Raw genomic sequence first — 115,343 nt, forward strand, 5'->3', positions numbered from 1 at the left:
GGTGTAAGCATGGTAACATGTTGAGCTGACTGATACTAATAGGTCGAGGGCTTGACCAATAAAAAGGCTAAAACTTATGTGCAATTTTGATGGAATAAAATTTCATCAACAAAACTTAAATTTTTTAGGAACGAGCAGTACGCGAAAGCGGCGAGTGAAGCGTGGAGCTTGCTTCAGGCAAGTGAGCACTGCAGCGAGGAAGCTGACAAAGTAATGCGAAGTTAATAAGAAATTTTATATCTGGTGATGATGCTTTTAGAGGATACACCCGTTCCCATACCGAACACGATGGTTAAGCTCTAAGAGGCCGATGGTACTGCACGGGCGACTGTGTGGGAGAGTAGGAGGTTGCCAGGTAAAAGCCTCACAGCATTGCTGTGGGGCTTTATTTCTATTAAGAATATATTATTTCGTTTTTTATTCTAGTTAATATTATTTCAATAAAACTAGGCATCGAGTCTGCTCGGCTTTAGCCTGATTTTACTTTGTAAAATAGTAGTAAATAAGAGTAGGAGGATAAATGAGGAATATATTTTTTATCATTGTGTTATCTATAAATTTATTAATGAATGGTTGTTCAAGTAAAGTTAATAATAAAAGACCAAGCGTAACCATGGAAGATAAGGGAACTTATTATAAAGTAGAGATAAATCTTGATGAAGTAACTACTCATAAGCAGATTGGAGTAGAATATGGTGAGCAAATACTAAAGTTTGTTCCTGAGTATCAAAAGTTATATGATTCTTATATGCAGGAATTAGCTATGTCTAATGAAATTCTTTATAGGGTTTTTCTTTCAAGAGTTGAAGATATTAAGGGTCAGATAAGAGATGAATATAAAGATGAAATAGAAGGATTAGCTGTAAGTCTTGTAAATGCAAAAGAAAATATAATGGGTGATGGCAAGTTATCAAAGGATGAATTGTACTTACTTAATCTGATTCCTGATGTAGTAAGAGCTACGCAATGTTCTGCATTTTCTGTATACGGAGATAAGTCTTCTACAGACAGTAATATTACTGCTAGATTATTGGATTGGTATGGGGGAAGTAAAAACCAACTTAATAAAATACAGGCAGTTACAGTATTTAACATAGATCAAAAGTCTTTTTGTTCTATAGGATATTTAGGATTTTTAGGAGTTATTACTGGTTTTAATGATAACAAGGTTTTTGGAGCTATACTAGATTCCCCTACGTTACAGCCTTATGATTCACAGAGAAAGCATTCATATACTTTAGACTTAAGATATGCTCTAGAAAATTATGATACTTTGGAGAAGGTAGCTGATTATATGAAGTCTCCAGAAAATCTTTATGCATTCTCCCATCTAATATATTTATCAGATGAAAAGAAGAGTGGTGTATTAGAAAATAATACAACTTCGAGGTCATCAGAAATGAGAGCCTTAAGGCTTGAATCATCCGAATTAAATAAGGGTGTGCAATGGAATAATAATAATTCTATTGCAGCAGTAAATGCATTTATGATAAAGGGCAATTTAGATAATTATTCTCCCGCTTTACTAAATAAAGAAAGATGGAAAAGTTTAAATTTGAAATTTAATGAGAATAGAGGTCCTTTGAGTGTTGAGGATATAAAGAAGATTGCTTCCTTTAAGAAAGGATATAAACCAGGAAAGCAAGAAGAAGGAGATATTTATAATAAAGAGACTAAACAGATAATAATATTTGAACCTAGTTCTCTAAATTTACAAGTATTTTTTAGACCAAAAGAAGGAGAATTACCTGCAGTACCTATTTTTGAGAAAATAGATATAAAGTTTAATAATCAACTTTTATAAAAACTAATTAATCCCTCTAAAGTAGATAGTAAAATTATTAGTTAATCTACTTTAGGGGGATTTTATATAATAATATAGATATATAACTTCAAAACGAAATGTTAAATCTATTTATCGTTATTATAAGTTATTTTTTACTTTTATAATAAGAAGAATTTTTAAAGCCATTTTTAATATTTGATTTAGTACTTTTCTTGATATTACTAGTGGTAGTAGGCCTACCCATACCAGGAGTCAGGATTTCTCCTTTATATATTTCTTTTGCTTCAATTTTTATTTTAAATTGATTTTCGTATTTTTTAATTAAAAATTCTTCTTTTTTTGTTACTATTGAAATAGCAGTACCATATTTTTCAGCCCTACCGGTTCTACCTACTCTATGTAGATATTCTTTTGAATCCTCAGGTAAATCTAAGTTAAAAATATGAGTTACTCCTTTTATGTCTAATCCTCTGGCTGCTAAGTCTGAAGCTACTAAAACATTGTACTTTCCACTTCTAAACCCCTCTAGAGCTTTTTTTCGTTCTTCCTTTGTTGCATTGCCGAATATTCCATAAGCTTTGATATGGTGATATTGAAGCTTTAGGGTAGTCATCTGAGTTTCTTCACTTTTATTAATAAATACTATTGCTTTTTCTGGTTTGGCAGCATGTATTAGTTTTCTTAAAACCTCAATCTTATCTCTTTGCTCTGCTGTCAAGTACAAATGAGTAATTTGGGGATTAACCAGTTGTGTATCTTCAATTTTTATAACTTCTGCATTCTTCATTAAATTCTTTCCTACATTTAATGTTGCTTCATTTATAGTCGCTGAAAATATCATTAACTGTCTGTCTCGCATTGTTGTTTTAATAACATCTTTTATTGTAGGTAAATTTTTTTCATCAAGTAATCTATCACCTTCATCTATTACAATAGTTTTAATTGTATGAGCACTTATCTTTTTTAGTTTTATAAGTTCTAATATTCTACCTGGTGATCCTACAATTATATGAGGTTTTTCCTTTAGTTTTTCAATTTGCCTTTTTATATTTACTTCTCCTATTATAGTGGTAGAAGTTACTGGTATTTCTGAATTTGTAGATAAAAGTTTTATTTGGTTGTCAATCTGGATAACTAACTCATGAGTTGGAGCTAGTATTATGACTTGCATTTCTCTTTTATCGCTATTGATTTTTTCAAATATAGGAAGTAGATAGGCTAAGGTTTTACCACTACCTGTTTGTGACTGACCGATTATATCTCTATTTTCAAGTATTAAAGGTATCGCTTTACATTGAATCCCTGTGGCATTAATTATATGTTCTTTTTTTAATGCCTCTATTAAGTTTAAATTTAATCCTAATTTATCAAATGAAGTTTCCATATGTGTCTCCTTTATTATATATTTGGATAAAAAACTTCTATAACTTTATACTTAGTATCTCCTTTATTATATACTGAGATAAAAACTTCTATAATTTTATACTTAGTGTCTCTTTTTGTCAAATATATTGGGGATATATGGGAATATATGGGGATATAATGTTAACAATAACCTTCATTTATGAAAAGTATTTGAACATTATTTTCTTTTCATAATCAAGATGATATAATTATATAAAAATATACGTACTTTTTGTTGAAGGAGTATAGAAAATGTTGAAATTATCAATATTGGAATTTTTGTTTAGACTTATTCCTGAAGGATTCTTGTTTATTCTTGCAAGTTATACATTGTCTAAAAATCTAATTGATAAAAAGAGATACTTAATATCGAGTATAATTTTGGCCATTATAGTTTATAGCATTAGGTCACTTCCAATTCATTATGGTGTACATACTATATTGGTTCTTATTATTCATATAGTCTTAACTGTGAATATAAATAAAATTGACATAATTAAATCAATTGAATCAGGTATAACTACTATTATTATTGAATTCATATGTGAAGGTATTAATGTTTTCTTAATACACAAAGTGTTTAAAGTAGATATTGATGTTATTTTTAGTCAACCCTTATTGAAAATAATATACGGTATTCCATCTCTACTAATGCTTGGATGTATTATAGTATTATGGTATATTAGATTATTAAAAAAGAAAGAATTAAGAAAGTGTTTATGATGGAAAGGCTATCTAATAATATTGCAAATAAAATATCATCTGAGTTAAAACTTGATAATGATCGTAGGGAAGTAGTAGAATATGGAGCATTTGTCTTATTACAGACACTATTGTCCATAATTTTAGTTGTTATTTTTGGGTGGTTATTCAATGTTATTATAGAAGCTTTGTTAATTTCCTTTATTATGAGTATTCTTAGAAAGTATTCTGGGGGCGTTCATGCAAGTGCATCAGATATTTGTGCTATAATTGGTACTATCGTATGTGTTGGACTGGCTATATTGATTTCGTATATTAATTCATTACTAAACCTAAACTTTGTTTTGATTTTAGGAGTGTTAATTTTTATATGGTCTTATTATATTGTTTATAAGTTAGTTCCAGTAGATAGTCCAACAAAACCAATAAAAAATGAAGAAAAAAGAAAGCGTATGAAAAAAAGTTCTATTACGATTTTAAATATGTATCTAATTATTGTAGTATTTATTATAGTAACTTATTTGAATATAGGAGTAGAGCATCTTCTTAACTATTCTCTGTGCATATATGTAGGTCTTGCTTGGCAGGTTTTTACTCTAACTTCAACGGGGCACTTTATAATGGCTAGAATAGACACCTTCTTTAATAAAATATTAATATCTGAAAGGAGGTGAATGCAAGGTGAATAAGCTTACTAAATTAGCTATGAAATTATCAGCAGCTTTCCTAACTCTTATTGCAGCATCAACTGCTTCAACTGCATGTTTCTGGGGGTATTATCAACCAAAGGAACCTAAATGCTTGAGCGAAGAATAAAAAAGAAGTGGGGTCGGGACAACCGGCCTTATTTACTGTAGTATAATGGGTTTTACGAGGTAAAATATATATGAATATATTTGAAGAAAGTAAACAAAAAAAAATACATGATATAGTATCGGTAGTAAAGTTATGTTCTTTATTATTTTCGGGAATAATATTCTTTAAGTATTTATTTATCAGCGGTAATATTACTAACAATTATAGATATACTTCTTATGCTATAACATCAATTATTACTGCTGCGTTTATGTTGATATTAATATACTTTATATGGGAGTTTTCAATAATAAAAAATATTAATTATAAATATGTTAAAATTATGCAATTAATAGAGAATTTTATATTTATTTTTATATTTTTTGTATTAATACTTTTATCGGGTGCTCAAACAAGTCAGTATAAAATTTTATTTGAATTTATTATTATAACTTCTACTATAGAATCAGGTATGAAGCAGGGCCTTATTATGACCTGTATTTCTGTTGCTATTATTCTAACCATGGATATTGTTTGTTTACCTAATGTACAGATTAATCAGTATTTTGAGAATGATATAATACTGTCTGGCCTTTTTTTCCTTACGGCATGGCCCTTAGGGTATTATGTAAAAATTGAAAAAGATCATATTAAAAAACTTGAGAGTTTAGCAAATAAAGATGGGCTTACAGATACGTATAACCACAGAGCTTTTCATGATGCATTAAGAGAGCAAATAAAATCATGTGAAAAGGAATATAAGCCCCTTTCTATGATATTTATAGATATAGATTATTTTAAACATTACAATGATTTTAATGGTCATCAACAAGGTGATGAAGTATTGAAAAAGATAGGATTGTTACTGAATACCAGTGTAAGAAAAGGTGATATAGTGGCAAGATATGGTGGAGAAGAATTTGCCATAATATTACCTTATACTGAAGAGAAAGACGCTGTTGTTATTGCAGAGAATATGAGAATGCAGATAGAGAAAACTTATTTTAAAGGTGAAGAAAATCAGCCCAATGGAAAAATAACTGCTTCTATGGGGATTTCTACTTATCCAAATAAAGCTAAGAATGATGTAGAACTTATAAAGAGTGCTGATGATGCTCTTTACAGAGCTAAGTTCTTTAGGAAAAACAGAGTTGAAACTTATAGTTCTATATTAGATGAATTAAAAAATGATATAGAAGAAAAACATATAGATGTGGTTACATCAATAAAAACATTAATTAGCGTTATTAATGCAAAAGATAAATATACATATGGTCATGTTGAAAGGGTAGTTATGTATAGTAGATTATTAGCTGATAAGCTCCAGCTAAACGATGAAGATAAAAAGAATCTTATTTATGGTGCATATATGCATGATATAGGGAAGATAAATATTTCAAAAGAAATACTTAACAAGAAGATGCCTTTAGATAAGGAAGAATGGGAGATTTTGAAACAGCATAGTATTAACGGAGTAGAAATAATCAAATCTGTTGATTCTCTTAAGGCAGTTTCCCCTCTAATAATGTATCACCATGAAAGATATGATGGTAATGGTTACCCAGAAAATCTAAAAAGGGAGAACATACCATATCTTGCTAGAGTCTTGACAGTGGTAGATAGCTTTGATGCTATGACTTCTAATAGGCCATATAATAAAAGAAAGACCTATCAGAAAGCTATAGAAGAATTAAGAAGGTGTAGTGGCACTCAGTTTGATCCACATATTGTTGAGAAGTTTATAGAAGTTATTAAAGAAATTGAAGATACAATCTTTCTTTAAAAATAAGAAGTCAGGGTAAAGATATAATAAAATGCTAAAATATAATAAATCTCAAATCAGAACCTTAATAATATTCAGTGTGTTTCAAATATTAATAGCCTTAGTGTTTATAAAATTAAGTAAGTGCTACTCTATGGCTATAGAAAATGGTTTTGTTGTTTTTTTTAGTGCTTTATGTTTTTATATTTTTATTTTCATAATACCTGTAATGTTATATTTAAAGATTTTAGATAAAGTTAATCCTTTTACATATTTAAAATTAAACCATAATATTCTTAGTGGAATTTTTAAAGGGATATTTATAGGAGTCCTTATTTTTATATTTGTATTATTAAAAAATAAATTTCAAATTTATAGATATGCGTATGTTAAACAAGATATATTTTATATTTTAGGTAGGGTAATCGTTGGTCCATTAGAAGAAATTCCATTCAGAGGTTTTTATATGCAAAAATTTTCAAAGTATATGAGCTTTTGGAAGTCTAATATACTATCATCAATGTTATTTTCTATTATGCATGTACTAGGACAAGTGAATTTTGAATCATTGATTTTAATTTTTATAATAGGATTGTGGATGGGATACATTTTTAAAGAAACTCAATCATTATGGTGTGTATCTATAATACATTCTATTTACGACCTATCAATATGGATTATTTTATAGTAAACATATTTACCAGCTCAATGTGAGTTGGTTTTTTTGTTTAGTATCATTTAGTAAAGACAAATCTAGCTAAAACTGAGTAGGGTTGATCGTATTAAATGTAAATGTTTTATAAGAAAGAAGGTTATGTTGCAGTTTAATAATTATATGCAAAAATTATTGTACAATAGGTAATGATATTTACTAATGGATATTAAATTATCAATAAAATATTTTAAACATTATTGATTTTTTAATAGATAATTGATAATATATTTATTAAGAACATTAGGTTATATTTATAATTTATTAATTATTAATCTAAGATAGTATTTATTTTAGATAATCATAAGTAAACACTATAGGGAGGTTATTTTATGAAGAAAAGACTATTAGGGTCAATAATGGTACTTACCTTAGCAGGAAGTTTATTTGTAGGATGTTCAAAGAATGAATTAAAAGAAAGTGACGTTATTAAAATTGGTGGAATAGCGCCACTTACCGGAAAAGTTGCAACTTATGGACAGTCAGTTAAAGATGCAGTTTTGCTTGCTGAAGAAGAGATTAATAACAAAGGTGGCATAAATGGAAAAAAGGTTAAGGTTGTTTATGAGGACGACCAAGCCGAGCAAAATGCAGCAATAAATGCATTTAACAAATTAGTTGATGATGAAAAGGTAGTTGCAATACTTGGACCAGTAACTTCTGGTGCAACCTTGGCAGTAGCACCAAAAGCAACACAAAATAAAATACCACTATTAACACCTACGGCTACAGAACCAAACATAACTAAAATTGGTGGAGACTTTGTATTTAGAGGTTGTTATGTAGATTCTTTCCAAGGATCAACGATGGCAAAGTTTGCTGCGAAGGATTTAGAGAAAAAGACAGCAGCAATTTTATATAATATAGGATCAGACTATTCAAAGGGTATAGCAGAGTCTTTTAAGAAGGATTTTGAAGCTCAGGGAGGAAAGGTTCTAGAGTTATTAAGCTATAATAACGGAGATAAGGATTTTAACGCTCAGTTAACAAAGGTAAAGACTGCAAATCCAGATGTTTTATTTCTTCCAGATTACTTTGATGTTGCTGCTTTAGCTGCAAAACAAGCAAGAGAACTAGGCGTTAAATCACAATTTTTAGGAGTAGATGGATGGGATGCTGAAGATCTCTACAATATTGCAGGAGATGCAATAAAGGGTGGATTGTTCATAAATCACTACTTCCAAGGAGATCCTGCAAAGGAAGTTCAAGATTTTGTTACTGCATACAAGGGAAAATATAACAAAGAACCAGATGCTCTAGCTGCTTTAGGATATGATGCTGCTAAGACATTATTTAAAGCAATTGAAGATGCTAAGAGTGCAGACGGTGATAAGATAAGAGAAGCGCTAACAAAGATACAAATAACAGGTGTTACTGGAAAGCAAAGCTTTGGTGAAGATAGAACAGCTGTTAAGGGTGCTGTAATACTAAAGGTTGAAGGAGAAAAGAGATCATTAGTTAAAAAGATAAACCCTTAGTACTCTAAGAAAGCTGATTAGGCATCTAGCTTATTAAATTTAAGTTATATTTCACTTGGTGAAATCACTGAAAATAAACTAAGAAAAGATAGTAATGATTTTATAAGTTAACCCAGTACTAATTATTGTACTGGGTTTTTGCTTGATACTAAAAAGTGTTTATTTATTATTATTAAATAATGTAGGACATCTAGAAAAGAGGGTGTAATTTGCTACTTCCCACCCATGCTTAAATATTAAATCAAATTCATCGTTGGTAAGACTTCTAAGAGTTGTGGGGAAATTAGAAGCTTCTTCAACTTCTTGTTTCGTTAAAACATTTTTTGTAGAATTCTTAATTTGTTCAGTGCTCATTCCTGCTTCAATCATAATATGTCTTGCAGTATTACCGCTTCTTAAATAGACTCCTGAGTTATTTTTACTACTTAAATAACTAACAATCTGACGCGCTCTTAAGCTTCTTACCTGATCCATAGTAATAAGAACTAATCTGAATGGACTTTTAAACGCTAGCCTCTCTTCTATACCAAGAGCTTTTGAGACATCGCTTACTATAAGAAAATTATACTCTTCTTTAAAATTTATACTATTTGGTTTAAAGACAGCTTCAACTCCTAGATTATCATAAACACCACCATCCCATAAATGTAATTTAGAGAATGTGGGGGTGTACTTTTCAATTCCAATAGGATGACCTTTTTTATATTTAAACCAAGTGTATTTTTTTGTTTTTAAAACTAATGGACCTATAAGTCCGGGAAATGATGCAGACGCCGCCATTGCAGTTGATAGTTTTATCTTAGGGTGATTAACATAGTTAATAAGGTAATCTCCCATTTTTTTATGAGTAAATCTCCAATTCTTTCCTGTTTCATAGGTAGTTGCATTTATAACCCATTCAGGATAGTCTGGAATTTCAGAAATACTTTGGTTAATGTTCCAACAATGTTCTATTGCTTGAGAAATTATATTAGCTTTAAATTTAGACAATAGCCAAGGATTAGAAAATAATTTTAAAAATCCATATCTTTGTATATCGGTTTTTGTAAGATAGTATTTAACCTTAGTTAATACTTGGTTTTTAAATTCTTCACTGCTTGGCCATCTGTTGAGTATAGAGTATACCAAACCTGTAACTAGAGTGCCGCCTGAAACTGTTGATATAAGAGAAATGTTTTCTAGTAAGTTGTCTTCAGCTAGTCTTTGTAAAATTCCTAGATGAAAAACAGATGCTCGAACTCCACCACCAGATAGTGCTAATGCTATTTTCATATTATCTACAGTATCAACCATATAATTTATTCACCTCGTATATCGTATAGTTTTATAATCGAAAGATAGAAGATATATAAATATAATTTTTGTTATTTAAAAAATAATTATAATAACATTATAAATAAATATAAAAAATATATTGCATTGATTAAACTTCTGTGTTACTATAGAGAAAACTTAATCGGAATTCGACAATTACCTAGGGTAGAGGCGCTATAAGCTAATAGTACTCATCAGTAGCTGGCAAGCATTGATGGATGAGAAAAGGAGCTATAGCCGAAGAGGTTGTTTTGGCAAAAACAACTTCTGGCTTTGCATATAACATATGCAGGGCTGTCACTTAAAGTTTTAAGTGGAGAGCTACAAGGTTACATCATAATGCATAACCATCTTTGATTATTATATGCAGCCAAGGTGTACCTTGGCTGCATTTATTTTTTTTGTTGGAAAAAGGGGGATTTTTTTTGAAAACAATAGTTCAAAAGTATGGTGGTAGCTCAGTAGCTACTACAGAAAAGATTTTAAAAGTGGCAGATACTTTGATAAAAAGAAAGAAAGAAGATAATAGAATAGTTGTAGTTGTATCAGCTATGGGTGATACAACAGATGATTTAATTGGATTAACAAAGCAAATAAGTAAGAATCCAGATAAAAGAGAGATGGATGCACTATTAGCAACTGGTGAGATGATTTCTGCATCACTTCTTTCAATGGCTCTTATAGAAAAAGGCTATGATGCAGTAAGCTATACAGCATATCAGATTGGAATTAAAACTACAGGATTATACGGAAGATCTCTTATAGATGATATAGACGTTAGTAGAGTTGAAAAAAGCCTTAGTGAAGGAAAAATTGTTATAGTAGCAGGTTTCCAAGGTGTTAATGAAGATGGTGATATAACAACTCTAGGAAGAGGAGGATCAGATACATCTGCTGTTGCTCTTGCTGTAAAATTACAAGGTGAGTGCGAAATATACACAGATGTTGACGGAATTTATAGCTGTGATCCAAGAAAGTTTAAAGAAGCAAAAAAACTTGAATTCATAGATTATGAAGAAATGTTGGAGTTAGCAAGTCTTGGAGCACAAGTTATGCATTCAAGAAGTGTAGAGCTTGCTCAAAAGTATAATATACCAATTTATGTTGGATTAAGTTGTAGTGATATAAAGGGAACCATAATTAAGGGGGTTAAGGATATGAATTTAGAAAGTAAATCAGTAACAGGATTAGCAACTTGTGATGAAGATATATCTATAACAGTAAAAAATTTACCATCAAATATTAATATTTTATCAGATTTATTTGAGCGTGTTGCAAGAAAGAAAATTAATATAGATATGATTTCTCAAACAGCACCGTTAGGAGAAAAAGTTAATGTTTCATTTACAATACCACACAGTGATTTAGATGAATGTTTAGATATTTTAAGAGATTTTACAATAGAAGACAATATCCATATAGATGAAAATATAACTAAATTTTCTCTAGTAGGTCTTGGAATGAAGAATACAACAGGAGTAGCTGCAAGTTTATTTAGAATTTTTTCAGAAGCTCAAATTGAAGTGAAGATGATAACAACTTCAGAAATAAGAATAACTTGTGCTATAAAAAATGATGATAAGATAAAGGCTATTGACTTGGCAGCAAAGCAGTTTAATTTATAATTTCATGCATGTTTTAAAACAAAGTAAACTTGATTTAGTTTCTTTTCAAGTAAAATTATTTGAAAAAAGTAGGTGAATAACATGAGCCTGTTAGAAAAAGATCTTAATAAGCTGGTTAATGCTTTAGAAATGGGAAAAAATTTTTCTCAATTACAAATACAAAGTGATTATGAAAAGATGTTTAAAGATAATCTAGCAGAATTAGATAGCGTTAGCTTAATGAATCAATTAAGCAAAAATGACTTAGACAAAATTCGAAAGTACTTAGAGATAAGGGGTAAAAGTTCTCTTAGAAAAGCAGAGCTTATAGTAGCTTTAAGTAAATACATAATGGATAACACTAGTGAAATTCTTATGAATACACTAGATGTAGAACAATTAAAATTTATTAGGTGCATATTAAAAAACAACGGTAGAATAAATTATATAAGAACAGAGAAAAATGATGAAATCATTAATAGTTTGAGGATATTGGGAATTATATATCCTATAAGACATGAAATGGGATGTAAGCAGCTAATTATACCAAATAATTTTATAGATGTTATAGATAAAACCTTAAAGAATAAGGATATTATAAGTAAAATATATAAAAACGATAGAATTTATAATTTGGCTAGAGGATTAATTAATATATATGGAATTGTACCTTTTAATATTTTGAATCAAAAGATATACAATATAATTGGTGAAGAATTAGAAGTTAATTATCTATTTAATACTTTATGGAAATACAATGAAAGAAGCACGTTTTTTAGATGGCATGAAAATCAGTATTTTGTAAGTATACAAGTATTTGATGTTAATAATATTCTAAAGGAACAGTTTGAAAGAATAGAGATTCAATATAAGGATTTTGATGAAAAAGCTATTATATCAGCATCTAAGAATAAATATTCAGTATGGAATGAATGGTATAAGTCAATGTATTCATTTTTAATAAACTTTCCTAATATTACGGAAGAATTTGCTGTTGAATTTATAAATGATATTAGTAACATGCTGAAAAATAATTTTAGTATTTTTGATATAGTTAATACTTGTAGTCAAAAAATTGTATTTAATAATGAAGATAAGTTAAAGAAGTTTGTGGGCCTATTGACGGATGTCGCTAGTAACTGCAACTTGTGGATTCTTAAAGGTCATACGCCAAATGAAATTTATAATGTAGAAAAGGAAGCTAGTAGTACTGCAATAATTAAGCGTGAAAAGATTGGCAGAAATCAACCGTGTACATGCGGTAGCAACAAGAAGTACAAGCGTTGCTGTGGAAGAGGCTAAGTTTTAGTGATTTGTAAAAAATATTTAATTTAAAATGTGTAATAAAGTTAAGATATGCTAGGAGAAATAAATAGGTTGTTCTAAAGGAGTATGGTATCTTTAGAACAACCTATTTATTTGTTGTCATTTTACAAAATGAAATTTCACTAAAGCTTCAGAATACAGCTTAGGCATATGTATTAAAATGAAAAAACTCATAATAAAAGATTATGACTATATAAGTATAAACTTTGAGTTTCTATATAAAAAAGCTATATACAATAGGTATAAAAACTGCTGGTAACAGATTGGCTACCTTTATTTTTGTAACTCCTAACATATTTAATCCTAATCCTATAATAAGTAAGCTTCCGACTGCAGTCATATTACTTACAACTGTATCTATTAAAATACCTTTTAAAAAAGATGCTCCTAGAGTTATAGATCCTTGATATACTAAAACAGAAATAGAGGAAAATAATACGCCTACTCCTAGTGAGGAAGCAAATATAATAGAGCCAATTCCATCGAGTATAGACTTTGCAAAAAGTATATCATGTTTTCCTTGAAGACCGCTTTCTAGGGAACCTACTATAGCCATAGCCCCTACACAAAACAAAAGACTAGAGCTAACAAACCCTTCAGAAAAAGAACTATTATTATTGTTTTTAAATTTTGCTTGTAAGAAATCTCCGAGCCTTTTCAACCATTCATCAATATCTATAATTTCTCCAATTAGAGCACCTAAAGCTATAGATATAATTATTAATAGAGGATTGTTTCCTTTTAGTGAACCTGAGATTCCAATGTAAATTACACATAATGATAATCCATTCATTATGGTATTACTTACTTTCTCTGAAAGTCCACCTTTAATAATTAGTCCGATTATACAGCCTGATATGATTGCAATGACATTTACTATAGTACCTAGCAAAAATAAAACCCCCTTTTTATATTGAAAAATACAACAAGTTAATTCTACAACATTGAATGGTTTCATGCAAAACTAAAAACCATACGCTATTTGAAATTAAGCGCATGGTTTTTTAGAGGATACTTTTCTTTTTAACAATGTGTGTTTAATTAGTTTAGTTTATAGGCTGCACTGTTTATTCATAGTTTAGTATAAAAGTCGTTAAAATAAATATTCCCCAAAAGAGAGATTCCATTGAACCATTAAATATAGGAGAGTGAAGTGGATTTTCACCTAGCTTTCCATCAGCTATACCGAGCCTAAAATGAACACAAGGAATTTTTTCGCAGTAATAGGAGAAGTCCTCTGAAGCAAAGGTTTTATCTAATGGTAGTACATTATCCTTTCCTATTGCGTTTATAATAACATTCACAAATTCTTCTGTTAGCTTTTTATCAGTTATTAGTGGAGGGTAGTGCATAATGTATTTAATATTAGATTCACATCCATACTTTTCTGCTGTGAGTTTGGAAACATCTAGAATATCTTCTTTTAATTTATATCTTAAATTATTATCAAATGTTCTTAGAGTTCCTTTAATTTCTGCTATATTTGAAATAACATTACTTACACTTCCACAGTTAAGAGTTGCAAAGGTTAAAACGTGAGGATTTAAAGGATTATTTTCTAATTTTGATTTTATTGTCATTGCATTTATAAAATCCATAGCAGGGTAAAGAGGATTTCTACAAAGGTGTGGAGTAGCAGCATGTCCTCCAATTCCTTTAAAAATTATGTGAAAGTCATCTACTGAAGCCATGGAAGGGCCACCAGTGATTTCAATTTTACCAACGGGAATTTTAGGCCAAACGTGAAAACCTAACAAAGCTTTAACTTTGGGAGTTTCTAAAGCACCTTCTTCTATCATATGAACTGCACCACCTATTGCTTCCTCCGCTGGCTGAAGAAGGAACTTTACAGTCTTATTGCAGCCTAACTTCTTCAAAATCAAAGCTGTACCAAGCGTTATAGCCATATGAAAATCATGACCACAAGCATGAGATACTCCATTAACTGAGATAGCATCAATATCTGATCTTAGAGCTATAGCTTCATTTCCACAACCTAAGGTAGCCACAACACCTGTTTTTGCAATTTTTTCTCCCTCAATTCCTATAGAATTAAAAAAGTCTAATATAATCTTCTGAGTGTTATATTCTTTAAAAGATAACTCAGGGTTATGATGAAGTTTTTTCCATAGTAATTCAATTTCGTTTAAATTTTGATTAATAATATCTTTAATAGTATTCAATTTTATCGCCCCCTGTATAGTTTATTATATGATTTTTATCAAACTTCGCAAATGTTTTTTTATGTAATTTAGTGTAAAGAAAAAATTCCCTGCCAGATTAATGGTGGGGAATTTTAAATTATTGCCATTTTTATAATATAAATTTATAGACTAACCAGAAGTGGCTAAAACTTCCCATAAGTACAAATATATGAAATATTTCATGAAAACCAAACTTTGGAGATATATTAGGAGACTTAATAGCATATATTATTCCTCCTATAGTATAAAGTATTCCACCAACTAAAAGCCATAAAAAACCACTTAAAAGTAGGTTTCTATATATGGGTACACTTAAGGTTAATGCCATCCAACCCATTGCTATATAGAATGATGTATATAGCCAACGAGGGCAATTATTCCAAAATACTTTTACTAATATTCCAACTATAGCAAGAGTCCAAACTGTTATAAGTACACCAATTCTTAAGTTACCTTTTAAAACTACAGCACAAATTGGAGTGTAAGTGCCTGCAATAAGTACAAATATCATTGAATGATCCAATTTTCTTAAAACTGTGATGACTTTATCAGAAGATTTTACTGAATGATATATTGAACTTGCAGTATATAAAAATATTAGACTTAATCCGAATATAATAGCAGAAGTTAACTTTGATGGTGAGAAGTCATCAACAGCTACAACTTTTATAATCATTGCTAATAATCCAAAAAATGATGAAATAACTCCAAGTAAATGGCTAATACTATTAATAGGTTCTCTTATATATTTGTTCATATCAATATCCCCTTTCTATACAACAGCAAGTGGTTATTCAAACTATGTTATATTATGTCTATATTATATGTTGTAGTAGGAATAATATGCAAGTAATTATTTTTTTTATTATAGTTAATTATTAATCATATAACTAGATATTTCTTGAAATATCTACTAAATTCTATTAATATTAAATTAAGTAGTTTTAAAAACTACTTGTTGTTATTTATATGTTGAAGAAAGTAGGTATTTAACATGAATTTTGAAAAGGAAAATATAAATACAGAGAATATTCTTAAAAAATTAGAAGAGTTACATCTTTCAGATGATATACTTTTAGAACAGATTCCCAATCTTGATTTGTATATGGATCAGGTAATAACTCTTTTCGAAAATAATTTGGCAGGTACGAAAAGAAATGAAGAGGATAAGCTTCTTACAAAAACAATGATTAATAATTACACCAAAGATAAACTTCTTATGGGGGCTGTTAAGAAAAAGTATACAAGAGAGCATATCATTCTGATGATACTTATTTATAATTTAAAGCAGAGTATTGCTATAAATGATATAAAAAGTATTTTAAATCCTATTGTTGAGAAAGTGGGGAATAATGAAAAGGTTAATTTAGAAGAGTTATATTTAAAATATCTTAAGATTAAGAAGGAAAATAGCGAACACTTGAAAACTTCTATGCAGGAAAAACTAGATGTGGTTAAAGAGAATGATGGGGGATTACTTCTATATATACTTTCTTTAATAGATATGGCCAATGGATATAGAAAACTTGCAGAAAACCTTATAGACAATTACTTCCCTAAAGTGGACAAATAGACTTAATAAAAAAAGGTAACCTGCTTTTAATTGTTGCCATCTCACAAAGTGAAATTTGGCTAAAATTGAACAGACCTAATAGGCGTTCAATTTTATACAATCTTATGCAAGGTACCTTTTTGTTAAGTTTACTTATGAATAATTCTATATAAATCTCGCTAATAAATTCCTTTGTTATGAGATTTTAATTAGTAATGACTAATAAATATACTATTTTTCATATATTTCTAATGGTAGTCTATCAGGGTCTTGAAAGAAGGTAAATTTCTTTCCTGTTATTTCATCTATTCTTATAGGTTCTGTAACAATATCCTTTTCATTTAATTCTTTTACAGCATCTTCAATATTGTTTACCTCAAAGGATAAGTGTCTTAATCCACAAGACTCTGGACGACTTGGTCTTTCAGGAGTATAAGGAAATGAGAAAAGTTCAATTTGATAAACTCCATTTACCTCAAGGTCAAGCTTATAGGAATCCCTTGCTTGTCTATAGGTTTCATTTACTATATTAAAGCCAAGCTTATTCACATAAAAATCCTTTGACTTCTCATAATTAGAACATATGATTGCTATGTGATGAATTTTATTTACTTTCATAAATATACCTCCATAAAATTATTTATACATTGATTTTAACATTTCTTTTCCTATTTTTGTTATAAAAATCTTTTCTCTAATAGAACTAATTTCCTTAGCACTTAAGTTATCTTCATAAATATTCACCAAAAAGTCTGCTTCAACTAAAATTTGAAAATCAATTCCATCAATCTTTGAATAGGTATGATGGTTTCCGATAAGAAAACAAACTCGTTCAATTATGTTTCTATCAACTTGTAAGAAGTTTAAAATCTCCTTAGCAACGGGTGGTCCCTCAATTTGTTGATAATTGCCACTTGAAGAGTTGTACTTTTGTTCACTAACTTTTATACCTATATCATGAAGTATGGCAGCTAACTCAAGTATTTGTAGTTTGTCTGGAGAAATATTTTCAAGTTCTCCTATTGTTTTTGAGAAAGAATAAACCTTAAGAGCGTGGTTTATTCTTTTTGTATCTCCATCAAAATATGTAATCATTTCTTTAGTTACTTTACTTACTAAGGATTTCATTTTAATCACCTCATAGATAGTATTTATGCTTATTTATTGTTATTTAACAACGTGAAATCTGGTTAAAGCTATAGATACACAACTTCATAACTGAAATTTATAATTAATGAAAAAGCATTGCATGCCCAGGATGTTTTCATTAATTGCTTAAGGATTGAAGTTGTATATCTTTAGTAGGCTCGATGCCTACTCAGCTTTATTTATACATTATATCATGGAATTTAATTCTAAATCTATCTTGACCAATGTACACAAAAGTATTTAAAAACTAAACAAGATAACTAAATAAAGTATTTAGGATTTATAAAGAAAATTTTATCTTATATTAATTTATTTATAAAAAATAGGAATACTACTAAAGAGTATTCTACATTAACTAAAGGAGGAAAATCTATGAAGGTTACAAATGCAGAAGAACTTATGCAGAAAATGGCTCAGATTAGAGAGGCACAGAAAAAATTTGCAACTTATTCACAAGAGCAGGTTGATGAAATTTTTAGGCAGGCATCCATGGCAGCTAACAACGCTAGAATTACATTAGCTAAAATGGCTGCTGAAGAATCAGGAATGGGTATAGTTGAAGATAAGGTTATTAAGAACCACTTTGCGGCTGAATATGTTTATAATAAGTATAAAAGTGATAAGACATGTGGAATTATTGAGTGGGACGAATCTTTTGGAATTGCTAGAATAGCAGAACCTATAGGAGTTGTAGCAGCGATAGTTCCTACAACAAATCCAACATCTACAGCTATTTTTAAATCACTTATATCATTAAAGACAAGGAATGGCGTAATATTTTCTCCACATCCAAGGGCAAAGAATGCTACTATTGCAGCTGCTAAAATAGTATTAGATGCAGCGGTAGAAGCAGGTGCACCTGAAAATATAATAGGTTGGATAGATGAACCTTCTGTTGAACTTTCACAGCTAGTAATGAGAGAGTCTGATATAATTTTAGCAACTGGTGGGCCTGCAATGGTTAAGGCTGCTTATTCTTCAGGAAAGCCAGCTATAGGGGTTGGTGCAGGTAATACTCCAGCCATAATTGATGAAACAGCTCATGTTAAGATGGCTGTAAACTCAATTCTTTTATCCAAAACTTTTGATAATGGTGTTATTTGTGCCTCTGAACAATCTATTATAGTTGTAGAACAAGTTTATGATGCAGTTAAAAAGGAATTGGCTGATAGAGGTGCTTATATCCTTAAAGAAAATGAGGTTGGTAAGGTAAGAAATATTATATTAAATGATAAAGGAGGCCTAAATGCTAACATAGTTGGCCAGCCAGCTTATAAGATAGCTGAAATGGCAGGGCTTACAGTTCCAGAGTCTGTTAAGGTTTTAGTTGGAGAAGTAGAATCAGTAGAATTAGAAGAGCCGTTTTCTCATGAAAAGCTTTCACCAATTTTAGCAATGTATAAGGTGAAAACTTTTGACGAGGCTTTAGTTAAGGCTGAAAGGCTTATTGAACTAGGAGGTATGGGGCATACTTCAGTACTGTATACAGATCAAATTAAATGCGAGGATAGAATAAAAAGATTTGGTCTTGCTATGAAAACTGCAAGAACTATTATCAATATGCCAGCATCTCAAGGTGCTATAGGAGACATTTTCAATTTTAGACTTGCTCCTTCATTGACACTAGGTTGTGGTTCCTGGGGTGGTAACTCAGTAGCAGAAAATGTAGGACCTAAGCATCTATTAAACATTAAGCATGTAGCCGAAAGGAGAGAAAATATGCTTTGGTTCAGAATTCCGGATAAGATTTACTTCAAATTTGGTTGTTTACCTTTAGCACTTCAAGAACTTATTGATATGGGTAAGAAGAGAGCTTTTATTGTAACGGATAGAGTACTTTATGATCTTGGATACACCGAAACTGTTACTAAAGTACTTGAAGAAGGTGGTATTGATTGCAAAGTATTTACAGATGTAGAGCCTGATCCAACCATTGCAACAGCTAAAAAAGGTGCTGATCAAATGCAAAGTTTCAAGCCAGATGTGATTATAGCTGTGGGTGGAGGTTCTCCAATGGATTGTGCAAAAATAATGTGGGTAATGTACGAGTATCCAGATGTACGCTTTGCTGATTTAGCAATGAGATTTTTAGATATAAGAAAGAGAGTATATAGATTCCCTGAATTAGGTGCAAAGGCTATGATGGTTTCTGTACCAACATCAGCAGGAACTGGTTCAGAAGTTACACCATTTGCAGTTATAACTGATGAAAAGACAGGAGTTAAGTATCCATTAGCGGATTATGAATTAACCCCTGATATAGCAATTGTAGATGCAGAATTAATGATGAATATGCCTAAGGGATTAACTTCTGCTTCAGGTATAGATGCATTAACTCACGCTATTGAAGCATATGTATCAGTTCTTGCATCTGAATATACGAATGGATTAGCCTTAGAGGCTATAAGATTAGTATTTAAGTATTTACCAATTGCATATAATGAAGGACCTACTAATATTAAAGCAAGAGAAAAGATGGCTCATGCAGCCACTATAGCAGGAATGGCATTTGCAAACTCTTTCTTAGGAATATGTCACTCAATGGCACATAAACTTGGAGCTATGCATCATGTTCCACATGGTATTGCAAATGCACTACTTATAAATCATGTTATTAGATTTAATGCTGTAGATAATCCAAAAAAACAAACAGCATTCCCTCAATATAAGTATCCAAATGTTAAATGGAGATATTCAATGATTGCGGACTACTTAAAACTTGGCGGAAACAATGAAGAAGAAAAGATTGAACGATTAACTAAAGCTATAGATGATTTAAAAACTAAAGTAGGAATACCAAAGACTCTTGCTGACTTAGGAATTCCAAAGGAAAAATTCTATTCAACCCTTGATGAAATGGTTGAACAGGCATTTGATGATCAATGTACAGGTGCTAATCCAAGATATCCACTTATGAGTGAAATAAAGCAAATGTACATAAATGCATATGAAGGAACTGAAACAAAAGTTTGATAACTAAATAGTATTAAAAGTAAATCCCCAATCTTAAGCATGTTACTTAAGGTTGGGGATTTTTTAATTAATTATTATATTAAAAATATGATAAAATAGTTAAAGAATATCTCAATTATTTTTGTGAAATAACACTTTGAGTATATTTTAAGAACTCATCATAGCTTTTTACTTCAGCAGTTACTTCATATTTATTAGATATTGATAAAGTATCGAGATTTTCATTCAAATTTACAACAGCTTTATAAACATAGGATCCATTCCCAATAAATCTTACAGTATAATTTTCATTAGTATCCTTAGAAACTGCAATTTTAATCATTCCACCATCGTTATACACTTTTATTTCTTTTCCATACATTGATGTGTTCTTTAAACAGTATGCTATAGTGGAAGAGGTCATTCCTGTACCGCAGGATTTAGTGATTCCAACTCCTCTTTCGAAGGTTTTAACATATATACTATCTTCATTAAGGATCTTAACAAAGTTTGCATTAACACCCTTAGGGAAAACTTCCTTAGTAGAATTAGCTTTTTCTCCAATACAAACTATTTCATCCATATTAAATTCATTTACAAATGCTACGATATGAGGATTTGTTATACTAATTGCTGTAAAAGATAAATCTTCAGATAAAGCAGGGATTTTCTCGAAGATTAATGTATCCTTATGATGTACTACAGGAAGGGAGTTTACTTTGAAGTCAACAGTATTTATTTCTATTTCAACAGTTTTTACTCCTTCAAATACATCTTCAACAAGTTTTACCGTATACTCAGCTTTCATAGTCTCAACAGTAATTTCCTTTTTATTTAAAAGGTCTATAACATATCTTCCTACACATCTTAAACCATTACCACACATCTCAGGTTCTGAGCCGTCAGAATTGAAAATTCTCATTTTCCCATCACAACTATTGCTTTTTTGAACGAATAGTATTCCATCAGCTCCAATTAAACCATCTCTTTTGCAGAGATTTTGAGCAAGGGTTATTCTATTTTCTTCTGAAAAGCAGTAATCTTTTGAAATTTCATCAATTAAAATAAAATCATTACCAGAGCCATGGCATTTTATAAAATCTATCTTCATAACTTACTCTCCTTTGTTTACTTTTATAATATTATAACAGAGCAGCTTAGGTTGTATCAATTGTTTATATTGTATAAGATTAGACTTAAAGTTAAAGTTAAGAACTTTGGAAAGTAAATGTTATAGATATATATCTTCATAACTGAAAGTATAATTTAGCATATACAAGTCTACATTGAATTAAGAATTGAAGTTGTTTATCTTTAATATTGTAAGTAATTTAACATTTAATTTACATTTATTAATTAATTGATTGTATAACAATACTAAAGTGACATATAATAATTAGATAAGGGAGTGAAGTTACAAAGGAAGTGGTTAAATGGGCGAGTATACAGTAAATGACGTAATATCTAAGAGACCTTGTGGAAGCATAACACCTTTAGTAATCGGAATTAAAGATAATTTTTTTCCTATTGTTATAATAAAAGAGTATAGAGAAGATTTAATGAATATTAAGAGTGATCATTATGTAGGAGTAAAAAGTACCTGTGTTGGAAATGAAAAGGTAAATCTGTATTTACTTATTCTTAAGTTTGGAGATGGATATAATAATTTCTATGATATTTGGTTTAACTACGGATATGATAATCACAGAGAATTTCTTAATCTTTTAATACAACAGGATCGAATTATCATAGATTTTAGAGATGAAAATAACGAGAAATTTATAACTCTACAGCTTGAAAATACAATAAAAGATCATATTGATTCTTATATTTCTCAATGTAAAGACATAAAAGTAGTAAAGGGAGAAACAGTTGACAATGTAATACAATTAGATAAATTAGAAAAGTATACAACCTGGGATGATGATGATGTATATAGTTTAATGGATAAGATTGCTGATGATTACCCCACTTGTGAAGAACTATGGAAAGACCTCTAAGCGAGAGGTTTTTTTCGCAAGTTTATTTTTATTTCCTATCATTTCACGAAGTGAAATCTGACTCGAATTTAATAGTCTATGCCTATGCAATTTTATTTACTATTATTTTAGCAAGTAGGGTTTGCTTGAAACTGAGTGAAATCTATATATAAAATATAACTCTCTCTTTTTTGGTTTTAACATATAGACTGAAGAGTTGATTCATATCCCTATATTTAATCACCAATTTATGGTAAAATATAGATGATTATATAACAAGGAGAGAATTTATATGATTATTGAAGACTTAGAGAAACTGGCAAATAAAGTCAAAAGTGACAAAGACGAGTTAGATTTTGTATACGATATCATAAATTATTGTTGTGACTATACTGCAAAAGTAATTAGGAGTACAGCCAATAATTTAATGGGACAATATTATTGTGAATCATTAGAAGCTTATAGAATGATTTCTGAGAGTTTAGATGAAAATAAAACAACAACTCATAACACATTTATTTCTAGTATTAAAATTGTAGATAAAATTTGTGCAAGATATAATTTGCCTTTAATTTATGGAAAAAGTTATGATGATATTAAAGAAATAAATAAGTTTGCACTAACCTTAATGGAAGAAATGCTTTATTATAATGAGAATAAAAATATAAATAAAAGTGATAAAGAAAAGATAATTTCATAACTAAAGATAAACAACTTCAATCTCTAAACAATTCTTGAAAATAGCCTCGACATGCAATGCTTTTTCTAAGGATAAGTTCAATCATTGATGAATTTTAGGTGAGGTCTCGGCATTTGATACTTTGCCTAAAATTCTTAATTTAATTATGAACTTCTATATCCTGAATTATAAATTCAGTTATGAAGTTGTGTATTTATAATTCACTTAATATAATGAAAAAAGCCAAAATAAAAGTATAGACTTAATAAACAAGGAATATTTAAATCCAATAAGGGTAAAAATAGCATAAATGTAAACTGAAAGTAGAAACACTTACAGTATGTGGGCTTACTTGGACACTCCAAAAGGAATAAAGCTTCCTACGAAGTAGATTCAAAAATAATAGCAAACTTCCTTTAAAAAAGAATCTCCAATCTCTATAGGTGAAGGAAGGGTTCAACTCTAATCTGTACTAGTTTAAGAAAAAATTGAAAAGGCTGTAAATGTATCACTTGAATATCTCTTCTAATACGGATAATACTATTATTGTTAGTATCCTTTAGGAGGGATTTTTATGTCACATAAAAATAATAAAAACAGTAAAGCAAATAAAAAGTCTAATCAAAAAACAAACAAAGAATTACACAAAATGAAAATTGAAGTTGCTGATGAAGTAGGATACTCAAAAGAATCAAGAAAATTAGGTAAGAATAAACCAAGACACGAAGATACTAATTAATGCTTAGGCTGCCAAGGGGCAGTCTTTTTTTATATCAAATTCCTTTATTTTACATATAAATAAATTATAGTAATTTATTTATATGTAAGAATTCAGTCTATTAATTTAAAATTCTCATTATTTAAGTCTAACTTAAAAAAGGTATTGACAAAAAGTTAAAATATGATATATTTTTATATGTATTTAATATAAATAAACTCTTAGTTTAATATAACTAAACTGATATAAAGCAAGAAAAAACCTGATGTTGAGGGGTTTTTTTATGCAAAGAGTTATTCTCATTTTTAAGTATTTATGTAATGAATAATGCTTTTTGTGTAATTTTAAGGAGGGATTTCTTATGAAAATTGAACAACTTGGTAGACATATTTTAATAGAATATTATAATTGTGATAAAGAGATATTAAAGAACCATGCATTGGTGGAAGAATATATGAATGAAGCAGCAAGAAGAGCTAATGCTACTATAGTCACAAGCTGTTTTCATAAATTTAATCCCTGGGGAGTTAGTGGTGCTGTAATAATACAAGAATCACACTTAACAATCCATACTTGGCCAGAATATGGATACGCTTCTGTAGATATATATACTTGTGGAGATAGCGTAAATCCATGGATAGCGTTTGAATATCTTGAAGATGTACTTAAGGCGACAAGAAGTGAATCAACGGAAGTGTCAAGAGGGATGGTAGATAAGATTAAAAATTTCGCTGACGGTCAATATAATGATATTAAAGTAACTCATAAGCCAGTTGACTAATATGGAGGGTGACAGAAATGGAATTATGGTACACAGAAAATCAAACACCTAATGTGAATTTTTCAATGAAAGTGAAGTCACATCTTTACTCTGAAAAGAGTCCTTTCCAACAAATAGATGTTATTGATACTTATGAATTTGGAAGGGTTTTAGTTATAGATGGATGGACAATGGTTACTGAAAAAGATGAATTTATATATCATGAAATGATAACGCATGTAGCTCTTGCAACTAATCCTGAGATAAAAAGAGTATTAGTAATTGGAGCAGGAGATGGAGGTACTGTAAGAGAACTTACAAGATATGCTTCTATAGAAAAAATAGACATGGTTGAAATAGATGAGGTTGTGGTAAAAGCATCAAGAGAATTCTTACCTTTTACTGCTAATAAATTAGGTGATCCAAGGGTTAATCTTTACTTTGAGGATGGAATTAAATTCGTTGAGGGTAAGGTTAATGAATATGACCTAATAATAGTAGATTCAACAGATCCTATAGGTCCAGGGGAAGGATTGTTTACCACAGAATTTTATAGAAATTGCTTTAATGCTCTTACAGAGAAGGGTATTTTAGTAAACCAAGGAGAAAGCCCATATTACTCAAACAATTCAAGAGAGATGAAAAGAGCTTTTTCAAAGCTTAAGAATATATTCCCAATTTGTGAAGCTTATCAATATCATATGCCTACGTATGCTTCAGGACATTGGCTTTTTGGGTTTGCCTCAAAAAAGCTTCATCCTGTAAAAGATTTTAACGGAGTAAGATGGGAAGAATTAGGTCTTGCAACAAAGTATTATAATAAAGAATTACATGTTGGAGCTTTTAGTCTTCCAAACTATGTAAGAGAACAGTTGAATAGTGAAGAATAATATAGTAAGTGAAGTCTCTACTGGATAACAGCAGGGACTTTAAATTTTTTTAACATCATTATGGAATAAGGTATTTTTTATTCATAGCGAATATGAAATTTTGTCTCATTTTCTACAATAGGAATTTTCCTAATGTAAAAATCATCTATTCGTGAAAATCTATTACCTTTTTTTATTTTTATTAAAAGCGTTTCTACAAGCTCCTCTTTTCCTTGTATACAAATCTCTACATCACCTGTATCCAGGTTTTTAGCATATCCTGTAAGGTTCAAAAATGATGCTTCATATTGAACAAAATATCTAAAACCAACACCTTGAACTCTTCCTGATACAAGTAGTATATATCTTACCATATAAGCATCTCCTTTAGATTATAGTTATTTGAATTATAACAAAAATGTAATACTTTAACAATATTAATATGATTATTTCAATGTAATAAATTTAATTTTATTCAAATAATTATGATTAATAAAAATATTTACAATTTTCTGATAACAAAGTATAATTATAACAAAGAAGACGTTTTCGGGAGGAGTATTTATGGAAAATATTCAAAGAAGTTTAGTACTGATTAAACCAGATGCAGTGGAGAGAAATTTGGTAGGTAAGATTATAGATGCTTACGAAGGAGAAAAACTAAAAATTACTGCACTTAGAATGATAACAGTAGATGAAATTTTAGCTAAAAAGCATTATGAAGAGCATATAAGCAAGCCTTTTTTTAATGAGCTTTTAGAATATATTACAAGAAGTCCTTTAGTAGCAATAGTCTTACAAGGGGAGAATGCAATTGAAAAGGTAAGGAAGATAAATGGAAACACTAATCCTGAAATGGCTGAATACGGAACTATTAGAAAGAAGTATGGTATAGACAAAACTAAAAATTCTGTTCATGCATCAGATTGTGAGATAAGTGCTGAAAGAGAAATAAGTATATGGTTTCCTGAAGGAGTAAAAAAATAAAAGCCCCAAATTAAGGGCTTTTTTTGTTGTTTAATAGTTAAAATGATGGAGGAGTACTTAGCCAAATCACTTTAGCTTCGGTCTTACCCGCATTAGAGATAAAGTGATTTGCTTTAGGCTTAAAGTAAAAGCTCTCTCCTTTTTTTAATTTAACTTTTTTATCACCTAGGTGAAGATAAATTATGCCTGAAAGTACATAACCAAATTCTTCACCTTCATGCGGTTCTTCTTCAATATATCTACCTTCTGGTTGTAATGTTATCATTATTGGTTCCATGGCATTTTTTTGAGCATTTGGAACTAACCACATAAGTTTAAACTTTAAATCGTCATTTTCTGTTTCAAACATATCATCGTTAGTGAAAGTAATTCTCTCGTTTGTATCATCACTAAAGAATTCAGTAAGAGTAGTTCCTAGTATATCAAGAATATCTATAAGAGTTGCTATAGATGGTGAAGTCAAATCATTTTCAAGTTGAGAAATAAAACCTTTTGAAAGCTCGCATCTATTGGCAAGTTCTTCTTGTGTTAATTGTTTTTCGATTCTTAGTCGTCTGATTTTTTCTCCTATTTGCACAATATACACCTCTAACAATAGTTTAATTTAAATCTATTACTAAACTCTTAGTTTAAAATTACTAAACAAACAAGCTTATTATATAGATTTTTTATAAATAAATCAATATATATTAAAAAAAATTAATTATAGTTATTATATTATACAATCCTCTGTTAATGCCACTTTACAAAGTTTAATAGAATTATTGTTTACAGTGATTTATCTTAAAGTTTAGTAATGCTAATTTAATACACTTACTAAATTTAAAATAATTTAATAAAAATATAAGATTAAATCTTTACAAATGAAGAATTAATTTGAAATTTTGTTAAGAATGTATTACTAATTGGTTAAATTATAGTAAAAACTTTAACTTAAATAAAGTTTTGTAATAATTATATGAGATGATATATAATAGGTTTATTAAATATACGAAGTTTTATTTATTATTTCAGAGATTAGGTGTTAATATGAGTCATAAGGGTTTATATAGAAGAGATGGAAAATTAGTATATATAAAGCAGCCAGAATTTGAAGAGTTACATTATGTAAGAGAACTTTGGGCAGATTATGAAACCATGAAGGATGTAGGAGGAATATTTAATTTCTCAAAAGAAAAGTGGGAATTGTTTTATAAAAAAATGGTTTCACCGACAGATGGCAAAAATTTTTACTGCTTGGTTTATAGTAAAGAAAACCTACCAGTAGGAGAGGTAAGTTTTCATGGATATGATAGTGCAACGAAAATAGCACGATTTAATCTTAGAATTAGTAGTGTACATAGAAGTAAGGGATATGGTGCAGAAGCTACTAGGCTTATGCTTGAGTATTTCTTTTATGAATTTGGTGGCATGATAATGATGGATACAGTTTCAAATACAAAAAGGCAAAATCCACTTTTAAATCTTGGATTTGAGATTGTAAGAAGACATAATAATTATATTACATATAAGTTAACCAAAGAAAGATTTATAAATAATGAGCATGAGCATGGAGAAAAACGAAAAGTTGCATTTTTGTTATATGAAGGTGTAGATTTACTAAGTTTTGCAGGAGTTCTTGAGACCTTTTCAATAACAAATAATATGTTTGGAGATCATCTGTTTGATTTATGCACAATAGGAGAGAAGAAGGGAAAAGTAAAAACTTCAAGTGGAGTAGGGGTCAATATAGATTATAGTTTTAAAGAAGTATTAAAAATCAATATATTGATTATACCAGGTGGAAAGGCTATTAATTGGCTCTTTTCGAATCAAGAACTATGTAAATTTATAAAAAATAGTTATGAAAGTTGTGAAATTATTTTAGGAATTGATTCAGGTATTTTACTTCTTGGCAGGTGTGGTATATTAGATAATATAAATACTGTAATTCATGAAAGATATATAAAGGAATTAAAAGAAATTCATCCAAAGGCAAAACTTATTAGAAACAATATTGTTGATAATGGAAGGGTGATGCTTTCTGCGAATATGATTAACAGTATTGATTTGTCTCTTAATGTTATAAAAAGGCTTCTAGGAGAAGAAAAGGCTTTGCAGGTTGTGAAGTTTTTGGAGAATAGGAAATAGGATTTACTTAAAATCAAAGGAAGAGGCAAAATATGAAAGAAAAAAACTTTTTTGAAAAAAGAAGAAATGTAATTATTACTGCATTTTTTTGTTCAATACTTTGGGGAAGTGCATTTCCAGTATTAAAAGTAAGCTATAAGGTAATGAATATGAAACCTAATGATTTAGATGGTAAAATTACTTTAGCAGGATTGAGATTTTTTATTGCATCAATATTATTATTTATATTTGTCAAAGTAATACTTAAAATTAGATTGAAGATATCAGTCAAGGATTTTTATATGATGTTAATTTTAGGAGGGTTCCAGACTACATTAACATATTTTTTCTTTTATAATGGACTTGCTAATACTTCAGCTATGAAAGGAACTATAATAGGAACCCTAGAAAATTTTTTGGTGGTAATTTTAGCTCACTTTTTTTATGCGGATGATAAAATTAGCTTAAGTAAGATTATAGGATTAGTTACAGGATTATTTGGTGTTATAATTGTTAGTTGGGGACAAAGTTTCGAGGTGCAATTTAATTTTAGTGGAGAGGGATTTATGATTTTATCTGCTTTATTTGCTACTATAGCAACTTTTTTAGCCAAGAATCTTGGAAGAAAAATAAATCCTTTTTTGATGACTGCATGGCAAATGTTTTTAGGTTCATCAGTAATGCTTTTATGGGGAGTGCCTAGACTTTCAGATAAATCTATAGTATTTAACATCAATGGGTACATACTTTTAATTTATTCAGCACTTTTAAGTGCGATAGCTTTTTCGTTGTGGTATATGCTACTTAAATATCAAAAACCAGGGGAGATAAGTTTATATAGATTTATGATTCCTGTTTCAGGATCTATACTATCTTCTATATTTATACCAGGTGAACGACTTACATTAAATATATTGATAGCTCTTATTTTTGTTTCATTAGGTATAATATTTACTAATTACTCCGAGGGGACATTTAATAAAGCATCTTAGCAAGAGAGGTGGTACAAATGATAAGACTGAAAATTGAAAAGGATAAAAAACAAAACGTTATATTAAAAGCAGCTATCAAAAAAGAGTTGTTTGACAATCAAATAATTAAAAGATTAATTATAGAAGGAAAGAAGTTAAAGACAGGTCAGTTTAATTATCAGTTACCTATAAGATATTTGCTACCCGTAGTGAATAATTTAGATAAGAAATTAGTGAGAATTGACAAAAGAAGTATAAATTCTTTTATAGAGTTTTCTGATGAATATGATAAAAATTATTATTGCACAACGGAAGCAAATTTTAAATACATGAAAAAATGGAGAGAGGTAGGGTGTCCTAAAATATATAGAATAGATATAGATTGTGAAGGTATTGAAGTAGTAAAAACATTAGCTTTTGAAAGAAGATTATAATATTTTAAAATATAGAAATCTCCTCTTACGTATTGTTAGAGGAGATTTCTATATTAGTTAATTTTTAGTTGTACCTTTTTTATCATTAGTACTTTGAGTAGTAGTATTAGTAGAGTTAGTAGTAGTGGAGTTAGTAGTATTATTATTAGTAGTAGTAGAGGTATTTGATTTTTTACTATTAGTAGTATTTCCGTTATTATTAGTACCTTTAGCAGGACTATTATTATTGTTAGTTTTGTTTTTATTTGCATCACCTGGCTTTGCTTCTAAAGGAGTAGATTTATTGTCATCAGGGGTAGTGGTATCTTCATTAGTTTTATCCTCATTAGTTTTATTTTCTTTTGGTGCTGTATGAATGTTGCAAAGTGCAGTCGGTACTGTACCTTCAATAAACAATTCTTGGTGTATTCTACCTCCACAAAAATCTGTAGCAAGTTTACCAGAATCGTTACACACTGCAACCTTGACTACTCCAGCCGGTTCAGCAATCTCCTTATATCCCAATCCTTCGTGAGCTTTAGCCATGATTTTTCCCCAGATTGGAGTAACCGTATATCCACTTTGACCATACAACTCCTTAGGGTTATCATATCCAACCCATACTGATGCAGAAAGATATGGTGTTAAGCCGGCAAACCATAGATCTTTATTATCTGAGGTGGTACCTGTCTTACCTGCAACAGGTATATCTCCAAATTTAGCAGGTTTAGCTGTATAGTTTAAAACAGGTTCTTTTAATACATCATACATTACATATGCAGATTGTGGTGATAATATTTTCTTTGTTTCAGGTTTGCTTTCAAGTAGTGGTTTACCAGTGGCATCAAGGACCTTAGTGTAAAGTATTGGTTCAGTATAGATTCCTGAGTTACCGAAGGTTCCATAAGCTGCTGATAAAATGAAAGTGTTACCACCATCACCATTAGCATCATTACCAGGATTGTTAAATTGTCCTAAGGAAAGTGTGGCTATACTTTGTCTAGAGTTTTTATTATATTTAAGTCCAAATTTTTCACCATAAGCAAGACCAGTTTTAAGGCCTATTTCATCTTCAATTTTAACTGCAACTACATTTAATGAGTATCTTAGTGCTTCTCTAAGTGTAACAGGTCCCCTGTAGGATCCATCTTGGTTCTTTGGGTTATATGGAGCAGAGCTTGAACCATATTTTTTACCTGTTTCAAATGGCACTGGGGAGTCATTTATTACTGTTGCAGCAGTCATTTTCTTAGTGTCGATTGCGGGGCCATAAACCGTAAGAGGTTTTGTGGCAGAACCAACTGATCTTAATCCCCTAGTAGCATAAGCTCTATTTGTGCTTGATGGAGGCTGATTTCCTCTACCTCCAACCATTGCTTTAACTTCACCAGTTCTATAATCTATTATGGTTGCTGAAGCTTGGAGAGCAGGATACTTATATCCCTTATCTTCAATCATTTCGTTTTTATTATTTGATAGATTAAAATTACTTGGGTTATCAAGAACAGCTTGAGTGTATTCCTGAAGAGACCTATCCATAGTTGTATATATTTTAAGACCACCATTTGTAACTATTTTAATTGCTTCTTCTCTAGTATATTTATACCTGTTCATAAGATCTTTTATAACCTGCTGAATCACTGGTCGTGAGAACCATTCATAGTTCATCCTTTCAGTTTTTTTCACAGGTTTAAATGATTGTGTAAGTTTTCCAGCATTAATATCAGCAATAGCCTTATCATATTGTGCTTGGGTTATCTTATTATTTTGCAACATCTTAGTTAGAACACTTTTTGTTCTGTTTATATATGGTTCAGGATTTTTTTTTGATTGTTCAGTTAGTGCATTGTATAAAGTAGGAGATTGAGTAACTCCAGCAAGGTATGCACTTTGAATTAAGTTTAAATCTTTTGTATGAATACCAAAGTACTGAAGAGAAGCTGCTTCAACACCATAAACATGACCACCAAGTGGAATAGTATTTAAATACGCCTCAAGTATTTGTTTTTTATCTAAAGATTCTTCAAGTTTAATTGCTAGATAAATTTCTTTAATCTTTCTTTCAAAGGTAACCTCATTAGTTAATACAGTATTTCTTAATAGCTGTTGAGTTAAAGTAGAGGCACCTTGGAGCCCCCCTTGCCCTGTTAGCTTATTTTTAGCATCAATATATACTACTCCTAAAATTCTTCTAACATCAACACCTTTGTGAAAGAAGAATCTTTCATCTTCAATGGATACTATGCCATCTTGAAGTGGTTGTGGCATTTCACTTAAAGGAATAACAAAACGTTGCTCGTCAGTTTGAACGTTATCCATAAATTGCTCTTTATTATCAAATATTTGTGATTGCTGATTAAGTGAAAGTACAGCATTTACATCTAGTTGAGGAGTGCTTTTTATTAATGCATAAAGATAACCTGATCCAACTACAAAGACTGTAAGTATTAAGAATAAAAATATAAAAGCTGTGATTTTAAAAATCTTTTTGCCTTTTTGGGTTTTTTCTATCTTTTGTTTTTTGTTGCTTGAGTTATTATCTTCCATGTTATCCTCCTAAAAAATATATACTTAAGCAGGAAAATAAAAATATTATACAATATTATAGCATATTAATAATTTGAATACACTATCTATAAGAGGTGGAAAAATGAGGATAAATAAACACAAAAGGAGAAAAATTGCGCTTTTATGCTATATAATCGCAATATTGTCAATTTTCCTCTTTTTAGTATATTATTTTGATAAGGTTATTACACCTACAGTTATGATTGTGGCAGATGCTGAAGTGAGAGCGAGATCTAGTGAGATTATAAATAAAAATATTCTTGAAGTTTACTCAAAAGAATTTAATTATGATGAAATAATTAGAGTAGACAAAGATTCAGATGGAAATATTACAATGCTTAAAGCTGATACAGTAAAAATGAGTGCTATAGCTTCAGAAGTGGCTTTGAAATCACAAAGGGAATTAGCTGAAATAGGTTCAGTTGGTATAAAACTTCCCATAGGATATATTACAAAAAGTAATATAATGTCTTATTGGGGACCAAAGGTAACTGTTAGAATGGAACCTATAGGGCGAATTGAAACACAATATTCCTCAATGTTTGAATCTGCAGGAATAAATCAAACAAGGCATAAAATATATATCGAGGTTTATGCGAAGGCAAAGGTTATTATTCCTTTGGCAAACAATGAAGTTGAGGTTAAAAATCAGATACCAATTGCAGAAACTGTAATTGTGGGAAAGATTCCTAGGACATCGATAAATTTAGATTTAGATAGCTTGAAAAAATAAAACTGAACAGAACATCGAGTCTACTCAGCTTTATTAGTATGTTGCTTCGTGAAATATTAAAAAATAAAACACCACTATGGTGTTTTATTTTGATTCCCAGTTAAATACATATGGTACATTTCTAAAGTAATCACCGTAGTTTAATCCGTAACCAACTACAAAAACATCTTCTATTTCGAAACAGTAATAATCTGGTTTTATATCAACTTGCCTTCTTGACGGCTTATCAAGCAATGCACAGGTCTTTACTGAAGCTGCCCCTAATTTTTTCACATGATTTGCAACAAAATTCATTGTTATTCCTGAATCAACTATATCATCAACAATTAATACATCAAAACCTTCTATATTATCAGGAATGTCATTCACAACTTTAACTATTCCAGAGCTTTCTTCAGAATGTTCGTAACTTGATGTAGTCATGAATCCAATTTTAGTTGGTACAGTGATTTGTCTTACTAAGTCAGCAGTAAAAATAAAGCTACCTCTTAAAAGTGAAAGTACATAAAGTTTTTTTTCAGTGTAATCTATTGATATTACTTTACCAAGCTCCGTTATTCTTTCATGAATTTGCTCTTCGTTTAAAAGAATATTGCGCTTTTTATCTTCCATGGTGTTCCTCCAAATACAAGTTCTATGTATATTTACAAAGTTGTTTTTATAATATACAATTAAGTGAAAGTTGTCAAGTAAACCTATACTAACAGTGAGGTGTTGTCTATGATATATGGAAATGTTGAAGGAATAAAAAATAGTATTTTAGATCAGCTTGAAAATATTTATGATGTAAAAGTACCTAAGTATTCAATATGTACTTACGAAATAATTGAGATGATTTCTAAAATATCTTCACAGCTTGAAAGAGAAGTAAGCATTGGTATTGATAGGAGAGGAAACGTTATCAGCGTAGCTGTAGGCGACAGTGCCAGTGTTGAAGTGCCGCTAATAGATATAAAAGAAAGGAAGCTTTCAGGAATTAGAATTATTCATACTCATCCTAATGGAATTTCTAGACTTTCAGCTTTAGATCTTTCTGCGCTTTTAAAGCTTAAACTAGACTGTATAATGGCAGTAGGAATACTAGATGGGAAAATTATTGATACTACCCTAGGATTTTGTTTTGTAGAAAATGAAAACTTAATTGATGAGGAGTTAACAAACTTATCAATTGAGGATGCTTTAAATATTAATATACTTGATAGAATATCACATATTGAAGAGGTAATAAAAAATAATAATGTAATAGAAGATGATACAGAAAAAACGATTCTAGTTGGCTGTGATAGTGAAGAAAGTTTGAATGAGCTTGAAGAATTAGCGGAAGCTTGCGATATCCCTGTATTATTTAAGGTTTTTCAAAATAGAAATAAAATTGACGCTGCTTACTATATTGGAAGTGGTAAGGTTGAAGAGATTGCGATGTTAAGGCAAACCTATAGAGCTAATCTTGTGATTTTTGATGATGAATTATCAGGGTCTCAGGTTAGAAACTTAGAAGAGGCACTAGGAACCAAGGTAATAGATAGAACTACATTGATTTTAGAGATATTTGCAAGGCGGGCAAAAACAAGAGAAGCAAAAATACAGGTTGAACTCGCTCAGCTAAAATATAGATCAAGTAGGCTTGCGGGATTAGGTACAGTACTTTCAAGAACTGGTGGAGGTATTGGTACTAGGGGTCCAGGGGAAAAGAAACTTGAAACAGACAGAAGACATATTAAAGAAAGAATATATGATTTAAATAGTGAGTTAAAGAAGATTAAGAAAAATAGAGAAACTCAAAGAGAAAAAAGGAAGAAACAGAATATTCCTCAAATATCTTTAGTTGGTTATACAAATGCCGGGAAATCCACTCTAAGAAATACATTATGCGATGTTGCAGCTTTAAAGGATAATCAAAATAAAGAAAAAGTGTTTGAGGCAGATATGCTATTTGCTACTCTTGATATAACAACGAGAGCAATAAATCTATTAGATAATAGACTTGCTACTTTAACTGATACTGTTGGATTTGTTAGAAAGCTTCCACATGAGCTAGTTGAGGCATTTAAATCAACACTAGAGGAAGTTATTTTTTCAGATTTGTTATGTCATATTGTTGATGCATCTTCTCCATATGCTCAAGAACAAATCTATGCTGTTGAAAATGTATTAGGGGAATTAGGTGTAAGGGAAAAGCCTATAATCTTAGTTTTAAACAAGATTGATAAAGCAGCAGAAGAGCAACTTAACGAGCTAAAGCTTAATAACGAGAAGTTTCCAATAGTTGAGATATCTGCTAAGCAAGGAATAAACTTAGAGGGGTTATTAGGACTAATCAGTGAAGAGCTTCCATATACTTTAAAAAGAGCTGATTTTCTTATCCCATATTCAGAGCAGCAGGTAGTAGCTTTTCTTCATAGGAATGGTAAGATTGTGGAAGAAGAATATAGAGATAATGGAACTTTTATTAAAGCAGATGTGGATGATGAAGTATATAATAAATGTGAAAATTATCTAATTGATTCTTTAAAATTCTAAAAGTTTATTTTAGTTTAATCTTGCTAGTTTTTGTGTAATAAATATAATGTGCTCATAGTATAAATAAGTAGGATTTTGTGAAGCGAGTGTGAGCCTATGAAGCGTCATGGTAAAGGTACAAAATCAACAAAGCATCGTAAACATAATAAGCATCATAGAGATAAAGAGAATGATATTAGGAGTAACCAAAGTGAAAATTTACATAATCATAATGAGCAGAATAATAATGATGAAAATGAAGATAGGCAACATATTCTAATTCCAGGCCACGTACCGGGTGGTGTACCTGGTGCTCCTGCTCCTATTACAGGAGTGGCTGGAGTACTACAGCCTGAAATTCCTCCAACTGAAGTGAAAGAAGTAACTGAAGGAGCTGTTGTGCCTTCAGTTGAGGATCAAATTAGTAATGCAATTACAAAAACTGCCCTAGTTAAGACATCAATTGAATCTATTCAAGTTGATGATATTGAGAGGATTTATTTTGATAGAAAGGTAAGACCTCTCCTTGATACAGTGCAGCAATTAAGTACCGCAGTAATAAATTTTTCCACTTCGGCAAATTTGTATCAAGCCAATGCTTTTGCGGACAAAAAAGAAATAAAAAGAGCTCTTAAAATAGCCTATGATGTAACTGATGAGTTTGAAGATATATGGAAGATTTTAAAGATACGATTAGATAGATTTAAAAATAATATCGATCCTTGTGAATAACCCTCCGTAAAGGTTTAATAATAAAATTAAAATAACCTTAGGGAGGGATTGTTTTATGGAAAAATTATGTCCTTTATGTAATAATATTGCTGAAAGTACTAAATATTGTGACAAGTGTGGAGCAGAGATGGTTAACGAAGGGAGAATGCAGGAGTTTAGAGATCCCTATGCTACTGAGGATGAGGTTGAATTTATTGATAATTGTTGTATTCATGTTTATAGATGTATAAAATGTAATAATTTACAAAGTATAAATATTAAAGATATTTATATTTAATTTCCCCACAAGACATATTATAATATAAAAAATTTATGGAGAAATTTTTAGGGGGATCATTATGGCAAAGTTGATTATAAAATATCAAAAAGCATTTAATTCTATAATTTCAAAACTTCAAGACAACGAAAATGTTCTTGGAGTAATGGTATTAGGGAGTATGGTTACTGGAGATTTGTGGGAAGAATCCGATATTGATTTATTTGTAATTGTAAATGACAAAATAAATGGAATAAAAAATATATATACTGAAGAGAATGGTATATCTGTACATATTAAACTTTTGAGCAAAGATGAATTTTTAAGGTTTTATGAAAATAATATAAATGGTAGTTTAGTAAATAGAGTATTTATTTCATCTAAATTGGTTTTTTCTAAAGATAGTGATATAACAAACAGGTTTAATAGTTTAAAATATTATCTGGATATTGACAGAGAAAAATGGAATTTAGTGTATTTAGGAGCTTTGATAAAGAATATAAGTGTTTGCAAGAAGTATTTTACCAACAATGGAATATATACTGCATATTCCTTGGCAATTAGATGTATAGAAGAGTTTGCAAGATTATATGTTAATCATAGTGGATATATGGTTAGTAAAGACGCTGCTACAGTAGCATCAAGCTTGAATAATAATTTTAAAGAGGTAATAGATGATTTAATACATAAAAATGGAGATTGTGAGATATTAGTTTCTAAAGTTATTAAGTTTATCGAAGAATATATAGAAAAAAACATTAAAAATTGCTGTATAGTACTTTTAAAATACCTAAAAGAAAAGCAATGTGCTTTAAGTTCTGAGGAATTAAAAAATGATACCTTTTTTCAAGAATTTGATATTCAAATGGAAGAAATCTTAAATGAGCTTCATCGCAGAAATATTATTAAGAAGGATTTTAGAGAGTTTAAGTTAAATTGTGGCAAAATATTAGTTGCAGAAAATGTGTATAGCTATAATACCCTATAAAATAGGGTATTTTTAATTGAAAGGAATAGTATGGAAAAATATAGATTATACTTTAATGAGAATCAAAGTAAATATCTTCAACTTGCTGTTCATATTAAAGAACTTATTGATGAGAATCAAGTTAATGATGGAGAGAAACTTCCTTCAATAAGAGAGCTGGCAGAATTTTTGATGGTTAATAAAGTTACAGTTATTAATGCATATAAAAAACTTCATCAAGAAGGATATGCTCAACAGAAAATGGGGAGTGGAACTTTCGCGAAAAAAAAGGAAGTTGGTAGAAGTTTTAGGAAGGACTATTCAGATACTTTTAAGAAGTTAACCTCAGGACAACTTAAAAATGTAATTGATTTTACAGGAGAAACAACTTCATCTAACTTTTTTCCAGTTAGAGACTTAAAAACTGTTTTAAATGATGTATTAGATAGAGATGGCGCAGAAGCACTAATATATCAACACGTACTTGGTTATGAAAAATTAAGAAAAACAATAAATAATAAGTTTTGGGAAGGAAGAACAGATATAGAAGATATTCTTATAGTATCTGGTGCCCAGCAAGGAATAGATATAGCATCAAAAGCACTCATAAATGTTAATGATAATGTTATTATTGAAAAACCTACTTATGGTGGAGCTTTATCTGTTTTTAAATGGAGAAGAGCGAATATATTTGAGGTACCTTTGGAAAGTGATGGAGTAAATCTTATTGAGCTTGAGAAGATTCTTAAGAAAAACAAAGTAAAATGCTTCTATCTGATGAGTTATTTTCAGAATCCAACAGGAATAAGTTATAGCTATGAAAAGAAGAAAGAAATTTTAAGATTAGCAAAAGAGTACGATTTTTACATTATAGAAGACGATTATCTATCGGAACTTGTTTATGATGAAAATATTAAATATACGACCTTTAAAAACATTGATATAAATGACAGGGTTATATATATAAAGAGTTTTTCTAAAATATTTCTTCCGGGAATAAGAATCGGATATTTAATAACACCAAAAAGATTTAGAGAAGCTTTTCAAAATTCAAAAGTTAATACAGATATCTCTACATCTTCCTTAATGCAGAGAGCACTCGAGATGTATATTGATAAAGATTACTGGATAGGACATATAGATTTCTTAAATAAAGAATATAAAATACGTTATAATTATATGAAATGTTTATTAGAAGAAAAGTTAAAAGAATTTGTAAGTTTTTCTTATCCTGGAGGAGGATTACATTTTTTTCTTAAGATTAATGAAAAACTAGATGTAAGCTCGTTACAACTTTTTTATATCCTAAAAGAGAGAAATATACTTATTACACCTGGTATTATGTTCTTTAAGAATTCAAAAGAAGGAGAACGGTATTTTAGAATTGGATTTTCACAAACCAATTGTGATAAGATAGAAGAAGGGATAAATTCAATCTATGAAATACTTAAGGAAAGGGAAAATAAGTTATGAAGTATTCTACGGTGAAAAAGTACGGAGAAGATAGATTTGAGGAGAAGAAATCTCTTTTTATTGGATATGTTAAGAGAGTCACTACTGAAGATGAAGCCAAAGAATTTGTTGCACAGATTAAAAATAAGCATAAAGATGCAACACATAATTGTTATGCATATGTAGTAGGGCAAAATATGGGTATTCAGAGATATAGTGATGATGGAGAACCCCAGGGGACTGCTGGTATTCCCATACTAGAAGTGATTAAGAAGAGTGACATTACTGATTGTGCAGTAGTTGTAACGAGATATTTTGGGGGAGTACTCCTAGGAGCAGGAGGACTTGTTCGTGCTTATACAAAGGGAGCATCAATAGGTATAAAGGCTGCTGGTATTGTAGAAAAGCTTATGGGTGTAAGGCTTACAATTACCATTGATTATGATTTGTTAGGTAAAATTCAATATCTTTTTGGACAGAATAATTGGCATATAGAGGATACTGAATATACTGAACAAGTAAAGATTTATACTTTGTGTGAACTAGAGCAAGCTGAAATCATAAAGTCACAAGTTATTGAAGTTACCAATGGTAAGGTAAATATTGTAGAAGATGAAAAAGGAATTTATTTTAAAGAAGGCTTTAGATTGTTCAAAGATATTGAAGGTTAGTAAAGTTGAATAACTATTTATGCTGTGATATAATATCTAGGAATTTATTGTAATTATGTATTTAAGTTAGGAGGAAGTATAATGTCAGGGCATTCAAAATGGCATAATATACAAGCTAAAAAAGGCAAAGTAGATGCAAAAAGAGGAAAGATTTTCACTAAGATCGGTAAGGAAATTGCTGTTGCTGTTAAGAATGGTGGCGCAAATCTTGATTCTAACGCAAGGCTTAGGGATGTTATTGCTAAGGCTAAGGCTGCAAATATGCCTAATGATAACATACAAAGAGCTATAAAGAAAGCTGCTGGAGAAGCAGATACTGTAAGCTATGAAGACATAGTTTATGAAGGATATGGACCATCAGGAATTGCTGTAATAGTTGAAACCTTAACAGATAATAAGAATAGAACAGCTGGTAACGTAAGACACGCTTTTACAAAACAAGGAGGAAACATGGGAGCTTCTGGTTGTGTAAGCTTCATGTTCCAAAAGAAGGGTGAAATTGTTATAGAAAAGAACGATACCTTGGATGAAGACGAGCTAATGATGATGGCTTTAGATACAGGTGCAGAAGATTTTGCTTCAGAGGATGAAGTTTTTGTTGTTACAACTACGCCAGAGGATTTTGGTTCAGTAAGAGAAGAATTAGAAGCACAAGGAATTGAATTTTTAGAAGCGGAAATTAAGATGATACCAGATACATACACTGCTATAGATGAAGAAACAGCCACTAAGTTTCAAAAGATGTTAGATCAACTTGAAGATGATGATGACGTTCAGAACGTTTACCATAACGCAGAATTTCCAGAAGGATGGGAAGGATAATACTAAAAATGAACAGGCATTGAGTCAACTAGTTTTTAGATAGATTTCATTTCGTGAAATGGCAACATAGTAAAGCAGACAGGTAGTAAAATCACCACCTGTCTGCTTTTCCTTATTTTTTAATTAGTGATTTTAAAGATTTTTTTATAAAAATAAGCAATGTTGGTATACTATATAGTAACATTCCTGTTTTTTCCATTGATTCTCCTAAATGCGGCATGAGTTCTGACAAACCTTCACCAAACATGAATGCTCCAATGAAAATTAATACCAAGGTTATTATATTAAAAATCATAGTTGCACTGAGTTTTAAAGAACTTTTATATACTATATACATAACAACTGAGGCACTTAATATTCCTAATAGTGTACCTAAGATTATACTAAATCCAGAGATCATAAAGTATGGTAGATTAAAAAGTATAATTTCTAGACTTTCCCTAAAAACTGTAATAAATGCTAGTAAAAAAAGGTTAAAAGCCGTAGTACGTATATTCATTTTTTCTGGAGCATTAAGGTCAAAATATTTTTTTTCATTGTTCATCAGTACAATATTATAGAGAATCAAAGCTGAAAGGAAGATCATTAGTGATCCTTGGAAAACATTTTGTACTACAAGCTCTAAGGTTCTTATTTGAGTTAAAATTAAAATTACTACTAAGATAGTAGCGAGAATACCGGTAAAACATCCACTATAAATATATTTTTGATATTGCGACTTGTCCACTTTTTTTAGATAAACTAGCAGCGGTATAACAGTAAGAAGCATCTCTAAGAATTCTCTAAATGTGATTACTAGGGAAGTAATCATTTTATCACTCCTTTGTTTATAGGTAAATAAATCATAGTTTAAGTAAAATATTAAAACTTAAGTTCTTTCAAGCATTTAAGGACATTTTATTTTAGTGTTTTTAAAAAATATTATTAGTATATAATACTTTTTATTAATTATTATGTTACAGAAATAGTATGATTACATAAAAGAATTGTTTATTTAGATAATTATGGGTATATACTTCAGTATGAAAAGTTTTTATTTCTAACAGTTTATAGATTATTATAAATGCCTCTGTAATTAATGTTCAGTGGGATACTATGAATTATAATAAATACATTTATAGTTTATATTTCAAAAAAAACACAAATAAATGTATAATAATATTGCTGTTTGGAAATAATAACCAATAGAGGTGATACAATGAAAAAGAAGATGGTATTATTAGTATTATTCATTTTTTTAGGGGTTATAGTTTTCTTTACTAGTTATTTAGTAACTTCTAGATATTATGATTACAAGCATAAAGATGATTTTCAACAACCTGTTTATAATGTAGATGGTAGCTATTTGAAGGATGAGGTAAAGATTATATTAAAGACAAAAAATAAAGGAAGTAATGATTTTATTGTAGATAAGGAGATTACTGTTAAGGAATTAAAGGATACTCTAAACAGTAAAAAAGAAGTTAAGAAAGATGATATTGCTAGTTATTTTGCTACTTATAATTATAAAATTGATAATATTCAAAGTTCACAAGTTGTTTTAACTAGAGATTCTATAACAAAACTAAAGTCTAATAAGTACTATATTGGAGAATTTAATGGATACTTTGCTATTTATAAGACTGGTGACGATGGTGTACCTTTTATAGAAGATCCACAAAGAGATGTCTTTATAAATATGAGAAAGGTAGCATCTTATGGAACAGAAACTAGAAATAGAATCTTAAATTTTCAAAGGGAATTTGATACAAAAGATGATGCAGAAGAATCCATAAGTGAATATAACTAAGTAAAAGCCTCAATAAATTTAGAGGCTTTTTACTTGTGATTAAAATTGAATGCACTCGATGCCTATACAATTTTACATTCTACTATTTCGCAAATTCACAAATTGAAGTTTTGTTAAAGCTGAGCAGACTTGATGCCTGGTCAGTTTTGTTTTTAATAAGATTATTAAACCTAAGGCGATTACTTAGAAAATTTCTTTGTGTAGAAAGTAATATAATGTAATGGCTGTTATACATTTTTGTTTTAATTATTGATAAATAAAACCTAAAATGTTAAAGTATAATGTAGGTTTTTGAGCATTTTTCGGAGGTGCTAAAATATGTATGAATATATAGTTGGAGATTTTATAGGAATCAATAGAGATTATGTGGTTATTGAGAACAATGGAATTGGGTATAGAGTTTTTACTTCAGGAGGCACTATTGCAGGAATGCCAAAGGTTGGTGAAAAGGTTACACTATTTTTAGAACAAATAGTTAGGGAAGATTTTATTGGGCTTTATGGATTTTTAACAAAAGAAGAACTTGATATGTTTAAGCTTCTGTTAACTATAAATGGTGTTGGTGCTAAAGCAGCACTGTCGCTTTTATCAATAAGTACAGTTGTGAATCTAAAGTATGCCATAATAATAGGAGATGAAAAGCAAATAACTAGAGCTCCAGGGATAGGGAAAAAGATTGCTCAGAGAATCATTCTTGAGCTTAAGGATAAATTAAATTCAGAAGATCTTATAAAGTCTAATGATATTAATGTGTTAGTTAATGATGATATTTATGCAAGTAACTTAGCAGAGGCTCTTGGGGCTTTAATTGCATTAGGATATACTGAAAAGGAAGCACAGAAAGTTCTTCAAAGTGTGGATAAGAGTGATACCCTTGAAAATATGATTAAAAATTGTTTAAAAATGCTTATGAATTAGGGGGTGAATTTTGTTGGAGGAGAGAATAATAACTTCAAGCCCACTGGAGGAGGATTTAGGACAAGAATACAGTTTGAGGCCTCAGAGGTTAAGTGAGTATATTGGGCAGGATAAGGTTAAGGAAAGACTAAATATTTTTATTCAAGCAGCAAAAAATAGAAATGAGTCATTGGATCATGTACTTTTATATGGTCCTCCAGGTTTAGGGAAAACTACATTAGCAAATATTATAGCTAAAGAAATGAAAGGAAACTTAAAGATAACTTCAGGCCCTGCAATTGAGAGAGCCGGAGACTTAGCAGCAATTCTTACAACTTTAAGTGATAATGACGTGTTATTTATTGATGAAATCCATAGACTTAATAGAAGTGTTGAGGAGATACTTTATCCAGCTATGGAAGATTATGCATTAGATATAGTTATTGGTAAAGGAGCAGCGGCAAAATCTATAAGAATTGATCTGCCTAAGTTTACTCTTATAGGTGCAACTACAAGAGTTGGTATGTTAACTTCACCTTTAAGAGATAGATTTGGTGTGCTTTGTTCAATGGAATACTATACTAATACGGAGTTAAAAGAGATTATTGTTAGGTCTTCTGCTATTTTAGGATGTGATGCTACTGAAGAGGGAGCTTATGAAGTAGCAAAGAGATCTAGGGGAACTCCTAGAATAGCTAATAGACTTTTAAAGAGGGTAAGAGACTATTCTGAAGTAAAAGGTAATTCGGTAATAAATTATGAAACAGCTAAAGCTGCTCTTGAGTTGCTAGAGGTAGATAGTGAAGGGTTCGATAGAATAGATAATAAGATTTTAGAGGCAATAATAGATAACTTCAATGGAGGTCCTGTTGGTATAGAAACACTTTCTTATTTTATTGGGGAAGAATTAGATACCATAGAAGATGTGTATGAGCCATATCTACTTCAAAGAGGTTTTGTTGTGAGAACTTCAAGGGGAAGAATGGCCACTGATAAAGCATACAAGCACTTGGGGAGAAGTAGTGAGTTGCAACAAAAGGATAAAAGACAGTTTAGATTATTTGACAAATGATAGGAGAAGGTGAGACTATGAAAGTTAATGATTTTTATTTCCACTTACCAGAAGAGCTTATTGCACAACATCCATTAAAGGAAAGAGATACCTCGAGGCTTATGGTATTGGATAGGGCCACAGGTGAAATAGAGCATAAAGTTTTTCATGATATTCTAGAATATCTCAAAGAAGGAGATACTTTAGTATTAAATAATACAAGGGTGCTTCCAGCAAGACTTATTGGTGAAAAAGAAGATACTGGTGGAAAGATTGAATTTCTTTTGCTTAAGAGAATCACAGGCGATAAGTGGGAATGTCTTGCAAAACCCGGAAAAAGGGCGAGGGTTGGTACGATATTTACTTTTGGTGATGGTATACTTAAAGCAGAAGTTAAAGAAATCAAAGAGGAAGGCAATAGAATTATAGAATTTAGTTATGATGGTATTTTTGAAGAAGTTCTTGATAGTTTAGGTCAAATGCCTCTTCCGCCATATATACACGAAAGACTTGAAGATAAAGAAAGATATCAGACTGTATACTCTAAAGAAAAGGGGTCTGCAGCAGCTCCCACAGCAGGTCTTCATTTTACAGAGGAGTTATTAAAGAAGATACAGGAAAGAGGGGTTAAAATTGCATATTTAACACTTCATGTTGGTCTTGGAACCTTTAGACCTGTAAAGGTTGAAAATATTGAGCAACATAATATGCATTCAGAGTTTTATCAACTTTCCAAAGAGTCAGCAGAAATAATAAATGATACTAAAAGAAAAGGAAATAGAGTTATAGCGGTAGGTACAACTTCTACAAGAACTCTTGAAACCATAGCAGATGAAAATGGATTTATGAGAGAAACTAATGGATGGACCAATATATTTATATATCCAGGGTATAGATTTAAAGTAGTAGATGCCCTCATAACTAATTTCCATCTTCCAGAGTCTACTCTTATAATGCTGGTTAGCGCTCTTGCTGGCAAAGAAAATGTAATGAATGCATACAATACAGCTGTTAAGGAAGGATATAGATTCTTTTCTTTTGGAGACGCTATGTTTATTAAGTAAGTAATTAAATAAAGAATTAAGTTATTAAATTTATAAGTAAATAAATTATAAGTTTAGAAATAAGCATACAAAACTTCAATCCTTAGACAATTCATGAAAATAGCCTCGACTTAAATAAAATTTAATAGGCATCGAGCCTATTAAATTTGAGCAAATTTCACTTTGTGAAATTGCAGCATGCAATGCTTTTTCATGAATTATAATTCAGTTATGAAGTTGTGTATCTATAGTATGTTTTATTTATGATTTAGCAAAGGATGTGAATGGCTTGGTTAAAAAGTATACTCTTTTAAAGAAAGATGGAGAAGCTAGAAGAGGAAAACTTGAAACTCCTCATGGGATTATTCAAACCCCTGTATTTATGAATGTTGGAACATTAGCAGCTATAAAAGGTGCTGTATCATCTATGGATTTAAAGGAAATAGAATGTCAAGTGGAACTTTCTAATACATATCATCTTCACTTAAGACCTGGAGATAAGGTTGTTAAAAATATGGGTGGATTACATAAGTTTATGAATTGGGATAGACCTATTCTTACTGATTCAGGAGGATTTCAAGTATTTTCCCTTTCAGGTATGAGAAAGATTAAAGAAGAAGGAGTTTATTTTAATTCACATATTGATGGTAGAAAAATATTTATGGGACCAGAAGAAAGTATGCAAATTCAAAGCAATCTTGCATCCACTATTGCGATGGCTTTTGATGAGTGCATTCCTAACCCGTCTACAAGAGATTATGTAAATAAGTCTGTTGCTAGAACTACTAGATGGCTTGAAAGATGCAAGGTTGAGATGGAGAGATTGAACTCCTTAGAAGATACTATAAATAAAGAACAAATGCTTTTTGGTATAAATCAAGGTGGCATATATGAAGATATAAGAATTGAGCATGCTAAAACTATTACTAAGTTCGACTTAGATGGTTATGCTATTGGTGGTTTAGCAGTTGGGGAAACTCACGAAGAAATGTATAGAATTATTGATGCAGTTGTACCATATCTGCCACAAGAAAAACCAATTTACCTAATGGGGGTTGGACTTCCAAGTAACATACTTGAAGCAGTTTCAAGGGGAGTTGATTTCTTTGATTGTGTTCTTCCAGCAAGAAATGGAAGACATGGTCATGTGTTCACAAAGGAAGGAAAGATAAATATAATGAATGCAAAATATGAATTGGATGGAAGACCTATAGATGAAGGCTGCGAATGTCCGGCTTGTAAGCATTATACAAGAGCATACATAAGACACTTATTTAAAGCAAAAGAGATGTTAGCTATGAGATTATGTGTTCTACATAATTTATATTTCTATAATAAGCTTATGGGAGATATAAGAACTGCTATTGATGGCGGTTATTTCCAAGATTTTAAGAAACAAAAGCTTGAAGAATGGGGCGGAAAAGCGTAATATAGTATATGTGCTGAAATAATTTGTCAGAGGAGGTTTTTTTATGCAAGGGTTTGTACAATTATTACCACTTATAGTAGTATTCGTTGTTTTTTATGCTTTCTTAATTATTCCTGAGAGAAAAAGAAAGAAAAAGTATGATGAAATGCTTAATAACTTAAAAGTAAACGATGAAATACTGACTAAAGGTGGAATTATTGGAAAGATAATTAATCTAAAAGATGATTATATAATACTTGAAAGTGGTCCTGATAAATCTAGATTAAAGATATCAAAGCATGGAATTGCTAATGCTTTAAATAAAAAAGAAGAAAATAAATAGTATATAACACCTTCTATTTACATAAATATGTAGTAAATAGGGGGTGTTTGTTTATGAATTGGAATAAATACATAGGAAGTGTAACTAAAGGAGTACTGAGAGCTATCATAGCAACTGTATTTTTGGTAATTGTATTAAGTATTTGCATGAGTTTTGTATTTCCTAACATAAAGACTTTAAGTGTTGCTTGGGTAGTAATTACCTGCATAAGCATATTGTTAGGTTCAGTTTATGCAGCTAGAAAAAATGGGGAAAAAGGATGGTTTGTAGGATTAGGAGTAGCCTTTCTTTATTACATAGGACTCTTAATTCTGTCTGCTGTTTTTAAGGATATGATTAATTTTACTATTGCTGATATTTATAGAATGTTAATTGCATTGGTAATTGGTGTATTATCTGGTATGTTAGGAATAAATATTTAATAAAGTCTTTATTATGGTAATCTTTTATGTTATAATAACCTAAGTAATTGAATAGAATGGAGGAGTATGAAATGAAGCATATTAAGACAATTAATAAGTCAAGCTTAAAAAATAGCTTATGCAAACCAGGATGTAAAGAATGTGCTAATTCATGCCAATCAGCATGTAAGACTTCATGTACAGTTGCAAATTTAGCTTGTGAAAATTAATTATAAAATGTAAATTGTGGCAGTAACTATTATGTTACTGCCATAAATTTAGTTGGGAGGAAATAAAAATTGACATTAATCCATAAATTTGTTCAAGATAATGATCATTATGTTATAGATGTTAACTCAGGGAGTCTTCATATAGTTGACAAGCTTATATACGACCTTGTTGATAAGAAAGAATTAAAGGGTAAGGATGAATTGATTCAGAAATTTCAAGGAGCATACAGCAGTGAAGAAATTGAAGAAGCTTATGAAGATCTTCAAGAACTGATAAATGAGGGAATGCTATATTCATCAGATCTTTATGAAGATATAGCTATGAATGATAAATCAGAGAACTATATTAAAGCTTTATGTTTAAATGTAGTACATGACTGTAATCTAAGATGTAAATATTGTTTTGCTGACGAGGGAGAGTATAAGGGCTGCAGAAAACCTATGTCTTCTGAAGTAGGTAAGAAGGCAATTGACTTTGTTATAGCAAAGTCTGGTCCTAGAAAAAATATAGAAGTTGATCTTTTTGGTGGGGAACCTTTAATGGTGTTTAATACTATTAAGGAAATAGTAGATTATGCTAGGATCCAAGAAAAGATTTTTAATAAAAATATAAGATTTACAATGACAACTAATGCTACATTGTTAAATGACGAAATAATGGAATATATTGATAAAAATATGGGCAATATAGTATTATCTATAGATGGTAGAAAGAGCGTTAATGATGCTGTAAGAGTAAGGTTTGACGGTAGTGGAAGTTATGACAGAATACTTCCTAATATTAAGAAAATGGTTGAAAAAAGAGATAAATCAAAGCAGTATTATGCTAGAGGTACCTTTACAAGAAATAATACTGATTTCTTTGAAGATGTTATGGCACTTGCAAATGAAGGTTTCCAAGAAATTTCTGTAGAACCGGTAGTTTTGCCAGATGAACATGAGCTTTCACTAAGAAGAGAAGACCTTCCAATGATATTTGAACAATACGATAAGATTTATACAGAAATGGTGGAAAGACATAAACAAGGAAAAGAAGTATTTAAATTTTATCATTTTAATATAGATTTAAATGGAGGTCCTTGTGTATATAAGAGAATCTCTGGATGTGGAGCAGGTCATGAATATGTGGCTATAACACCAGATGGAGAGGTATATCCATGTCATCAATTTGTAGGCAATAAGGATTTTCTTTTAGGCAGTATATATAATGGAGAAATAAATAAAGAGATTTCAAACAATTTTAAAGCAGCACACATATACAATAAACCAATATGTAGAGAATGCTGGGCAAGATTCTACTGTAGTGGTGGATGCCAAGCAAATAACTTTAACTTTAATGGAGATATTCACATACCTTATGAAATAGGATGTGAAATGCAAAAGAAGAGAATTGAATGTGCTATTGCTTTAAAGGCTAAAATGATGGAAGAATAATTTATTTCTGTTTTATTATTTTTATAGAAAGTAATTTAATTATAGTATGAGAATTAACAGAGGGGGATAGCAATGAAAACAAAAGTAAGAAGTTCAGTACTTTTTCTTCTAAGTTTTGCTATTATAGTTTTTTTAGCTTTTGCAGGCTTTAAGGGTTTTGTTTTTGGTTGGGGAGAAAATCAGTGGCAATTTAAGTCTTTTGATCAAACAATAACAAAAGGATTAGACTTACAAGGTGGAGTTTCGGTTCTTATGGAAATACAAAGCGATAAGGTATCGAAGAATGACCTTGAGAAGACTAAAGAGCTTTTAGCTCTTAGAGTAAACAAAGTTGGTGTTGCTGAAACGGTTGTTACAACTGAAGGTGAAAAAAGAATAAGGATAGATATACCTGGTAAATATGATTCGAAATCTATTGTTGATACATTAAGTAAAACTGGTGAACTTAAATTTCTAGATCCAGACAAGAATGTTATTCTTACTGGAAAGGATGTTAAAGAAGCTACAACTGGTGTAGAACAACAAACTGGTCAACCAATCGTCTCGCTTGAACTTACTGATGAAGGTAAGAAAAAGTTTGCTGATGCAACTACTAAGCTTGTTGGACAGAGTATAGCAATTACTATGGATGAAGAACAACTTACTAATCCTGTTGTTAGAGAACCGATTATTGATGGAAAAGCACAGATTTCTGGTAGTACGTCAATTGAAGAAGCGAAAAAATTAGCAGGTGTTATAAATTCAGGAGCGCTTCCAGTACCAGTTAAAACTGCTTCTGTTAAAACAGTTGGGGCTCAATTAGGAGCAAATGCTCTTCCTAATGCTATGAAAGCTGCAGCTATAGGGATAGGAATTATATTTTTATTTATGATTATTTACTACAGAATTCCTGGTTTTTTAGCTTGTATTGCATTAACATTATACATTTCACTAGTGCTTTATACTTTTGTTTCTGTAGGAGCAACACTTACACTTCCAGGTATCGCTGGTTTCCTACTAACCATTGGTATGGCAGTTGATGCTAATGTACTTATTTTTGAAAGAATTAGAGAAGAACTTAGAGCGGGTAAATCGGCTAAGGCTTCTATTCAGAGTGGATCTCATAATGCCTTATCATCAATACTAGACTCAAATTTAACTACGATTATAGCAGCTTTAATTTTATACTATTTGGGATCTGGCCCAGTTAAAGGCTTCGCCCTAACTTTATTGATTGGTGTAATTATAAGTATGTTTACAGCAATAATTATAACAAGATTATTTGTTAATCTAGCTGTAAATATGGGGATATTAAATAAACCATCATTGTTTGGTGTTAAAAGGGGGTAGGAGCTAATGTTAAGAATAATAGAAAAGACAAAGATATGGTTTATAGCTTCTTTTCTACTTATCGTTATAGGGATTGGATTTATTGCGGTAAGAGGGTTGAATTTTGGCATAGATTTCAAGGGTGGTACTGAGATTGTTATAGATATGGGGAAAGAGTTTAATAAAGCAGAAGTTGATGATGTTATAAAAAAATATTCTCCAGAGGCAATAACTAATACGGTAGAAACGACTCAATTAGCAATAAAAGCTAATAACCTTGATGCTGGTAAGGTGTCAGAACTTGTTAAGGAATTAAGTGATAAATATAAACTTGGAGATAAAGCATTAGTCTCACAGAATGAAATAGGGGCATCTGTTGGTAAGGAGCTTAGTAAAAATTCATTAATAGCTCTAGGTATCGCGGTTTTAGGTATGCTTATATATGTTGGGTTTAGATTTGAGTTGAATTTTGGAATAGCAGCTATTTTAGCGCTGCTGCATGACGTTTTAATGACTATAAGTATTTATGCTATTTTCAATGTTCCTGTAAATTCTCCATTTATAGCTGCCATATTAACTATAATTGGTTATTCTATTAATGATACAATAGTTATATTCGATAGAATTAGAGAAAATAATAAGAAGATGAGAAGAGCTGATTCAGTAGAGATAGCGAACAAAAGTGTTACTGAAACTATGGCAAGGTCCATAAATACTACATTGACTACATTAATAACAATTACAGCAGTGTATTTCTTTGTTCCAACTGTTAGAGAGTTTGCATTTCCTTTGATTATTGGAATAGTTTCAGGAGCATACTCCTCAATATTCATCGCCAGCCCAATCTGGGTTATGTTAAAGAAAAGAAAGGCAAAATTAGTTTAATTCTGACAAATTGTTGATTGAATTATAGTTAAAATCAAACCTTCAGTTTTTAACTGGAGGTTTGTTCTATTTTATCCAAAAATGTTTGTCAAAAGTGTTTTTTTAAATTATAATATACTTGTTTTCTATATTTATGGAGGAGTTAGTCATGGAGAAATTTTGGGAGCGTATATATCGCCCTAATTACATTACAGGTTATAATCCTTTTATAATAAAGAATATGAATAAAGCCATTGAAAGAATGGTTGAAGCTATAAACCATAGAGAGAAGATAGTAATATACGGAAGTTGTGATGTTGATGGGATATGTGGATTAGCATCATTACTATTAATACTTAAATATGTAAATGCCGATGTAGAGTATTACATAGACGAAGGGACGGGCATTTCTCATACCCTTGATACTGATGCACTAAAGAATCACGTTCATTTTTTAGGTGCTCAGCTGTTGATAACTATAGGTTGTGGATTAAAATCTCAAGAACAAGAATATTTATGTAGAGAACTGGGTATAGATTTAATAATTACTGAAAATAAAAAAATGAAGGCAAATAATGGTGCAATTTATATAAACCCAAGTCAACAGGGGTGTTCATATAGGTATAAAAATCTTTCCTCGTGTGGGGTAGCTTTTAAGTTAATGCAGGCTATAGCAATTTATTATAATATGAAGAGTGTTAATAGGTATTTAGATTTAATTATCGTTGGTGCTATGTCTGCTAGAGTAGAAAATACAGGTGAAAATAGAGTGTTGTTAAAAGAAGGATTAAAGTATCTGAAGGAAACTAACAATTATGGCCTTAGAGCAATAATGGATTTTTATAACATAAAAGAAGTTAATGAGGATAGTATCCATAAGATGATAGACGTAATTACTCCTACCATAAGTGCCGTAGGCAAAAAGGATAATGCTAGAATTGTTGTGGAATTACTAACAACCAATGATAAATACCGAGCAGAACAAATAACTAAGTATCTTTATAGTGAAAGAAATAGGTGATACTTACATATATTAAATAAATTATATGCAGGAGGTATAAATATGGATCTTAAGCAAACAATTAGAACAATTGAAGGATTCCCAAAAGAAGGAATTAGCTTTAAAGATATTACTACACTTATTGGTAACGGTGAAGCTCTTAAGTACTCAGTTGATGAATTTGTTAATTACTTAAAGGATAAAAAGATCGATGTAGTGGTTGGACCAGAGGCAAGAGGTTTTATTTTTGGTGTACCAGTAGCATATGCTTTAGGTGTTGGATTTGTTCCAGTTAGAAAAAAAGGAAAGCTTCCAGCAGATACAGTAGCTGTTGAGTACGATTTAGAATATGGAAAAGATTGTTTAGAAATTCACAAGGATGCTATAAAACCAGGTCAAAGAGTAGCAATAATTGATGATCTACTAGCTACTGGTGGAACAATTGGTGCAGTTGCTAAACTTGTAGAACAAGTTGGTGGAGAAGTAGCTTCTTTATTATTTACAATCGAATTAACTGAATTAAATGGAAGAGAAAAGTTAAATAAATATGATATTATGTCATTAATTGAATACGATATATAATTTATTGAAAAAATATATATTATATAATATAATATTGGATATATGGCTGGTTATATAACCAGCCATTGACTTTAAAGAGAATATTATCAATTAGAAATGGGGAGAGTAATCCAGATGCTTAAAGACTTAATTGAAAAAATTAAAGTTAATGGAAATAATGTAGATATAAGCTTGGTTGAAAAAGCATATAATCTTGCTTCAAATGCTCATAAAGATCAAAAGAGAGAATCTGGGGAACCTTATATTATTCATCCAGTAAGCGTAGCTATGTTATTAGCTGAGATGGGAATGGATACAAATTCCATAGTAGCTGGATTACTCCATGATGTTATAGAAGATACGAATTATACTTATCATGATATTAAGACATTATTTAATGTAGAAGTTGCAGATTTAGTTGAAGGTGTTACTAAACTTGGAAAGATAAAGTACAAGACTAAGGAAGAGCAACAGGCCGATAATGTAAGAAAAATGCTTTTAGCAATGGCTAAAGATATTAGAGTAATAATCATAAAGTTAGCAGATAGACTTCACAATATGAGAACTCTTAAATTTATGCCTGTGGAGAAGCAAAAGGAGAAAGGTAAGGAAACGTTAGATATATACGCTCCTTTAGCTCATAGATTAGGTATATCTAAGATTAAGTGGGAATTAGAGGATTTAGCATTCCGTTATCTTCACCAAGAGGAATATTATGATTTAGTAAAACAAATTGCAGAAAAAAGAGTAGAGCGAGAAAAGTATATATCAGAAATAATTGTTGATTTAAAAAGTAATCTTGAAAACGCTGGCATAGATAGTGACATAGAGGGTAGACCAAAACATTTTTATAGTATATATAGCAAGATGATTAACAAAAATAAAAACATTGAGCAGATTTTCGATCTTACTGCTATAAGAATACTTGTGAACTCAGTTAAAGATTGCTATGCATCTTTAGGAATTGTTCATACTATCTATAAGCCTATCCCTGGAAGATTTAAGGATTATATAGCAATGCCAAAACCTAACATGTATCAATCTCTCCATACAACTGTAATAGGTCCACAAGGAAAAACTTTCGAAATTCAAATAAGAACCTTTGAAATGCATAAAACTGCTGAGTATGGTATTGCAGCTCATTGGAAGTATAAAGACGGTGGTTCCGAAGGTGGTAAAGAAAACAGTTTTGAAACAAAACTTTCATGGTTAAGAGATATGCTTGAGTGGCAAAAGGAAACTTCTGATGCTGAAGAATTTATAGAAGGTTTTAAGGTAGATTTATTTTCAGATGAAATATTTGTATTTACGCCAAAGGGTGTGGTTATAAATCTTCCTATGGAAGCTACGCCAATAGACTTTGCATATAAGATACATACTGACGTAGGGAATAAGTGCATCGGTGCAAAGGTAAATGGTAAAATGGTTCCATTAGATTGCAAACTTAAAACTGGAGAGATTGTTGAAATATTAACATCATCTGTAGCGAAGGGTCCTAATATTGATTGGTTAAATATTGCAAAGAGTAACCAGGCTAAGAGTAAGATAAAACAGTGGTTTAAAAGAGCGAAAAGGGAAGAAAATGCTGATAAAGGTAAAGATTTAATTGAAAGAGAAGCTAAGAAACAGCTTGTTAATTTTACTGACCTTCTAAAAGGTGAGGGATATGAAAAACTTCTTAAACGATATAATTTCCATAATATTGATGATATCTATGCTTCAGTTGGAATTGGTATGATCTCAGCTTCAGTAATAATTTCTAAGTTAAAAGAATACTGTTTATCAGAAAAGCAGCCTTTAACTCAAGAACAAATAAATAAAAATATTGAAGAACATATTTCAAAAGGTGAAAAAATACATAAAAAGCAAAGTAATTATGGCGTGACAGTAAAGGGATTAAACAATATTATGGTCAGATTTGCCAAGTGTTGCAATCCTGTTCCTGGGGATGAAATAGTAGGATATATAACAAGAGGAAGAGGGGTTTCTGTTCATAGAAAAGATTGTAGTAATTTAAAGGCAATTATGCAAGAAGGTGTTGCTAAGATAGTAGAAGTCACCTGGGGTGAAGCTAAGGGTGCGTATATTGCTGAAGTACAACTTAGGGCAGAAGATAGAATGGGACTTCTAGCAGATACTATGGCTATAATAACTGAGTGTAAACTTTACCTAAATTCAGTAAATGCACATCCTACTAAGGGCAATCAAGCTTTAATAAATATAAAGGTAAAGATAGATAATATAGAACAGCTTAATGAACTTATGAGAAAGTTAAGAAGACTTAGAGGTGTATCTGACGTATATAGAGTAAATAGTTAAGTTATAAGTTCAGTTATGAGGTTGTATATGTATATTTACAATTTTTATAAGAGGATGTGTATAGATGAGAGCTGTAGTACAAAGGGTAAAAAGATCTTCAGTTAGAGTTAATGGAGAAGTAGTTGGAAAGATTGAAAAAGGATTTAATGTACTTCTTGGAATTTCTAAGGAAGATACTTTAGAAGACTTAAAGTATATTAAGGATAAAATTATAAACTTGAGAGTATTTGAAGATGAAAGTGGTAAAATGAATCTATCTTTACAAGATGTAAAAGGAGAACTTCTCTTAATTTCCCAGTTTACGCTTTATGGTGATTGTAGAAAAGGAAGAAGGCCTAGCTTTATGGATGCTCTTGGTGGAGAGGAAGCAGAAGATCTTTATATAGAGTTTGTAAATATGTGTAAAGAAGAGAATATCAATATTGAAACTGGAATTTTTGGTGCGGATATGGAAGTAGAAATTATCAATGATGGACCAGTAACGTTGCTGCTTGAAAGCAAAAGAACTTTTTAAGGGACGTGGTAATTATTAATTACCACGTGCAGAATAAGGAGTGTAAAGAGGGCGACAATTAATAATTGTCGGTGCTAATAAGGAATATAAGGAGCGCGACAATTGATAATTGTCGTGTGCTAATAAGGAATACAAGGAGGAGCCTATGGTTATTAAAATTATACCAGCTGGAATTTATGGAGCAAACTGCTATGTGTTGATGGATGAGGATAGTAAGGAAGCTGTGATTTTAGATCCAGGTGGAGATAGTGATATTATAATAAAAAATATTGAAACTTTAGGTGGTAAACCTAAGTATATACTTTTAACTCACGGACATGTTGATCATGTGGATGGTGTAATGGATATTAAAGATAAGTATAATATTCCTTATTATATAAATAAGGAAGATGAAACATTTATAGAAAAAGGTACTTATATATATGGAAGACTTCCAAAAGCTGATGGATACCTGAAAGAAGGAGACACACTAACTTTTGGCAAGGAAAAGATACAGTGTATCCATACTCCAGGTCATACCCCAGGAGGAATGTGCTTTTTAATAGGGGATAAGGTATTTACAGGAGATACTTTATTTCAAGAATCTATTGGAAGAACGGATTTCGAAGGTGGAAATTACAATGAGATTATTTCAAGTATTAATAACAGGCTGATTCCTTTAGGGGATAAAGTAGAAGTTTATCCAGGACATGGACCAAAGACAAGTATTTTACAAGAGAGAACAAGGAATCCTTTTTTAAATAACTCTTTTTTACTATAGAGGAGAAATTATGGAGATAAAAGTATCTTTAAATAATGAAAAATTTAGATATGATATATATCAAATGTTCAATATATTCTTCACTTTCCATGACATTTCTTTTGTCAAGGAAGGGGAAGATTTTTCTGTTGTTATAGAAGATAACCAAGTTTATTTAAAATACAAAACAAGCAGCTATACTGAATCTTTAGATAATGAAGGAACAAAAGAACAAATAAAGAGATTTATATTTAAAGTTCTTTCTGATATCACAGGCGATAAATATCCTTGGGGAACAATGGTGGGTATAAGACCAAGTAAAATAGCGTTTAATCTACTGGAAAAAGATAAAAATGAACAAGAAATAGTAGATTATTATAAGAAAAATTATCTTGCTTCTGAAGAAAAAGCTCGTCTGTGTTTAGAAGTTGCAAGATATGAACAGAAACTTGTAAATAGAGAAGAGAAAAATATAAGTATATACATTGGCATGCCTTTTTGTCCTACAAGATGCTTATATTGCTCCTTTGCATCAAATCCAATCTCAGGTTGCAAGAGTTTAGTAGATCCATATTTGAATGCGTTATCTTTTGAAATTAAGAAGATAAAGGAGTACATAAGTCAAAAAGGATTAAATATAGAGACAGTATATTTTGGTGGCGGAACACCAACTGCTGTAGATAACGAGCAGTTTGAAATCCTTATGGAGCAAATTTATGAAGGTTTCATTAAGGAAAGAGGAGTGAAGGAATTCACTGTGGAGTGTGGAAGGCCTGATAGTATTACTAAAAAGAAGTTAGAGGCCATGAAGAGATTTCAAGTGACAAGAATAAGTATAAATCCTCAGACAATGAATGATGATACTTTAAAAGGTATAGGACGTAACCATTCAGTTGAAGATGTTATAGAAAAATTTAGTTTGGCAAGAGAACTTGGATTTGATAACATAAACATGGATATCATAGTAGGATTACCAAATGAAGGATTAAATTACATAAGAAAAACCTGTGATAACATATTTAAACTTAATCCAGAAAGTCTTACTGTACATGGAATGTCTATAAAAAGAGCCTCAAAACTTCATGAAAATCTTGTTTTAAAACAGGAAGTATCAATTCCTTTACAAAAGGAATTAAATGAAATGTATGAAGAAACAAAGAACTTAGCAGAACAGTTAGATATGCATCCATACTATATGTATCGTCAAAAGAACATGGTAGGCAATATGGAAAATGTAGGCTATTCAAAAGAGGGAAAGGAATGTGTATACAACATTCAAATGATAGAAGATAAGCAGACAATAATAGCCTTAGGTGCAGATGCAGTTTCTAAGGTAGTTTTTCTAGAGGAAAATAGAATAGAACGTTTTGGAAATGTTAAAGATGTAAAAGAGTATGTAAATAGAGTAGAAGAAATGGTAGAAGGAAAAATTACTCTTCTTAACACTCTTTATAATAAATATTGAAGTTTATAATTAAATTTATGAGTTTAGGAAAGCCATTGAAAGCCAGGCTATTTGTTACCATTTCACAAAGTGTGATCTGGTTAAGAGTTAATATTCTTGATGCCTGTTAATTTTTATTTTCTAAAACTCATTAAAGATTGAATTTATATATGATAAGTAATAGGAGGGATTAGTATGGCATTGATGCAAGCGCCAAAGGGTACAAAGGATATGCTTCCAAGTGAGGCTTATAAGTGGCATTTTATAGAGAGTAAATTTAGAAAACTTTCAGAAGAGTATGGAATAAGAGAAATAAGAACTCCAATGTTTGAGCATACAGAACTTTTTATAAGAGGAGTTGGAGAAACAACCGATGTTGTTCAAAAAGAAATGTATACATTCGAGGATAAAGGGGGTAGAAGTGTTACCTTAAAGCCAGAAGGAACTGCACCAGCAGTAAGAGCTTTTATAGAAAGCAGTATGTATGCTGATGCTCAGCCAACAAAGCTTTACTATTTTACGCCTGCTTTTAGGTATGAAAATGTTCAGAAAGGAAGATTAAGACAATTTCATCAATTTGGAATTGAAGTATTTGGCTCAAAGGAAGCATCAATAGATGGAGAAATAATATCATTAGCAATGAGAGCACTTGAAGAATTTGGGCTAAATAATCTATCTCTAAATATTAACAGTTTAGGGTGCCCTAAGTGCAGAAGTAATTTTAATGAAGCTTTAAAGGAATACTTAAAACAAAATTATGAAGATATATGTCCAACTTGTAAGTCAAGATTTGATAGAAATCCAATGAGAATTCTAGATTGTAAAGAGAAAAAGTGTAACGATATTACAGCAAAAGCTCCGGTTATTTTAGATTATATCTGTGAAGAGTGTAGTACACATTTTGATGAATTAAAGACATATCTTAATGTGCTTAATATAAAATATAATGTGGATCCATATATAGTAAGAGGCCTTGATTACTATACTAAAACAGTTTTTGAAATTATTCATGATGGACTTACTGTTTGTGGTGGAGGAAGGTATGATAAGTTAATTGAACAAATAGGAGGACCTGATATGCCAGCTTTTGGGTTTGGCTTAGGATTAGAAAGACTTCTTATGATTATAGAAAACCAAGGAGTTACAATTCCAGAACCTGCATTAGTTGACTTATTCATAGGATCAATAGGGGCAAACGCTCATGTAAATTCATTTAAGTTTATTGGTGATTTAAGAAAAAAAGGTATAAAATGTGAATGTGATCACATGAAGAAAAGTGTTAAAGCTCAAATGAAGTATGCAAATAAAATAGGTTCAAGATTTACTATGATCTTAGGAGAAGATGAACTTAATAATAAGATTGCAAGACTTAAGAGAATGAGCGATGGGGAACAGTTTGAAGTAAACTTAGATAATTTAGAGCAAATAATAAATATAATAAATCAGTAGTTAGGAGGAAAAATAATGGGTGAGGCACTACAAGGATTAAAGCGTACTAAAATGTGCGGTGAGCTTAGAGAAGAACATATAGGACAGATTATTACTGTGATGGGATGGGTTCAAAGAAAGAGAAATCTAGGAGGACTTGAGTTTGTAGATTTAAGAGATAGAACTGGTATCCTTCAGGTGGTTTTTGGTGACGAAATAAATAGTGAGGCATTCCAAAAGGCTGATACGATAAGATCAGAGTATTGTATAGCAGTTACAGGTGAGATTGTTAGAAGAGAATCTCCTAACTCAAATATGTCAACAGGTATGGTGGAGCTTAAGGCAAATACTTTAAAGATTTTTTCAGAATCAGAAACACCTCCAATATACATAAAAGAAAATCTAGATGCAGCTGAAAATATAAGATTAAAATACAGGTATTTAGATCTTAGAAGACCAGATATGCAAAAAATCTATATGATTAGACACAAGGCTGCTAAGGCTATAAGAGATTATTTAGATAAGAATGGATTCCTTGAAGTAGAAACACCAATGCTTACAAAATCTACTCCAGAGGGTGCTAGAGATTACATTGTTCCATCAAGAAATTATCCAGGAATGTTTTATGCACTTCCTCAATCACCACAGTTACTTAAGCAGCTTTTAATGGTATCTGGATTTGATAGATACTTTCAGATTGTTAAGTGTTTTAGAGATGAAGACTTAAGAGCCAATAGACAGCCAGAATTTACTCAGGTGGATCTTGAAATGAGCTTCGTTGAAGCAGATGATGTTATAGCCTTAAATGAAGGTTTAATAGCTCACGTATTTAAAGAAGTCTTAGGAGTAGAAGTAAAGCTTCCTATAAAGAGAATGCCATTTAAAGAGGCTATGGAAAAGTACGGTTCAGATAAGCCAGACTTAAGATTTGGAATGGAAATCACTGATTTAACTGAAGTAGTTAAGACCTCTGATTTTAAGGTTTTTGCTGATGCTATAGGAAATAGTGGATCAGTAAGAGCTCTATGTCTAAAAGGTGGTGCTTCTCTTGGAAGAAAGGATATAGATAGGCTTGGAGAGTTTGTTAAGACCTTTAAAGCAAAAGGACTTGCTTGGATTCAACTTAAAGAAGGTGAAGTTAAATCACCAATAGCAAAGTTCTTAAAGGAAGAAGAACTTCAAGGTATAATAAATACAATGAATGCTGAAACTGGTGATTTAATTCTTATCGTTGCAGATAAGAACAGCGTTGTATTCCAAAGTTTAGGACAGCTGAGATTAGATCTTGCAAAGAAGTTTGAGCTAATAAAGGATAAAAATGAGTTTAATTTTACATGGATAACTGAATTCCCACTTCTTGAATATGATGAAGAAGAAGGAAGATACTTTGCTGCTCATCATCCATTTACTATGCCAATGGATGAGGATATTCAGTATTTAGATAGTGATCCAGGTAGAGTTAGAGCAAAAGCTTACGACTTAGTTCTTAATGGAGAAGAATTAGGCGGAGGATCAATAAGAATTCATGATACTAAACTTCAAGAAAAGATGCTTGAGGTTCTTGGATTTACTCAAGAATCAGCTTGGGAAAGCTTTGGATTCTTATTAGAAGCCTTCAAGTTTGGTCCACCACCACACGGAGGATTAGCTTTTGGACTTGATAGAATGATAATGTTCCTTGCTGGAACAGATAACATAAAGGACGTTATTGCATTTCCTAAAAATCAAAATGCATTCTGTTATTTAACACAAGCTCCAAATGTAGTAGATGAAAAACAACTTGATGACCTTAGAATTGGAGTAATAAAGAAAGAAGATTAATATAAACTCAGATGTAGAGAACAATGTTCTTTACATCTGGTTTGCTATTATTTCACGAAGTGAAATCTATCTAAAACTGAGCATTCACCAAGATTGCTCAGTTTTGTTTCTTTGTATTTAAAGATAAACCAATATAATCTTCAAAAGATAGGAAATAAATACAGCATTTTTTGCAAACTTGGAATTTGAGAATTTATAAAAACATTTCTAGGTATTGAAATATAATAAAAGTATAAAATATAAATAAAAACCATTAGACATTTATCTAGAGTATTGAATAATCTTGATTTGTGCAATATGCAATGTTAAAATCAATACAGGGTATGGGTATATTGTGTTTAGGAGATGATTCTATGGATGAAAAGGACGAAAAGCTTCGTAAAGATATTTTAATAAGATTAAGAAGGATTGAGGGTCAAGTAAAGGGAATCCAAGGCATGATTGATAAAAAGGTATGCTGTAAGGATGTACTCGTGCAGATTGCAGCTATTAGGGCAGCGATTAATAAGGTTGGTGGAATGCTTATAGAAAATTATGCTAGAAATTGTATGGGCATTGAAGAAGGAACGGAAGCCGAGGAAGGATTAGAACAGCTTATTAAGACCTTAAATACCTTTATGAAATAAAATTGATCAGACATTAGGTTGCTCAATTTTATATAGGTTCACTTTATTAAATGGAAAAATTATAATTAAATAATTAAAGCAATGAGTTCTCTCATTGCTTTAATTATTTCCATACTTTTTATGAGCAGAATTAATAAGACGGGTGATTGTAGAAACAAATATTACGCCTAAAGCAAGGGTTCCTGCACTGGCTATAGTATTTATAGCCATCTGCATAGAAAGTGAGGCATTTCCTATTATAACTTCATACATTGTGTAATACATTCCGCTTCCTGGTACAAGAGGAATAAGCGAGCAAATTATGATTGTAGTAACAGGAGTCTTAAGTATTCTAGCACAAACTTCTGAGTATATGCTAAAAACAACAGTAGATATAAATAATGATAATATATTTGAAAAGTGTGATGTAAGTGCAAGCTTATATACAAGCCAACTCATTCCACCTCCAATAGATGCAAAAATTAAATTTTTTCCTTTGATATTAAAGATAATACCAAAGCCTAATGTTCCTAGTAATGCAGCCAACGTTTCTTTTATCATTTATATACCTCCAAAATGCTGCAGCCATAAGCTTAAGACTGCTCCAGTACCTACTGCAATAGAGATTGCTATAAGGAATGCTTCAGCAGCTCTTGTGAGTCCAGAAACGAGGTCTCCAGATATAGTATCCCTTATTGCATTAGTTATTGCAAGACCTGGTACCAAAGACATTATAGTACCTATAACTATCTTATCTACGCTAGTACCTATTCCTAAATTAACAAGTAGAAGAGCCATTATTTCTGCAACTGCACCACCTAGGCTATTAATAAAAAAAGTATTAATATTTAATTCATTACCAAATTTACTTATTATCTTAATGATTATTCCGATAATGAAAGCTGCAATTGTATCCTTTATATTTCCGCCAAAAAGTATAGTGAAGGAAGCTGCAATAGCGGCATATGCTAACATGGTTAGCAAGTTATTGTATCTTGGGCAATGTTCTATCTTAAGAAGCTCATCATAAAATTCATCTACAGTAAGGTTTTGAGTTTTTATGTTTCTTGAAAGAGAATTAACTCTTGAAATCTTTTCTAAATCAACGGTACGATTTTTGATTCTTTTAACAATAGAAGTAGTATGATTATGTTTATTTGAAACTGTAGCTATTATTCCAGTAGGTGTTACAAAACTATCAGCAAAAGAAACACCAAATGCCTCACAAGTTCTCCAGATAGTTTCTTCAACTCTGTAAGTTTCTCCTCCATTTTCAAGGACTATTTGACCAGCAAAGGTTGCTACATGTAATACTCTATTTATGTCCATAATTTATACTCCTTTGTATAATATTACAAAGTATTATAGCATAGTAAACCTAGTGAAGGTAGAATTTTCATGTTAAAAAGATAAAATAACTATAAAAATAAGATAAAAAGGAAATATTATATAAATAAATTGTTGATAAATATTATTATCAAACTTATAATCTAATTAAGACAAAATAATTGGGGTGATAAAATGAACTTTGACAATTTACAAAAAAATGATAATGAAATTTTTGAACTAGTAGAAAAAGAATTAAGAAGACAACAAGATGGTATTGAACTTATTGCTTCTGAAAACTTTGCAAGTAAAGCAGTAATGGAAGCTATGGGATCATATCTTACAAACAAATATGCGGAAGGTTATCCAAATAAAAGATATTATGGGGGCTGTCATGTAGTTGACGAGGTTGAGGATTTAGCAAGAGAAAGAGTTAAGAAGCTTTTTGGAGCAGAACATGCTAATGTGCAGCCACATTCAGGTTCTCAAGCTAATATGGCAGTATATTTTTCTATATTAAATCCAGGAGATACAGTATTAGGAATGGATTTAAGCAATGGTGGACATTTAACTCATGGATCACCTGTTAATTTTTCAGGTAAGTTATTTAAATTCGTTTCTTATGGTGTTGATAAAGAAACAGAAGTAATTGATTATGAAGAAGTAAGAAGGCTTGCACTTGAGCACAAACCAAAGCTAATTGTAGCTGGAGCAAGTGCTTACTCAAGAACAATAGATTTTAAGAAGTTTAGAGAAGTTGCAGATGAGGTTGGAGCATATCTTATGGTAGATATGGCACATATAGCTGGTTTAGTTGCGGCAGGAGTGCATGAATCACCAGTACCATATTCAGATTTTGTAACTTCCACTACACATAAGACTCTAAGAGGTCCAAGAGGAGGACTTATTCTTTGTAAAGAAAAGTTTGCAAAGGATATTGATAAGAACATATTCCCAGGAATACAAGGTGGTCCTTTAATGCATACTATTGCTGCAAAAGCTGTATGCTTTAAGGAAGCTTTAGAACCAAGTTTCAAGGGACATATAGAACAAGTAGTAAAGAATGCTAAGGTTCTTGGAGAAGAACTCGTAAGCCGTGGATTTAAGTTAGTTTCAAATGGAACAGATAATCACTTAATGCTTGTAGATTTAACAAATAAAGATATAACAGGAAAAGAAGCTGAAATCCTTCTAGATACTATAGGCATTACAGTTAATAAAAACACAGTACCAAATGAAACAAAGAGCCCATTTGTTACAAGTGGTATAAGAATTGGTACACCATCTGTAACTACAAGAGGATTTAAAGAAGAAGATATGAAGGAAATCGCAGATGTTATCAGTTATGTTATTGAACATAGAAATGAAGATTTAACTCCTGCAAAAGAAAGAGTAGCAGCTCTTTGTAAAAAGTATCCTTTATACTAAAATCTATATTTTTAAGTCATGTCTAAGTTCTAACTTAGGCATGACTTTCTTGCTATATAAAGCTGAGCAGACATCGAATCTACTCAGCTTTAGTCAGATTTTACTTCATAAAATAACAGCATTTTAAAAATAATTTATATTTGGAATATTGTTTTAAGTTTAAGTATAACATGTATAAAAATATAAATACTTAAAAATTTTTAATTATATACCTACTAAATCTTTAATTGGATGGGGGATTATTATGAGATTTATTGATTTTCATTGTGATACAGTAGACCAGTTAATAAGTCATGAGGGTAGTTCATTATTTAGAAATGACTTTAGTGTTGATATAGAAAAGCTTAAAAAAGGAGAATCAAAGGGACAATTTTTTGCTCTTTTTATTCAGAAGGACAAACATCATAGTGTATATGATAGATGTCAATCAATGCACCAAAAGCTTATGTATGAATTAAAGAATAATGAACAGTATATATCTTTTGCAGCTTCCTATAAAGATTTCAAGCAAAATGAGAAAGATGGTAAGATATCTGCTTTTATATCTATTGAAGAAGGCGGAGCTATTGAGGGCAGTATAGATAAGCTTGAGGAATTTTACAATAAGGGTGTTAGACTTATAACTCTTACATGGAATTTTGAAAATGAACTTGGTTATCCAAATGCTATAAGAGGGTTCATGGATAAAGGACTGAAGAGTTTTGGTATAGAAAGTGTAACAAGAATGAATGAATTAGGTATGATTATAGACGTTTCCCATCTATCTGATGGAGGCTTTTGGGATGTAGTTAAGTATAGCCAAGCTCCTTTTGTTGCTTCACATTCAAATGCTAGAAGTGTTAAATTGCATCCTAGAAATCTCACAGATGATATGATAAAAGCCTTAAGTGATAAAGGAGGAATAATGGGACTAAATTTTTGCAGTGCATTTTTAGGAACATCTACTGTAGCAAAACTTGACGATATGACACTACATTTAAAACATATAAGAGATGTAGGTGGCATAGATGTTATAGCTTTAGGTAGTGATTTTGATGGTATAGGAAACAAAGTAGAAATAAATGACTGCAGTGAAATGGGTAAACTTAGTGATGTATTGTTGAAAGAAGGTTTTTCATACGATGAAGTTGAGAAGATTTTCTACAAAAATGCTGAAAGAGTAATAAAAGATGTATTAAAGTAATCGGAGGAAGTAATAATGATTGAATTTAAAGATATTAGTTTATTATTTGACGATAAAATTATTTTTAAAGACTTTAACCTAAAGATAAAAAGAGGCGAAAAAGTACTGCTTAATGCTCCTTCTGGTTCAGGAAAGTCTACACTTTTTAAGCTTCTTCTTGGTTTTGAAAGACCGCAAGAGGGGCAGATAGAGCTAGATGGTAAGAATATAAGTTCTAAAACTATAAAAGAACTTAGAAATAAGATTGCTTATGTGAGTCAAGATGTAGATATTCCAAATCAAAAGGTAGATTTAGTGATTGAAGAAATATTTGATTTTCATTACAACAAGAATAAAGAGTTAGATAGAAAGAAACTTTCTGAGCTCTTAAAATTTATGAATCTTAGTGATGAAATCTTATCAAAGCAAGTAAATGAGCTTTCTGGTGGTGAAAGGGCAAGAATTGGTTTTATTATAGCTATACTTCTCGATAGACCGATTTTATTATTAGATGAGGTTACTTCAGCATTAGATAGTGAACTTAAAGAAAAAGTAGTTGAACTTACTTCAAAGCTTGATAAAACTGTATTAGTAATATCTCATGATATTTTATGGTCTGAACAAAAGCAGTTTAGAATAGTGAGGTGGTAGAGGTGGGGGTCAAACCAATTTCATTAATTTCATTATTATCTTTAATAGTTCTTATAATTCCGATAATAATAATTAATACTAAATTAAAAATAAATATAAATAAAAAAATAATAAATTCAATCATTAGAATGAGTATACAGCTGTCATTGGTAGGAGCTTATTTGCAGTATATATTTAATATTAACAATGGAATAATAAATGTTATTTATTTATTTATAATGATAACAGTTGCTACAATATCTGCTATCAGATCATCAAAATTATATTTGAAAAAATTTTTATTTCCAGTATTTATGGCCTTGATTATACCACAGGCAGTAGTGCTAACCTTTTTTAATGTATTTGTTACTAGATTAAATTATTTACTAGATGCACGTTATCTTATCCCAATAGGGGGAATGCTTCTAGGTAATTCTCTTAATAGTAATATTGTTGGATTAAATAACTTTTATTCTAATATAAGAAAAAACGAAAAGGAATATTTCTACACTTTAAGCCTAGGAGCAAGCAGACTTCAAGCCTTAAGTAAGTATTTTAGAGAAGCAATTTTATCGTCAATTAATCCAATATTAGCGAATATGGCTACTATAGGTATTGTATCGCTTCCAGGTATGATGACAGGGCAGATTTTAGGAGGATCTCTACCAGTTGAAGCAATAAGATATCAAATCGCTATAATGATAAGTATATTTGTCACTATCTATTTTAGTGTTCTTTTAAGCTTATTATTTACTATTAATAAATCATTTGATGAATATGAAGTACTTAGAAAAGATATATTTACACATTAAAATAGATACACAATTTCATAGTTGAATTTATAATTCAGATATACAAGTTCATAATTGAATTAAGAATTGAAGTTGTGTGTTTATAGGGAAAATCTATATAATTGAGGTGGTTAAATGACAAGTTTCGGTGGAAAGGTAGTAGTGGTTACAGGTGCTTCTAAAGGTATAGGGAGAGCAATTGCTCAATATTTAGGTGAATCTGGAGCTTCTGTGGTAGTAAATTATAATAAGGACGAAGCTGGGGCAAATTCTACTGTTAAAAATATTAAGGAATGTGGTGGTTATGCCGTAGCAGTTCAAGGAGACGTTTCAAAGTATTCAGAAGCTAAAATGTTAGTTGATAAAACTATTGAGATCTTTGGTAAGGTGGATATACTTATAAATAATGCAGGAATTTCATATGTTGGTCTTTTTATGGACATGACAGAAGAAGAGCTGCAAAAAATAACTGATATAAATTTAAAGGGAATAATGTTTACTACTCATGCAGCTTTACCTCATTTTATTAAAGTTAAAAAAGGACATATAGTTAATATATCTTCTGTTTGGGGAAATGTAGGTGCTTCATGCGAAGTAGCTTATTCTGCTACAAAAGGAGGGGTAAACTCTTTTACTAAAGCTTTAGCAAAAGAATTAGCACCCTCAAATATAAGAGTAAATGCAGTTTCTCCTGGGGTAATAAATACCTCTATGAATAAATGGTTAACAGACGAAGAAAAACTTAGCCTTGAAGAGGATATACCAATGGGTAGATTTGGAGAAGTTAATGAGATAGCAAAGACTATTGCTTTTCTCTGTAGTGATGAATCCTCTTATATTACTGGTCAGATAATTACAGTAGATGGGGGAATGCTATAGCTTCTGCTATTAAGCATTCCCTTTCGGTAAGTCAAAGAAAAACATCAACCCATTTTCAGTATTTTTAACACCAAAGTTGCTTTTATGTAAGGTTAGAATTTGCCTAACAATAGCCAAACCTAAACCAGAACTACCTTCAGCTCTACTTCTAGATTTATCAATTCTATAAAATTGAAGCCAAATCTTTTCTAATTCATCTTCATTTAATTTTACACCAGTATTCTCTATTAGGAATATTATTCTATCATCTTTTTCATCTATAATAATATTTATTGACTCTTTATGGGGTGTATATTTTATTGCGTTAGTTATAAAGTTAGTAATAACTTGTTCGATTTTAAAAGCTTCTCCAATTACATATAATTTTGAATTTGAAGAAGAAAGTTTTTTAGTAAGTATTAGTTTGTTTTCTTTAATAATATTTATATATTTTAGTAGTATAGAGTTTGTAAGTTCAACAATATCAAAGAGTTCAAACTTTAGTTTAATGTTTCCTGATTCTAATTTGGAAAGTTCCAACATATCTAAAACGAGTTTATTCATTTTTTGAGCTTCATCAATTATAATATCTAGATATAGTGTTTTTGATTCACCTTCAACAATATTATCTTTAAGTCCTTCTGCATAACCTTCAATGATTCCTATTGGTGTTTTTAGTTCATGAGATACACTTGCTATAAAGTCCTTTCTTAATTTATCTAGTTTTCTTTCTTTTTCAATATCTTCCTCAAGCTTCTTATTTTTTTCTTTAAGTTCATCTAAGGCTTTTGATAGATTATTAGATAAAAAATTTAATGTTTTTCCTAAGTTTCCTATCTCATCTTCTCTATCTTCTTCATATTTTTCAGTAAAATCCATAGATGACATTTTTTTAGCAGTTTTATTGAGTTTTAAAAGTGGTTTAGATATGGTATTAGTGTATATTAAAGATAGAATTAGGCCTATAATTAACATTCCAATAAAAACATACACATAAAATTGACCAATAATTGAAGATGCTTCTTCAATTGGTTGAAAGGATGTAACTGCTATTAAGATAAAATCATTTTTTGAATTTAGTGATATAGGAGTCATACAAACAATATGTTTTAAGTTTGAATTAATATCCTCAAAAGTAGTAGTAACAGTTTTATTCGAGTTTACTATAGAACTAGCATAATCTTTATTAAAATAGAGGCTGTTAAATATTTCATTTAAAAATTTTGCACTCTCGCTTTGATTGTTTCTATGGTCTGGTAGAAATCTTACTTCCCCGTTGGATGAGTAAATACCTATTTTAGCGTTGTTATTTATTTCAAAGGTAGATAATGCTTTATAAAGAGTTGGTTCATTATTTATGTCATAGGAATAAAGAACTTTAAATTTGTTTACACTGCTAATTAATTTATCTGACTTTTTATTAGCATAAAAGTCCTGGAAGAAAAGTGACTGAAATATCATTGCAGATGTCATTAGAAGTATTAAAAGTCCAAAAGTAATTATAAAAATTTTCTTTGATATGCTTTGTCTCATTGTTTTACCTCAAATTTATAGCCACTTCCTCTTACAGTAGTGATATAATCCGATGCGGTCAAAAGTTTTTCTCTTAACCTTTTAATATTTGTATCTACAGTCCGCGTATCACCATAATAGTCTATTCCCCAAATATTATCCAGTATTTGATATCTAGTTAAAGCAATACCTTGATTAGAAACTAAATATATTAACAAATCATATTCTTTTGGGGAAAGATTAATAACATTATTATTAACTAATACTTCATGAGAAAGTTTATTTATAGTTAAGTCATTAAATTCTAAAATGCTAGTATCCCTGTGAGAATCAGTTCTTCTAAGTAGAGCTTTTACTTTTGCCACTAAAACCTTAGGACTAAAGGGTTTTGTAACATAGTCATCTGCACCTAAATTATATCCTAACAGCTTATCATCTTCGTCTTCTCTAGCGGTTAGCATAATAATAGGGGTGGAGGAAGATTCTCTAATTATTTTGCACACCTCAAATCCATCAAGTTTTGGTATCATAATATCTAATATTACTAAGTCTACCTTGTTTTTTGAGAATATTTCTATAGCTTCCTTGCCATTGGAAGCTTCTAGAATCTTAAAGTCTTCTCTTATAAAGTAATCCTTAAGCAATAATCTTATTCTAAACTCATCTTCTACAATTAGGAGGGTTTTAAACATTTTCTTTACTCCTTTCTTTATATTGTTTATAGTATAACAAAAGAGTCAATGATTATGAAGGAAAAAAGAACTTATAGGTTATTGAAAAGAGAAACAATTATATTATACAATGAAATATAAGCTTAAAAAATATGATAGGAGTATGTGAATGAATAAGTGGAATTTTGACACAAAGATTACTATGTTACCAAATGGGTTACAAGTTATTACTATAAAAAAGGATACTCAAATTTCATCTATTAATTTAGGAATAAAAATAGGTGCTCTTTATGAAAGCTATAGAGAAAGCGGAATATGCCATTTTATAGAGCATATGCTTTTTAAAGGCACAGCTAATAGAAGTAATGAGGAATTAAATGATGAACTTGAAAATTTAGGGGGAGAGTATAATGCGTATACCGATTATACTGCTACAGTTTATAGTATTACATGTTTAGAAGAGGAAATGGGAAGGGCTGCAGAGCTTTTAAGTGATATGGTAATAAATCCAACTTTTGAGGAAGAGGAACTTGAAAAAGAAAGAGGAGTCATTTTAGCAGAAATTAAGACAAGCAAAGATGACATAGAGGATTTAAGTTTTAAGAGAATAAATGAGATTGCTTTTGAAAAAGCAGCACTGAAATATGAAATAAGTGGAAGCGAGGACAGTGTAATCTCTTTCAAAAAAGAGGATTTAACGGAGTTTTATCGAAAGTTTTATACTCCAGATAATGCTATTATTACTTTGGTAACATCCCTTGAGCATGAGGATGCTTTAGCAATTATAGAAAGATATTTTTCTAGTTGGAATGGAAAAAAGAAACAGAAAAAAACATGTATCTTGGAGAAGAACAAGAAATGTACTAAAGTTACATATAAAAGAGATATTGAACAGAGTACTATAATGTATCTTTTTACATTCCATGGTATCAACAAAGAACAGGAACTTCCTCTTAAAATACTAAATCATAAGTTAGGAGAAAGCGCTAATTCAATACTTTTTAGAGAATTAAGAGAAAATAGAGGTTTGGTATATGATGTGTATACTCATATGGATATGAGTACAAATATAAAAACTTTATATATTTTTACCTCTGTTTCCGAAGAAAATGTTGATGAAGTTATTGATGTAATAGATGAGTGTATCGAGAAAATAAAAAGACAAGAGATAATCTTTGATGATGGAATATTATCTCTTATGAAAAAAGTTCATAAAACTGCTGTGATATCAACACTAGAGGATTCAAGTGATCTTGGTAGTTATGTACTTCACCAAAGTCTTGAAGATGAGGATATAAAAGAGTTTATTACTGATATGAGAAGATTGGATGTTATAAATAGTGATGATATTTATGAGGTAGCTAGAAAAGTGCTAAAGAGTCCAACAATTCATATTCTGAAACCAGAGAGAGAAGAAGAGGATGAGGATGAATAGGATCACTACTGTAGAAGTTCAGAAACGTAATAAGAAAAGAGTAAATGTTTTTGTAGACGATGAATTTGCATTTGCTTGTGATGCAGAACTTATATACAAGTATAATATAAAAAAAGATGAGTTTATAGATTTGGAAGGTATCAAAAATATTATTGAAGAAGAAAATTTTATTCAGTGTAGGAATTCAGCGTTAAAAATAGTTGAAAGAAGCTATAAAACAGAAAAAGAGATAGTTGAAAAACTTCTTGTAAAAGGATATGATAAAAAATCTATAGAGAGAGCTATAGATTTTTTAAAAGAGTATAATTTTATTAATGACAAAATGTATGCAGAACATTATGTTAATGATAAAATTAAGCAACAAGGCAAAAACAAAATATACTATACTTTAATAAAAAAAGGTATATCACAGGACTATCTTAAGGAAAAGTTAGACAAGGTTCAAACCTCTACCGAAAGGGAGATAGCATTAGAACTATGTAGAAAAAAATATGAAATTCTTTCAAAAAGAGAGACAGACAAATATAAAATATCACAAAAATTATTTAGATTTTTAGCAGCAAAGGGATATGACTTTGATTTAATAAATGAAATCGTAAAAAAAATTATTAATTTAGATAATTATTTGGAGTAGGTGAAATATGAAAGTCAATCCTGTAAATTTAATTTTAATAGTATGTTTTATAAGTCCACTTATATTAGGATTTATAAATAGATTTAACTCAGAAGATGTAAAAGAAGAAATACTTGATATTCAGAAGAGTATTCTATTATTAGGTACAATTATATTCACTGTATCAGCTATTTCTAAGTTTGATTTGCTTGATATAATAATAGAGTATCTAAGAAATTTGTCAAATGGAATATCAATGTTTTTTGATAATTATCCACAGATCTCATACTATGGTGTTTTTTTAATACTTAATTATGTTATTTATAACATCTTTATATTATTGATTAGTATTATCAATAGTATAACTATAGATCCTATTTTAAATCAGCTTCAAAGATATTCTCTAAGAAAAGGTGAAGTTTTTAGAGGTATTATAGGATTTATATTTGCTATTCCTAAGGCTATTGCTATTACAATAGTAATATGTATTGGATTAAATCTTTTAACATATTTTAAAATTACCTCGGAGTATAATAATTATATTAATACCAGTACCATATATAGAACAGTTAGTGAGAAGGTTATAAATGCAATAACTAATTCACCTTTTGTTAAAGAAATTCCTAGAGTATTAAATAATTCTTTAAAGATTAATGTAGTTAAAGTTAATGAAGGTAATTCGAAGCAGAATTCAGAAAAAGAGATCTTTTCTAGAGAAATTATTTATTATAATGGTGTAACATTAGAAGAAGGAATAAAATCTAATAAAGAAATAGATTCTTTAGCTCAGAAACTTACTCGATTTAAAAGTAGTGATAAGGAAAAAGCAAGAGTATTGTATAGTTGGATTGGTACAAATATAGAGTACGATGATAATAAAGCAAATGAGATTTTAAGAAACAACTTTAAAGTACAATCAGGAGCAATTCCAACATTTGAAAGTAAAAAAGGTATTTGTTTTGATTACTCATGTCTTTATGTATCTATGGCAAGAGCTAGTGGTTTAAAAGTTAGAATGGTTGTAGGTGAAGGATTTAATGGAAGACAGTGGGTAAATCATGCATGGAATGAAGTATATATAAAAGAAGAGAATAGATGGATACGTGTAGATTCTACATTTTATAAAGCAGGTAATTACTTTGATTCAAAGAGGTTTGAGAAAGACCATAGAAGTGAAAAAGTTGCAGGTGAATGGTAAAAGCACCAATTAAGGTGCTTTTTTATATTTATTAATTATTAAATTTATTGCTTTTTCACAGTCTTTATCTGAGTTATCTAATGCCCAAGCTACATTAAAGTATCTTAGAGCTTGTTTTGAGTCATTTATCATAGAATAACAGTATGCGAGATTAAAAAAATATTTAGCATCTATATTTAATGTTATAGCTTTTGTAAGCATCTCGATAGCCTTTTGATGATTCTTTAGTTTTATATAACATACACCTGCATTATAGCATGAGTAGGCCTCATTATCTTTTTCTTCAATAGCCTTGTTATAGTATGTTATAGCTTCTTCGTAATTTTTATTATTATAAAATTCATTACCTCTAATAAAATAACTCATGATATCCTCCAATAAAAATAATAAAACTAAGAAATAACCTTTCTTGAATATTACAATAATAATTATTGACAATAGAACCAATAATATACATTATTTGTCTGAAATAATATTTATTATTTTGGAATAATATTCTATAATAAATTAGTAATATTTATACTAAGTATAAGTAAGTTTAATTCTTGATTTATAAAATAAATTTTTAAATTGATAATTTCAATGATACTTTTTATGAAATTCTAATTTTATTTATAATTTTTGGGGTATGACTTCAATTAACAAATAGTTTAGGGATGGAGATGAGATTTATGGCATTATTGCGTATGGGCCTAGATGTTGGTTCGACAACAGTAAAGGTAGTTTTATTAGATGATAGGGATAATATTATTTATAGTAAATATAAAAGACATTTTTCTGATATAAGAAGTACAATTATTGCACTTATAAGAGATGCTTATAAGACTATTAAAGATACAGATATAACTATTAATGTTACTGGTTCTGGAGGTTTATCAGTTTCACATTGGTTAGATATTCCTTTTATACAAGAAGTAATAGCTTGTACAAATACAGTTGAAATATATATTCCACAAACAGATGTTGCTATAGAGCTAGGTGGAGAAGATGCAAAGATTACTTATTTTGACAGTAACATAGAACAAAGAATGAATGGAACTTGTGCAGGTGGTACTGGAGCTTTCATCGATCAGATGGCATCACTATTAAAAACTGATGCTCAAGGATTAAATGAGTTAGCGAAAGGATATAAGGTTATCTATCCAATTGCTGCAAGATGTGGAGTTTTTGCAAAAACTGATGTTCAACCACTTGTAAATGAGGGGGCTAGAAAAGAAGATATTGCTGCATCTATATTTCAAGCAGTTGTAACACAAACTATAAGTGGATTAGCTTGTGGTAAGCCTATTAGAGGTAGGGTTGCCTTCTTAGGAGGACCTTTGTATTTTTTATCTGAACTAAGAAAAAGATTTATTGAGACATTAAACTTAAAAGAGAATCAAATTATATTTCCAGAAAATTCACAGCTGTTTGTTGCTATTGGAGCAGCCATTTCTTCAAAAAATAATAACAAACTTTCATTTAAAAGATTAGTTGAAAAGGTTGGAAAGATAAAAGAGATAGAGTCTCATCAAATTGATAGACTTACACCATTATTCGTAAGTGACAAGGAATTTAATGAGTTTAATAATAGACATAGTAATAATAAAGTAAAGAAAATAGATATTAATAAGTATCAAGGGGAGGCTTTCCTTGGAATAGATGCGGGATCTACTACAACCAAAGTAACTCTTATAAGTAATAAGGGTGAATTGCTATATTCCTTCTATGGAAGTAATCAAGGTAATCCTTTATTAAAAGTAATATCTATCCTAAAGGATCTGTATTCAAAACTTCCTGAAGGAGTGAATATAGTAAATAGTACTGTTACTGGATATGGAGAAGGACTAATAAAGGCAGCACTACATGTTGATATTGGTGAAATTGAGACTATTGCGCATTATAAGGCAGCAGAGCATTTCTTACCTGGCGTTGATTTTATATTAGATATTGGTGGACAAGATATGAAATGCTTAAGAATTAAAAATGGTGTTATTGATAGTATACTATTAAATGAAGCATGTTCATCAGGTTGTGGTTCTTTTATTGAAACTTTTGCAAATTCTTTAAACATGGAGGTTAGTTCTTTTGCTCAGGAAGCTTTATTTGCTCAGAGTCCAGTTGATTTAGGTTCTAGATGTACGGTATTTATGAATTCTAGAGTTAAACAAGCCCAAAAAGAGGGAGCAAGTGTAGGCGATATTTCTGCGGGGCTTTCTTATTCAGTTATTAAGAATGCATTATTTAAGGTAATTAAGATTAGAGATCCTAAGGATATGGGAAAAAAAATTATAGTACAGGGTGGTACATTCTATAATAATGCTGTGCTAAGAAGTTTCGAATTGGTTGCTGAAAGAGAAGTAGTAAGACCTGACATAGCGGGACTTATGGGAGCTTTTGGTGCAGCATTAATTGCAAAAGAACGATTTGAAAAAGGTTATAAGACAACTATTCTTGGTAAGGATGAGCTTGAAAGTTTCAATATGGAAACAGAACTTAGACGATGTGGTCTTTGCGGTAATAATTGTTTACTTACAATAAATAAATTTTCTACAACAGAAGAATTTATTTCTGGTAATAGATGTGAAAGACCTTTAGGAAAGAGCACAAGTGATGAAAAAGTTCCTAATCTTTATGATTATAAATTTAAGAGAACCTTCGGATATAAGCCACTCTCTAAGGAAAATGCAAATAGAGGAACCATTGGTATACCAAGAGTTCTTAATATGTATGAGAATTATCCATTTTGGTTTACGCTTCTTACTAAACTTAAATTTAGGGTAGAACTTTCACCAGTCTCTTCAAAGAAGATTTATGAGTTAGGAATAGAGACTATACCTTCTGAGTCAGCTTGTTATCCAGCCAAGATAGTCCATGGACATATACAAGCTCTAGTGGATAGAGGGGTAGATAAGGTCTTTTATCCATGTATTTCTTTTGAAGAAAAAGAATTTCAAGAAGCTAACAATTACTATAATTGTCCTATGGTAACTTCTTATCCAGAAGTAATTAAGAATAATATGGATGTACTAAAAGAAAAGAATATTAAATTCATAAATCCATTCTTTTCTCTTAATAATAGGGGGAAATTTTATAAGAGAATAGTTGAAGAATTTAAGGAATTTGGCGTAACTATTGAGGAAGCACAAGAAGCTGTAGAGGCTGCATGGAGAGAGAGAGATCAATATAAAAAGGATATTCAAAGTAAAGGCGAGGAAGTACTAGAATATTTAAAAAGAACGGGAAAGAAGGGAATTGTACTTGCAGGTAGACCATATCATGTGGATCCTGAGATACATCATGGTATTCCTAATATAATTACAAGTGCTGGTATAGCAGTATTAACTGAAGATAGTATATGTCATCTTGGTAAGATTGAAAGACCATTAAGAGTTGTAGACCAGTGGGTATATCACACAAGATTATATTCTGCTGCAGATGTTGTGGGGACTCAAGATAATTTAGAACTCATTCAACTTAATTCATTCGGTTGTGGATTAGATGCTGTAACTACTGATCAAGCACAAGAGATACTCGCAAGTTATGGAAAGATCTATACTGTATTAAAAATAGATGAAGGAAATAATCTTGGTGCAGTAAGAATAAGAATAAGATCCTTAAAAGCTGCTATGGAAGAAAGAGAAAGGAATAATTATGTTCCACATAAGAAGAATTTAAACTATCCTAAGGTTATCTTTACTAAAAAGATGCGAAAAGATCATACTATTTTAGCACCACAGATGTCTCCAATACATTTTGATATTGTTCAGGAGGCTTTTAAAGCAGGAGGGTATAATCTTGAGGTGCTTCCATCTACAGATAAAGCAGCTATTGAAGAAGGATTAAAATATGTAAATAATGATGCTTGTTATCCTTCAATAATTGTAATCGGTCAGGTAATACATGCTCTAAAATCAGGTAAATATGATTTAAATAATACTTCTGTTATAATTTCACAAACTGGTGGGGGATGTAGAGCTACAAATTACATTGGCTTTTTGAAGAAGGCACTGGTTGAAGCAGGATTTACAAATATACCGATAATTTCACTTAATGCTGTTGGTATGGAACCACAACCCGGATTTAAAGTTACTCCAAAATTAATGGACAGAGCACTAATGGCTTTAGTTTATGGAGACTTATTTATGAGGGTGTTGTATAGAGTGAGACCTTATGAAAAAATAAAAGGTTCTGCTAATGCACTTTATGAGACGTGGAGAGAGAAGGCAATTGAAAATGTTAGAAAAGGTGGACATAAACAATTTAGGAAGAATATCATAGAGATAATAAAAGATTTTGATAATATGGAAATTACAGAAGAAGTTAAACCTAAGGTTGGAGTTGTTGGGGAGATATTAGTTAAATTCCATCCAACTGCAAATAATAATGTAGTAGAAGTTCTAGAAGCTGAAGGTGCAGAAGCAGTGGTTCCGGATTTACTTGATTTCTTCTTCTACTCAGCGTATGATGCTGACTTTAAATATAAGTATTTATCTTCTGGAAGATTAAAAAGAGATATTTCGAACTTAGCAATATGGTTTATGGAAAGATACAGAAAGACTTTAAAGGAAGAACTAGCTAGGAGTAAGAGATTTACTCCACCAAAGCACATTGCGGAATTAGGGGAATTGGCTTCTACAATACTTTCACTAGGGCATCAAACTGGGGAAGGATGGTTCTTAACAGGTGAAATGCTTGAACTTATAGAAAGTGGAGTAAGTAATATCATATGTATGCAGCCATTTGCCTGTCTTCCAAATCATGTTACTGGCAAGGGAATGATGAAGGCTATCAGACAAAAATATCCATTATCTAATATTACTGCTATTGATTATGATCCAGGTGCTTCTGAAGTTAACCAGCTTAATAGAATAAAGCTTATGCTTTCAGTAGCATTTAAGAACCTTCAACAAGAAAAAGAAATTAAAGTGGAAGTTTGTGATGAACTTGCATCAAGTAAAAAGTAGATATTGACAAAAAAAATTAAGTTATTATAATATTACTAAGATGAGCAATTTAATATTAAAAGCATTGAAAAAGAGGAGTAAAGGCATAAAGGTATCATAGAGAGGGAAATTCAAAGGCTGAGAGGTTTCCTATATTATGTGTCTTGAAGGTAGCTTTGGAGCTTCTTTGTTGAAAGGAAAGTAAATAGGCAGATATTGAGCGTATTTACTTTGTTAGCTAGATTTCACTTAGTGAAATGGTAGCATATAATAGTAGGCAAAGACGGCAGCGATGTCGTTAAAGGTTAAAGGGCCCATAGAGAGTATTTCTGTGGGAAAAAAGGTGGTACCGCGAGTCTTCGTCCTTTTGGATGAAGGCTCTTTTTTATTTTATAAAAAATTTATTAAGGTCATCGTAAAGGTAATTTAATATAAGTTTTATCTATAAGTACATAATCTTAATTAATGATTAATTAAGGACAATTTAGGGGATAATTCAGCTATGACCCAATTATACAGTAAATGGGAAATTGTCCAACCATAAGGTATAAAATTGCTAAAGATAAACAACTCCAATTCTTAAATAATTTAGTTATGAAGTTGTAGATCTATATATTAAAGTAAATACAATCATACTTATGATGATTTAATATAAAAGGAGGAAATAAAATGTTAGATAGCAAAAATATTGCTACCACGTATAGTCCTAAAGAATTTGAAGAGAGAATTTATAAGACTTGGGAGGAAAAGAAATATTTTACCCCGGTAGTTGATAAGAGAAAAAAACCTTATACAATAGTAATGCCACCACCAAACATAACTGGTAAGCTTCATTTAGGGCATGCTTTAGACAATACATTACAAGACATGCTTATAAGATTTAAGAGAATGCAGGGATACTGCACATTATGGCTTCCTGGTGAAGATCATGCTAGTATAGCTACAGAAGTTAAGGTGGAAAATGAACTTTTAAAACAGGGCCTAAAGAAAAAAGAAATGGGTAGAGAAGTATTCCTTGAGAAGGTTTGGGAATGGACTGATGAGTATAGAGAAAGAATAAGAACTCAGCTTAAAAAGATGGGATGTTCAGCAGACTTTACAAGAGAGGCCTTTACAATGGATGAGAATCTTAATAAAGCTGTTAGACATGTATTTATTAAGCTTTATAATGAAGGGTTGATTTATCAAGGAAATAGAATCACAAACTGGTGTCCAAAGTGTGAAACAGCTTTATCAGATGCTGAAATAGAGTACATGGAACAAGAAGGCAGCTTCTGGCACATAAAGTATCCAGTTAAAGATTCAAATGAATATTTAGAGATAGCAACAACAAGACCTGAAACGTTACTAGGGGATACGGCAGTAGCTGTAAATGCTAACGATGAAAGATATAAGCATTTAATAGGAAAAACATTAATACTTCCTTTAGTAGGAAGGGAAATTCCTGTTATAGCAGATGATTATGTTGACTTAGAATTTGGTACAGGTGCAGTTAAGATAACACCAGCTCATGATCCAAATGATTATGAGGTTGGTAAAAGACATAACCTTCCTGAAATAAGAGTTATGGATGATAAGGGAACAATAAATGAGCTTGGAGGAAAATATGTAGGCCTTGACAGATATGAAGCTAGAAAGCTTATGGTTAAAGAACTTGATGAACAAGGATTATTAGTTAAAGTTAAGCCTCATGTTCATAATGTTGGAACTCATGATAGATGTGGAACAGTTATAGAACCTATAATATCTAAGCAATGGTATGTAAAAATGGAGTCGCTTGCAAAACCGGCTGTAGAAGTTGTTAAAGAAAAGAAGACAAAGTTTATACCAGAAAGATTTGAAAAGGTATATTTCAACTGGATGGAAAATATTCAAGATTGGTGTATATCAAGACAGCTTTGGTGGGGACATAGAATACCAGTATGGTATTGTAAGGACTGTGGAGAAATAATAGTTATTGAAGAAACACCAGCTTCATGTACAAAGTGTAGTTCAAATAATCTTAAGCAGGAAGAAGATGTACTTGATACATGGTTCTCATCAGCTCTTTGGCCTTTCTCAACATTAGGATGGCCAGAAAAGACTGATGATTTACAGTACTTTTATCCAACAAGTACCCTTGTAACTGGATATGACATTATATTCTTCTGGGTAGCTAGAATGATTTTCTCAGGAATACACAACATGGATGAAACACCATTTGAAAATGTATTAATTCATGGAATTATTAGAGATTCTGAAGGAAAGAAGATGAGTAAATCCCTTGGTAATGGTGTGGATCCACTAGATGTTATAGATAATTATGGTGCGGATGCTCTAAGATTTATGCTTGTTACAGGAAATGCTCCAGGTAATGATATAAGATTCTTCCCTGAAAGAGTAGAAGCTGCTAGAAATTTTGCAAATAAGATATGGAATGCTTCAAGATTTGTTATGATGAATCTTGATAGAGAAATCATGGATAAGTATAAGGATTGCAAAGAGTACAGCTTGGCAGATAGATACATTCTTTCAAGAATGAATACTTTAGTTAAGGAAGTTACAGAGAATATAGAAAAGTTTGAGCTTGGAATCGCTCTTCAAAAAATATATGACTTCATGTGGACTGAGTTCTGTGACTGGTATATTGAACTTGTGAAGCCAGTACTTTATGGAAGTGAAGAAAAACAAAAAGGTGTAGTATACAATGTGCTTTACAGAGTACTAACTACAGGATTACAATTACTTCACCCAGTAATGCCATTTATTACTGAAGAAATATATACTCATTTTGCTACTGAATATGAATCAATAACAATTTCAAAGTGGCCTGAATATGAAGAAATTCTATTAGATGAGAAGGCTGAAAGTGATATGTCTTTTGTTATTGAAGCTATAAAGTCTTTAAGAAATGTTAGGGCAGAGATGAATGTACCACCTTCAAGAAAGGCTAAGGTTATGGCATTTATTTCTGGAGATGCAAGAGCAGCCTTTACTGCTGGCGCTGCATATGTGGAGAAGCTTGCTTCAGCTAGTGAAGTTGTTTTCTTAAATAGTAAGAATGAGGTTCCTGAAAATGTTGTATCAGTAGTAGTACAAGGTGGAGAATTATTTATGCCTCTTCTTGATTTAGTTGATAAAGAAAAGGAACTTGAAAGGTTAAATAAAGAAAAAAATAAGCTTCAAGGAGAAATCGATAGAGTAGAAAAGAAGGTAAATAATCCTAACTTTGTAAATAAGGCACCGAAGGAAGTTGTAGATGCTGAAAAAGCTAAGGGTGATAAATACAGAGAAATGCTTGAAGCTGTTTTATCAAGAATTGCATCTTTAGGCTAAGATAAATAATAAGTGATTTAAAATTTAAGGTAGGAAAAGGGATATAATAAATCTCTTTTTACTACCTTTCTTTTTTTGCTCAGATTTTGTAAAGTGAAATCTGGATAAAATTAATAGGTTCGGCACCTGTGCACTTTTATTTTAGATGTAAAAAAGAATTTTCAAGGTAATAAAAAATGAGATTAAGTTTATCCTATAATTATAGCTATACAAGTTAATAAATACTTTAAAATTTTAATAAAGTACTTAAACTAGAATTGTTTTTTCTAATTATTAATATTTAGAATTTGACACTAAAGTTCTATAAAATAGCCTTTCATCCCACGCTTGAAGATATGGCCTTTTCGGCTAAATCTTATAATTTATGTATAAAGGAAGTGTAGTGAAAATGGCGTTTAATATAAATGAAAAAGTAACCTGGGTGGGAAAGATTGATTGGGAATTAAGAAAATTTCATGGTGAGGAGTATTCAACACACAAGGGTTCTTCTTATAATTCCTATTTAATACGAGATGACAAAATTGTGCTAATAGACACTGTTTGGTATCCATTTGCGAAGGAGTTTGTTGCTAACTTAAAGAAAGAAATTGACTTAAATAAAATTGATTATATAGTATGTAATCATGCAGAGCCAGATCATAGTGGAGCATTGCCAGAGTTAATGAAAGAGATACCTAATACGCCGATTTATTGTACAAAAAATGGTGTTAAATCAATAATGGGTCATTACCATCAAGATTGGAACTTTGTTGAAGTTAAGACTGGCGATACTCTTGATATTGGAAAGAATAAATTAATATTTGTTGAAGCCAGAATGCTTCATTGGCCAGATACTATGTTCACTTATTTAGCAGGTGAAAATATATTATTTAGCAATGATGCATTTGGTCAGCACTATGCTTCAGAACTAATGTATAATGACCGTGTTGATAGTGCAGAACTATTTCAGGAAGCAATAAAATACTATGCAAATATTTTAACACCCTTTAGTGCATTTGTTGAAAAGAAAATTAAAGAAGTGCTAAGTCTTAACTTACCAATAAACATGATATGTCCAAGTCATGGAATTATGTGGAGAGAAAATCCAACACAAATTGTTGAGAAATACTTGAAGTGGGCTCAAAGTTATAATGAAAATCAAGTTACAATTATCTATGATAGTATGTGGAATGCTACAAGGAGGATGGCAGAAGCAATTGCTAAAGGGATAAAAGAGTATGATGATAAAGTAAATATAAAAATATTTAATTCCTCAAAAGCAGATAAGAATGACATAATTACTGAGGTTTTTAAATCACGAGCTATAATGGTTGGTTCTTCAACAATAAATAAAGGTATACTATCTTCAACATCAGCAATTATAGAAATGATTAAGGGACTTGAATTCAAAAATAAAAAAGGAGCAGCTTTTGGTAGTTATGGATGGAGTGGAGAATCAGTTAAATTTATAACTGAAGAATTACAGGAGGCTGGCTTTGAAATAGTAAATCAGGGAATAAAGGAACTGTGGAATCCAGGTGATGAAGCACTTAAAAGATGTAGCGATTATGGTAAAAGTTTTGCAGAAAAGATTTAGATATAGGATGTCTTTCTTTTTATCTAAAGTATCCATTCTTTAAAAACACACAACTCTAGTCTTTAAATAATTTATGAAAATAGTCTCGACATGCAATGCTTTTTCATGAATTATAATTCAGTTACGAAGTTGCTTATATATATTATAATAAGATTATATATAGGCATAAGATAAATAAATTGACAAGTTTATAATGTATGAATTAATATTTAGGGTAGGAAAAGGAACGTTATTTCTTTTCCTACTTTATTTGTTGTCATTTCACTAAGTAAAATCTGGCTCAAATTTAATAGGCTCGATGCCTATTAAATTTTATTTTTTATAAAATTAAAAAATATTTTTCTCTATGGTTATAATTAAATGTATAACAAAAGTAGAAAAATTGAGGTGTCTATCTGAGTTTTTAAGTTTAACTTACATATAAAATATAAAAATTTAAAATTATAATTTTATTATAAAAATTAAGGAGTTTAATGATAACATATGGAAAAGTGCTTTAATAAATCAATTAGTATGAGTTATAAGGAGGCTATGAATTATATTACTGAAACTGCAAAATTTGGTAGTAACTATGGACTTCTAAGAACCGAAAAAGTATTAGAACTTTTAGGGAATCCTCATAAAAAGCTTAAATGTATTCATATAGCTGGAACCAATGGAAAGGGTTCTACTACATCTATGCTAACTTCAATATTAATGGAGGCAGGGTACAAGGTAGGAATGTATACCTCACCTTTTTTAGAGGAATTCGAGGAAAGAATTCAAATTAATAAAACTAATATTCCCAAAGAGGATTTAGCTAAGTTTGTAACTAAAGTAAAAGAAGCTGTTGATAAAGTTATCGAAATGGGATTCGATAATCCAACAGAATTTGAAATTATAACTTGTGTGATGTTACTCTATTTTTATGAACAAAAGGTTGATTATGCTGTTATAGAAGTAGGTCTAGGTGGACGATTAGATTCTACTAATGTGATTACACCAATACTTTCTATAATAACTTCTATCAGCTTTGATCACATAAACATACTTGGTGATACATTAGAGAAGATAACTTATGAGAAGGCTGGCATAATCAAAGAAGGAATTCCTATAGTATGTTATCCTCAGCAAGAAGAGAGCATGAATGTTATTAAGAAAGTAGCAGGAGAAAAAAAGTCTTTATTAACTATTGTAAAAAGTGATGCTGGAAACCTAATAAATCCTAAAGGGGAAAATTTTACTCAAGTAATTAAAATTAATACAGAGAAAGATTCATATTTAATTAATCTGCCATTACTTGGAAAGCATCAACTGTTAAATTGTACGGTTGCTGTTACTGCAGTTGAGAGATTGATAGAGCTTGGACTTAGTATTTCTAAGCAACAAATTATTTCAGGGTTAGGTAAAGTAACTTGGAATGGAAGAATGGAGGTTTTAAGAACATCTCCGCTAGTGGTTATTGATGGTGCTCATAATATAGATGGAATAAGTAAAGTTAGAGAAAGTATAGAAATGTATTTTGATTTTAAAAAGATTATTTTAATTTTAGGTATTCTAGGAGATAAAGAGGTAGAGAAGATGGTAAGTGAGATCACTTCCATCACTGATAGCGTAATAGTTACTTCTCCTCACAGTTATAGAGCTGAAGCACCTGAAAAAATTAAAGAATTAATAAATGAACAGGAAATACCATGTGATATTATTGAAGACTATAAGGAAGCATATCTAAAGGCTGTTGATATATGTAATGATGGAGATATGATTTTAATTTGTGGTTCTCTTTACATGGTAGGAGATATGAGAAAAGAAATTAAGGCACTTCTATAAAGGAGTGCTTTTTTGTTGCCATTTTACAAAGTGAAATCTGGCTAAGATTAGGCAGGTTAATTTTATTTGGTATAACTCTTACTTTATTTACTTTAATATACTTATTCGTGATATAATAGAAATAATGTTAAAATATGGAGGAGTCATATATGCTAAATTATAAAAGAAAATATAGGTATGGCGGAGTTAAGGAAAGCATAAAAAACTCCTTTTATGATATTAAAATTAACAGAATATTCTGGTATACGTTCTTTTGTATATTAATAAAATCTATATTATTTTTAGTTTTAATTTCAGATGATAAAGCTAATGGAATTAATCCAATGAAAATCTTTTATTCAGTACCTCCTTTTCTAGTATATTTTAGTTTTATAATTAGCACTCTTTCTTTTTCTTATATTTTTAAGGGAAGAGTTCAACTTTGGAGCTTTTTTACTACTAATCTGCTTATTACAACTTTATATATAGGTGATATATGGTATTACAGAAGTAATAGTTCTTTTTTAAACTTCAATATGCTTCAGATGATGTCAAACTTAGATAATTTAGGATCTAGTATTTTGTCAATGACAAGGTTAATAGATATATTATTCATTGTAGATTTAGTGTTTCAGATTGTTATCTCCATAAGATATATGAGTTACTTTAAAAAAATCCAAAGAAATATAAGTGCTTTTCTTATACTTTTATTTGTACCAATAATTTATTTAACTTATGCACATTACAAAATAGACAACCTTGATATGGGGTTTGAGAATCAGATGATTTTTAAAAAGAGTTGGTCTCCAAATCAAACTATGTCTAATTTAACACCTATAGGATATCACTTGTTTGATTTATATACATATCGTGAAGAAAGCAAAGCTTATACATTTTCAGAAAGTGAAAAGAAGGAGATTGCTTTATGGTTTCAAAACAAGAGGGAATTTTTACCTGATAATGAATACAAAGGAATATTTGCAGGGAAAAATTTATTAATGATACAATGGGAGTCTTTAGAAAATTTTGTTGTAAATCAAAAAGTTGATAATCAGGAAATAACACCAACGCTAAATAGGATTTTATCTAACAGTATTTATTTTAATAACTTTTATGAAGAAACATATAATGGAACAAGTTCAGATGGTGAATTAATTACTCAAACATCAGTATTTCCTGTTAGAGAGGGAGCTACCTTTTTTAGATATCCGTATAATACCTATAATAATTCGCTGCCTAATATTATGAAAAGATTAGGGTATACTACATTGGCCTCACATCCAGATAAAGGATCTTATTGGAATTGGATGCCTGCTTTAAAATCAATTGGATTTGAAAGGTGTCTTGATTCTTCAAACTATGATATTGATGAAGTTATAAATCTTGGAATAAGTGACAGGAGTTATTTAAAACAATTTGGAGACGAGGTAAGAAAACTGAAAGCTCCTTTTTATGCGTACACTGTAACCTTAACCAGTCATGCACCCTTTAATATACCTGAATCAGATAAGGAACTTAAACTTAATGAAGAACTTTCTAAATCAAAGTTAGGGGGATATTTTGAAAGTATAAGATATACGGATAAATATATAGGACAACTTTTAGAAAGTTTAGATAGCTCTGGAGTTTTAGATAATACAGTAGTAGTAATTTATGGTGATCATGAAGGTGTTCATAAATTTTATGATGATGAAATAAAAAAAATAAACTTTCCTGGTAACTGGTGGAAAGAAAATAACCGAAAGGTACCTCTTATAATATATTCTAAAGGTTTAGAAGGAAAAAAAGTTTCTGTATACGGTGGCCAAAGTGATACTCTCCCAACTTTAGCATATCTTTTTGGTGCTAGTAAAGATGAGTATGAAAATAAAGCGGTAGGAAGAAATCTGCTTAACACAAGAAAGAATTATGTTGTACTTTCAACAAGGGAATATTTAGGTGAGGAATCAGTACCTGGAGAAAAAGGAGACATGCTAAAAGCTATTGATTTATGTGATAAATTAATAAGAGGAAATTACTTTAAAGATTAGGAGTTAAGAAGATGATTTCAAACATTTTTTTTGTTAGAAAAAGAAAATTAACAATTATGATTATACTGCTAAACTTTTTGTTCCCAATATTCTCTATAGAAGGGCTTATACCTTGGGGGATCGCTATTGGTTGTGCAGCAATATCATATAAGAATATTAAAAATGGAAAAAAAATAATAACAAAATCTTTCACTTATTTATTAGCTAATGGTTTAATAATACTATCTTATAACATTATTATAAATTCTATAATAAAATATATAGCTAAATTAGGTTTATAAAAAGAGTAGAATTGCATGTTTTTTTATTTGCTTTCATTTCACGAAGTGAAAGCTGGCTCAAATTTAATAGGCTTGATGCCTATTAAATTTGATTTTTTATGAATCGATTAAGATTTAAAGATATGTATCTTTAGACTCTACGCCCGGTTAGTTTTATCTACATCAACATTGTTTGTTTATGTATTGCTCTAGAGCTTTTGAAAGTTGATCAGGACATGAAGTCTCCCTATTGCCACAAGTTATACCTTTTAATCTGTTTATTGCATCATTAATTTCCATACCCTCTATTAGAGCTGAAAGTCCTTTAAGATTCCCTGAACAACCAGCAGTAAAGGATACATTTTTCACCTTATTATTAATAACTTGAAAATCGATTTGTTTTGAACATACTCCCGTAGTTTTGAATGAATACATAGCATTACCTCCTGTTGTTAAGTTTATATTTAAGTTTAATGGATATACAATTTATTTAAATTAAGAACTTTAGGAAAAGTATAGCATGTCCAGGCTGTTTGCTTCTCACTCAAACTATAGATACATAACTTCATAATTGAAATAAGAATATAGTAAAATTTAAATGTTCAAAATTTTTGTGAAATCGGTTAATGATTGAAGCTAAATATCTCTGATAGGCTCAATACCTGTATAGTTTTATTTTTCCTGAATTGTTTGAGGTTTGAAGTTATTTATTATTATTTAATATTATAGCTAAAAAAAGAAAATAGTCAAAGTTAATATTGTATGTTCCATAAAAACTTATTTTTCATATATTAATTATTATAAGCGATATTAATGAGGTGAGGATCTTGGAAAGAATATATGTTTGTAACACAGGCTCTGATTCTATATCGTCAATTAACTTACCTGATTTGTCCTCTAATTCAATTTTAATTAAAAATAATGAAGATCCTGTAGGACCCCACGGAATATGCTTATGGAACGATTATCTGCTTACAGCTAATAACTATAATAACTCTTTAAGCAAGATTTCAATAAAGGATAATAGATTAATAAGTTATTATATTGGAGCACATTGTAATGATGTAAAAACATATAATCAGCTAGCTTATATTGTTTGTGGTGAAGGTAATAGCATTTTAGTTTTTGATTTAGAAAAGGAAAAAATAATTAGTGAAATACCTAGTGGAAATTATCCACATAGCATTGAAATCAATCAACTAACTGGTCTTGGTGTGATTGCTAATATGGAAAGTGATTGTATAACAGTAATTGATTGCAATGAAAATAAAGCATTATTTTCATATAAAGTAGGCGAATATCCATTAAAGGCAATGTTTTCACAAAATGGTCAATATATTTATGTAAATGAAAGTAAAATTGGATCTGAAGAAAGAGGATGCTTAAGGGTTATTAGGGTTAATAATCAACTAACTAGTGAAAAAGTTATTACTGTTGGAAAATATCCTGTAGACTTTTGTTTAGATGAAGAGAAAGAAGTAGGTTACGTGACTAATTTTGGTGAAGGAAGTATAAGCATTGTTCACTTCATTAAAGGTGAGATAAAAAGAATATTAGTTGGCGGAATGCCAAGAGGAATTATAAAGGTTAAAAATAGTATTTTTGTAGGAGATAATTTAGGAGATAGAGTGTTAAAGATAGACATTAATAAAAAAGTAATCATACCAGTAGGAAAAGAGCCTAATGGTATGACTTACTATAGCGATAAATCAATCATTAATTAATACTTGAAATATTTTATTGTATATATCTGAAGGGTTTTCCTTCCATTTAGTACACAATGCTATAGCTTGCTTTTTTGAAGCTACATTTACTTTAAGATCTATTAATAAAGTATTATCTTCAACAGCTTTTAAGTTAACTAAAAAAGTATCATTGTTATCAAGAGTGTAGTCACTTGTAATAGTGAGCTCTTTTTTTATAATGTCAATTCGTTCGCTAATATAATCATCAATAAGGCTAATTTTTTGATGAGATATTCTATCTTTAAAGAAGTAAAGAACGTTATCTCCTTTATCTGTTAAACGTAATAGCTTTTTTGTATCATTTTCTTCATATTTTAAAAACTCAGATGCTATCAGTTCAGAAATATATTGTTGAAGTAAAAAATAGTTTATAAAGCTATTTTCTAAGACAATTTCGGTTAATTGAGTGTTGGATATAGGGTATTTAATAGATTTAATTATATAAAGTAGAAGCAATTTATTTTCTGCTAATTCTAAAGTGTTCTCATTCATTAGTATCCAATCCTCCATACATTAAACTATACAAATAATATTATATCATAAAAAACGACAATAAAATTATTTCTTAATTTTATTTATTTTGTCATGTTTATTTTTAAAACTGAATATCTATTAGAGTAAATATGAAAAAGGTAGGTCCAAATGCAAAAAAAACTAAATATAGCTATTTTGTCTGTTTTAATTTTATCTGTTATTATAGTAGGTATTTTTAATTTAAACCAAAAGAGTGTTTTTAAGGTTGAGAAGAACCTTCCTATATATGCCGTTGAAACTAAAGAAAAAAAAGTTTCATTAACTTTTGATGTGAATTATGCCGAAGAAGATAATCTTTTTAGAATACTGGATATTCTAGATAAATATAATATTAAAGGAACATTTTTTGTTATGGGGGGATGGGTTAATAAAAGTGAAGAAAATTTAGATAAATTAAAATTAATTCATGAAAGAGGTCATGAAATAGGAAATCACAGTTACATACATCCTATGTTTACTAGAATTTCTTCAGAGAGAATGGTATCAGAGATAAAAAAGACAGAAGATATTATATACAGGAGTATAGGCGTTAAAACCAATTTATTTAGGTGTCCAAGTGGTGATTATAACAATTTGGTTATTAATGTTGTTAATAGATTAGGTTACTACTGTATTCAATGGGATGTTGATAGTGTGGATTGGAAAAATGAAGGAGCAGAGATTGAATATAATAGAGTAATTAAAAATATTAAACCAGGTTCAATAATTTTATATCATAATGATGGAAAATACACACCTGGAAACTTACAAAAACTTATAAAAAATTTAAAAAAAGAAGGATATTCCTTTGCGCCTTTAGGAGAACTTATCTATAAAGATCATTATATTATTGATTATAATGGTAGACAGCAAAAAACCAATTAATAGATTTAATAAAAAATATATTGAAAAATTGCCATTAAATGTATTATAATGGAAATGGGTTAGTATTTACTTTATTTTTTATACTATTAAATAAAAATTTTAAAAAAACGAGGGAGAGAGGGGTTATGATGGATAATTCAATGTTAAATAACAAAATTTATTTAGAGGGTACAGTAGCGTCAAAACTAGAATATAGCCACGAAATGTATGGAGAAGGTTTTTATACATTTTGTTTAGAGGTTATGAGATTGAGTGATTCTAAAGATATTCTCAATGTTACTATTTCAGAAAGATTAATATCAGGTATGGATTTAAGTATTGGAACTGAAATCGTTGTTGATGGTCAATTAAGATCTTATAATAAATTTGTTGATGGAGCTAATAAACTTATATTAACAGTTTTTGCTAGAAATATAGAATATTGTACTGAAAGAAGTAAAAATCCAAATGAGATATTTTTAGATGGATATATATGTAAGGAACCAGTTTATAGAACTACTCCATTTGGAAGAGAAATAGCAGATGTATTATTAGCGGTAAATAGAGCTTATAATAAGTCAGACTATATTCCAACTATAGCTTGGGGAAGAAACTCAAGATTTTGTCAGACTTTGAGTGTTGGAGATAACATAAGAATTTGGGGAAGATTGCAGAGTAGAGAATATCAAAAGAAAGTTTCAGATGTAGAAGTTATTAGAAAAATAGCATATGAAGTATCTATTTCAAAGATGGAAAAGGTTAACAAGGATAATACTGTTACAGAGATAGAAGAAGAAGGAGCAGTATAATAAATGCCTTTGTTAGTTAAACTAACAAAGGCATTTTGCTATCTACTGCCATTTCACAAAGTGAAATCTGGCTCAAATTTAATAGGCTTGATGCCTATTAAATTTTATTTTCTAAGATCATCTAATATTTGAGTTTTATCTTTGGTTTTGTCATCTACTTTTTTAATGATCTTTGCTGGTGTTCCAGCTACAACTACACCTTCTGGTACATCTTCAACAACAACAGAACCAGCAGCTACAACAGAACCCTTTCCTACGCTCACACCTTCAAGTATAACAGCGTTAGCACCGATTAAAACATCATCTGCTATAACGCAAGGAGTTTTGCTTGGTGGTTCAAGAACTCCTGCAACAACTGCTCCTGCACCAAGATGTACTCTCTTTCCAAGTTTACCTCTAGCACCTACCACAGCATTCATGTCTACCATGGTTCCTTCACCTATTTCAGCACCTATATTTATAACAGCACCCATCATGATAACTGCATTTTTTTCTATAGTTACTTTATCTCTTATTATTGCGCCTGGTTCAATTCTTGCATCAACATCTAAAAGATTTAACATAGGTATAGCAGAGTTTCTTCTATCATTTTCAATTCTGAAGTGTCTCACTTTATGTTTGTTATCAAGAATTACCTTTGTGATTTCATCACTTTCTCCAAATAATACAAAGAAATTATCATTTCCGTACCATTCGATATTCCCCATATCAGAATCTCTTAAATCACCATTTACATATACTTTAACTGGAGTTGATTTTTTTGCTTCCTTAATGAATCTAGCAATTTCATAAGGATCTGTAAAATTATAACTCATTTTATCATCCCTTCTTCGAGTGTTTATATTTTCATTTATAGTATAACAAAAATATTATAATCAAAAAACTGTGTATAATAAAGGGGTATTAGCTAAAAAATTAAAAATAGAGAAAAATAATGGTGGCTTTTCTTAATAATTCTATTATAAAATGAAAATAGGGAGTGATATTATGGCAAAACTTAATAAAGGATATGTCCAAGTATATACAGGCAATGGTAAAGGTAAAACTACTGCAGCAATAGGGTTAGCAGTTAGGGCTGCTGGCGATGGCATGAAGGTTTATATGATACAGTTTTTAAAAGGAAGAAGAACTGGTGAATTAAACTCAGCTAAAATACTTGCTCCAAACTTTCAAATTTTTAGGTTTGAAAAACCAAAAGGTTTTTTTTGGAATCTTAGTGAGAAGGAAAAGGAGGAGCTTAAAAAAGAAATTATTGAGGGTTACAAATTCGCAGAAAAAGTATTAAAAAATAGAGAATGTGATATTTTAATATTAGATGAAATTATGGGAGTACTTAACAATAAGTTACTATCAGAAAAAGAAATTATATCTTTAATAGAGAAAAAGCCAGAAGATATGGAATTAATCTTAACTGGAAGAAATGTTCCTGAAGAAATAATTAATAGAGCAGATTTAGTAACAGAAATGAAAGATGTAAAACATTATTTTGAAAAAGGTGTAGATTCTAGAGAGGGGATAGAATACTAATGAATAGAAATGTAGAAAATATACAAATTTCAGGTATAAGAAGATTTTATAACAGAGTGTCAAAAGTAGATGGAGCAATCTCACTTACTTTAGGGCAGCCTGATTTTAGTGTGCCAAAAAAGATAGAAGAGTCCATGATAGATGCTATAAAGCAAGGGAAAACAGTATACACTCCTAATGCTGGTATACTAGAGCTTAGACAGGCAATAAGTGAGTATCTAAAAACTTTACATATAAATTATAGTGATGAAGAAGTTTGTATTACTATTGGTGGAAGTGAAGCTTTATTTTCCATTTTTACAGCACTTATAAATCCAGGAGACAAGGTGTTGATTCCATCTCCGGCATATCCTGCATACGAAAGTATAGTTAAAATTCTTGGTGGTGAAGTGGTAAATTATAGTTTAAATGATGACTTTACTTTAAACTGCTGCGAACTTGATAGGTTGATAAAAGAACATAAAATAAAATTTGTTGTTTTATCTTACCCATGTAATCCTACGGGAGCAGTTTTAACAAAAGAAGATAGGGATAGTCTTAGTAAGATTGTTGCAGATAATGATATTACAATTATTACAGACGAGATTTATGCTGCATTGTGTTATGATGAATATTATTCTATAGCACAATGTGATCATTTAAAAGAAAAGATAATTTATGTTAGTGGATTTTCAAAAATGTTTTCAATGACTGGATTAAGAATTGGATATTTTTGTGCTGCTGAAAAATATATGAAGGAAATAATGAAGGTTCACCAGTATAATGTTTCATGTGCAACCTCAATAGTACAGTGGGGGGTTGTAACTGGATTAAAAGAGTGTCTTGCTGATGTGGAGGAAATGAAGGGCGAATTTAGGAAGAGAAGAGATTATGTATATGAAAGATTAGTAAGCATAGGTTTTGAAGTAGTCAAACCTAAGGGTGCTTTTTACATCTTTCCAAGCATAGAAAAGTTTAATATGTCTTCCGAAGAATTTTGTTTAAAGGTTTTGAATGATAAAAAGGTAGCATGTGTACCAGGGGATGCCTTTGGAGTGAAGGGTGAAGGTTTTATAAGAATATCCTACTGTTATAGTATTGATGAATTAGATAGAGCGCTATCTCTTATAGAAGAATGGGTTAAGGGTATGTGATAGAATCACATACCTTTTTTGTTAACATATGATAAATTAAAATCTGGTTAAGTTGAGTAGGATGATATCTGGTCAGTTTAGTATATAAAAGATGCTCTAACATTCATGGATGAAGCCAGAAAACAGTTAATTTTTTATTGGCTAAACTGATAATAATAAGAGGGATGGTGATAATTTGTTAATATTGAAATGTTTACAATTGAGCGTTGTTAAAAATATTTTAACGTTATTGACAACATATAATTAAGAGGTATAATATTTATAAGGGTTAATACATAAATATACAATTATGTAACTAATTTTAATTTAATGTTTTTATTGGTTATGGTTTAATTAATAAGTTTATGCAATAATGCATAATAAAATTTAAATAAAAAAATATCAAAATTTTTAAATATAAGCTTTAAGCTTAGGTAATTAAATATTTATTACCAACGGAGGTTAAGATTTATTAATTTTTGATGCTGCCTTAAAGAATGGTGAGGCTTTCAATACTAAGAAGGCTAAGGCAGATGATGTTGGAGTTAAGGCTTTAGATGACAACACTCTTGAAGTTAAATTAGAGTATTCAACAGCGTACTTTTTATCAATTATGGCCTTCCCAACATATTTTCCAGTAAGACAAGATATAGTTGGAAAGGATAAGGAAGGCTGGGCTTCAAAGCCAGAAACTTTTATTTGTAATGGACCTTTCAAAATGAAGGAGTGGAAATCAAAGGATAGTTTAGTGTTTGTGAAGAATGAAAATTATTGGAATGCTAAGGAGATTAAATTAGAAACAATAGAGTATAAGATGATTGAAGAAGCTACCTCAGCATTATCTACTTTCAGGCAAGAGGATTTAGATTTAATCGATGAAGTTCCAAGACAAGAAGTTCCTCAACTAATAAAAGATGGGGTTGCTAAGATAGAACCATATCTTGGAACTTACTTCTATGTATTAAATATTTCACTAAAGGCTAAGGATGTTGATTTAGAAGCTGCAAAGGCGTTAGCAGATCCAAGGGCTAGAAAAGCATTAAAATAAAACTTAATAGGCGTCAAGTCTATTAAAGATACACTATTTCAATCCTTATAAAGTTGTGTATCTATAGTTTGAACTAGATTTCACTTTGTGAAGTGGAAGCAAATAAAAGAGGACAGATTTGTGTCTGTCCTCTTTTTGAATTATAACTTTAAATTTATTACATCTTCCATTGAGTAAAGTCCAGGTGAACTTATAGCTGCCATGTATTCACAAGCTTTTAATGAACCAACTGCAAATACTTCTCTTGATATGGCCTTGTGAGTTAATTCAATAACTTCGCCATCTCCAGCAAAGATAACATCATGATCACCAATGATGTTTCCTCCACGTACTGCATGAACGCCTATTTCCTTATGATGTCTTTTAGCTATTCCGTCTCTTCCGTGAACAAATATAGTTTCTTCTTCTAATGAATTCTTAATGCTTTCAGCAAGCATTACAGCAGTTCCAGAAGGAGAGTCAACCTTTTGGTTATGATGTTTTTCAATAATCTCAATATCAAAATTATCGAATAATATAGGGGATATTTTTCTAAGAATAATATTTATAAGATTTATACCTACACTCATATTTGCTGAACGGAATACAGGTATAACCTTTGATTTCTCATTTATTAAAGCTAGGTCTTCTTCTGAATAACCAGTGGAACAAAGAACAACTGGTTTATTATTTTTTTCTGAAAACTCTAATAGTTCTTTAAGAGCATCTGGTCTTGAAAAATCCAATAATACATCATATTCAATAGTACATTCACTTAATTGTAAAAAAATTGGATAGCTAAGTTGGCTATTTGGGAATTTATCTATTCCTCCCACTATAGAAAGGGATGGAAATTTTTCAACTATCGTTGAAATAACTGTTCCCATTTTACCACTGCAGCCATTTAATAATATTCTAATCATGTTTACCTCCATTATTTAACTAGGTTATGCTTTATTAAAACATCCCTAAGTTTGTTTAAGTTTCCTTCTTCCATGTCACAAAGAGGTAATCTAAGGTTTCCTACATTAAAGCCCATTAAATTCATTGCAGTTTTAACAGGTATAGGATTAGTTTCTATAAATAGAGTGTTTATTAAGTTAAGTGTTTGGAGTTGTATATCCAGTGCTTCCTTAACTTTACCACTTTGATAGAGCTCACACATATCATGAACTTCCCTAGGAATAACATTTGCTAATACTGAAATAACACCTACACCGCCTAATGAAAGTATTGGAATTATTTGATCATCATTACCAGAATAAATATCAATACTATTCCCGCACAGTGCTTTCATTTTAGCAATTTGGCTAATATCTCCACTTGCTTCTTTTATTGCTACTATGTTTTTTAATTTAGTTAATTCTAATAAAGTAGCAGGAGTAATATTCATACCTGTTCTTCCAGGAACATTATAAACTATTATAGGAGTATTTACAGCATCATTTACTGCTTTAAAATGTTCAATTAATCCTCTGGCATTAGTTTTATTATAATAAGGAGTTATAACTAAAAGTCCATCTACTCCTATACTTTCTGCCCACTTGCTCATATTAACAGAAGCAGCAGTATTATTATTTCCTGTACCAGCTATGACGGGTATTCTTTTATTAACAACATCAACAGTAAATTTTATTGTTTCCTTTTTTTCTGATTCACTCATTGTTGAAGCTTCACCAGTTGTACCACAAACGATGATAGCATCTGTTTTGTTGGATATGTGCCACTCAAGAAGTTCTCTAAGCTTTTCAAAATCCACTCCATTTTCAGTAAATGGTGTCACAATAGCAACACCAGATCCCGTAAAGATTGACATTACAATACCCCCACTAATTATTTTTCATTAATCATAATTTCTGCAATTTGTACTGCATTTAGAGCAGCACCTTTTCTTATGTTGTCTGCTACAACCCAAAGGTTTAATCCGTTATCTATGCTGAAGTCTTTTCTTATTCTTCCAACAAATACTTCATCTTTTCCTGAAACTTGAAGTGCAGTAGGATATTTTAATTCCTTTGTATTATCATATACAATTATTCCCTTAGAGTTGCTTAATAAATCTACAATGTTATTTATTTCAAATTCTTTTTCTAATTCTATATTAATACTCTCACTATGAGCATTTAATACAGGTACTCTAACTGTAGTTGCAGTTATTCTTAAGTTATCGTTATGAAGAATTTTTCTAGTTTCTTTTATCATTTTTTCTTCTTCTTTTGTATATCCGTTATCTAGAAATACATCAATGTGAGGTAAAACATTACCTGCTATTGGATATGGGAATTTCTTAGGAGCTTCGCCTTTTAGACCATTTTCAAGGTCTTCTATACCTTGCATTCCTGCACCTGAAACTGCTTGATAAGTTGAATAAACTATTCTCTTTATTCCGTAATTATCATAAAGCGGTTTAAGTGCTACTACTGCTTGTATTGTAGAGCAGTTTGGATTAGCGATTATACCTTTATGCCATTTAATATCTTCTGGATTAACTTCTGGTACTACTAGAGGAACTTCAGGGTTCATTCTCCAAGCACTACTATTATCTATTGCTACTGCTCCGATTTTTGCGAACTTTGGAGCAAATTCTAAGCTTGTGTCACCACCTGCTGAGAAAAGAGCAAAATCTACTTTTTTATTGTTTATGTTCTCTTCACATAATTCCTCAACTACAATATCTTTTCCTTTAAATTTCATAACTTTGCCTGCAGATCTTTTTGAAGCAAATAAGAATAATTCTTTAACAGGGAAATTTCTTTCCTCTAATATTTCAATAAATTTTCTACCTACGTTTCCTGTTGCACCTACTATAGCTACATTAAACATGTAAATCCCTCCTTAAGTTAGTGAAAAAATAATTGTGTTTAAAATACTCATAATTTAAATTATACACGAATATTGATTTTGGGCTATAACTTTTTTATTAATTTTAATAAATTATTTTTGGATTGTATAGTTATAGATTTATATGGTAATACTACTAAAAAATTTACTTTAGGTTTAAAGGAGTGTTTTTTTATGAGTAAAACACCTTTAAAAAAAATTATTAAATCAAAGATAAAATCAAATAGAGATTTAACTGAAGCAGAAAAACTTAGGGAACAAATGAAATATGAGATTGCTTCAGAGCTTGGATTGAAGGAAAAGGTTGATGTATTCGGCTGGGGAGGACTTACTGCAGAAGAGACGGGAAGAATTGGAGGCATAATGACGAAACGTAAGAAAGATCTTAAGTTACCCAGCAATAATGAGATTTTAGGAGTAAATAAAGAGCATTGACGAAATATAGATTTATATATAATATAGTCTAGGATAAATTGTTATATGTTTCTAAGTAGATTTTCGTGGGGGATGGGTAATGAAAAGTTATAAAAAATTTGCTAATATATACGATCAATTAATTTATGAAGATGTTAATTATGATAAAATTAGTGAAAAAATATATAGTTTATGTAATAAATATTCAGTGAGTTTTGATGATTATCTTGATTTAGCGTGTGGGACTGGAAATGTAGCTAAGAGGGTAGGAAAGGAATTTAAGAATATATTTTTGGTAGATATATCAGATGATATGCTAGTAGAAGCTGATAAGAAACTTACAGAAGAGAAGATTAAAGCCAAAATAGTGTGTCAAGATATGACAGAATTAAATTTAAATAGGAAGTTTGATTTAATTACATGTGTTTTAGATTCAACTAATTACATACTAGAGGAAAATGATTTAATTAAATATTTTGAAGGAGTTAAAAATCATTTAAAAGATAATGGGATTTTTATTTTCGATATTAACTCTTATTATAAACTGAGTGATGTTTTAGGTAATAATGTTTTTACTTATAATAGTGAGGAAGTTTTTTATGTATGGGAAAATATTTTTGAGGATAATATAGTGGAGATGAATTTAACTTTCTTTGTAAATCACGAAGGTTTATATGAAAGATTTGATGAAGTACATGAAGAGAGAGCATATAGAGAAGAAGAAATTGAAAGTATAATTACAAAAGCTGGATTGCAAATTTGTGATAAGTTTGATGGTTATACTGATGATAAAGTAAATAAAGGGACTGAAAGAATTATATATATATTAAGGAAATAATTGGAGGAGAATATAATGAAGGATAAGATTATAAGAGCTACAGCTAAAGACGGAATGGTAAGAATAATTGCTGGTATAACAACTAAATTGGTAAATGATGGTGTTAAAATTCATCAATGTACTCCTACTGCGGCAGCTGCTCTTGGAAGGATGTTAACTGCAGGAAGCTTAATGGGAGCAATGCTTAAATCAAAGAAAGAAACTTTAACATTACAAATTAATGGAGGGGGAGAGGCAAAGGGTATTACTGTTACATCATATTCTGATTGTACAGTTAAAGGATATATTGGAAATCCATATGTAGATCTTCCATTAAATGAAAAAGGTAAACTTGATGTAAGTGGAGCTATAGGAAAAAAAGGAAACCTATTAGTTATTAAAGATCTAGGACTTAAGGATCCATATGTAGGACAAGTGCCGATTTACACAGGTGAAATAGCAGAAGATTTTGCTTATTATTTTACTGTGTCAGAGCAAACACCTTCAGCAGTTTCTTTAGGAGTACTTGTTGATAAAGATATGTCAATAAAATCTGCAGGTGGATTTATAATTCAAATGATGCCAGGAGCAGATGAATTACTTGCTGACTTAATTATGTATAGATTGCAAGAGATACCTCCAATAACAACGATGATATCAGATGGTAAGAGTATTGAAGAAGTTATGGGATATGTATTTAAAGATATGGATTTAAAGATAAATGATTCAATTGAACCAGAATTTAAATGTAACTGTTCAAGAGAGAAGGTTGAAGGTGCTTTAATAAGTATAGGTTTAAAAGATTTAAAAGAAATATATGATGATGGAAAAGAAGAAGAATTAAAGTGCCATTTTTGTAATAAATCATATATATTTACTAATGAACAAATTGGTAACTTAATAGAAAATTTAAAAAGATAATAAAGTAGGTTGACAAAGTGTGCTAAAGTTCATATAATATAAATAGTTTAGTGCAACTTAGCACATATATGGCTCAGTAGCTCAGTTGGTTAGAGTGCCGGCCTGTCACGCCGGAGGTCGAGGGTTCGAGCCCCTTCTGAGTCGCCACAACCACAAGGCCAGATAGCTCAGTCGGTAGAGCAGAGGACTGAAAATCCTCGTGTCCCTGGTTCGATTCCTGGTCTGGCCACCAGGTTATGCGGAAGTGACTCAATGGTAGAGTGTCACCTTGCCAAGGTGAAAGTTGCGGGTTCGAATCCCGTCTTCCGCTCCATATGGCGCCATAGCCAAGTGGTAAGGCAGAGGTCTGCAAAACCTTTATTCCCCAGTTCAAATCTGGGTGGCGCCTCCAAAGAAAACATCAAGCTTATGCTTGATGTTTTTTTTATAGGAATTTATATTATGGTTACTGTATCAACAATTTATTTATATTAAATCATTGATACAATAATAGTAGATTTATAACATATTTTGTGCAAAAATCTCCATTATCTTATGAAGGTAACTTAGAGAAATTTCATTATTCGTAACGTTGTATGTTAACAGTTAAGTTATATCTTTTTGTTGAAATATAAAAGTTAATGACATAAAAAAAGCCTCATTAATTATATGTACAAATATCAACATTTATTCTTAATTAGCGTAAGATATATGAGATTATATATTATAAAACCAATATACTCCCTCTATCAATAAGTTTCCCGTTAGATAAATAAATTGGTTTAATATTATACTTATCTAAAAATTCCAATACCAGTTCACCATATAAATAATTTCTAAGATCTCCAAAGAAAGCCATTTTATTTGGAGAAATCAATCCACAGCATCCTCCTATAAAACCATAATCTAATCCTTGTAAGAGGATGTCGCCAGGAGGAAGAAGTAAAATATCAAACCCCTCATTTATTAAGGTTTTAGCTATAACTTTGTCAGAGGTAATTATTGCTTTGTTGTTAACAATAGCACAAGAACATTTTGTATATCCTTGCTTAACTGAAATTAATTTCTTATGATTAATCAAGGATAAAAGATTACTATCGGTATTATTTAAATTATGTATAAAGTAATCTTTTAAATTCACCGCATTTAATGCAATGTTATCTGGATATTTCTCAAGTAATCTTTTCTTTGAAAAGATATATTTAATATTTCGTTTTTCTAAATTGTTTAAAAAGTTTTTATCAATGTCTGGATGAACCATTAAAGTATTTTTATCTAAAATGTGTATTTGAATATCTGGGTGGCCATCTATAGCCATATATAATTTATTAAATTTTGATACTTTAAGTACATCTAAACCTATTGATTCTAGGTTGCTTTGCTCCTTAAACGATATTCTGTAATCAACAAAACAGCATTTCAAAAAAATCACTCCTTGATAAAAAAATAGATGTATAAGCTCATAATTAAACTGAATTCTGGAGAGTTATATTAAAATTATAAAATATTTTTTCTCCAAATTCATTAAGAATAGCTTTTTAAGTGTTTAATATTACACTTAGGTTAAATTGAAGCAATGTACAATATATATTTAATGTCGATTTGTGTGTTTTAAATTTTGTATAGAGGAAGAATTTTAATACATACTATATGTAAGGAAGGAGTGAGCGAAATGCTGCTTTTGAAGCTTGCATACGAAGGGGAGCAAAACTTCATTGAAGATATTCAAGATATAAGGAACTTATTTAAAGAAAAAAATATAACCATAGGCATTTCTGAAAGTATAGAAGGAAATACTCACTTCGTAAAGATATTCTGTAATGACGGTGATTATAGCGAAAAGCTAAAATCAATTATAGATTTATATATAAGTAACATTTTATATAAAGTTGTTATAGATGTGTTTAAAAAGAAAGAAATGTTTGAGTATTTAACGGACACTTATTTTTTTCTAAAACATGAAGAACTTTTAGAAGTAGAAGAACAAATTATGAGAATGCTTAATGGAAAAGAAGCAATATCAGATGAAACTAATATTTATTGTATGAATAGAATTAATAACATTATTGAAAAAATAAAGAGTTGTATAGAAGAAAACCAAGAGATTAATGTAAATGGTTTTATAACTTTTAGAATGAGAGATTTGTTAGGAGATATTGAAAATGTAATAGATAAAGTTATAGAAAAATATATGGTTGAAAAAGAATACAGAGAATTTATAAAATTATTAAAATATTTTGTTGAAATTCAGGAAAGTAAAATTGAAGAAATAAATTTAGTTGTTGATAAAAATGGAGGATATCAAGTTAGAGATAGTTATGGGAATGATATATTTAAAGAATTTATTAACGATTTAAGTGAGTGTAAAATAGGAAATAGTGTCAATATAGAAGATGTAATTATAAGTGGCCTCATAACTAATTCCCCAAGAAGAGTTATCATACACCATAAAGAGAATTGTGCAAATAGAGAGTTTCTTGATACAATCATAAATGTATTTGGAGACAGAATAAGATATTGTGATGAGTGTAATATATGTAATAGAACAAAAATTAAAATATGAAAAGTATTGACATAAGGAGAAATAGGTGCTAGAATGATTCATGTATTAAGAAGAAACCGCCGTTTCTCACCTTGCAGCAAGGCTAGTAAGGTTAGTGTTATTACTTGTGAGAGTTTTCTTTGAAAGTGGTAATAGAGGACGGCTTATGCCGTCCTTTTATTATTTGTATAAAAAGGTGTTCTAAGTATATCGGAGGTGAACGGTATTAATAAAAATTTTGCAGTAAACTATGAAATTAGAGAAAAAGAGATAAGAGTTATTGCTGATGACGGAAGTCAGTTAGGAGTAATATCTACAAGAGAAGCCTTAAGGATGGCTGAAGAAAAAGAGCTAGATTTAGTTATGATCTCTCCAAATGCCAATCCACCAGTATGTAGAATAATGGATTTTGGTAAATATATTTATGAGCAATCCAAAAAAGAAAAAGAGGCTAAGAAAAAACAAAAAGTTATTAATGTAAAAGAGGTTAGAGTTAGTCCGACCATCGAAGAAAATGATGTTAGGATTAAAGCTAATAATGCAAGAAAATTTTTAAATGATGGAGACAAAGTAAAGGTAACAGTTAGATTTAGAGGTAGAGAAGCTGAACATGCTCATGTTGTTGGAAACAGAATTCTTAAAAATTTTGTTGAAAGATTAGAAGATGTATGCGTAGTAGAAAAACCAGCTAAATTAGAAGGAAGAAATATGACTGTAATTTTGGCTCCAAAAAAAGCATAACTTGAGAGGAGGAACTTTATTATGCCAAAAATGAAAACTCATAGAGGTGCAGCTAAAAGATTTAAAAAGACAGGATCAGGAAAGTTAAAGAGAGCGAAGGCTTTCAAGAGCCACATATTAACTAAAAAGAGCTCAAAGAGAAAGAGAAACTTAAGAAAAGCTGCTTACGTTTCAACTACACAAGAAAAAGCAATGAAGAAATTATTACCATATCTATAATACGTTACGGAGTAGGAGGTTCACAATATGGCAAGAGTTAAAAGAGCAGTCAATGCTCGTAAGAATCATAAAAAGGTATTAAAGCTTGCAAAAGGTTACTATGGTGGAAAGAGCAAGCTATTTAGAACAGCTAATGAATCAGTTATCAGAGCATTAAGAAATGCATATGTTGGAAGAAGATTAAAGAAGAGAGATTTCAGAAAACTTTGGATAGCAAGAATAAATGCTGCTACAAGAATCAATGGTCTTTCATATTCAAGATTTATGAATGGAATAAAGTTAGCTGGCGTTGATATAAATAGAAAAATGCTTTCAGAGATTGCAATAAACGATCCAAAGGCATTTGCAGACTTAGTTGAAGTTGCTAAGAATCAGTTAAATGCTTAATCCTTAATATAAAAATGCGACAAAAGTCGCATTTTTAATTTACTGCCATTTCACTAAGTGAAATTTGACTAAAGCTGAGCGGGCTCTATGCCTGGTCAGTTTTATTTTATAGGAATTTATTATAAACCTAGACATAAATTCCATGAATAGTATTAATAATAGAGTTAAGTTATATTTTTTTATAATTACTAATGGAAATGATTGTGGTATTATGTAAATATAACAATATATAATAATGTAAAAAATCTAACCTTCTTTATAGGGAGAGTATTTATGCAAATAAATTTTACAAAAAATATAAAATTAAATGCTGTTCAAATTCTATCAATTGGTTTTGCACTTGTTATACTTATAGGGGCAGTACTACTAAGCCTACCTATATCTTCACAAAGTGGAGAATTTACAAATTTTCTCGATAGTTTATTTACTTCGACAACTTCAGTATGTGTTACAGGACTAGTTACAGTAGATACAGGAACACACTGGAACTATTTTGGTAAGACAGTTATAATGATACTAATTCAAGTTGGTGGATTAGGATTCATGGCTTTTGCTACATTAATTGCACTATTATTAGGAAAGAAAATAACTCTAAAGGAAAGACTTCTCATGCAGGAAGCATTAAATACCTTTAATATTCAAGGTTTAGTTAAAATGGTAAAGTACGTTCTTGTATTTACATTTTCAGTGCAATTTTTGGGCGCACTGCTTTATTCTACACAATTTATTCCACAATTTGGTATTGGTAAAGGAATATACTACAGCATATTTCATTCAATTTCAGCCTTTTGTAATGCTGGTATTGACCTTATGGGGGATTTTTCTAGTATTACTGCATACTCAAATAACTCAGTAGTAATTTTAACCACTGGCGCATTAATAGTTATAGGTGGTCTTGGATTTACAGTATGGTCAGAAATATATAACTATAAAGGATTAAGAAAGCTTACACTTCACTCAAAAGTAGTTATTTTAGTTACTGGAATACTAATAATTAGTGGAGCAGTGTTAATGTTTTTGTTTGAGTTCAATAATCCTGATACAATGAAATCTATGGGTTTAAAAGATAAGCTTATCAACTCTCTATTCGCATCTATTACTCCTAGAACTGCTGGATTTAACTCAATATCCACTACTGATATGACTATGGCTGGTCGTTTTTTAACTATTGTACTTATGTTTATTGGTGGTTCGCCAGGATCTACTGCAGGTGGTCTGAAAACATCTACTGTAGGAATATTAATATTAACAATAGTATCAACTATTAAAGGTAGAGAAGATACTGAAATTTTTGGCAAAAGATTATCGAAGGATACAGTTTATAGAGCTTTCTCACTATTTACTATAGCTATAGGATTAGTCTTAATAGTAACAATGATATTATCAATAACGGAGCCGGGGGCTACTTTTGAGTATTTGCTCTATGAAACTATATCTGCCTTCGGTACAGTTGGACTTAGCTTAGGGTTAACAACAAATTTAAGTGCTATAGGTAAAGTAATAATTATTCTTACAATGTATTGTGGAAGAGTTGGTCCATTAACTATTGCTCTTGCTTTAGCTAATAGAAAGAAGAAATCGGGATATAAGTATCCGGAAGATAAAATACTTATAGGTTAGGAGGGAAATATATGTCAAATAAACAGTTTGTTGTGATTGGTTTGGGTAGATTTGGTACTTCTGTAGCAAAGACCTTATATGCATTAGGTAATGATGTTCTAGCTATAGATATGAATGAAGATTCTATTCAAGATATATCTGATGAGGTTACCCATGCTGTTCAAATGGATGCAACGGATGAAAATGCTTTAAGAACTTTGGGATTAAGAAACTTTGATGTTGCTGTAGTTACTATTGGTGGTAATCTTCAAGCAAGTGTTATGGTTACACTTTTGGTTAAGGAGCTTGGGATAAAACATATAATAGCAAAAGCAAATAGCGATATACATGCGAAGGTTTTATATAAGATAGGAGCAGATAGAGTGATACTTCCTGAAAAAGATATGGGGGTAAGGGTTGCTCACAATTTGGTTTCAACAAGTATTTTAGATTATATCGAGCTTTCTCCAGATTATAGTATTATTGAAATAGAAAGTCCAAAAGAGTGGCATAATAAATCTCTAAGAGAGTTAGATTTAAGAACTAAGTACGGAATAAATGTAATGGCTATTAAAACAAGAAATGATATAAATATAACCCCAAATGCAGATGGGGTTATTAAAGAAGATGATATCGTTGTGGCAATTGGATCAACAGAAGAGTTAAGTAAGCTAGAAGGAATGATTTCTAGAATGTAGCAACAGAGGTGGAATTAGTGTTAACTATAGAAAGTAAGGAAAATAACTTCTTCAAGGAGTTAAAGAAGCTAAAGGAAAAAAAGTATAGAACTAAAGAGGGAAAATATATAATTGAAGGCTTTAGATTTGTTCAAGAGGCTTTAAAGGCAGATGCAGATGTTCAATCCATAGTAATAAGTGAAGAAGCAAAAAATAAGTTACATGAATATATAGATGAAAATTCTATTAAAGATAAAAAAGTATATATATTAAAGACCTCACTTTTTAATATGCTTTGTTCAACTGAGAACCCTCAGGGAATATTAGCTGTAGTAGGAATGAATAAAAGCTTTCATTATAAAGAAGGAGAGTTTTATATACTTGTAGATAAGGTACAAGATCCAGGAAATATGGGAACTATTATTAGAACAGCTCATGCAGCTGGGGTCGATGGTGTTATTGTTACAAAAGGTACTGTTGATATGTATAATGATAAGACTCTTCGTTCTACTATGGGCTCAATATTTTACATACCAGTAATAGAAGATGATGATTTAGCTTTTACAAGAAACTTAATAAAGAATGGATTTAAGGTAGTAATAAGCTCTTTGCAGGCTAATGAAAATTTCTTTGAAGCTGACTTAAGGGGCAAAACAATAATAACTGTTGGGAATGAAGGTAATGGAGTTTCAGAAGAAGTAAGTAATCTTGGAGATACTAAGATAAAGATACCTATGCCAGGAAATGCTGAATCTTTAAATGTTTCTACTGCTGCATCAATAATGATATTTGAAAAAGTAAGACAAAATCTTATTAAATAGTATTGAATATGAAGATTTTAGTATGTATAATATGTATATAATTTAATACTAAAAGACTGTGAATGAGAAAGTAGACATAGAGCTTCTTTTACAGGGAGGAAAAGTCATTGATTGAGAACTTTTTCAAAGTGACTATGTTGAAGTTCGCTCAGGAGTCCTAACTATGAATTTAGTAGTAGTTAGCGGATATCCCGTTATAAATTAGAGTGAGCACAACTGTGCTAATTAGGGTGGTACCGCGGATATCCCGTCCCTTTGTAGGGGCGGTTTTTTTGTGCGAAAATTTAAGAAAGGAGTCATATAAATGAAAGAACAACTACTTCAAATTAAAGAAAATGCTATTAAGGTACTTAACGAAGTAAAAAATAGTTCAGATCTTGAAGCTATAAGAGTTAAGTATTTGGGGAAAAAAGGAGAATTAACTTCCATATTAAGAGGTATGGGAGGATTATCTTCTGAAGAGAGACCTATTATAGGAAAGTTAGCTAATGAAGTAAGAGAAGAAATAGAAAATAAAATAGAGGCTATTTCTAAAGAGATAAAGAATAAAGAAAAAAATGAGAAGCTTAAAAGCGAGGTTATAGATATTTCTCTTCCAGGAAGAAAAAATAGGGTTGGAAAAAGACATCCTCTTGATTTAACTCTAGAAAGTATGAAGGAAATATTTATCTCAATGGGATTTACGATCGAAGAAGGACCTGAGGTAGAGCTTGATTACTATAACTTTGAGGCTTTGAATATTCCTAAGAATCATCCAGCAAGAAGTGAGCAGGATACTTTTTATATAAATGATAGTTTGGTTTTAAGAACTCAAACTTCACCTGTACAGATAAGAGTTATGGAAAACCAAAAGCCACCTATAAAGATGATTTCACCAGGAAAAGTTTTTAGATCAGATGCAGTAGATGCAACACACTCTCCTATCTTTTATCAAATGGAAGGATTAGTGGTTGATAAGGGAATTACTTTTGCTGACTTAAAAGGAACATTAGAGTTATTTGCTAAGAAAATGTTTGGAGATAAAGTTCAAACTAAGTTTAGACCACATCACTTCCCATTCACTGAGCCATCAGCAGAAATGGATGCAACATGCTTTGTTTGTGAAGGCAAGGGCTGTAGAGTTTGTAAAGGAAGTGGTTGGATAGAATTATTAGGATGTGGAATGGTTCATCCACAGGTTTTAAGAAATTGTGGTATAGATCCAGAAGTATATAGTGGTTTTGCTTTTGGATTTGGCGTAGATAGAATGGTAATGTTGAAATACGGTATAGATGATATAAGACTTCTTTATGAAAGTGACATGAGATTCTTAAATCAATTTTAGGAGGTTTGGGTAATGAAGGTACCATATACTTGGCTTAAAGATTACGTTGATATAAATATAGATGCAAAAGAATTGGCTGATAGATTAACTTTATCTGGCTCTAAGGTCGAAGAGGTTATAACTTCAGGAGATGAGATTGTAAATGTAGTTACTGGAAAAATCCTTAAAATAGATCGACATCCAGATGCTGAAAAGCTTGTGATTTGTCAGGTTGAAGTAGGTCAAGAAGTGCCAGTACAAATAGTTACTGGTGCCAATAATATGAGTGAAGATGATATTGTTCCAGTAGCATTACATGGAGCAGTACTCACTAATGGATTAAAGATTAAAAAGGGTAAGCTTAGAGGGATAGTATCTAATGGTATGATGTGTTCAGAAGAAGAGCTTGGTATAGCTGGCGATGAACCAGTTCATGGCTTAATGATACTTCCAGATAGCACGCCAATAGGAAAGGATATTAAAGAGGTATTAGGGTTAAATAAGTCTGTAATTGATTTTGAAATAACTTCAAACAGACCAGATTGCCTAAGTGTAGTTGGTATGGCAAGGGAAACTGCTGCAACTTTAGGAACTACATATAGAATGCCAAATATCTCTTATGAAGTTAAATGTTCATCAAGTATACATAATGAATTAAAGGTAGACATTAAAGATACATTATGTAGAAGATACATGGCTAGAGGAATTAAAAATGTTAAGGTAGAACCATCACCTTTGTGGATGCAGGAAAGACTTATTGATGCAGGAATTAGACCAATAAACAACATTGTTGATATAACAAACTTTGTTATGCTAGAATTAGGTCAACCTATGCATGCCTTTGATAAGAGAGAATTAAAAACAGGTACGATAGTAGTTGAAAGAGCAAAAAATGAAGAAAAATTTACTACCCTTGATGAGCTAGAAAGAACTTTAGATGAAGATGTACTATGCATAAAAGATGGAGAAACCATTGTAGCATTAGCTGGAATAATGGGCGGTCTTGATTCTGGTATCAAGGACGATACTATAGAAATAGTTTTTGAATGTGCAAATTTTGATGGAACAAATATAAGAGTAAATTCTAAGAAGCTTGGTTTAAGAACTGAATCCTCTTCAAGATTCGAAAAAGATATAGATCCAAATCTTGCTGAATTAGCTTTAAATAGAGCTTGTACTTTAATTGAACAACTTGGCGCTGGAGACGTAATGGAAGGCACTATAGATGTTTATAATGATGTTAAGAAAGAAAAGCAGCTTATTGTTAATAGTGATTGGGTTAATAGATTCCTAGGTACTTCCTTAACAAAGGAACAAATGAAGGATTATTTAGACAAGTTAGAACTTAACACAGAGATACAAAATAATGAACTAGTAATAACAGTTCCTACATTTAGAATTGATATTGATATAAAGGAAGATATTGCTGAAGAGATTGCTAGAATTTATGGTTATGATAATATTCCGACTACAATAGCATCTTCAAGTACAGATAGAGAGCCTAAGAATAGGAAGCAAAAACTTGATGATGAAGTAATCGAAACTATGATCTCTAGTGGATTAAATCAATCAATTTCATATGCTTTTGTAAGTCCAAAAGTATTTGATATGATAAATGCCCCACAGGATAGTATTCTTAGAAAAACTATAAAAATCAAGAATCCTCTTGGGGAAGACTATAGTTTAATGAGAACAACAACTATTCCATCAATAATGGAATCATTAGCAAGAAATTATTCAAGAAATAATAATTATGCAAGTTTATTCGAAATAGGTAAAGTATATATACCTAATGTTGATGAAAGTAAGCTGCCAGAAGAAAAGAATATACTAACTATAGGTTTATATGGCGAAGTAGACTATCTAGACTTAAAGGGAGTTGTTGAAAACCTATTTGATGCATTAGGTATCAATAAGTGTACTTACAAGAGACAAAATGAAAATGCTACCTATCACCCAGGTAAAACTGCCGAAGTTTTTGTTGGAAAGGATAGAGTTGCAATATTAGGTGAAATACATCCTGATGTTATGGATAATTATGGAATAGAAGCTCTATGTTATGTTGCTGAAATTGACTTAGATGTAGTATATTCTAATGCTAATATTATTAAGTATTATAAGCCATTACCAAAGTTCCCAGCGGTAACAAGAGATATTGCATTACTTGTAGATGATGAAATATTGGTTCAAGAAATAAATGAAACAATAAGAAAAGCAGGTGGCAATATAGTAGAGAGTGTAAATTTATTTGATGTTTATAAGGGTAAGCAAATACCAGAAGGTAAAAAGAGTATAGCTTATGCAATCGCTTATAGAGATGAAAAGAAAACACTAACAGATAATGAAGTAAATAAAGTACATGAAAAGATTTTACGCTCACTAGAATATAAACTTGGAGCGCAATTAAGATAATCAATATTTTATTTGTTGTAATTTTACTAGATGAAATCTGGTTAAGAATGAAAGGGTTCGATACCCTTTCATTCTCATTTAATGGCATTTCACAAAGTGAAATTTTAGTAAAAGTGAATAGGTTAAAACCTATTCACTTTTATTAAATGTAAAAATGTGTTAATATTTAATTAATGATAAGAAAGTAACTTTAACTAATAGAGTTTTTTCTTTAATATTATATTAAATTGTGAACTTGTGTGTATAAATATTGAGTATTAAGAGGTGTTGTTATGGCTTCAGTTACTGTGAAGATCAACGGTATAGAATATAACCTTAAGGGTAAAGAGGACACAGCATATCTTCAGCAGGTTGCAAAATATGTTGATGAAAGAGTTAAGGAACTGTTGGAAAAAAACAGCAAATTAAGTTTTTCAGCAGCTACAGTACTTGCAGCGATTAATGTTGTTGATGAACTTTTTAAAGGAAACAAAGATTATAATGATTTAATAGCTAGTTTTGATAATCTTCAATTAGTTAATAAGAGTTTAGAGAAAGAAGTTGAAGAGCTAAAAGAAAGCTTCAAGGCGTTAAGAGAGCAATGTGAAACTTTAAATCAACAAGTAGATAGTAAAAATCAGCAAGTAAATGGTGAAGATCAACAAACAGATAGTGAAGATCAACAAGTTGATGGTGAAAATGAACAAGTAGATATTGAAAATCAGCAGGTTGATAATGAAGGTCAACAAGTTGATGGTGAAAATGAACAAGTAGATATTAAAAATCAGCAAGTTGATGGTGAAGATCAACAGGCAGATATCGAAAATCAGCAAGTTGATGGTGAAAATGAACAAGCAGATATTGAAAATCAGCAAGTTGATGATGAAAATGAACAAGCAGATATTGAAAATCAGCAAGTTGATGATGAAAATCAACAGGCAGATAGTGAAAATGAACAAGCAGATATTGAAAATCAGCAAGTTGATGATGAAAATCAACAGGCAGATAGTGAAGGATTGTTTGAAGAAGTTGAACGACTAAGAGAGCAACTTATGATTATGGAAGATATAAATAAGGAGCTTATGAATAAGAATAAGAAACTTGAGGAGAACAATAGAGAGCTTAAGTTCCAAGTTCAGACATCAAAGTATAAGATCATGGATTTACAAAAAAAGTATATTGATAGCCAGATTAGTCTAGCATCTGAAAGAAAGAGCAGAAATCCTTTGTTAAATCTTACAAACAATTCATAAAACCTGTCTAATGACAGGTTTTTTACTTTCTGTCATTTTGTAAAGTGAATCTAGTTAGAGTTTAGTACGCTAAATGTCTGCTCAGTTTTATTTTAAAGTTATTCTAAAATATAATCTAATATTTAAAGTAATTTGTAGAAAAATAATTAAAAGATAAGTGTATCTAAAAAAATTAAAAAGTATTAATATTTTAGATGTTTAGTCAATATTGTATTGTAATATTTTGTAACAATCAATACTAATGTGGGATGATATAATAAAATTAGTTTATAATAACTTTTATGGTATAATACTGAATAGTGCATTGATAAAATTAGTAGGAGAGATGTAGTAATGAATAAAATTGAATTACTTGCACCAGCAGGAAGCAAGGAAAGTTTATATGCAGCAATTAATAAAGGAGCAGATGCAGTATACTTAGGAGGAACTAAGTTTTCTGCAAGAGCTTATGCCTCAAATTTTGATGAAAAAACATTAGAAGAAGCTGTAGATTACGCTCACATGTATGGAGTGAAAGTTTACATTACTATAAATACATTGATTAAGGAAAAAGAGTTAAGAGAAGTTCTAGAATATGTAGGATTTCTTTATAAAATTGGTGTAGATGCATTAATAATTCAAGACCTGGGCGTATTTAATGAGATTAAAAAGAAGTTTCCAGATTTCGAATTACATGCTTCAACTCAAATGACAATACATAATGGAGAGGGTGCCCTTTTCTTAAAGGAAAATGGATTTCATAGAGTAGTTTTATCAAGGGAACTTTCCTTAGATGAAATCAAGTATATCTCTAAAGAATTAAAAATTGAAACTGAAATATTTGTACATGGAGCTTTATGCATATGCTATTCTGGTCAATGTTTAATGAGTAGTATAATTGGTGGTAGAAGTGGAAATAGAGGAAGATGTGCTCAATCATGCAGACTACCATACAGCATAATAAAGAAAGGGAGTGGAGAACTTTATAAAGGTTATTTACTTAGCCCTAAGGATATGTGTACCATTGATGATATAGAAGATATTATTGAAAGTGAAACTGACTCTTTAAAGATAGAAGGAAGAATGAAAAGACCAGAGTATGTAGCTGGAGTTGTAGAGAGTTATAAGGAGGCTATTGAAAACTATTATATTAAAAAACATAGTAATACAGAGAATCATAAGAAAGTTTTAATGAAGCTTTTTAATAGAGAGGGATTCTCTAAGGCATATCTTTACAAAAACGTAGGTAAGGATATGATGGCATTTAATATGCCAAAAAACACAGGGGTTTTTGTTGGAATAATTGACAGTAATGGAGAGGTAGATTTAGTTGAAGACGTATCATTAGGTGATGGAATTAGATGCGGTGAAAATGGATTTACAGTTTCAAAAATTCTTAAAAATAACAAGGAAGTATTAAAAGCCTTTAAGGGAGAAAGTGTAAAAATATTTCCTAAGAACTATAGAAAAGGTGACTATATTTACAAAACTTCTGATGTGGAGTTGTTAGAAAAGCTTAAATCATCCTATCTAAATCCTTTCGGTAAAAAGATATTGATTAATGCAGAAGTAGAATTTGAGATTGGAAAACCTCTTTCTATAAAAACAGTTTATAATGGTGTTGAATTTGATGTTCAAGGAGATCTAGTTCAAGAGGCATTAAAAAAACCATTATCAATTGAAAAGATTAAGGAGAATTTAGGAAAGTCAGGAGATATTCCGTATAAAATAGAAAATATTAAATTTTCTTCTTTTGATGAAGGCTTTTTACCAATATCATCTTTAAATAACGCAAGAAGAGAGATTCTTCAAAAAATAATATCATTTGAAATAGAAAAGTATAAACGTCAGGTGCCAGTTAAAAGTTATTTAAATGATAGAACTTTAAAGGATAAAAAGTATGCCTTTCCAGAGTTTACTTATGTGATCAATACAAAAGAACAACTACGAGCTCTAATGGATTTAAATATAGAGAACATTGTTATAGATGTTTTTGATAAGTCTTATGGAACTATAAAGATTGAAGACTTAGATAAATTAGATTTAACTAAGGTTTATATAAAAATACCAAATATAATAAAAAAAGAATTTAATTTTATTTGTGATATTTTAGATAAATATATTAAGGATATAAAAGGTATTGTTACCGCAAATGTAGGTATTATCTCAAGGTATAAAGGAAGAACCGAAATAATTGGTGATTACAAACTAAATATTTTTAATAGTTCGTCAGCAGAGTTTTATTCTAATCATATTGATTTAATACCAATTAGTGTTGAACTAAATAGAAAAGAAGTTATTGATGTGGTTAAAAATTGTAATCATGAACTCCAGCAGATGATATATGGTAAGGTAGAGATGATGGTAAGTGAATATTGTCCAATTGGTAGTACTTTTGGAGGAAAGTGTGAAAATAAACAATGTGATGAGCCATGTGTTTCAGCAGATTTTGAGTTAGAAGACAGGATGAAGGAAAGATTTGTTGTTAAAACGGATAGATTTTGTAGATCACATATATATAACAATGTACCAACAAATCTTATTGAAGAACTAGAGGAGTTAAAGAATATTGGTATTGCATATTTTAGAGTAGATTTTGTAGATGAAGATTATGAAGAAGTAATAAAGGTAATAAAAATGTTACAAGGTAGTTTAGAGGTTTATAGCTCAAAATATACAAAAGGACATTATAGAAGAGGTGTGGAATAAAGGAGAACTAACTATGAATGAAAAGTCATTAAAAGTTTTAGAATTCAATAAAATAAAAGAAGAACTAAAAAAGTACACTTTAACTGCGGCATCAAAAGAAGTTATTGAAGAGCTTACACCTTATAAAACAGTTTATGAGGTTAAAGAACATTTACAAGAAACAAAAGAGGCTTATAATATTTTAATTAAAAAAGGTAATCCGCCTTTTGAAGGATTATATGATGTAAGAGAAGCGGTAAAAAGAGTTGAAAAGGGTGGAGGTTTAAATGCTGGACAGCTACTTAGAGTTGCTCAAATGGTAAGATGTGCTAGAAGGTTTAATGAATTTATTCAAAGAAAAGAACAAGAAGAGGAATACAGAATTATTGAGGATGTATGCAGTGGACTTACTCCTTTAAGAAAAATTGAAGATGCTGTTTTTACAGCAATAGTAGGTGAAGATGAGGTTTCTGATAAAGCTAGCCAAACTCTTTATAATATAAGAAGAAGTTTAAAGGAAAAAAATTCATCA

At 30.4% G+C, this 115,343-nt stretch carries 108 protein-coding genes, 4 tRNA genes, 1 rRNA gene, 1 riboswitch and 3 other annotated features (1 of these 117 running past the window's edge); of the genes, 88 read left to right on the forward strand and 25 right to left on the reverse strand.

From position 1 onward, the window contains the following. The first annotated feature begins 239 nt into the window (after positions 1–239). Positions 240–357, forward strand: a 5S ribosomal RNA gene (gene rrf / locus CPJCM30710_RS06235). 163 nt (positions 358–520) lie between these two features. Continuing rightward, positions 521–1,804: a C45 family autoproteolytic acyltransferase/hydolase gene (locus tag CPJCM30710_RS06240; protein WP_212903316.1), complete on the forward strand. Its 1,284-nt coding sequence runs from the start codon at positions 521–523 to the stop codon at positions 1,802–1,804. 127 nt (positions 1,805–1,931) lie between these two features. Here CPJCM30710_RS06240 and CPJCM30710_RS06245 read toward each other — a convergent pair whose 3' ends face one another. Further along, positions 1,932–3,170 carry a DEAD/DEAH box helicase gene (locus tag CPJCM30710_RS06245; RefSeq protein WP_212903317.1) on the reverse strand — a complete coding sequence of 413 codons (1,239 nt, stop codon included), beginning with the start codon at positions 3,168–3,170 and terminating at the stop codon, positions 1,932–1,934. Between the two features lie 272 nt (positions 3,171–3,442). Between CPJCM30710_RS06245 and CPJCM30710_RS06250 the strand changes: the two genes are divergently transcribed. The 6 genes from CPJCM30710_RS06250 (at position 3,443) to CPJCM30710_RS06275 (ending at position 8,639) form a co-directional block, all read left to right on the forward strand. After that, entirely contained in the window at positions 3,443–3,913 is a 471-nt protein-coding gene (locus CPJCM30710_RS06250; RefSeq protein ID WP_212903318.1) for a hypothetical protein, read from the forward strand. Continuing rightward, positions 3,904–4,566, forward strand: a complete 663-nt coding sequence (locus CPJCM30710_RS06255) for an accessory gene regulator ArgB-like protein (protein ID WP_212903319.1) — start codon at positions 3,904–3,906, stop codon at positions 4,564–4,566. The genes CPJCM30710_RS06250 and CPJCM30710_RS06255 overlap by 10 nt, the downstream gene beginning before the upstream one ends. Before the next feature lie 7 nt (positions 4,567–4,573). Continuing rightward, entirely contained in the window at positions 4,574–4,708 is a 135-nt protein-coding gene (locus CPJCM30710_RS06260; RefSeq protein ID WP_212903320.1) for a cyclic lactone autoinducer peptide, read from the forward strand. 70 nt (positions 4,709–4,778) lie between these two features. Next, positions 4,779–6,470 carry a bifunctional diguanylate cyclase/phosphohydrolase gene (locus CPJCM30710_RS06265; RefSeq protein ID WP_212903321.1) on the forward strand — a complete coding sequence of 564 codons (1,692 nt, stop codon included), beginning with the start codon at positions 4,779–4,781 and terminating at the stop codon, positions 6,468–6,470. Positions 6,471–6,603: 133 nt separating this feature from the next. Next, positions 6,604–7,137 carry a CPBP family intramembrane glutamic endopeptidase gene (locus CPJCM30710_RS06270; protein WP_212903322.1) on the forward strand — a complete coding sequence of 178 codons (534 nt, stop codon included), beginning with the start codon at positions 6,604–6,606 and terminating at the stop codon, positions 7,135–7,137. 356 nt (positions 7,138–7,493) lie between these two features. Continuing rightward, positions 7,494–8,639, forward strand: a complete 1,146-nt coding sequence (locus CPJCM30710_RS06275) for an ABC transporter substrate-binding protein (RefSeq protein WP_212903323.1) — start codon at positions 7,494–7,496, stop codon at positions 8,637–8,639. A 159-nt stretch (positions 8,640–8,798) separates the two neighbouring features. Here the strand turns inward: CPJCM30710_RS06275 and CPJCM30710_RS06280 are convergent, their stop codons facing one another. After that, positions 8,799–9,932: a patatin-like phospholipase family protein gene (locus CPJCM30710_RS06280; protein WP_212903324.1), complete on the reverse strand. Its 1,134-nt coding sequence runs from the start codon at positions 9,930–9,932 to the stop codon at positions 8,799–8,801. A 179-nt stretch (positions 9,933–10,111) separates the two neighbouring features. Next, a riboswitch (Lysine riboswitch) is annotated at positions 10,112–10,285 on the forward strand. A 93-nt stretch (positions 10,286–10,378) separates the two neighbouring features. On the opposite strand from CPJCM30710_RS06280, the gene CPJCM30710_RS06285 reads away from it, so the two are divergent. Further along, complete coding sequence (locus tag CPJCM30710_RS06285) at positions 10,379–11,578, forward strand: aspartate kinase (RefSeq protein ID WP_212903325.1); 1,200 nt, start codon at positions 10,379–10,381, stop codon at positions 11,576–11,578. 81 nt (positions 11,579–11,659) lie between these two features. Beyond that, on the forward strand, positions 11,660–12,859 hold the full coding sequence (locus CPJCM30710_RS06290; RefSeq protein WP_212903326.1) for an SEC-C metal-binding domain-containing protein: 1,200 nt from the start codon (positions 11,660–11,662) through the stop codon (positions 12,857–12,859). A 238-nt stretch (positions 12,860–13,097) separates the two neighbouring features. Here CPJCM30710_RS06290 and CPJCM30710_RS06295 read toward each other — a convergent pair whose 3' ends face one another. From CPJCM30710_RS06295 to trhA, 3 genes are all read right to left on the reverse strand, one after another. Continuing rightward, the gene (locus CPJCM30710_RS06295; protein WP_212903327.1) at positions 13,098–13,775 is read right to left on the reverse strand and encodes a DUF554 domain-containing protein; all 678 of its coding nucleotides are present in this window, start codon (positions 13,773–13,775) and stop codon (positions 13,098–13,100) included. A 175-nt stretch (positions 13,776–13,950) separates the two neighbouring features. Continuing rightward, entirely contained in the window at positions 13,951–15,066 is a 1,116-nt protein-coding gene (locus CPJCM30710_RS06300) for a M20 metallopeptidase family protein (RefSeq protein WP_246503480.1), read from the reverse strand. A gap of 130 nt (positions 15,067–15,196) precedes the next feature. Continuing rightward, a complete protein-coding gene (gene trhA / locus CPJCM30710_RS06305; protein ID WP_212903328.1) occupies positions 15,197–15,844 on the reverse strand; it encodes a PAQR family membrane homeostasis protein TrhA in 648 nt (215 codons plus the stop codon). A 237-nt stretch (positions 15,845–16,081) separates the two neighbouring features. Here trhA and CPJCM30710_RS06310 point away from each other — a divergent pair, with 237 nt between their 5' ends. Continuing rightward, positions 16,082–16,660 carry a DUF1836 domain-containing protein gene (locus CPJCM30710_RS06310; RefSeq protein WP_212903329.1) on the forward strand — a complete coding sequence of 193 codons (579 nt, stop codon included), beginning with the start codon at positions 16,082–16,084 and terminating at the stop codon, positions 16,658–16,660. 210 nt (positions 16,661–16,870) lie between these two features. Here the strand turns inward: CPJCM30710_RS06310 and gloA2 are convergent, their stop codons facing one another. Together gloA2 and CPJCM30710_RS06320 are read right to left on the reverse strand one after the other, a co-directional pair. Beyond that, positions 16,871–17,257: an SMU1112c/YaeR family gloxylase I-like metalloprotein gene (gene gloA2, locus CPJCM30710_RS06315; RefSeq protein WP_212903330.1), complete on the reverse strand. Its 387-nt coding sequence runs from the start codon at positions 17,255–17,257 to the stop codon at positions 16,871–16,873. A gap of 18 nt (positions 17,258–17,275) precedes the next feature. Next, positions 17,276–17,767 carry an HD domain-containing protein gene (locus CPJCM30710_RS06320; RefSeq protein ID WP_212903331.1) on the reverse strand — a complete coding sequence of 164 codons (492 nt, stop codon included), beginning with the start codon at positions 17,765–17,767 and terminating at the stop codon, positions 17,276–17,278. Positions 17,768–18,160: 393 nt separating this feature from the next. Between CPJCM30710_RS06320 and adhE the strand changes: the two genes are divergently transcribed. Then, complete coding sequence (gene adhE, locus CPJCM30710_RS06325) at positions 18,161–20,761, forward strand: bifunctional acetaldehyde-CoA/alcohol dehydrogenase (RefSeq protein ID WP_212903332.1); 2,601 nt, start codon at positions 18,161–18,163, stop codon at positions 20,759–20,761. Positions 20,762–20,876: 115 nt separating this feature from the next. On the opposite strand, the gene dapF is transcribed toward adhE, so the two are convergent. Beyond that, positions 20,877–21,851 (reverse strand): diaminopimelate epimerase, encoded by a 975-nt coding sequence (gene dapF / locus CPJCM30710_RS06330; protein ID WP_212903333.1) that lies wholly within the window; start codon positions 21,849–21,851, stop codon positions 20,877–20,879. A gap of 322 nt (positions 21,852–22,173) precedes the next feature. Between dapF and CPJCM30710_RS06335 the strand changes: the two genes are divergently transcribed. The 5 genes from CPJCM30710_RS06335 (at position 22,174) to speE (ending at position 25,766) form a co-directional block, all read left to right on the forward strand. Beyond that, positions 22,174–22,740: a hypothetical protein gene (locus CPJCM30710_RS06335; RefSeq protein ID WP_212903334.1), complete on the forward strand. Its 567-nt coding sequence runs from the start codon at positions 22,174–22,176 to the stop codon at positions 22,738–22,740. Between the two features lie 271 nt (positions 22,741–23,011). After that, positions 23,012–23,419 carry a DUF3232 domain-containing protein gene (locus CPJCM30710_RS06340; protein WP_212903335.1) on the forward strand — a complete coding sequence of 136 codons (408 nt, stop codon included), beginning with the start codon at positions 23,012–23,014 and terminating at the stop codon, positions 23,417–23,419. Positions 23,420–23,972: 553 nt separating this feature from the next. Then, positions 23,973–24,137 carry a small, acid-soluble spore protein, alpha/beta type gene (locus CPJCM30710_RS06345; protein WP_212903336.1) on the forward strand — a complete coding sequence of 55 codons (165 nt, stop codon included), beginning with the start codon at positions 23,973–23,975 and terminating at the stop codon, positions 24,135–24,137. Positions 24,138–24,477: 340 nt separating this feature from the next. Continuing rightward, positions 24,478–24,897, forward strand: a complete 420-nt coding sequence (gene speD, locus CPJCM30710_RS06350; protein ID WP_407644976.1) for an adenosylmethionine decarboxylase — start codon at positions 24,478–24,480, stop codon at positions 24,895–24,897. Between the two features lie 17 nt (positions 24,898–24,914). Continuing rightward, entirely contained in the window at positions 24,915–25,766 is an 852-nt protein-coding gene (gene speE, locus CPJCM30710_RS06355; RefSeq protein WP_212903337.1) for a polyamine aminopropyltransferase, read from the forward strand. A gap of 77 nt (positions 25,767–25,843) precedes the next feature. Here the strand turns inward: speE and CPJCM30710_RS06360 are convergent, their stop codons facing one another. Continuing rightward, a complete protein-coding gene (locus CPJCM30710_RS06360) occupies positions 25,844–26,119 on the reverse strand; it encodes an acylphosphatase (RefSeq protein ID WP_212903338.1) in 276 nt (91 codons plus the stop codon). 190 nt (positions 26,120–26,309) lie between these two features. On the opposite strand from CPJCM30710_RS06360, the gene ndk reads away from it, so the two are divergent. After that, positions 26,310–26,732, forward strand: coding sequence for a nucleoside-diphosphate kinase (gene ndk / locus CPJCM30710_RS06365; RefSeq protein WP_212903339.1), 423 nt, complete (start codon positions 26,310–26,312; stop codon positions 26,730–26,732). A gap of 37 nt (positions 26,733–26,769) precedes the next feature. On the opposite strand, the gene CPJCM30710_RS06370 is transcribed toward ndk, so the two are convergent. Continuing rightward, a complete protein-coding gene (locus CPJCM30710_RS06370) occupies positions 26,770–27,309 on the reverse strand; it encodes a helix-turn-helix domain-containing protein (protein ID WP_212903340.1) in 540 nt (179 codons plus the stop codon). Positions 27,310–27,761: 452 nt separating this feature from the next. Between CPJCM30710_RS06370 and CPJCM30710_RS06375 the strand changes: the two genes are divergently transcribed. The 3 genes from CPJCM30710_RS06375 to CPJCM30710_RS06385 are packed head-to-tail and all read left to right on the forward strand — an operon-like array spanning position 27,762 to position 30,246. Beyond that, positions 27,762–28,862 (forward strand): GNAT family N-acetyltransferase, encoded by a 1,101-nt coding sequence (locus CPJCM30710_RS06375; RefSeq protein WP_212903341.1) that lies wholly within the window; start codon positions 27,762–27,764, stop codon positions 28,860–28,862. A gap of 32 nt (positions 28,863–28,894) precedes the next feature. Beyond that, positions 28,895–29,833 (forward strand): DMT family transporter, encoded by a 939-nt coding sequence (locus CPJCM30710_RS06380; protein ID WP_212903342.1) that lies wholly within the window; start codon positions 28,895–28,897, stop codon positions 29,831–29,833. Between the two features lie 17 nt (positions 29,834–29,850). Further along, positions 29,851–30,246, forward strand: a complete 396-nt coding sequence (locus CPJCM30710_RS06385) for a hypothetical protein (RefSeq protein WP_212903343.1) — start codon at positions 29,851–29,853, stop codon at positions 30,244–30,246. A 57-nt stretch (positions 30,247–30,303) separates the two neighbouring features. Here the strand turns inward: CPJCM30710_RS06385 and CPJCM30710_RS06390 are convergent, their stop codons facing one another. Then, positions 30,304–32,772 (reverse strand): transglycosylase domain-containing protein, encoded by a 2,469-nt coding sequence (locus tag CPJCM30710_RS06390; RefSeq protein WP_246503481.1) that lies wholly within the window; start codon positions 32,770–32,772, stop codon positions 30,304–30,306. Between the two features lie 103 nt (positions 32,773–32,875). Between CPJCM30710_RS06390 and yunB the strand changes: the two genes are divergently transcribed. After that, the gene (yunB, locus tag CPJCM30710_RS06395; protein WP_212903344.1) at positions 32,876–33,526 is read left to right on the forward strand and encodes a sporulation protein YunB; all 651 of its coding nucleotides are present in this window, start codon (positions 32,876–32,878) and stop codon (positions 33,524–33,526) included. Between the two features lie 84 nt (positions 33,527–33,610). Here yunB and hpt read toward each other — a convergent pair whose 3' ends face one another. Next, complete coding sequence (hpt, locus tag CPJCM30710_RS06400; protein WP_212903345.1) at positions 33,611–34,138, reverse strand: hypoxanthine phosphoribosyltransferase; 528 nt, start codon at positions 34,136–34,138, stop codon at positions 33,611–33,613. A gap of 108 nt (positions 34,139–34,246) precedes the next feature. On the opposite strand from hpt, the gene hflX reads away from it, so the two are divergent. The 7 genes from hflX (at position 34,247) to CPJCM30710_RS06435 (ending at position 40,925) form a co-directional block, all read left to right on the forward strand. After that, entirely contained in the window at positions 34,247–36,046 is a 1,800-nt protein-coding gene (gene hflX / locus CPJCM30710_RS06405; protein WP_212903346.1) for a GTPase HflX, read from the forward strand. 96 nt (positions 36,047–36,142) lie between these two features. After that, positions 36,143–36,757 carry a hypothetical protein gene (locus tag CPJCM30710_RS06410; protein ID WP_212903347.1) on the forward strand — a complete coding sequence of 205 codons (615 nt, stop codon included), beginning with the start codon at positions 36,143–36,145 and terminating at the stop codon, positions 36,755–36,757. Positions 36,758–36,812: 55 nt separating this feature from the next. Then, a complete protein-coding gene (locus tag CPJCM30710_RS06415) occupies positions 36,813–37,034 on the forward strand; it encodes a hypothetical protein (RefSeq protein ID WP_212903348.1) in 222 nt (73 codons plus the stop codon). Between the two features lie 61 nt (positions 37,035–37,095). Then, positions 37,096–38,001, forward strand: a complete 906-nt coding sequence (locus tag CPJCM30710_RS06420) for a nucleotidyltransferase domain-containing protein (RefSeq protein WP_212903349.1) — start codon at positions 37,096–37,098, stop codon at positions 37,999–38,001. A gap of 30 nt (positions 38,002–38,031) precedes the next feature. Continuing rightward, entirely contained in the window at positions 38,032–39,453 is a 1,422-nt protein-coding gene (locus CPJCM30710_RS06425) for an aminotransferase-like domain-containing protein (RefSeq protein ID WP_212903350.1), read from the forward strand. Beyond that, positions 39,450–40,103, forward strand: coding sequence for a YigZ family protein (locus CPJCM30710_RS06430; RefSeq protein ID WP_212903351.1), 654 nt, complete (start codon positions 39,450–39,452; stop codon positions 40,101–40,103). The genes CPJCM30710_RS06425 and CPJCM30710_RS06430 overlap by 4 nt, the downstream gene beginning before the upstream one ends. Before the next feature lie 81 nt (positions 40,104–40,184). Continuing rightward, entirely contained in the window at positions 40,185–40,925 is a 741-nt protein-coding gene (locus CPJCM30710_RS06435) for a YebC/PmpR family DNA-binding transcriptional regulator (protein WP_212903352.1), read from the forward strand. Between the two features lie 112 nt (positions 40,926–41,037). Here the strand turns inward: CPJCM30710_RS06435 and CPJCM30710_RS06440 are convergent, their stop codons facing one another. Next, positions 41,038–41,736, reverse strand: a complete 699-nt coding sequence (locus CPJCM30710_RS06440; RefSeq protein ID WP_212903353.1) for an FTR1 family protein — start codon at positions 41,734–41,736, stop codon at positions 41,038–41,040. 387 nt (positions 41,737–42,123) lie between these two features. On the opposite strand from CPJCM30710_RS06440, the gene CPJCM30710_RS06445 reads away from it, so the two are divergent. The 20 genes from CPJCM30710_RS06445 to CPJCM30710_RS06540 all read left to right on the forward strand — a co-directional run bounded on the left by CPJCM30710_RS06445 (position 42,124) and on the right by CPJCM30710_RS06540 (position 62,145). After that, entirely contained in the window at positions 42,124–42,714 is a 591-nt protein-coding gene (locus CPJCM30710_RS06445) for a hypothetical protein (protein WP_212903354.1), read from the forward strand. 318 nt (positions 42,715–43,032) lie between these two features. Beyond that, the gene (gene ruvA, locus CPJCM30710_RS06450) at positions 43,033–43,632 is read left to right on the forward strand and encodes a Holliday junction branch migration protein RuvA (protein WP_212903355.1); all 600 of its coding nucleotides are present in this window, start codon (positions 43,033–43,035) and stop codon (positions 43,630–43,632) included. A gap of 13 nt (positions 43,633–43,645) precedes the next feature. Then, positions 43,646–44,683 (forward strand): Holliday junction branch migration DNA helicase RuvB, encoded by a 1,038-nt coding sequence (ruvB, locus tag CPJCM30710_RS06455; protein ID WP_212903356.1) that lies wholly within the window; start codon positions 43,646–43,648, stop codon positions 44,681–44,683. 17 nt (positions 44,684–44,700) lie between these two features. Continuing rightward, a complete protein-coding gene (gene queA / locus CPJCM30710_RS06460; RefSeq protein ID WP_212903357.1) occupies positions 44,701–45,726 on the forward strand; it encodes a tRNA preQ1(34) S-adenosylmethionine ribosyltransferase-isomerase QueA in 1,026 nt (341 codons plus the stop codon). Between the two features lie 268 nt (positions 45,727–45,994). After that, positions 45,995–47,134, forward strand: a complete 1,140-nt coding sequence (gene tgt, locus CPJCM30710_RS06465; RefSeq protein WP_212903358.1) for a tRNA guanosine(34) transglycosylase Tgt — start codon at positions 45,995–45,997, stop codon at positions 47,132–47,134. A gap of 43 nt (positions 47,135–47,177) precedes the next feature. Further along, a complete protein-coding gene (gene yajC, locus CPJCM30710_RS06470; RefSeq protein ID WP_212903359.1) occupies positions 47,178–47,456 on the forward strand; it encodes a preprotein translocase subunit YajC in 279 nt (92 codons plus the stop codon). A gap of 53 nt (positions 47,457–47,509) precedes the next feature. After that, positions 47,510–47,878: a TIGR04086 family membrane protein gene (locus tag CPJCM30710_RS06475; protein WP_212903360.1), complete on the forward strand. Its 369-nt coding sequence runs from the start codon at positions 47,510–47,512 to the stop codon at positions 47,876–47,878. Positions 47,879–47,949: 71 nt separating this feature from the next. Next, positions 47,950–48,087, forward strand: a complete 138-nt coding sequence (gene scfA, locus CPJCM30710_RS06480) for a six-cysteine ranthipeptide SCIFF (protein ID WP_021801337.1) — start codon at positions 47,950–47,952, stop codon at positions 48,085–48,087. 69 nt (positions 48,088–48,156) lie between these two features. Further along, positions 48,157–49,521: a thioether cross-link-forming SCIFF peptide maturase gene (scfB, locus tag CPJCM30710_RS06485; RefSeq protein WP_212903361.1), complete on the forward strand. Its 1,365-nt coding sequence runs from the start codon at positions 48,157–48,159 to the stop codon at positions 49,519–49,521. A gap of 72 nt (positions 49,522–49,593) precedes the next feature. Continuing rightward, positions 49,594–50,850 carry a protein translocase subunit SecD gene (gene secD, locus CPJCM30710_RS06490; protein WP_212903362.1) on the forward strand — a complete coding sequence of 419 codons (1,257 nt, stop codon included), beginning with the start codon at positions 49,594–49,596 and terminating at the stop codon, positions 50,848–50,850. A gap of 6 nt (positions 50,851–50,856) precedes the next feature. Further along, positions 50,857–51,714: a protein translocase subunit SecF gene (secF, locus tag CPJCM30710_RS06495; protein ID WP_212903363.1), complete on the forward strand. Its 858-nt coding sequence runs from the start codon at positions 50,857–50,859 to the stop codon at positions 51,712–51,714. Between the two features lie 148 nt (positions 51,715–51,862). Then, on the forward strand, positions 51,863–52,714 hold the full coding sequence (locus tag CPJCM30710_RS06500; RefSeq protein ID WP_212903364.1) for a DHH family phosphoesterase: 852 nt from the start codon (positions 51,863–51,865) through the stop codon (positions 52,712–52,714). 42 nt (positions 52,715–52,756) lie between these two features. Further along, on the forward strand, positions 52,757–53,275 hold the full coding sequence (locus tag CPJCM30710_RS06505) for an adenine phosphoribosyltransferase (RefSeq protein ID WP_212903365.1): 519 nt from the start codon (positions 52,757–52,759) through the stop codon (positions 53,273–53,275). 114 nt (positions 53,276–53,389) lie between these two features. Beyond that, positions 53,390–55,573 (forward strand): RelA/SpoT family protein, encoded by a 2,184-nt coding sequence (locus tag CPJCM30710_RS06510; protein ID WP_212903366.1) that lies wholly within the window; start codon positions 53,390–53,392, stop codon positions 55,571–55,573. A 64-nt stretch (positions 55,574–55,637) separates the two neighbouring features. After that, positions 55,638–56,087: a D-aminoacyl-tRNA deacylase gene (gene dtd, locus CPJCM30710_RS06515; protein WP_212903367.1), complete on the forward strand. Its 450-nt coding sequence runs from the start codon at positions 55,638–55,640 to the stop codon at positions 56,085–56,087. 145 nt (positions 56,088–56,232) lie between these two features. Further along, positions 56,233–56,847 carry an MBL fold metallo-hydrolase gene (locus tag CPJCM30710_RS06520; RefSeq protein ID WP_212903368.1) on the forward strand — a complete coding sequence of 205 codons (615 nt, stop codon included), beginning with the start codon at positions 56,233–56,235 and terminating at the stop codon, positions 56,845–56,847. 10 nt (positions 56,848–56,857) lie between these two features. After that, positions 56,858–58,291: a coproporphyrinogen III oxidase gene (locus CPJCM30710_RS06525; RefSeq protein ID WP_212903369.1), complete on the forward strand. Its 1,434-nt coding sequence runs from the start codon at positions 56,858–56,860 to the stop codon at positions 58,289–58,291. A 174-nt stretch (positions 58,292–58,465) separates the two neighbouring features. After that, complete coding sequence (hisS, locus tag CPJCM30710_RS06530; RefSeq protein WP_212903370.1) at positions 58,466–59,719, forward strand: histidine--tRNA ligase; 1,254 nt, start codon at positions 58,466–58,468, stop codon at positions 59,717–59,719. Between the two features lie 15 nt (positions 59,720–59,734). Further along, complete coding sequence (aspS, locus tag CPJCM30710_RS06535) at positions 59,735–61,519, forward strand: aspartate--tRNA ligase (protein ID WP_212903371.1); 1,785 nt, start codon at positions 59,735–59,737, stop codon at positions 61,517–61,519. Between the two features lie 353 nt (positions 61,520–61,872). After that, positions 61,873–62,145, forward strand: coding sequence for a metal-sensitive transcriptional regulator (locus CPJCM30710_RS06540; protein WP_212903372.1), 273 nt, complete (start codon positions 61,873–61,875; stop codon positions 62,143–62,145). Positions 62,146–62,244: 99 nt separating this feature from the next. Here the strand turns inward: CPJCM30710_RS06540 and CPJCM30710_RS06545 are convergent, their stop codons facing one another. Both CPJCM30710_RS06545 and CPJCM30710_RS06550 read right to left on the reverse strand, forming a co-directional pair. Further along, positions 62,245–62,685: a threonine/serine exporter family protein gene (locus CPJCM30710_RS06545; protein WP_212903373.1), complete on the reverse strand. Its 441-nt coding sequence runs from the start codon at positions 62,683–62,685 to the stop codon at positions 62,245–62,247. Next, a complete protein-coding gene (locus CPJCM30710_RS06550) occupies positions 62,686–63,453 on the reverse strand; it encodes a threonine/serine exporter family protein (protein ID WP_212903374.1) in 768 nt (255 codons plus the stop codon). It abuts the gene before it with no gap. A gap of 192 nt (positions 63,454–63,645) precedes the next feature. On the opposite strand from CPJCM30710_RS06550, the gene glyA reads away from it, so the two are divergent. The 5 genes from glyA (at position 63,646) to ymfI (ending at position 68,340) form a co-directional block, all read left to right on the forward strand. Then, entirely contained in the window at positions 63,646–64,878 is a 1,233-nt protein-coding gene (gene glyA, locus CPJCM30710_RS06555; protein ID WP_212903375.1) for a serine hydroxymethyltransferase, read from the forward strand. A 244-nt stretch (positions 64,879–65,122) separates the two neighbouring features. Continuing rightward, positions 65,123–66,061 (forward strand): dipeptidase, encoded by a 939-nt coding sequence (locus CPJCM30710_RS06560; protein ID WP_212903376.1) that lies wholly within the window; start codon positions 65,123–65,125, stop codon positions 66,059–66,061. 15 nt (positions 66,062–66,076) lie between these two features. Further along, positions 66,077–66,691, forward strand: coding sequence for an ABC transporter ATP-binding protein (locus tag CPJCM30710_RS06565; RefSeq protein WP_212903377.1), 615 nt, complete (start codon positions 66,077–66,079; stop codon positions 66,689–66,691). 2 nt (positions 66,692–66,693) lie between these two features. Further along, the gene (locus tag CPJCM30710_RS06570) at positions 66,694–67,482 is read left to right on the forward strand and encodes an ABC transporter permease (protein ID WP_212903378.1); all 789 of its coding nucleotides are present in this window, start codon (positions 66,694–66,696) and stop codon (positions 67,480–67,482) included. Positions 67,483–67,596: 114 nt separating this feature from the next. Then, a complete protein-coding gene (gene ymfI / locus CPJCM30710_RS06575) occupies positions 67,597–68,340 on the forward strand; it encodes an elongation factor P 5-aminopentanone reductase (protein ID WP_212903379.1) in 744 nt (247 codons plus the stop codon). A 9-nt stretch (positions 68,341–68,349) separates the two neighbouring features. On the opposite strand, the gene CPJCM30710_RS06580 is transcribed toward ymfI, so the two are convergent. Both CPJCM30710_RS06580 and CPJCM30710_RS06585 read right to left on the reverse strand, forming a co-directional pair. Then, entirely contained in the window at positions 68,350–69,852 is a 1,503-nt protein-coding gene (locus tag CPJCM30710_RS06580; protein ID WP_212903380.1) for a HAMP domain-containing sensor histidine kinase, read from the reverse strand. Beyond that, a complete protein-coding gene (locus CPJCM30710_RS06585; RefSeq protein ID WP_212903381.1) occupies positions 69,849–70,523 on the reverse strand; it encodes a response regulator transcription factor in 675 nt (224 codons plus the stop codon). The genes CPJCM30710_RS06580 and CPJCM30710_RS06585 overlap by 4 nt, the downstream gene beginning before the upstream one ends. Positions 70,524–70,671: 148 nt before the next feature. Here CPJCM30710_RS06585 and CPJCM30710_RS06590 point away from each other — a divergent pair, with 148 nt between their 5' ends. From CPJCM30710_RS06590 to CPJCM30710_RS06600, 3 genes are read left to right on the forward strand one after another with little or no spacing between them, the layout of a single operon-like run. Next, entirely contained in the window at positions 70,672–71,937 is a 1,266-nt protein-coding gene (locus CPJCM30710_RS06590) for a M16 family metallopeptidase (protein ID WP_212903382.1), read from the forward strand. Next, entirely contained in the window at positions 71,930–72,571 is a 642-nt protein-coding gene (gene recX / locus CPJCM30710_RS06595) for a recombination regulator RecX (RefSeq protein ID WP_212903383.1), read from the forward strand. Before CPJCM30710_RS06590 ends, recX begins: the two co-directional genes overlap by 8 nt. Before the next feature lie 7 nt (positions 72,572–72,578). Continuing rightward, complete coding sequence (locus CPJCM30710_RS06600) at positions 72,579–73,748, forward strand: transglutaminase-like domain-containing protein (protein WP_212903384.1); 1,170 nt, start codon at positions 72,579–72,581, stop codon at positions 73,746–73,748. 9 nt (positions 73,749–73,757) lie between these two features. Here CPJCM30710_RS06600 and CPJCM30710_RS06605 read toward each other — a convergent pair whose 3' ends face one another. Next, the gene (locus CPJCM30710_RS06605) at positions 73,758–74,114 is read right to left on the reverse strand and encodes a tetratricopeptide repeat protein (protein WP_212903385.1); all 357 of its coding nucleotides are present in this window, start codon (positions 74,112–74,114) and stop codon (positions 73,758–73,760) included. A gap of 305 nt (positions 74,115–74,419) precedes the next feature. Here CPJCM30710_RS06605 and CPJCM30710_RS06610 point away from each other — a divergent pair, with 305 nt between their 5' ends. The 6 genes from CPJCM30710_RS06610 (at position 74,420) to CPJCM30710_RS06635 (ending at position 87,663) form a co-directional block, all read left to right on the forward strand. Continuing rightward, positions 74,420–78,694, forward strand: coding sequence for a 2-hydroxyacyl-CoA dehydratase (locus tag CPJCM30710_RS06610; protein ID WP_212903386.1), 4,275 nt, complete (start codon positions 74,420–74,422; stop codon positions 78,692–78,694). Between the two features lie 55 nt (positions 78,695–78,749). Further along, positions 78,750–79,043 (forward strand) — a binding site (T-box leader). Between the two features lie 299 nt (positions 79,044–79,342). Further along, positions 79,343–81,988: a valine--tRNA ligase gene (locus tag CPJCM30710_RS06615; protein WP_212903387.1), complete on the forward strand. Its 2,646-nt coding sequence runs from the start codon at positions 79,343–79,345 to the stop codon at positions 81,986–81,988. 388 nt (positions 81,989–82,376) lie between these two features. Beyond that, positions 82,377–83,564 (forward strand): anaerobic nitric oxide reductase flavorubredoxin, encoded by a 1,188-nt coding sequence (locus tag CPJCM30710_RS06620; protein ID WP_212903388.1) that lies wholly within the window; start codon positions 82,377–82,379, stop codon positions 83,562–83,564. A 513-nt stretch (positions 83,565–84,077) separates the two neighbouring features. Next, complete coding sequence (locus CPJCM30710_RS06625; protein ID WP_212903435.1) at positions 84,078–85,373, forward strand: bifunctional folylpolyglutamate synthase/dihydrofolate synthase; 1,296 nt, start codon at positions 84,078–84,080, stop codon at positions 85,371–85,373. 149 nt (positions 85,374–85,522) lie between these two features. Further along, positions 85,523–87,382, forward strand: a complete 1,860-nt coding sequence (locus tag CPJCM30710_RS06630) for an LTA synthase family protein (protein WP_212903389.1) — start codon at positions 85,523–85,525, stop codon at positions 87,380–87,382. An 11-nt stretch (positions 87,383–87,393) separates the two neighbouring features. Beyond that, positions 87,394–87,663 (forward strand): hypothetical protein, encoded by a 270-nt coding sequence (locus CPJCM30710_RS06635; RefSeq protein ID WP_212903390.1) that lies wholly within the window; start codon positions 87,394–87,396, stop codon positions 87,661–87,663. Between the two features lie 162 nt (positions 87,664–87,825). Here the strand turns inward: CPJCM30710_RS06635 and CPJCM30710_RS06640 are convergent, their stop codons facing one another. Continuing rightward, positions 87,826–88,077 carry a TIGR03905 family TSCPD domain-containing protein gene (locus tag CPJCM30710_RS06640; RefSeq protein WP_212903391.1) on the reverse strand — a complete coding sequence of 84 codons (252 nt, stop codon included), beginning with the start codon at positions 88,075–88,077 and terminating at the stop codon, positions 87,826–87,828. A gap of 392 nt (positions 88,078–88,469) precedes the next feature. On the opposite strand from CPJCM30710_RS06640, the gene CPJCM30710_RS06645 reads away from it, so the two are divergent. Then, the gene (locus CPJCM30710_RS06645; protein WP_212903392.1) at positions 88,470–89,366 is read left to right on the forward strand and encodes a YncE family protein; all 897 of its coding nucleotides are present in this window, start codon (positions 88,470–88,472) and stop codon (positions 89,364–89,366) included. Here CPJCM30710_RS06645 and CPJCM30710_RS06650 read toward each other — a convergent pair. Further along, complete coding sequence (locus CPJCM30710_RS06650; RefSeq protein ID WP_212903393.1) at positions 89,352–89,879, reverse strand: DUF4364 family protein; 528 nt, start codon at positions 89,877–89,879, stop codon at positions 89,352–89,354. The genes CPJCM30710_RS06645 and CPJCM30710_RS06650 overlap by 15 nt on opposite strands. A 150-nt stretch (positions 89,880–90,029) precedes the next feature. Here CPJCM30710_RS06650 and CPJCM30710_RS06655 point away from each other — a divergent pair, with 150 nt between their 5' ends. Together CPJCM30710_RS06655 and CPJCM30710_RS06660 are read left to right on the forward strand one after the other, a co-directional pair. Next, positions 90,030–90,785 (forward strand): polysaccharide deacetylase family protein, encoded by a 756-nt coding sequence (locus CPJCM30710_RS06655; protein WP_212903394.1) that lies wholly within the window; start codon positions 90,030–90,032, stop codon positions 90,783–90,785. 128 nt (positions 90,786–90,913) lie between these two features. Next, complete coding sequence (locus tag CPJCM30710_RS06660) at positions 90,914–91,573, forward strand: single-stranded DNA-binding protein (protein ID WP_212903436.1); 660 nt, start codon at positions 90,914–90,916, stop codon at positions 91,571–91,573. A 104-nt stretch (positions 91,574–91,677) separates the two neighbouring features. Here the strand turns inward: CPJCM30710_RS06660 and dapD are convergent, their stop codons facing one another. Beyond that, entirely contained in the window at positions 91,678–92,388 is a 711-nt protein-coding gene (gene dapD / locus CPJCM30710_RS06665; RefSeq protein WP_212903395.1) for a 2,3,4,5-tetrahydropyridine-2,6-dicarboxylate N-acetyltransferase, read from the reverse strand. Between the two features lie 172 nt (positions 92,389–92,560). On the opposite strand from dapD, the gene CPJCM30710_RS06670 reads away from it, so the two are divergent. From CPJCM30710_RS06670 to CPJCM30710_RS06680, 3 genes are all read left to right on the forward strand, one after another. Then, complete coding sequence (locus CPJCM30710_RS06670; protein ID WP_212903396.1) at positions 92,561–93,100, forward strand: cob(I)yrinic acid a,c-diamide adenosyltransferase; 540 nt, start codon at positions 92,561–92,563, stop codon at positions 93,098–93,100. After that, on the forward strand, positions 93,100–94,233 hold the full coding sequence (locus CPJCM30710_RS06675) for a pyridoxal phosphate-dependent aminotransferase (protein ID WP_212903397.1): 1,134 nt from the start codon (positions 93,100–93,102) through the stop codon (positions 94,231–94,233). Before CPJCM30710_RS06670 ends, CPJCM30710_RS06675 begins: the two co-directional genes overlap by 1 nt. Positions 94,234–94,687: 454 nt before the next feature. Then, the gene (locus CPJCM30710_RS06680; RefSeq protein WP_212903437.1) at positions 94,688–95,260 is read left to right on the forward strand and encodes an ABC transporter substrate-binding protein; all 573 of its coding nucleotides are present in this window, start codon (positions 94,688–94,690) and stop codon (positions 95,258–95,260) included. A 140-nt stretch (positions 95,261–95,400) separates the two neighbouring features. Here CPJCM30710_RS06680 and dapB read toward each other — a convergent pair whose 3' ends face one another. Genes dapB through CPJCM30710_RS06695 form a run of 3 tightly spaced genes read right to left on the reverse strand, consistent with a single transcriptional unit; the run spans position 95,401 to position 98,062 of the window. Next, positions 95,401–96,162: a 4-hydroxy-tetrahydrodipicolinate reductase gene (dapB, locus tag CPJCM30710_RS06685; protein WP_212903398.1), complete on the reverse strand. Its 762-nt coding sequence runs from the start codon at positions 96,160–96,162 to the stop codon at positions 95,401–95,403. Between the two features lie 11 nt (positions 96,163–96,173). After that, positions 96,174–97,055: a 4-hydroxy-tetrahydrodipicolinate synthase gene (dapA, locus tag CPJCM30710_RS06690; RefSeq protein WP_212903399.1), complete on the reverse strand. Its 882-nt coding sequence runs from the start codon at positions 97,053–97,055 to the stop codon at positions 96,174–96,176. 17 nt (positions 97,056–97,072) lie between these two features. Further along, positions 97,073–98,062 carry an aspartate-semialdehyde dehydrogenase gene (locus CPJCM30710_RS06695; protein ID WP_212903400.1) on the reverse strand — a complete coding sequence of 330 codons (990 nt, stop codon included), beginning with the start codon at positions 98,060–98,062 and terminating at the stop codon, positions 97,073–97,075. A gap of 192 nt (positions 98,063–98,254) precedes the next feature. Between CPJCM30710_RS06695 and CPJCM30710_RS06700 the strand changes: the two genes are divergently transcribed. From CPJCM30710_RS06700 to CPJCM30710_RS06730, 7 genes are all read left to right on the forward strand, one after another. Continuing rightward, complete coding sequence (locus CPJCM30710_RS06700) at positions 98,255–98,515, forward strand: alpha/beta-type small acid-soluble spore protein (protein WP_212903401.1); 261 nt, start codon at positions 98,255–98,257, stop codon at positions 98,513–98,515. Positions 98,516–98,594: 79 nt separating this feature from the next. Beyond that, positions 98,595–99,332 carry a class I SAM-dependent DNA methyltransferase gene (locus CPJCM30710_RS06705; RefSeq protein ID WP_212903402.1) on the forward strand — a complete coding sequence of 246 codons (738 nt, stop codon included), beginning with the start codon at positions 98,595–98,597 and terminating at the stop codon, positions 99,330–99,332. A 15-nt stretch (positions 99,333–99,347) separates the two neighbouring features. Continuing rightward, positions 99,348–100,232, forward strand: a complete 885-nt coding sequence (gene hslO / locus CPJCM30710_RS06710) for an Hsp33 family molecular chaperone HslO (protein ID WP_212903403.1) — start codon at positions 99,348–99,350, stop codon at positions 100,230–100,232. A 70-nt stretch (positions 100,233–100,302) separates the two neighbouring features. After that, positions 100,303–100,379: transfer RNA gene (locus tag CPJCM30710_RS06715), tRNA-Asp, on the forward strand. Between the two features lie 9 nt (positions 100,380–100,388). Then, positions 100,389–100,464, forward strand: a tRNA-Phe gene (locus tag CPJCM30710_RS06720). Between the two features lie 6 nt (positions 100,465–100,470). Further along, positions 100,471–100,545, forward strand: a tRNA-Gly gene (locus CPJCM30710_RS06725). A 3-nt stretch (positions 100,546–100,548) separates the two neighbouring features. Beyond that, positions 100,549–100,623, forward strand: a tRNA-Cys gene (locus CPJCM30710_RS06730). 312 nt (positions 100,624–100,935) lie between these two features. On the opposite strand, the gene CPJCM30710_RS06735 is transcribed toward CPJCM30710_RS06730, so the two are convergent. Further along, positions 100,936–101,634 carry a DUF6873 family GME fold protein gene (locus CPJCM30710_RS06735; RefSeq protein ID WP_212903404.1) on the reverse strand — a complete coding sequence of 233 codons (699 nt, stop codon included), beginning with the start codon at positions 101,632–101,634 and terminating at the stop codon, positions 100,936–100,938. A gap of 249 nt (positions 101,635–101,883) precedes the next feature. Here CPJCM30710_RS06735 and ytxC point away from each other — a divergent pair, with 249 nt between their 5' ends. From ytxC to CPJCM30710_RS06795, 12 genes are all read left to right on the forward strand, one after another. After that, on the forward strand, positions 101,884–102,774 hold the full coding sequence (gene ytxC, locus CPJCM30710_RS06740) for a putative sporulation protein YtxC (RefSeq protein ID WP_212903405.1): 891 nt from the start codon (positions 101,884–101,886) through the stop codon (positions 102,772–102,774). Positions 102,775–102,815: 41 nt separating this feature from the next. Further along, positions 102,816–102,940, forward strand: a sequence feature (ribosomal protein L20 leader region). 29 nt (positions 102,941–102,969) lie between these two features. Then, on the forward strand, positions 102,970–103,494 hold the full coding sequence (gene infC / locus CPJCM30710_RS06745) for a translation initiation factor IF-3 (RefSeq protein ID WP_212903406.1): 525 nt from the start codon (positions 102,970–102,972) through the stop codon (positions 103,492–103,494). Between the two features lie 21 nt (positions 103,495–103,515). Further along, the gene (gene rpmI, locus CPJCM30710_RS06750; RefSeq protein WP_212903407.1) at positions 103,516–103,713 is read left to right on the forward strand and encodes a 50S ribosomal protein L35; all 198 of its coding nucleotides are present in this window, start codon (positions 103,516–103,518) and stop codon (positions 103,711–103,713) included. 27 nt (positions 103,714–103,740) lie between these two features. After that, positions 103,741–104,100, forward strand: coding sequence for a 50S ribosomal protein L20 (gene rplT, locus CPJCM30710_RS06755; RefSeq protein WP_212903408.1), 360 nt, complete (start codon positions 103,741–103,743; stop codon positions 104,098–104,100). 273 nt (positions 104,101–104,373) lie between these two features. Next, positions 104,374–105,720, forward strand: a complete 1,347-nt coding sequence (locus CPJCM30710_RS06760; protein WP_212903409.1) for a TrkH family potassium uptake protein — start codon at positions 104,374–104,376, stop codon at positions 105,718–105,720. Positions 105,721–105,731: 11 nt separating this feature from the next. Continuing rightward, the gene (locus CPJCM30710_RS06765) at positions 105,732–106,397 is read left to right on the forward strand and encodes a potassium channel family protein (protein ID WP_212903410.1); all 666 of its coding nucleotides are present in this window, start codon (positions 105,732–105,734) and stop codon (positions 106,395–106,397) included. A gap of 17 nt (positions 106,398–106,414) precedes the next feature. Next, complete coding sequence (locus tag CPJCM30710_RS06770; RefSeq protein ID WP_212903411.1) at positions 106,415–107,197, forward strand: TrmH family RNA methyltransferase; 783 nt, start codon at positions 106,415–106,417, stop codon at positions 107,195–107,197. Positions 107,198–107,246: 49 nt separating this feature from the next. Next, positions 107,247–107,455 (forward strand) — a binding site (T-box leader). A 46-nt stretch (positions 107,456–107,501) separates the two neighbouring features. Further along, a complete protein-coding gene (gene pheS / locus CPJCM30710_RS06775; protein WP_212903412.1) occupies positions 107,502–108,521 on the forward strand; it encodes a phenylalanine--tRNA ligase subunit alpha in 1,020 nt (339 codons plus the stop codon). 12 nt (positions 108,522–108,533) lie between these two features. Beyond that, the gene (gene pheT, locus CPJCM30710_RS06780) at positions 108,534–110,912 is read left to right on the forward strand and encodes a phenylalanine--tRNA ligase subunit beta (RefSeq protein ID WP_212903413.1); all 2,379 of its coding nucleotides are present in this window, start codon (positions 108,534–108,536) and stop codon (positions 110,910–110,912) included. A 272-nt stretch (positions 110,913–111,184) separates the two neighbouring features. Next, entirely contained in the window at positions 111,185–112,144 is a 960-nt protein-coding gene (gene zapA, locus CPJCM30710_RS06785) for a cell division protein ZapA (protein WP_212903414.1), read from the forward strand. Between the two features lie 333 nt (positions 112,145–112,477). Then, positions 112,478–114,832: a U32 family peptidase gene (locus CPJCM30710_RS06790; protein ID WP_212903415.1), complete on the forward strand. Its 2,355-nt coding sequence runs from the start codon at positions 112,478–112,480 to the stop codon at positions 114,830–114,832. Positions 114,833–114,845: 13 nt separating this feature from the next. Beyond that, positions 114,846–115,343, forward strand: the beginning of a protein-coding gene (locus CPJCM30710_RS06795) for an endonuclease MutS2 (protein ID WP_212903416.1). 1,863 nt of this gene lie beyond the right edge of the window; only the first 498 of its 2,361 coding nucleotides appear in the window; it begins with the start codon at positions 114,846–114,848; the stop codon falls past the right edge of the window.

The sequence above is a fragment of the Clostridium polyendosporum genome (assembly GCF_018332455.1).
In the GTDB taxonomy this organism is placed as follows: Bacteria; Bacillota; Clostridia; order Clostridiales; family Clostridiaceae; genus Clostridium_AY; species Clostridium_AY polyendosporum.

Bases quoted from the DNA above. Each gene is read 5' to 3' on its own strand.
- CPJCM30710_RS06380 (WP_212903342.1), top strand. From the start codon at position 28,895: ATGAAAGAAAAAAACTTTTTTGAAAAAAGAAGAAATGTAATTATTACT.
- CPJCM30710_RS06640 (WP_212903391.1), bottom strand. From the start codon at position 88,077: ATGTATTCATTCAAAACTACGGGAGTATGTTCAAAACAAATCGATTTT.
- CPJCM30710_RS06615 (WP_212903387.1), top strand. From the start codon at position 79,343: ATGTTAGATAGCAAAAATATTGCTACCACGTATAGTCCTAAAGAATTT.
- CPJCM30710_RS06345 (WP_212903336.1), top strand. From the start codon at position 23,973: ATGTCACATAAAAATAATAAAAACAGTAAAGCAAATAAAAAGTCTAAT.
- speD (WP_407644976.1), top strand. From the start codon at position 24,478: ATGAAAATTGAACAACTTGGTAGACATATTTTAATAGAATATTATAAT.
- CPJCM30710_RS06340 (WP_212903335.1), top strand. From the start codon at position 23,012: ATGATTATTGAAGACTTAGAGAAACTGGCAAATAAAGTCAAAAGTGAC.
- dapB (WP_212903398.1), bottom strand. From the start codon at position 96,162: ATGATTAGAATATTATTAAATGGCTGCAGTGGTAAAATGGGAACAGTT.
- CPJCM30710_RS06520 (WP_212903368.1), top strand. From the start codon at position 56,233: ATGGTTATTAAAATTATACCAGCTGGAATTTATGGAGCAAACTGCTAT.
- CPJCM30710_RS06310 (WP_212903329.1), top strand. From the start codon at position 16,082: ATGAATTTTGAAAAGGAAAATATAAATACAGAGAATATTCTTAAAAAA.
- dapF (WP_212903333.1), bottom strand. From the start codon at position 21,851: ATGAAGATAGATTTTATAAAATGCCATGGCTCTGGTAATGATTTTATT.
- queA (WP_212903357.1), top strand. From the start codon at position 44,701: ATGAAAGTTAATGATTTTTATTTCCACTTACCAGAAGAGCTTATTGCA.
- CPJCM30710_RS06760 (WP_212903409.1), top strand. From the start codon at position 104,374: ATGCAAATAAATTTTACAAAAAATATAAAATTAAATGCTGTTCAAATT.
- yunB (WP_212903344.1), top strand. From the start codon at position 32,876: ATGAGGATAAATAAACACAAAAGGAGAAAAATTGCGCTTTTATGCTAT.
- ymfI (WP_212903379.1), top strand. From the start codon at position 67,597: ATGACAAGTTTCGGTGGAAAGGTAGTAGTGGTTACAGGTGCTTCTAAA.
- CPJCM30710_RS06390 (WP_246503481.1), bottom strand. From the start codon at position 32,772: ATGGAAGATAATAACTCAAGCAACAAAAAACAAAAGATAGAAAAAACC.
- CPJCM30710_RS06695 (WP_212903400.1), bottom strand. From the start codon at position 98,062: ATGTTTAATGTAGCTATAGTAGGTGCAACAGGAAACGTAGGTAGAAAA.
- CPJCM30710_RS06565 (WP_212903377.1), top strand. From the start codon at position 66,077: ATGATTGAATTTAAAGATATTAGTTTATTATTTGACGATAAAATTATT.
- CPJCM30710_RS06500 (WP_212903364.1), top strand. From the start codon at position 51,863: ATGGAGAAATTTTGGGAGCGTATATATCGCCCTAATTACATTACAGGT.
- aspS (WP_212903371.1), top strand. From the start codon at position 59,735: ATGGGTGAGGCACTACAAGGATTAAAGCGTACTAAAATGTGCGGTGAG.
- adhE (WP_212903332.1), top strand. From the start codon at position 18,161: ATGAAGGTTACAAATGCAGAAGAACTTATGCAGAAAATGGCTCAGATT.
- CPJCM30710_RS06590 (WP_212903382.1), top strand. From the start codon at position 70,672: ATGAATAAGTGGAATTTTGACACAAAGATTACTATGTTACCAAATGGG.
- CPJCM30710_RS06635 (WP_212903390.1), top strand. From the start codon at position 87,394: ATGATTTCAAACATTTTTTTTGTTAGAAAAAGAAAATTAACAATTATG.
- CPJCM30710_RS06700 (WP_212903401.1), top strand. From the start codon at position 98,255: ATGAGTAAAACACCTTTAAAAAAAATTATTAAATCAAAGATAAAATCA.
- hslO (WP_212903403.1), top strand. From the start codon at position 99,348: ATGAAGGATAAGATTATAAGAGCTACAGCTAAAGACGGAATGGTAAGA.
- CPJCM30710_RS06560 (WP_212903376.1), top strand. From the start codon at position 65,123: ATGAGATTTATTGATTTTCATTGTGATACAGTAGACCAGTTAATAAGT.
- CPJCM30710_RS06765 (WP_212903410.1), top strand. From the start codon at position 105,732: ATGTCAAATAAACAGTTTGTTGTGATTGGTTTGGGTAGATTTGGTACT.
- ndk (WP_212903339.1), top strand. From the start codon at position 26,310: ATGGAAAATATTCAAAGAAGTTTAGTACTGATTAAACCAGATGCAGTG.
- CPJCM30710_RS06580 (WP_212903380.1), bottom strand. From the start codon at position 69,852: ATGAGACAAAGCATATCAAAGAAAATTTTTATAATTACTTTTGGACTT.
- CPJCM30710_RS06650 (WP_212903393.1), bottom strand. From the start codon at position 89,879: ATGAATGAGAACACTTTAGAATTAGCAGAAAATAAATTGCTTCTACTT.
- CPJCM30710_RS06240 (WP_212903316.1), top strand. From the start codon at position 521: ATGAGGAATATATTTTTTATCATTGTGTTATCTATAAATTTATTAATG.
- CPJCM30710_RS06320 (WP_212903331.1), bottom strand. From the start codon at position 17,767: ATGAAATCCTTAGTAAGTAAAGTAACTAAAGAAATGATTACATATTTT.
- CPJCM30710_RS06290 (WP_212903326.1), top strand. From the start codon at position 11,660: ATGAGCCTGTTAGAAAAAGATCTTAATAAGCTGGTTAATGCTTTAGAA.
- CPJCM30710_RS06545 (WP_212903373.1), bottom strand. From the start codon at position 62,685: ATGATAAAAGAAACGTTGGCTGCATTACTAGGAACATTAGGCTTTGGT.
- CPJCM30710_RS06600 (WP_212903384.1), top strand. From the start codon at position 72,579: ATGAAAGTCAATCCTGTAAATTTAATTTTAATAGTATGTTTTATAAGT.
- CPJCM30710_RS06280 (WP_212903324.1), bottom strand. From the start codon at position 9,932: ATGGTTGATACTGTAGATAATATGAAAATAGCATTAGCACTATCTGGT.
- CPJCM30710_RS06605 (WP_212903385.1), bottom strand. From the start codon at position 74,114: ATGAGTTATTTTATTAGAGGTAATGAATTTTATAATAATAAAAATTAC.
- CPJCM30710_RS06670 (WP_212903396.1), top strand. From the start codon at position 92,561: ATGGCAAAACTTAATAAAGGATATGTCCAAGTATATACAGGCAATGGT.
- CPJCM30710_RS06550 (WP_212903374.1), bottom strand. From the start codon at position 63,453: ATGGACATAAATAGAGTATTACATGTAGCAACCTTTGCTGGTCAAATA.
- rpmI (WP_212903407.1), top strand. From the start codon at position 103,516: ATGCCAAAAATGAAAACTCATAGAGGTGCAGCTAAAAGATTTAAAAAG.
- CPJCM30710_RS06430 (WP_212903351.1), top strand. From the start codon at position 39,450: ATGAAGTATTCTACGGTGAAAAAGTACGGAGAAGATAGATTTGAGGAG.
- CPJCM30710_RS06610 (WP_212903386.1), top strand. From the start codon at position 74,420: ATGGCATTATTGCGTATGGGCCTAGATGTTGGTTCGACAACAGTAAAG.
- CPJCM30710_RS06445 (WP_212903354.1), top strand. From the start codon at position 42,124: ATGAAAAAGAAGATGGTATTATTAGTATTATTCATTTTTTTAGGGGTT.
- recX (WP_212903383.1), top strand. From the start codon at position 71,930: ATGAATAGGATCACTACTGTAGAAGTTCAGAAACGTAATAAGAAAAGA.
- gloA2 (WP_212903330.1), bottom strand. From the start codon at position 17,257: ATGAAAGTAAATAAAATTCATCACATAGCAATCATATGTTCTAATTAT.
- glyA (WP_212903375.1), top strand. From the start codon at position 63,646: ATGAACTTTGACAATTTACAAAAAAATGATAATGAAATTTTTGAACTA.
- CPJCM30710_RS06435 (WP_212903352.1), top strand. From the start codon at position 40,185: ATGTCAGGGCATTCAAAATGGCATAATATACAAGCTAAAAAAGGCAAA.
- rplT (WP_212903408.1), top strand. From the start codon at position 103,741: ATGGCAAGAGTTAAAAGAGCAGTCAATGCTCGTAAGAATCATAAAAAG.
- CPJCM30710_RS06275 (WP_212903323.1), top strand. From the start codon at position 7,494: ATGAAGAAAAGACTATTAGGGTCAATAATGGTACTTACCTTAGCAGGA.
- CPJCM30710_RS06375 (WP_212903341.1), top strand. From the start codon at position 27,762: ATGAGTCATAAGGGTTTATATAGAAGAGATGGAAAATTAGTATATATA.
- CPJCM30710_RS06250 (WP_212903318.1), top strand. From the start codon at position 3,443: ATGTTGAAATTATCAATATTGGAATTTTTGTTTAGACTTATTCCTGAA.
- CPJCM30710_RS06525 (WP_212903369.1), top strand. From the start codon at position 56,858: ATGGAGATAAAAGTATCTTTAAATAATGAAAAATTTAGATATGATATA.
- CPJCM30710_RS06385 (WP_212903343.1), top strand. From the start codon at position 29,851: ATGATAAGACTGAAAATTGAAAAGGATAAAAAACAAAACGTTATATTA.
- CPJCM30710_RS06620 (WP_212903388.1), top strand. From the start codon at position 82,377: ATGGCGTTTAATATAAATGAAAAAGTAACCTGGGTGGGAAAGATTGAT.
- CPJCM30710_RS06265 (WP_212903321.1), top strand. From the start codon at position 4,779: ATGAATATATTTGAAGAAAGTAAACAAAAAAAAATACATGATATAGTA.
- CPJCM30710_RS06475 (WP_212903360.1), top strand. From the start codon at position 47,510: ATGAATTGGAATAAATACATAGGAAGTGTAACTAAAGGAGTACTGAGA.
- CPJCM30710_RS06415 (WP_212903348.1), top strand. From the start codon at position 36,813: ATGGAAAAATTATGTCCTTTATGTAATAATATTGCTGAAAGTACTAAA.
- yajC (WP_212903359.1), top strand. From the start codon at position 47,178: ATGCAAGGGTTTGTACAATTATTACCACTTATAGTAGTATTCGTTGTT.
- ytxC (WP_212903405.1), top strand. From the start codon at position 101,884: ATGCTGCTTTTGAAGCTTGCATACGAAGGGGAGCAAAACTTCATTGAA.
- CPJCM30710_RS06270 (WP_212903322.1), top strand. From the start codon at position 6,604: ATGGCTATAGAAAATGGTTTTGTTGTTTTTTTTAGTGCTTTATGTTTT.
- CPJCM30710_RS06510 (WP_212903366.1), top strand. From the start codon at position 53,390: ATGCTTAAAGACTTAATTGAAAAAATTAAAGTTAATGGAAATAATGTA.
- CPJCM30710_RS06630 (WP_212903389.1), top strand. From the start codon at position 85,523: ATGCTAAATTATAAAAGAAAATATAGGTATGGCGGAGTTAAGGAAAGC.
- CPJCM30710_RS06245 (WP_212903317.1), bottom strand. From the start codon at position 3,170: ATGGAAACTTCATTTGATAAATTAGGATTAAATTTAAACTTAATAGAG.
- trhA (WP_212903328.1), bottom strand. From the start codon at position 15,844: ATGAACAAATATATAAGAGAACCTATTAATAGTATTAGCCATTTACTT.
- hflX (WP_212903346.1), top strand. From the start codon at position 34,247: ATGATATATGGAAATGTTGAAGGAATAAAAAATAGTATTTTAGATCAG.
- hpt (WP_212903345.1), bottom strand. From the start codon at position 34,138: ATGGAAGATAAAAAGCGCAATATTCTTTTAAACGAAGAGCAAATTCAT.
- CPJCM30710_RS06505 (WP_212903365.1), top strand. From the start codon at position 52,757: ATGGATCTTAAGCAAACAATTAGAACAATTGAAGGATTCCCAAAAGAA.
- CPJCM30710_RS06360 (WP_212903338.1), bottom strand. From the start codon at position 26,119: ATGGTAAGATATATACTACTTGTATCAGGAAGAGTTCAAGGTGTTGGT.
- secF (WP_212903363.1), top strand. From the start codon at position 50,857: ATGTTAAGAATAATAGAAAAGACAAAGATATGGTTTATAGCTTCTTTT.
- pheS (WP_212903412.1), top strand. From the start codon at position 107,502: ATGAAAGAACAACTACTTCAAATTAAAGAAAATGCTATTAAGGTACTT.
- pheT (WP_212903413.1), top strand. From the start codon at position 108,534: ATGAAGGTACCATATACTTGGCTTAAAGATTACGTTGATATAAATATA.
- CPJCM30710_RS06420 (WP_212903349.1), top strand. From the start codon at position 37,096: ATGGCAAAGTTGATTATAAAATATCAAAAAGCATTTAATTCTATAATT.
- CPJCM30710_RS06335 (WP_212903334.1), top strand. From the start codon at position 22,174: ATGGGCGAGTATACAGTAAATGACGTAATATCTAAGAGACCTTGTGGA.
- dapA (WP_212903399.1), bottom strand. From the start codon at position 97,055: ATGTCAATCTTTACGGGATCTGGTGTTGCTATTGTGACACCATTTACT.
- CPJCM30710_RS06790 (WP_212903415.1), top strand. From the start codon at position 112,478: ATGAATAAAATTGAATTACTTGCACCAGCAGGAAGCAAGGAAAGTTTA.
- hisS (WP_212903370.1), top strand. From the start codon at position 58,466: ATGGCATTGATGCAAGCGCCAAAGGGTACAAAGGATATGCTTCCAAGT.
- secD (WP_212903362.1), top strand. From the start codon at position 49,594: ATGAAAACAAAAGTAAGAAGTTCAGTACTTTTTCTTCTAAGTTTTGCT.
- CPJCM30710_RS06585 (WP_212903381.1), bottom strand. From the start codon at position 70,523: ATGTTTAAAACCCTCCTAATTGTAGAAGATGAGTTTAGAATAAGATTA.
- dtd (WP_212903367.1), top strand. From the start codon at position 55,638: ATGAGAGCTGTAGTACAAAGGGTAAAAAGATCTTCAGTTAGAGTTAAT.
- zapA (WP_212903414.1), top strand. From the start codon at position 111,185: ATGGCTTCAGTTACTGTGAAGATCAACGGTATAGAATATAACCTTAAG.
- ruvA (WP_212903355.1), top strand. From the start codon at position 43,033: ATGTATGAATATATAGTTGGAGATTTTATAGGAATCAATAGAGATTAT.
- CPJCM30710_RS06705 (WP_212903402.1), top strand. From the start codon at position 98,595: ATGAAAAGTTATAAAAAATTTGCTAATATATACGATCAATTAATTTAT.
- CPJCM30710_RS06660 (WP_212903436.1), top strand. From the start codon at position 90,914: ATGGATAATTCAATGTTAAATAACAAAATTTATTTAGAGGGTACAGTA.
- dapD (WP_212903395.1), bottom strand. From the start codon at position 92,388: ATGAGTTATAATTTTACAGATCCTTATGAAATTGCTAGATTCATTAAG.
- CPJCM30710_RS06540 (WP_212903372.1), top strand. From the start codon at position 61,873: ATGGATGAAAAGGACGAAAAGCTTCGTAAAGATATTTTAATAAGATTA.
- scfA (WP_021801337.1), top strand. From the start codon at position 47,950: ATGAAGCATATTAAGACAATTAATAAGTCAAGCTTAAAAAATAGCTTA.
- CPJCM30710_RS06625 (WP_212903435.1), top strand. From the start codon at position 84,078: ATGAGTTATAAGGAGGCTATGAATTATATTACTGAAACTGCAAAATTT.
- CPJCM30710_RS06675 (WP_212903397.1), top strand. From the start codon at position 93,100: ATGAATAGAAATGTAGAAAATATACAAATTTCAGGTATAAGAAGATTT.
- CPJCM30710_RS06410 (WP_212903347.1), top strand. From the start codon at position 36,143: ATGAAGCGTCATGGTAAAGGTACAAAATCAACAAAGCATCGTAAACAT.
- CPJCM30710_RS06655 (WP_212903394.1), top strand. From the start codon at position 90,030: ATGCAAAAAAAACTAAATATAGCTATTTTGTCTGTTTTAATTTTATCT.
- speE (WP_212903337.1), top strand. From the start codon at position 24,915: ATGGAATTATGGTACACAGAAAATCAAACACCTAATGTGAATTTTTCA.
- CPJCM30710_RS06425 (WP_212903350.1), top strand. From the start codon at position 38,032: ATGGAAAAATATAGATTATACTTTAATGAGAATCAAAGTAAATATCTT.
- CPJCM30710_RS06440 (WP_212903353.1), bottom strand. From the start codon at position 41,736: ATGATTACTTCCCTAGTAATCACATTTAGAGAATTCTTAGAGATGCTT.